Raw genomic sequence first — 115,343 nt, 5'->3', positions numbered from 1 at the left:
CTACCCAACCAACGACTCCTTTTATAAAATCATTTTTTGAAGCCAAGTCCAATAAGAAATTAGTTTCCTCTTCTGATTGACTTGCCTGAACGGCCACACAAGCCGAAAATTTATTTTCACTCAATAATGGTTGAAGATCTGCAGGTAAAAAATCCCTTTGGATTTTCTGCATAGAATCGTCAATCCAACTGTCTCTAACAGGGTCGAATATCCAAAAATGCTGGTGAGAATCGATTCGGTTGTTCATGGTTTTACTAATTTACATCACTAATTAAAGCACGATCCAAATGTACGTAACCTCCATCAACAAAAACAAATTGTCCTGTAGTGTGCGAAGAACGGTCTGAAATAATGAACAAAGCCGTATCTGCAATTTCTTCTGTTTTTGTCATTCTGCCTTCAAACGGAATACTTTTGTTGATTTTCTTTAAAACCTCATCACCATCCGGTAATGTTTTAATCCAATCTTCGTAAGCCGGAGTATAACTTTCGGCAATGATAATGGCGTTCGAACGAATTCCGTATTTAATCAAATCGACCGCCCATTCTCTGGTAAGTCCTAGAACTCCACCTTTTGCGGCAGCGTAACCTGAAGTTCCACCTTGACCTGTCAAAGCCACTTTGGAACCAATATTTAGAATATTTCCTTTTGATTCTTTCAAATAAGGAAGCGCATATTTTGCCAATAAAAAGTAGCTGACAACATTCAGTTTCAAAGAATTCATAAATTCCTCGTAACTCGACTCCAAACCGGCGCCGTCGTTTACACCAACGTTATTGATAACAGCGTCGATTCTTCCGTATTTTTCAACGATTTTATTTACGGCATTTTCCATTGCTTCCGGACTGGTAACATCCGTTTGAACAAACAATGCATCGATACCTCTTTTTTGAAGTTCTTCAACATAACCGAAACCTCTACTGTTTCGATCCACAAGTGCAGGTATTGCCCCTTCATCAGCCAATCGCTTGATGATGGTTTCCCCAATACTTCCTTCTTTCCCTGCCGAACCCGACACGGCCACAACTTTGCCTTTTAATCTTAAATCCATAATCTATATATTTTAAGCTTAATTTAATTCGATCAATGCTTTGATAACGTTGTTTTTTGGGTCGATCCAACCATCAAACTCGTTGATCATATCTGTAAAATCGGCTCTGTGAGTAATGTATTTTTTAGGGTCAATTTTTCCTGACTTAAGACATTGCATCACGTATTCAAAATCTTCAATAGTTGCGTTTCGGCTACTCATTAAAGTAGATTCCCTTTTGTGGAAATCAGGATGACTGAAACTCAATTCCCCTTTTTGAAGTCCCACCAAAACGAAACGACCGCCGTGTGAAATATAATTGAAAGCACTATTCATCACATTTCTATTTCCTGTCGCATCAATAACCACGTTTGCCATATCGCCGTTTGTGATTTCGGCAAGTCTTTGAGCTACATCTTCATTCAGCGGATTGATGGTCTCATCGGCATTAAGTTGTTCTTTGCAAAAGTTTAATCTGTACTCGTTGATATCCATAACGATTACTTTGGCTCCCGCAATTTTAGCAAATTGAATTAATCCAATTCCTATTGGCCCTGCTCCCATTACCATCACCACATCATTTGGCCCCACAGCGGCTCTTCTTACTCCATGAGCAGCAATTGCAAGCGGTTCAATCAAAGCCAATTCATCATAATCCAAACCTTGACCGTGCAATAAATACTGTTCAGGAATTGTCACATATTCAGCCATTCCTCCATCAATATGAACACCAAAAACTTTGATATTGGCACAACAATTCGTCAATCCGTTTCGGCAAGCCACACAAGTGCCACAATTAAAATAAGGAATAAAAGTTACCTTGTCTCCCGGTTGAAAACCTTTGGCATTACCTTTTATATATTCGGCTGCAAGTTCGTGTCCCAAAACTCTAGGATACTCAAAATACGGCTGCGTACCTCCGTAAGCGTGAATATCAGTCCCGCAAACACCAATTCTTTTAATTTTTAATAAAACCTCACCCTCTTTTGGCTCTGGCATGGGTTTTTCCTGTAACTTAAACTCATGCGGTTTTTCACATACAATATATTTCATCGCTGTATTTTTTAAAATTATTTTTGATAGGCTACTGCCAATTGTTTGCTGCTTCCTAAACCTTCCATTCCTAATTCAACTACATCTCCTGCTTTCATAAAAATTGGTTCCGGTTTAATTCCCAATCCAACTCCCGGAGGCGTTCCTGTACTGATTACGTCACCTGGAAGCAAAGTCATAAATTGACTTAAATAATGCACCAAAAATGGGATTTTGAAAACCAAGTTGGAAGTATTACTGTTTTGGAAAGTTTTACCGTTTACAGTCAACCACATTGACAAATTGTTTACATCGGCAATTTCATCTTGTGTTGCCAAAAAGGGTCCAAGAGGAGCAAATGTGTCACAACCTTTCCCTTTTGCCCATTGTCCGCCCATTTCGATCTGAAAAGCTCTTTCGCTGTAATCATTGTGCAAACAATATCCCGCTACATAATCCAAAGCTTCTGCTTCTTCTACATAGCTTGCTTTTTTGCCAATAACAAAAGCCAACTCAATTTCCCAGTCTGTTTTTTGACTGTTTTTTGGAATGATAACATTATCGTTTGGTCCACACAAAGCGGTAGTCGATTTGAAAAAGATAATTGGTTCAGTCGGAATCGGAGCGTTTGTTTCGTGACAGTGATCTACATAGTTTAATCCAATGCAAATGATTTTTGATGGTCTTGCAACCGGAGATCCCAAACGAACAGAAGCATCAACTTCAGGCAAAGCTGGATTAAGTTCCAATGCATTTTTTAATTTCTCCAATCCGTCATTTTCAAAAAATGCTTCATTATAATCGGTTACAATTGACGAAACATCAAATCTCTTTTCTCCAATTAAAACACCTGGTTTTTCTTTTCCGATTTCTCCAAAACGTATTAGTTTCATTTCTATATATTTTTAGTTATTATTTAGGTGCTGAGTTTCTAAGTTGCTAAGCTTCTAAGTTTTTTCTCTTAGTAACTCAGCATCTTAGAATCTTAGCGACTTTTTATCTACCCAACTCCAAAGCAGCCAAAATAAAAGGGCCTGTCGCTTTTGGATCATTATTTTTCTTTTTCTCGTTTATGTAATATTCATACGAACCATCTCTGTACGGAGTTCCTCCAAGACCTGCCACGGCACAAGCATTTGTTAATTCTATTTCTCCATTAGCATCAATTTTCATCGATTGGGTAGTCAAACCGTCAAAAGCTTTGTTCGCTGCATTTTTAAATTCTTTTGGCAAATAACCCTTGTTTACACCTTTTGCGAAAGCGTAAGCAAACATAGAAGTTCCTGAAGATTCCAAATAATTTCCTTCTCTGCCTCCCATATCGGTAACTTGGTACCACATACCTGATTTATCCTGAAATTTAATCAAAGCATTTGAAATGTTATTCAAATACCCAATCAATTCTTTACGTTTTGGGTGATTCTTAGGAAAATAGTCCAAGGCATCAACCAAAGCCATAACGTACCAACCAATTGATCTTGACCAAAAGTTTGGAGAGTTACCTGTTTCTTTATTTGCCCAAGGCATTTGTTTGCTTTCGTCCCAAGCATGATACAACAGTCCTGTTTTTTTATCGGTAGCATGAAGTTGAATCAGTTCGAATTGTTTAGCAATGTCATTTAATTTTGCTCCTTTTTCAAAAGTAGTAGTGTATTGTGCGTAAAAAGGCTCACCCATATACAAACCGTCCAACCACATTTGGTTTGGGTATATTTTTTTGTGCCAAAATCCTCCGCTTGGAGTTCTTGGTTGTTCTTCCAATTGTTTGCGGAGTGTTTGCATCGCTGTTAAATAACGTTTGTCTTTTGTCTTCGCGTACAAATCAAACAAAATTCTCCCCCCGGGAATATTGTCTATATTAAAAGATTCAACTTTAAAGGTTTTAATATTTCCGTCGGCGTCAATCAATTCATCGGCATATTGTTTAACGTAAGCTTCGTATTTTCCGTTCTTTTTTTGCTTATCCAATTCCTGAAAAGCGTACATGACCAAACCGTGAACATAGCTCCAGTGAGCGACTTTGGCATCATCAATCATATACGATTGCGGATGACGCTGCATTAGGGTTAAAGCCATTCGTTCCGACCATTTCAATTTTGCTGAAATTTCATTTTTTGCTTTGCTTTCAGTTCCTGTCTGAGCCATAGACTTAGCACTGAATACTAACAAGATAAGCATAAAACTTATGCTTAATAATAAATTTATTTTTGACTTTTTATTCATCCTTACTCCAAATAATATTATTAAATCGTTCTCTTTTAGCTGGAATTTCCGACACAAAATTCAAAATAATGTAATCGATTACACAAATGTAATTTTAAATATCAATATTCCAAACTTAATCAATACATTTGTAATTGTATTTTTTACATTTATTATTTTTTTAACAAAAAGACCAACCTTTATAATTATAAAAAAATGACAAAACTAAAGGGCATAACGTGGAATCACACTAGAGGTTTACTGCCAATGGTTGCAACTGCACAACGTTTTACCGAGCTTAATCCCGGAATCGAAATCAGTTGGGAAAAAAGAAGTTTACAGGAATTTGCAGATGCTTCCATCGAAGACTTAGCCAAAAGATTTGACTTGCTTGTTATTGATCACCCTTGGACGGGTTTTGGCGCAAACAGCAATGTAATTCTTCCTTTATCAGATTATCTTTCTTCAGAATATATAAAAGACCAGGAAATTAATACCGTTGGACGTTCTTACGGAAGTTACGTATTTCACGATAAATTATGGGCATTGCCTATTGATGCAGCAACTCCGGTAGCAGCAGCCCGATTGGATATTTTGGAAAAACAGGAATTGAAAGTTCCTCAAACCTATGACGATTTATTGGCTCTTGCCAAAAAAGGTTTGGTTGCTTTTGCAGGAATTCCGGTTGATGTATTGATGAGCTTTTATATGTATTGCTGCAGTTTGGGCGAAGCTCCGTTTCAATCAGAAGAAAAAGTGATTTCTGTAGAAACTGGAAAGAAAGCTTTGCAAATGTTCCGAGAATTGGCACAACTTATCGATCCGGCTAACTTTAACCGAAATCCAATTCAGGTGTATGAAGCTATGGTCAACACTGATGAAATTGCCTACTGCCCTTTCGCTTACGGATATTCTAATTATTCCAGAACGGGTTACAGTAAAAACCTGCTTCATTTTTATGACTTGGTAAAATTGAATGACCAACCTATGATCAGCTCTTTGGGAGGAACCGGATTAGCTGTTTCTACATTTAGCCAACACATTCCTGAAGCAATAAAATATGCCGAATTCACTGGATCGTCTCAAGTACAGCAAAATATTTTTGCCGACAATGGCGGGCAGCCAGGGCATCTTCAGGCTTGGAAAAATGAGCGCATCAACGGAATAACACACAACTATTTCATTAATACTTTGCCAGCTTTGGAAAGAGCTTTCCTTAGACCAAGATATTCAGGACATATGTATTTTCAGGATCATGCCGGTGACGTAGTTCGTGACTATTTGATGAAAGGAGGCAACGAAGAAGCTGTTTTGTCAGCGATGAATGAGCTTTACGTGAAGTCTTTAAATTTAAGAACAGCATGAGACCATTAGAAGGATTAGTCGTATTGGAGTTTTGCCAGTTTTTGGCAGGGCCTTCTGCTGGACTAAAATTAGCCGATTTAGGCGCGAGAGTTATCAAAATAGAACGCCCTGTAAAAGGCGAAGCATGCCGTCAATTGAGCATCAAAGACCTATTTGTCGATGACAGCAGTTTGCTTTTTCACACTATAAATAGGAATAAAGAGTCTTTTGCCGCTGATTTAAAAAATCCTGACGATTTGGTTTTGGTCAAAAAACTAATCGCCAAAGCAGACATTATGACCCATAATTTTCGCCCGGGCGTGATGGAAAAAATAGGATTGGCTTTTGATGATACATTAACAATCAATCCAAAAATAATTTACGGAACCATCACCGGATATGGAGACAAAGGCCCTTGGGCAAACAAACCCGGACAAGATTTGCTTTTGCAATCGCTTTCCGGATTGAGTTGGTTAAGCGGACGAAAAAGTCAGGAGCCTGTTCCGTTTGGTTTGGCTGTCGCCGATTTAATGTGTGGAAATCATTTTGTTCAGGGGATTTTGGCTGCTTTGCTAAAAAGAGCTAAAACCGGAAAAGGTGTTTTGGTTGAAGTTAGTTTACTTGAATCGGTTTTGGACGTTCAGTTCGAAGCCATCACTTCCTATTTGAATGACGGTGGACAGCAACCGGAGCGTGGTGATGTAAAAGGAAGTGCACATGCTTTTTTGAGTGCTCCTTACGGCGTTTATCAAACTCAGGAAGGTTATCTTTCTTTGGCTATGGGCGATTTGCTTTTCATTGGAAATGCCTTAGAAATAGACTTATCAAAATATGCCGACAAAGCGCTTTGGTTCTCCAAAAGAGATGAAATCAGAGAACTATTGAGCGAAAAACTGTTAACACAAACAGCAGATTATTGGTTGGATTTACTTCAGCAAAAAAGCATTTGGTGCGGAAAAGTGCTTAATTATGAAGAACTAAACAATCAAGCTTTTGTTAATGAATTAGAATTAAAACAAACGGTGCAAAATTCGGCTGGAGAAAAAATGGTTACGACCAGAAGCCCGATCCAATTGGACGGAAAAATTTTGGTAAGTACAAAAGCAGCACCAAAAGTTGGAGAAGACAATTTAGCGATACACGAACAATTTTTAAACAACGCATGAAACCATTAGAAGATTATTTAATAGTAGATTTTAGCCAGTTCCTTTCATCGGCCAGTTTGCGATTGGCAGATTTGGGTGCTCGTGTTATAAAAATTGAAAAACCGGGAACGGGCGACATCTGCCGAACCCTTTATACTTCTGATTTGATTATGAACGGAGAATCTTCCGTTTTTCATACGATTAACAGAAACAAAGAATCATTTGCAATTGATTTTAAACAACCATCTGAGCTCGAAAAATTAAAAAAATTATTGGCAAAAGCCGATGTCGTGATGCATAACTTCAGACCTGGAGTAATGGAACGCGTTGGTTTGAGTTATGATGATGTCAAAAAATTCAATCCGAATATAATTTATGGCGAAATCTCTGGCTACGGCACGAAATCCGAATTGAGAAATTTACCCGGTCAGGATTTATTGTTACAATCGCTTACTGCCTTGACTTGGCTGAGCGGTAATCAGGAAGATGGGCCGGTTCCTATGGGATTATCAATTGTAGATATGCTGGCTGGAGCACATCTGGCACAAGGAATTTTGGCAGCTTTATACCGAAAAGCGACACACAACATTGGCGCAATGGTTCAAGTGAGCATGTTGGAATCGTCATTTGATTTTCAATTTGAAACTATCACCACATTTTTTAATGATGGAGGAGAATTACCGGTGCGAACCAAAAGCAACAATGCACACGCTTATTTGGGTGCACCATACGGAATTTACAAAACCAAAAATGGTTATCTGGCCTTGGCGATGGGATCAATTCCTGTTTTGGCTTCGCTTTTAAAGTGTGATGCTCTGCTACAATTCCCCGAAAATAAATTTGGTTTAAGAGATGAAATCAAAAATATTTTAGCTGAGCATTTACAAACTCAGGATACTGAATTTTGGTTAAACATCTTGGAACCCGCCGATATTTGGTGCGCCAAAGTATTGAACTACCAACAACTTTTTGCCGAAGATGGTTTTAAAGTTCTGGAGTTTACACAACAAGTAGAAATGCTGGACGGTTACTCGTATATAACAACACGTTGCCCAATAAAAATTGATGGAGAAATTTTTACCTCAACCAAAGGTTCTCCAAAATTGGGACAGGATAATGAGCGAATTATTAAAGAATTTATTGATTGCTAATGGAAAAAATAAGAATCGCCATCAGAAAATTTGATCCTTTCGAAAGTACGCTGCAAAAGCTATGGGATTCGTTTTGTCAAAAAAACAACATCACGCTCGAAGCCGAAATGATTCCTTTGGAACTGCATGATCTTTACGAAGAAACCATCACCAAAGAGGGATTGAAAAATGGAAGTTGGGACATTGCCCACCTGAACACCGACTGGATTTTCGATGCTGCCAACGGGCAGGCGGTTCTGGATTTAAACCCGTTAATCAATGAAAATGCCCCTGAAAATTATCCCGGCGGATGGCATCCATCGCTATTGCATTTGCAAAAAATAAACAACGGCACTTACGGACTTCCTTTTCACGATGGTCCGGAATGCCTGATTTACAGAAAAGATTTATTTGAAAATCCATTAGAAAAAGAAAATTTCAAAAAACAATTTGGTTATGAATTACATCCTCCCAAAACATGGACGGAATTCACCCAAATAGCTGAGTTTTTCAACAGACCTGAACAAAATCTTTACGGTTGTGTTTTTGCCAATTATCCTGATGGGCACAATATGGTTTTTATTTTTTGCTTATTACTTTGGACAAGAGGAGGATCGCTATTGAATTCACAAAAACAAATCGATATTAATTCTCCACAAGCAGTAGCCGCTTTGGATTATTACAGAAAAATTTCAACTAACAAAAATGCCGTTCATCCCCAATCGATAAATTTTGGTTCTGTCGAGGCAGGTATGGCTTTCGCCAAAGGTGAAGTGGCAATGTCAATCAACTGGTTTGGTTTTGCCTCGATGTGTGAGGTAATTGAAGAATCGAAAGTGAAAGGCAAAGTGGATATTATGGAACTTCCATCTGATGGAAACCACAAAACCGCTTCCCTGAATGTCTATTGGTTATACACCATTGGAACGGGAAGTAAATACCAAAAACTCGCTTATGATTTTCTCCGATTTGCCACCAAGCCCGAAAGTGATAAATTATTAACAACTGAAGGTGGAATTGGATGTAGAAAATCGACTTGGTATGATCCCGAAATCAACCAAACTATTCCCTATTACCACAAACTGGAAAGCTTGCACGAAAACGCGTTGACCTTGCCACAAACTCCAGTTTGGCCAAAAGTAGCCGAGCTGATTGACAAATTGGTATTGCAAGCTTTAGAAAGCGACATTCCATCCCAAAAACTATTAGAAGAAACCCAAAAAACTATTCAGAAAATTATTTAGTTATGAATATACCTTATAAACCCTTATTGCCCGAAACCGAGCAGCCCATTATCATCATTGGTGCAAGCGGAATCGTAAAAGATGCGCATTTGCCTGCTTATGAAATGGCCGGATTCACCGTTTTTGGTATTACCAACAGAACGATTTCCAAGGCTCATGATTTGGCCAAACAATTTAAAATTCAACATGTTTTTGAAAACGTAGCCGAAGCAGTAAAACATGCCCCATCAAATGCTGTTTACGATATTACAGTTCTACCCGACCAATACATCGAAATCTTGGAACAACTGCCTGATGGTGCTGCTGTTCTTATCCAAAAACCAATGGGTAACGATTTGGCGCAGGCCAGAGAAATTGTGGCCGTTTGCGAACGAAAAAAATTAGTTGCAGCCATTAATTTCCAGTTGCGTTTTTCACCTTTTGTGAGTGCCGCCCGATATATGATTAACCAAGGACTTCTTGGTGATTTATATGATTTGGAATTCAAAGTTACCGTGAACACTCCTTGGGAATTATTTCCTCTAATTAAGGAACACCCAAGATTGGAAATTCTTTTTCATAGTGTTCACTATATCGATTGCATTCGTTCGTTTTTAGGAAATCCAAAGGGAGTCTATGCTAAAACAACCAACCATCCCCTGAAAAAATTATCGTCCTGTCGCTCTTCTATTATTCTAAATTATGGTGACTCGATGCGTGTGGTAATCAATACGAATCATGACCATCATTTTGGGCCAAAACATGAAGAAAGCTACATCAAATGGGAAGGAACCAAAGGTGCGATCAAAGCCAAAATGGGCTTGTTGATGAATTATCCCGATGGTTTGCCTGACGTGTTTGAATATGCTTTGCCAACCGAAGACGGCAGCATCTACGAATGGAAAGAAATCAAGCTGGAAGGCTCCTGGTTTCCAGAGGCTTTCATTGGTACCATGTCCAATTTGATGCGCTTTAAAGAAGGTTCTGATGACAAATTATTGGCAAGCGTGCAAGACGTTCTTGACACCATGAAAGTGGTCGAAGCCTGTTATGTTAGTAACAAAAGCGGAGGCGTTTCGCTAGATGAATTATAAATCTAGTACTTAGTGAATAGTCCTTAGTAATTAGCTTCAACAAACTAATCACTAAGTACTAAGCACTAATTACTAAAAACTAAAAAACACATGTATTTCAAATCAACATTTTTCGAAGAATACCAATTAAACGATAAACGAGTAACCTTGGGCAGAACCATAACCGAAACCGATTTTCTGGTTCACGCTGGACACACCGGAGATTTTTTTCCGCATCATATGGATGAAGAATGGTGTAAAACGCAACCTTTCGGACAACGAATTGCACATGGTACAATGGTTTTCAGCATCGGAATCGGACTTACCGCATCTGAAATAAATCCGGAAGCTTTTTCCAAAGGTTACGACCGTATGCGTTTTGTAAAACCGGTTCATATTGGCGATACTATCCATTCTGAAATTACGATTTCAGAAAAAGGCGAAGCCAAAAATCCCGCAATGGGAACCGTAACCGAACACGTAGAAATCATTAACCAAAGAGGCGAAGTGGTATTGGTGTGCGACCATATATTATTAGTAAAAAAGAAATAATTTAACTTTTAAACCAAAAAACAACTATGCAAATAACTAACCAAATTGGCGACCAACACGAAGTGCCGGAAGAAAAGGGAGCAGGGACAAACTACCTTTTGCCATTTATCCTAATTACCAGCTTATTTTTCCTTTGGGGAATGGCACACAATCTGGATTCCATTTTGATTCCACACTTAAAAAAAGCGTGTGAATTAAACAACCGCCAATCCACATTGATTGATACCTCGGTGTTTTTTGCCTATTTTGTAATGGCGATTCCGGCCGGAATGATTATTAAACGATTTGGTTATAAAAACAGTATTATTACCGGTTTGTTGGTTTTTGCAACCGGTGCTTTTCTTTTTGTGCCTGCTGCCAACACAAGAACCTACGAGTTGTTTTTGTTTGCGTTATTTGTAATTGGTTGCGGATTGACCATTTTGGAAACGAGTGCCAATCCTTATGCCGCTATTTTGGGACCTGTTGAATCTTCTTCCAAGAGATTGAATTTGGCTGCTTCTTTCAACGGTTTGGCTGCAATGGTAGCTCCAATTATTGGTTCAATGTTTATCCTTTCGGGAAAAAGCAATACACCAGAGCAAATGGCCGCTATGCCGGATGCCGCAAAAGCTGCTTATTTATTGGAAGAAGCGGCTGCCGTAAAATTGCCTTATATCATTTTGGGAAGCGTATTGGTTTTGGTGGCCATACTGTTTTATTTCATGCACTTGCCATCAATGAAACCGCAACATACCGAGGTTGAAATCAAACCCGGATTTTTTTCCGTTTTGAAATTCTCCCATTTAAGTTGGGCGGTTGTTGCACAATTCTTTTACGTGGGCGCGCAAGTTTGCATCACTAGTTTTTTTATCCGAATTGCACAACAAGGTGCCGGACTGGACGAAAAAACAGCCGGATATTACCTCGGAATTTACGGTTTCCTATTTATGGCGGGACGATTTATCGGAACCTTCTTTTTAAGGTTTGTTAAAGATTACGTTTTGCTTTCGATCTATTGTGTAATCAGTGTTTTGCTTTGTTTGGTTGCCATTAACGGATCGGGAATTTATGTGATTTATGCCTTGGGAGCCATTGGATTTTTTATGTCCATCATGTTCCCGACTATTTTCTCATTGGGTCTTGTCGGCTTAAAATCGAATACCGAAACGGGTTCTTCCTGGTTGGTTATGTCCATCGTTGGAGGTGCAATTATCCCTTATGGAATGGGAACTTTAATTGACATGAAACACGATGATATTCAGGCGGGATATATTATTCCGTTGGTTTGTTTTGTGGTAATACTTTATTTTGGAGTCTTCGGACGCAGGGTCAAAACAGTTATTAGCTAAACGTTGTTTTAAACATAAATTTTATTTTAAAACCATTAAGGAATTTAGATTTCTTAATGGTTTCTTTTTTTTGGATGATGGCAAAAATTCACAATTGTTTCCTTCTAGCCCCGATTGCAGTGAAAATCCTTTTGTAGCGAAGGGTTTCAAACCCGTCGCTACAAAAGATTGAAACGGAAAGCGGGATCCATGTTTACTGAAAAAACCTAATCTTTCCGCTCCAAATTTCACAACGGCTTACTGAAATGAAACGCCGAAATCGTGAAATTTTCCTTGAAATAAAGTTTGTGCGCCGTGGTTCGGGCGTGGCCACTGTCGAGATGAACCGATTGGCAGTTTTCCTGTTTTGCGATTTCGTAAATATGGTTCAGCAGAGCCGAAGCGTAGCCTTTACCCCTGCCGGTTTCCAAAGTCGAAAGATCGTCCACATACAGCATTTTGCCGCAGTACAACATCGTGTAAATGCGGTAGCCGGCAAGCGAAACGGCCTTGCCATTCTCCAAAATATACAAAAGAACGTAGCCTTCCTGTTGCATGGCTTTGATTTGTTCGATAAAATTTTCCTCTTTGAGCATAGGGCGCAAAAGGGACATAGCCTCCCAACAGGAAGCTATGTCATTGTCTGTAATTGCTGTCTTGATTTCTAACATCATATTTTATTCGGGTATTAATAAAGTGGCGCGGCCTATGCGGTTCCAGGCATTAATGCAGGCAATGGCCATAATGGAATGCGAGACTTTTTCTTCGCCCAAAACTTGGATTGCGTCATTAAATATTTCGTCCGAAACACCGTTTTCCGAAATTAAAGTAGCTTCGTCCGTCAAGGCCAAAACCACTTTTTCCTCCTCCGAAAAGTACGGCGAATCCTTCCAGGCATTCAACGCCAAAAGCCTTTTGTTGGTTTCCCCGCCATTCAGCGCATCGTTGCTATGCGACTGTATGCACAAGGCACAACCGTTAATCAACGAAGCCCTAACTTTGATAAGGTGGTACAATGATTTTGGCAAGCTTGTTTCGGACACATACTGATCCAACTGAATTAGTGATTGATAAGCCCCCGGCGTTACCTTTGCGATGTCAATTCTTTGCGTTTGCATGTTTTTACGATTTAAAATTTATATCGCAAAAATAGAGCGACACCAAGGGGGAGTAAATGGACAAAAACTTGAAAGTGGTGGACAACGGAGTCATTTATTGTTATTTTTTGGAGCGGAAATATTAGGCATTTTTGGCGGGCATGGATCCCGCTGTCCGCTTCAATTTTGTGAACCGAACCCCGGTTCACAAAGATTTCCACTTCCATCGGGGCTGAAAGGCGGCATCTTACTTTTTTGCCGTCATCCAATCAATCTCAACTTGTCAATAAACTTCTCAAATGATCCTTTGCCCTTGTTGCTGTTTGTTTTTTGAAAAACCTCGAAAAATAATGCGCATCGTCAAAACCCAACTGATACGCCACTTGTTTAACATTCAGGTTTTCATAATTAAAAAGCCTTTTGGCTTCCAAAATAATTAAGTCATTAATCAATTGCTGCGTAGTTTCGCCTGTGTTTTTCTTGGTTAATTCGTTTAGTTTTTGCTCCGTGATATTCAATTGAACGGCATATTCTTTTATCGTTGGACGTTTTTCAAAACCGTCTCTGACCAAATTCAGAAACTGCAGAAAAAGGGCATCGGGTTTATAAAGCGGCCGTTGCTGCTGAATAATTTTGCATCGGCTGACCTCAACGACCAGCAATTTTACTATGGAATGCAGACTTGTTTCGTATTCAAAAAATTTACTTTCCAATTCGTTTTTTATCGCATCAAAATAACTTTCGGTTCTTAGAAAACTGTCTTCATCCGAAATCGTAATCAATTCATTGAGCCCAAAGTGACAAAACAAACCGTTATGATAAATGAGTTCGGTACTCTTCTCGTCTTTGCAGAAAAAGTCGTAGGTGAATTCCAAAATATATCCTTCGCAATTGGTAATCTCCGTAAACTGATAAAATTGTTTTGGCGTGATGGTCAAAAATTGTCTTTGCTCAATCACATACGACTGATTGTCAATATCAACTTTCACTTGTCCTGTTTTGCAGTAAACCAGCACAAATTTGTACTGCCTCTCTGCATCGGCCATCACTATTTTATCGTCGATTTCTTTTAAGTTTATTGTCATGTTTTTGGAATATGTTGTAATTAAAGTTTAGCTTATATTTTACAAACAGATTAGACTTTTACAATTAACTATTACTTTTTTTAGTCATTTTATAGTGTAAATTCAAAAAAGGCACTCCATAAAATTTAAGATTATGATCTGCCCGCAAAATACTTTCATCATCAACATAAACTTTAATCCATTCATGCATTGATTTCACAAATTTCGCCCAATAATTTCCTTTATGATCTGTTAAAACGAAATAAAAACCATTGTCCCCAAATGATTTTCCATCTGAACTTAACAGAAGAGAACCATCAGAAAAAACTTTTTTTGACATCACAACAGAAGCATTTCCATTAGGAAGAGGAAAAACTACTTTTAATAATGATTTATTGTATTTTGGGACAAAAGCAGTGGTATAAACCCCAGCGTAAATGACATCATTAGAACTTTTAAGTTTTCTATACCAAATTGTCCACTTAGTTTTTCCTTCCTTTGACAACTTTACTATTTCACTTTTTATTCCTTTTGATGAATCCAACGAATTGAGAGGCAAATTTAATTGTTGAAGTCTTTTACTGAAAATTACAGATAATACCTTTCCAAAAGGTTTAAACAAACTCTTCCATTCGCTCCAAATTTCAAAATCATAATTAGAAGTGTTTTCATAAAAATCTTTAACTTGATGATCAATTAAATTTAATTCTTCTTGGTTAAAATCTAAATCAATAATATTCTCCAATAAACCAGAATTAGTAACATTTGAAGAATATTCTAATTTTTCATTTATTATTAATTGTTTTATGAATTTATCCTCTATAATGTCTTCATCTCCAATTGGTCCAATTAACCATTTCTCAGTTTCTGGATTGATTTTTTGTCCTGTATATTTAACCCAATATTGAGTTATTTTGTCTTGTATCATTTTATTCAGCCTTTTTTAGAGATATTGAAACAAACTTCAATTCGTCAGACGCTAAGTACTGTTTCCTTACAATTAACTTAAACTCAAATATATTAGATTTTAGCTACAAAAAATAATTATCAGTAATTAATCAAGCCCCAACAGTTCCAGTCACAATATCTCCTGCTCGTTTATAATTTACAAAAATCACTCCGCTTGGCGTAACGGTGCTTTCGACAACAGCAAAAGCTGCCGGAATCGTGCCTTCGTCAAACAGTTTTTTCCCTTCACCAAGCGTCAATGGGTAAATTTTGAGCCAAAGTTCGTCCACCAAATCATTCTTCAACAACAACTGAACAAGCCTGCTGCTTCCCCAAACTTTTATATCCGAACCTTCTGAGTTTTTCAGTTTTTTGATATCCTCCAAGTCTTTCAAAAAAACACAGTTTTCCCAATTAGAACTTTCAACGGTAGAGGACAAAACGTATTTGGTAACCTCATTGATTCCCGGCCAATAATCAGCATGTTGAGGCCAATAGGATTCCCAGATATCAAATGTTTTTCTGCCCAAAAGAAGATCGGCAGGTTCCAACTCTTTTTGAATGATTTTTTCAAAAACTTCATCGCCATACGATGCCGTCCAACCGCCATATTTAAAACCACCTGATGTATCCTCCTCCGGCCCGCCAGGTGCCTGTATTACTCCATCCAGTGAAATAAATGACAAAACGATTATTCTTCTCATTGCTTTTATTTTTTTAGTTCAAATCAATAAAAATTATCTGCTTAAAACTTTAGAATGATTACTGCCTTTCGGTTACATCAGTTCTTCTAAAACTTATCGCATACTTTTTACATTAACGTAAATATATTGGATTTCAGATAAATATAATTATCCCTCAAAAACGAATTAAGAAACTAATAAAGAAAAACCTCGTTTACAATTCAGTAAACGAGGCTCCATTTTATAATTATTTCCAAATTTAGTTTTCTGAAACGGCTGCAACAGCTGCTACCGTCAATGATGGGCTTTTAAACACTTTTTTTCTCAACCATTTTCGCACCGGTTCATCGTATAGTTTTAATGAACCATAAGCCAATGCTATCGCAGAAAAGAACACTACAACTCCAACTGGCAAAGCATCCTGCAATGGAACTTTATTTGTTGCTATCCAACCTGTGTAAATGTAAACTAAAGGATAGTGAGTGATATAAATTGGATAGGAAATGTCTCCGAAAAATTTACACACTTTATAGGCAAATTTATTTTCGGGTTTGCCTCCCGCTCCAAGGAAAACAATTAACGGAAATGCAAAAATCACTATCAAAGAATCGTAAAGCCCATTTGCCCAAAGTGATTCTTTTCCGCCAATTCTTGGCATCGCGAGAATAATTATCAAAAGTAAACTACACCAAAAAAAAGCATTTTTTACAGATACTATTTTGCTCACTCTAAATAACAATAACCCAGCAAAAAACGGATAACACATTCTGGCAAACCCAATATGCAACTGTTCCGGCTGCAACGCCCAGCCTCCTATAATATCTCCGTTTGAACTCGTCAAAGCCAGGTGAATCAAAGCCAATCCTGAAAGAACAACCAAAACCGTCAACAAGCCCTTTGAAAACTTGCGAACGAACAAAGCATAAAATATGTTGGCCAAATATTCAAAGAACAAAGACCAGCCCGGACCGTTTAACGGATGCATTTCTGTCCAACCTCTTATATCCATAGATACAGGCAAAGGAATAAGCGTGCATCCTACCAGCATTACCAGTATCACTTTCCACACAGGCATGTCGTGAATCATCGGCCAAATAACGGAATCCTGAAAATAATAACAGATTGCTCCTATAATCATACCTAAAATTACCATTGGTTGTAAACGAACCAATCTTCTTTTAAAAAAGTCACCAACACTCATCTTGTTCCAACGATCATCGTAGGCATAGCCAATAACGAATCCCGAAAGTAAAAAGAAAAAATCCACAGCCAAATAACCATGATTGATGATTTGATCCAAATGGCTGGTTGCGCTTGCTTCAAAAACATGAAAAGCGACAACTATCAAAGCGGCAACACCCCGAAGGCCATCCAGGATTTGATAATGTGGTTTTGAGTTTGGTAAATTCATATTCTTATTTATTAAATTGATTCATACTTCTATGCCAAACAATCTTTTCGGATTTTATTTCACTAATTCAAAACTGTCCCTCAAACGAATATCAGCTGAAGATGAGCCAATCATCAAATCAAAATCACCCGGCTCCGAAACAAATTCCAATGCATTATTGTAAAACGACAATTTTTGATTGTCAATCGTGAACTCAATTGTTTTGGTTTCTCCTCTGTTCAAAGTGATTTTTTGGAAATCTTTCAACTCAATTACCGGACGCACCACCGAGCCTACTTTGTCTCTCAAATACAATTGAACTACCTCTTCTCCTTTTACACTTCCAGTGTTTTTTACATTAACCGAAACTGTAATCGTTTCATTGTTTTTCATTGTTTTTTTGGACAACTTCAAATCAGAATACTCAAAAGCCGTATAGCTCAATCCGTATCCGAAAGGGAATTTTGGAGTAGTCGGTAAATCAATATAAGCTGATTTATAGATTTTATCTTCATTTATAGAAGGCCTTCCCGTATTGAAATGATTGTAATAAATTGGGATTTGTCCTTCGGTTCTAGGGAATGACATTGGTAATTTTCCAGATGGGTTGTAATCCCCAAAAAGTACATCGGCTATGGCATTGCCCGCTTCAGAACCTAACCACCAGGTATAAACAATCGTTGGCATATTGTCGGCAATCCAATCAAAGACAAGCGGTCTTCCGGCATTAATTAAAATAACAATAGGTTTTCCGGTTTTTTGAAGTTCTTTCACCAACTCTTCCTGAACTCCAGGCAAGTGCAAATTGCTTTTACTTTTGGCTTCCCCGCTTTTGTTGAAATTTTCCCCAATACTCAAAATAATAACCTCAGCTTGACTGGCAACATTCAGTGCATCAGCAAAACCTTCTTTACTTTTATCCTCAACACCACATCCTTTGGCGTATAAAATTTTGGTTCTTTTACCTACTTTATTTTCCAAACCTTCCCATTGGGAAACGATGTAAGTCGAATCAATTCCTTTTACGTCAACAGCCCAAAACCCGTGATTATCTCTTTTAGGTTTCACCATTGGCCCGATAAAAGCAATTGTTTTCAAACCTTTGGAAAGAGGCAAAACGTCTTGTTGATTCTTCAACAACACAATACTTTTTGCTGCTATTTCTCTTGCTGCTTTAGTATGCTCCGGATTGTTCATTTCCTTTTGTTCACGCTCCGGGCTGCAAAATTTATATGGATCGTCAAACAATCCCAATTCGAATTTCTTATGCAAAATTCTTTTTACAGCATCATCAATCAAAGCAACCGGTACTTTATTTTCTTTTACCAATTGTTCCAAATTATATCGATAAGCATTGCTCTCCATATCCATGTCGCTTCCTGCGGTTATTGAGGCTAAAGCGGCTTCTTTCTTGTCTTTTACATAACCATGATTTACCATTTCACCAATCGAACCCCAATCGGAAACCACAAATCCCTGAAAATTCCATTTTCCTTTCAAAATGTCACGAAGCAAATAATTGTTGGCACTCGCCGGTATTCCGTTAAGATCATTAAACGAATTCATAAAAGTGGCTGCACCGGCATCAACAGCAGCTTTGAAAGGAGGTAAATAGGTTTCCCAAAGCATTCTGTTACTCATATCAACCGAGTTATAATCACGTCCACCAACAGCAGCTCCGTAAGCGGCAAAATGTTTGGCGCAAGCCATAACCGAATTCACGTCGCCCAAATTCCCTTGAAATCCTTTAACTCTGGCATAAGCAATTTTTGAACCCAAATAAGTATCTTCTCCGGCTCCTTCCATCACCCTTCCCCAGCGTGGGTCACGGGCAATATCGACCATTGGCGCAAATGTCCAGTGAATCCCGGAAGCAGCAGCTTCGGTCGCAGCAACTCTTGCCGCAAGTTCTATCGCTGTCAAATCCCAACTTGCCGCTTCGGCCAACGGGATTGGGAAAGTAGTTTTATAACCATGAATTACATCCAAACCAAACAACAAAGGAATTTTCAATCGGGATTGCATTGCTAATTCTTGATACTGTCGGGTATATTTAGTCCCCATAATATTCAGCATCGAACCTATCAAGCCTTTTTTGATTTCGTTTTGCTTGTTGGCGTTAATGGTAATTGGCCCTGTGGCAGTATTATCGCCTGTGTACTGATTAAGCTGACCAATTTTCTCTTCGAGTGTCATTTGTTTCAGCAAAGCATCCACTTTTTGATCAATGCTTTGTTGTTGTGAAAAGGCAAAAACCGATGCGAACACGAATGCCAGTGTTATTGATTTCTTCATTTTTATTTTTTTATCCAATTTACTAAAAACCAATTTTTATTTCGTTTTTTTAAACTCCAAATAATTAAGGTTAAAATTTCCTCCGTCAAAATGAACGCGGATTTTATTCATTCCTTGTTTAAGTGCTACATTTTTAAGTACAATCGTTTTCCAAACTGATTGCCCTCCGGTAACAGGTAATTCCGCTGTTTCCGAAATTTTCTTTCCGTCCTGTTCCAAGTGTAATTTCCCTCCGGTTTTTTCGCTCGAATAGCGAACTTCAACATTAAAATTACCTTGGGCTTTTACATCGACCGTAAATTGCAGCCATTCGCCCTCTTCAATAAAGGAGACTTGGAAACCATTGGTTATTTTGTCCGTACAGGTCTGGATATCTACACCATCGTTTCGCATTTTGCCTCCCTTATTCCAGGGGCTAAATTTTGTTCCATCATAATTAGCCACGTCTTTATCAGAATACGCGTAACCGTTTTGCCCCAAATCAAATTCGGTTGCAAAAACTTTTCCGGGAATCACATGATTTTTATACTTTTTGGTGTCATTGGTTTGTACCTGTCTGAACATCGCATCAACTACATCACGTCTGATGGTCAGGTTCTCCATTTTATAGTTCTCAGCGGATTGCATCAATACTTTTTTTGCAAAATCCTGATTTGGTTTTACACCACCATTTTTCCAATAATCTAATAGTTTATCATAGTTTGGAGCTTTTGTGACCGATGTTACACCAGCAAGGTTTTCAATCTTTTTCATCGGCCAAAAAGCCCAACCAATATTATTCGATTCCATCAATGAGATAGCTTCCTCAAACCACACATTTGAGTTCTCACCGCTTTCTCCCAACCAAATAGGAACATTATATTGAGTTCTGTAGTTTACCATCGTTTCGATCGATGCCATGTCATTTTTATTCCAGTATTTGTGGAAACTCAAAGCCATATTCTCATCCCAAAGCGGGAATATTCCGTTGTAATTATTCCCCCAGCAGTTTCCTTCTATGATAACCATGTGATTCGGATCAATGGCACGGATCGCTTTGGTAAGCCTCAGCTGCAAAGCTCTCAATGGAGCATTTGATGTTTCGTCGCAACCATTTTGGTTTGTTCCTGTAAAATTCCAGTTGGGTTCATTGATAATATCATACCCCCCAATCCATGGATTGTCTTTGTAGCGTTGCGCCAATTTTTCCCAAAGTGCCACCATTTTATCCTGATTTGCAGCACTCTCCCAAAGCGATGGTTTTGAAGCATCGTAGTCGGATATTGCAGCATCTTTTCCTTGTCCTCCAGGAGTTGCATGCAAGTCAAGAATTAAATATATTTTATTGGCAGCACACCAGTTCAATAAATCGTCAGTCATTTTAAAACCTTCCTCCAGCCAGGTAATCTGCCCATCTTTTTCTGCTTGAATAGCCGGAGTGTATAAATTATAATGCATTGGCAACCGGATGGAGTTAAATCCCCAAGCCGCTAAAGAATCAATATCTCTCTTTGTTATTCCGTTTGCTTTATAAGCTTTATAGAATTCTTCGGTGTTTTTTTCACCGATTACATCTGTAATTTTTTGTTTGATTTTATACTGGGGTCCAGCAAAGGCACCAGTTTGAATCATGTAGCCTTCCTGAACCATCCAGCCTCCCAATCCTAATCCTCGCAAAACGATATTTTTACCGTTTCCATCTACGATTTTTTGTCCATCCCTGTGCAAAAATCCCTGCCCGTTTGAGGCCATAGCAAAGCACATGAAGGAAAATACTATTATTTTTTTCATCACAATTATTTATAAAATTTGAATATGTATAAGAATCGTTGGGGCGTGCTCTCGTTGTTAAATATAATTCAAATTAATTGACAACGAGATCGGGCTGTACGCGCTACTTTGGTAGCCTGCTTCCATCCCTCACGCGAACCTCTGCTCGGTTACAATTCTTTCAATGAATTAATACACCAATGTCTGAATCGAATTTGGCAAAATCGTAGTTTGGGCAGCCTGATTTCCCACACATAAATAATACTGAACTTCGGCATCGCTTTGGTTCATCACTACGGTTACCATTTTTCCGTCTTTATTCAAAAAAGAAGTACTCAATAGACTGCTTCTACTCACAGCGGTACTCACTCTTTTGGCCTCTGGACGAATAAATTTTGAAAAATGCCCAATATAATAATACGAAGGAGTATAAATCAGCTCTCCTGTTTTGGTATCGGCATGGATTGGAGCAAAACAAAAGTTGCCCACGTGGTTAGGTCCTCCATTTTCGTCCAAAAGAATATTCCAATCTGTCCAACCTACAGTTCCATTATTGAAATCGTTAATCATAGAAGCTCCATAACGCTCTCCGTTGTCCCAAAATTGGTATTTTTTGGTATCAAATTTTTCAATACAACCTTCAGTAAACATCAAGTTTTTGTTAGGATACGCTTCATGCACCCTTGCCACATTCTCAAACATCTGGTTCCCTTTAGCCCAAGTCTCATACCAGTGAAATCCCATTCCCCAAGCATATTTTGATGCTTCAGGATCAGAGAAAATAACATTGGCTCTTTGCAACATTAAATCACGGTTGTGATCCCAAACAATAATATTTTTAGTTCCCAAACCTTCTTTTTTCATTGTTGGTCCAAGATAGTTTTTCAGGAAATCCCTTTCTGCTTCGGCGCTAAAAATACAGGACTCCCAAGTTTGTAAAGCCATTGGCTCGTTCTGCAAACTGATTCCCCAAATTGGGATTCCTTCTTTCTCATACGCTTTTACAAACTTGGCATAATAATTTGCCCAAGGCTGAAAATATTCAGGCAATAATGTTCCTCCTTTAAGCATATCTTTATTACTTTTCATAAAAGCAGGAGGACTCCATGGACTGGCATAAAGCACAATTTTTCCACCCGCTGCTTCAGTCGCTTTTTTGATCAAAGGAATTTTAAACTGCCTGTCATGCTCAATCGTAAAGGTTTTCAATGCCGTATCTCCTTCATCGATATACGTATAACTCCCCGAACTAAAATCGGAACTGTGGATTGTGGTACGCATCAAAGTATAACCAATTCCACTTTCTTTGTTGTAGTAGGCTTTTAAGAATTCCTGTTGTTTTGCAGCAGGTAATTTTGCAAAAACCTCGGCGCTGGCATCCGTCACGGCTCCCCCAATTCCTAGAAAAGACTGAAACGTTTTGTCTGGATTTACAAAAACGCAAATTTGTCTTTCGGTTGGTTGTGCCTGTTCGGAAAAGGTAAGATTCTCCGATTTTGACAATCTTAAATTAGTACTTTCGGCCGTTGTGTACACCTCAACAGTTTTTCCTTTTGTCGAAAAGGGATTTGATTGTGATTTATTTTTTTGTTGTGCAAAAACAAAAAAGCTGGCGAGTACTAATGCTGTTGTGGTTATCTTTTTCATATGTTAATACTTATTGTTTCTTCGGTCATATGTAATTGCTTCGCCTGTTCGCTATCGCTTGAGCCGCATATCATCATTGGTGTTTACGACCAATTTGCAATCATGCTCATTTCATATAAATAAATTTTATTTGTCAGCTTTCTATTTGTAAACGCCTTTTATATTTTTTGTTTTTGCATACATAAACTTGCTGACAATAGCGATTTCATAATTCTATTGTGTTGTTTATTTTTGGTTAAGTCACTACCAAACATAAGTTCCTACTGCTCCGGCATCGAGCGAAGTAGTAATCCATTTTCCATTGTATTTAATATTGAATAATTCAGCAGCGTTGCCGTCATTTACAACTAACAAAACCTTTTTCCCTTCCGGAGTTTTGAAAGCGACATTATACAAATTGCCACTTACGTTGCTGGAAATCCTTACGGAACCTGCAGGTACAAATTTGGATGCATGGGCAGCAATATAATACCCTACGTTTCGTGTCACCGATTCGGTACCGTTTATTGTTACTGCTCCTTTACACACTGTACATCCTCCGTCTGTATGAGGTCCGAAGCCACCGTCATTCGCAAGATTCCATTGCAGAGCAGTTTTACTCCAATTTCTCATGGAGCCAATAATTACATTTTTGATCTGCCATTTTAAATCACCATCAAAAGCACCTGAAGAGGAAGTGTACTGTTCTGTAAAGTAAACATCCTTTTCCGGGTAAGCATTATGTACGGTAGAAAGTGCACTAATATCGCCTCCATATAAATGAAAGGCCGATCCTGTCACAAAAGGGTAGGCTGCCGCATCTTTTAGAACCGTAATTGGATATTGGGGATTATCGCAATTATGGTCATAAGTAATTATTTTTGTGGTAATATTGGCAGATCTAAATGCAGGTCCTAAATTATTTTTTATAAAATCAGCCTGTTGCAAGGCAGTCATAAGCATGCTCGGGTTATTGCCTCCGTGCAAAGGTTCGTTTTGAGGAGTAATAGCGTCAATCACTATTCCTTCAGCTTTCATTTTTTGAATAAATTTCACGAAGTATTGTGCATACACCCCGTAATATTGAGGCTGTAAACTTCCCCCCATAAAATTATTGTTGTCTTTCATCCAAACCGGTGCAGACCAAGGTGAACCCATTATTTTGATGTTAGGGTTAATTGCCAGGATTTCTTTCAATAAAGGAATAACATCAGCCATATCAGGAGCCAGACTGAAATTAGTCAAATTGACATCGGTTTGTCCAGTCGGCATATCATCATAAGTGAAAGGAGTAGCATTCAAATCTGAAGCTCCAATACTCATTCTTAAGTAACTCAACCCAATTGAATTTGCTCCAGAACCAAATAATTCCTGCAATAATTCTTGCTTTTTCGATGCCGTCATTTTATTGATTACCTGCGCACTGCCTCCAGTCAACGTAAATCCAAAACCATCAACTGTTTGAAAAGTATCACTTTCACTTACTTCGATGCTTGGATAAATATTAAATCCATTACCAAAAGCCAAAATCCCAGTTTGTTTTTGCAGAAGTACAGTTTGATTTCCTTTTGTTAGCCAAAAATCAACTTCATTTTTTACTACTGGCGGTGTTGGGTTTGGAGTTGGATTAGGTGAATCCCCTCCATCATTGGAAGAGGAACAACTGATATGCAGGAATGAAAAAGCCATTATGAAAAATAGCTTTGTCAATTGATGTATTTTTTTCATTATTTATTTGTAATTAATTTCGATAAAATGTGGGAATCAATCTATATGTATCCCGAATTTTGGCATTGACAAAAGGCCTGTTTACTGTCTACTACGGAGTTATCTTTGGACAAAAAAGCTATCCATTGGATGAGTTGTTTTCATGAAATTCTTCATTAGGGCTTCTATCCAACTTAAAAAAATAGAAGCCGTTAATGAAGAGACCAATGAACCTAACTTAAAAACAAAACCAATTATTAATTATAAACTCTGATATAATCCACTTCTAAAGTTGAAGATGTAAAATTTGGATCTACAGGACCTCCCCAATTACCTCCCATTGCTAAATTCACTATTAAGAAAAAGTCTTTATTAAATGGAAAAGTAGAATTATTAGAAAAAGTATAATACAACTTATCATCTACATAAAATTTTATATATTTTTCTGTCCAATCGGCAGTATAAATATGGAATTCGGTGTTGTCATTTGGCACATTTATAGTTCCTGTGTCAGGAGTATTTCCTGAACGTCCGGGAGAATGCAATGATGAATGATTGATATTTGGCTCTTTTCCAACAGATTCCAAAATGTCAATTTCTCCACATGCTGGCCATCCTGCGGTACCAATATCACTGCCCAACATCCAGACTGCAGGCCAAGTTCCAACTCCGGTAGGCAGTTTTGCTCTGATCACTACTTTACCGTATTTAAAAGAAAACTTACCGTTACTTTCTAGTCTAGCTGAAGTGAAATCACCCTTTCCGTATTTTTCTCTGATCGCTTTTATTTTCAAAACACCTCCTTGAACAATTACATTTTCTGGACGATTGGTATACGATTGAAGTTCATTGTTAACATTGCCTGGATCCCAAATTTGCATAATCCATTTGGATGCATCCGGAGCACCATCGGTATTGAACTCATCTGCCCACACCAATTTTGATCCAACCAAAACATTTATCGTTAGTGATGTACTGACAAACTGACCAGCATTATAGGCAGATACATATAACACATAAGTATTAGTTCCTGATGTGGTATAAGTATAAGTAAAGCTTCCATTTGTCACTTCCTTTGTTTCTCCGTTTCCAAGAACTATTTTATAGGATGTTGCATTTGTCGCCGATAATTTAAAATTCACCACGCCGCTTCCGTCTCCATTTGGATTCTGAGCATCTGTTCCCACAACGGTAGCTGTTACCGAAAGGTTTGAAGGTGCTGCTTTTGAAGTATCTTCAGTACTATTCCCATCGCTGCAGGATAATAACAAAAAATAAACCGGCAGAATAAGTAAAAACAAACCACTAGAGAACAGGAAATCTTTATTTTTTAAATCTGTAACCTTCATATTATTTTTCATCTTTTTTGAACAAATTCATTTAAACTAAAACAAAGCCCAGAACAATCTCAGTAAAAGTTCTGAGCTTCGTTTTTAATTAAATCATTAAGGTTTTGGTATTAATTTCATGTACCAGGCATTTCCGGTTTCGGTTCCTTGTACTCTTAGGTATAAATAACCAGAATTGATAACCAAGATCTCATACTCTTTTTGTACCGCTCCATACCCAATGAAAGTATTCACTCCTGCTAAAAGAATAGCTGTTTGAGTTGATGGTGAATTATCCGGATTCGTAGGAGCAGCTGGTGCACCACTAGAAGAAGGAACAAATGAAAATGCAGAAGTCCCTCCAGGATAATTATAACATCCTTCATCTCCTGAACTAGGAATACCAGGAAGTGTTGTTAATGAACCCGTTTTAGTAAAGGCTCCATCAGGAGTTGCAACTTTTAATTCATAGTTACCTGTAGCTGCAACTTTAGCAAAAGTAAATGTAGCAGTGTAGAAACAATTTGCACTACTTACTTTTTCATTAACTCCAGCTGACCACCACTCTGGTCTGATTGAAGTAGCACTCCAAGGTCCTACACCAAAATGACCCGGTACACTTTTATCAACAACCCATGTTTTTGAGCTATTATTGGTTAATGCAGTCACAATATCCGCTGAAGGTGTAAAATCACTTCTTACAGTTACGTCTTTTGTAACTACCGATGAAGTACCTCCGGCGCCATAAACTATTGCTGTCACAGTATAAGTATGTACACCAACATTAGTATACTTTTTGGTTACTTTTCCATTTGCTAGGAATACCATATCCACTGGTGTACTGGCATCATAATCTATTTTATACGAAAGAGCTTTATCAGCAGTAATCGTAAATTTTACATCGCCCGAACCGTCTCCATTAGGATGGGTGGCATCTTTACCGACAACTTCAGCATTGATTACAATATTCGAAGGTGCCGTCAAATCTCCAAGACTATATTCTGTCTCGTTACAACTAACCAAGGTTAGAAGAATAGCCATGAAAAGTCCTAACATGTATTTTATATTTGTCTTCATATTTTTTCTAATTAGTTAATCTGATATTATCGATATAAATAACTTCACCAGCTCCATCAGCCGAATCATTAAATCTTAAAACAAGTTGAGTAAACTTAGTCCCTGCCGGTATTCCAGCAATAGCACTATAATCGAATACTAATTCTTCCCAGGCTCCAGAAGTGGTAAATGCCGCCTTTTGTACCGCAACACCATTTGCAGGTGTTCCGCCAACAGCCCATTCCAATTCTACATTTAATTTTTTACCAATATTTGCCGGATCAGGATTATAGGCCAACACTTTAATTTTTTTACCATAATTAAAATTAATTGGAATATTCAGCGGGCTGTAAGTGCCGCTCCATGAAGGCTTTCCTACTGGTTTAGTGTATTTACCAACCATTGCGCTGGTGTTCAATCCAGTTGCACTTGGATTTGCAGTTTTAGAGAAAGTCACATCTCCAAAAGTTCCAAAAAAGTAATCTACTGAAGCATTTTCAAAGTCAATAGGAACTCCGAACAATGCTTTAGTTCCTTCAGTTTTAGCCGCACCTCCACTTAGAGCTACTACTTTCAAAACAAAAGGTCCTCCAGCTGCTGGATAAGTATGAGCAGGTAACACTTGACCTATAGCCATTGGAGTCCCAACTTCATTGGCAACATCTCCATAATACACTAAGAATGATTTAGCATACATAGCTTTAGCACTCACTTTCATCTCATCAGCTGTAGTTATCTCCAAATTTTCAGGAGCTCTATAAACCACTTTCAAAGGAGCAGTTGTTTCTGTTGTACTTCCAGAAATGGAAACAGCAGTAACTTTTACCGTATAGTTCCCTTCCGGATAAGAGTGAGTTGTACTTGCTCCCGGTGAGACCGTTACAGGACCACCAGTGCCATGACCATATTCCACTGTAAATGATGTTGCACCATCTCCAGTTGGAGTTATTTTTACATTTCCGGAATTGTCATTTGTAATGTCTAACCTTACGGCAGCATTAGCAGAACCAGCCCCTGGCAAAGAAGTATCATTACTAATACCCTCTACCGAACAACTTATGGCAACAGCCATCAAAGCGACAAGGCTGAATATAAATTTTATCTTTTTCATATAATTTTGACTTTTAATTAATTGTAACCAGGATTTTGTTTCAATTTGGTTCCTTGAAGTTCTCTAGTTGGAATCGGGAAAATTTCATCAACTCCAGCATTAAAACCTCTGTTTGCCAATTTAGTAGCTGCATCACCCCATCTAACTAAATCAAAAAATCGTAGTCCTTCACCAGCAAGCTCCATTCTTCTTTCATTTTTGATTGCATCAAGAGTAACTGGAACTGAAGGCAAGCCAACTCTTGCTCTTACTGCATCTAACAAAGCTTGTGCTCTTGCTCCCGAACCTAATGCTTCGGCTTCCATCAAATAAGTATCGGCTAGTCTAATGATATAACTATTTTGCTTGTAATTTAATTCTGCTGCTCCTCCTCCAGTACGAACATCTGTTTTACGAGGAACAAATTTGTTCAAGAAATAACCAGTGTCTTGGTATCCACCGATATAATCGCACTCACCTGCAGCTTTCATCGCTTTAAGGTCCAATACGGTTGCAGCAAATCTTGGATCTGTCTTAATTGCATCGTATAAATCTTGAGTAAGCACATTAAAACTCCAACCTGATGGTAGATCTGGAGCTGGTGACCCTGCAGGTTTTGAGTAACTTCTAGGTCCAACCATTATATTCAATGAGTTTCCTTCGTCTCTACCTGAACCCCAGAATCCCCAATCAGAATTTCCAGCGCTTGTGTGAGATACTTCGATAAGCGACTCTGTATTGAATTTATTAGAAACAACCCATAAATCACTGAATTTTGTCAACAATTTATTCCCATATTGATTAGCAGCACCAGGAGTACCATTTACTTGAGCCAATACAGCTGCAGCTTCAGCTTTTTTGCCTTCAAACAAATATACTTTTCCAAGCATTGCCTGAGCACCACCTTTTGTAAGACGCCCAGATTCAGTATCTGCAGGAACAGAAGTAGGCAAAGCTGGAATTGCTTCATTTAAATCTTTTTCGATTTGAGCGTAAACTGCTGCTGGAGCTACTTGTTCTACATCATACATATTACCTGTTGTCAGAGGTGACAATAGTAATGGGATGTTTTTAAACATACGAACTAAATTGAAATAGTAAATGGCACGCAAAGCTTTGATTTCACCAGCAAATCTAGTTTTTAAAGCATCGCTCATTTGAACATCCGGTAATTTTGAAAGTAAAGTATTGGCTCTAAAAATCCCTTGGTAATGATCGTTCCAAAAACTTCCTGGAATACTAGTCGAAGAAAGAGAGTGAGTTGAGAAATTTTGAATTCCTTCTCCATCGGTAGATCCACCACCACCAGCATAGAAATCATCGGAACCGGCATTCATCATAGCCATCATATTTTCAAAACCACCTGAGTTTTTTCTAATAGGATCGTAAACCCCAACAAGTGCAGCGGTAGCTTGTTCTTGGTTTGAATAATAATTATCGGAAAGGAATGATCCTTTTGGTTCTACATCCACAAATTCATTAGAGCAGGATCCAACAGAAAGCATTGCCATCGCAATAAAAAAGTATTTATATTTTATCGTTTTCATATATGCAAAATTTATTTATTAGAGTTCATGTTATCGTCTTTTATACGACTGTTAGCTATGCAAACTCGTTGTTAATGACGATTTCATAATTCTTAACTTTATTAAAATTGTAGATTAGCTCCAAACATGAATGTTCTTGCCTGAGGATAAATTCCTTTATCTATTCCAAACACACCTCCACCAATTTCAGGATCATATCCTGTATATTTAGTAAGTGTAAACAAGTTCTCTCCAGTTAAGTAAAAACGTACTTTACTAGCCCCTATTTGTGAAACAACATTTGTTGGCAAAGAATAACCAAATTGAACTAATTTTAAACGTAAGTAATCCCCTTTTTCCAAGTAGAAATCAGACATTTTACCAAAGTTTCCATTAGTATCATTGTTGGTAAGTCTTGGATAATCATTTGATGTTCCTTCTCCTGTCCAACGGCTCATAGCCTCAGTTTGGTAGTTTGCATTTCCAACATCCAATCTGCGCAATCCTTGGAAAATTTTATTTCCGGCTGCTCCTTGAGTAAATGCCATGAAATCAAAGTTTTTATACGATAAATTCAAAGTCAATCCAAAAGTGTATTTTGGTATGTTGCTCCCCAAGAATTGTTTATCATTATCTGTAATAGAACCATTACCATCAGTATCTACCCAGCGGAAATCCCCAGGACGAGCATTTGGTTGGATTAAACCACCCGATGCATTTTTATATGCAGCAATTTCAGCCTCATTTTGAAAAATTCCTGCAGTTTTGAAACCATAAAATGAGTTGTAAGATTGACCAACTTGTGTTCTTGTAACAGCACCCATAGATTGGAAAGAAGCGTCACCAACAATATAATTTGTATCAGAAGCTACATAGGTCACTTCATTTTCTAAGTAAGCAAAGTTTGCATTAGCAGAAAAATTAAAATCTCCGAATTGTTTTCCATATCCTAACTCAACCTCTATACCCCTGTTTTCCATATCGGCAACGTTTCCAGTTGGATTATCTGTTACCCCTACATAACCAGGGATATTAATCGGACGTAAAATTCCGTTAGTTGCTTTCTTGTAAACATCAACAGTAAGACTTAAGTCATGAAACAATCTTGATTCAAATCCAATATTAGCTTGAGAAGTTTCTTCCCATCTCAAATCAGGATTATCCAAAGTAAGGTTTGCATAACCTGTAGTAATTGCACCAGTATTTCCGAAAGAGTAATTGTAACCTCCTTGCACTAAAGAAAGGTATCTGAAATCTGGTATTGCATCATTACCAACTACACCATAACCACCTCTAATTTTCAAGGTATTAATCACATCATTTTCTCCCCAAAAATCTTCTTTAGAAACTACCCATCCTAAATTGAATGATGGGAATACCCCAAATTTGTTATTTCCTCCAAAACGAGAAGATCCATCACGACGGATAATACCTGTAAACAAGTATCTTTCTTTAAAGTCGTAATTTACACGGGCAAATAAAGAGCTTAATTTATGCTGAGTCATGTCATAAGTAGAACTACTTCTGTCTGACTGCGGTATATCAAAGTTAAAAGAAGCATCACGATAATCTGTAATAGGCAAACCATACATTGTAGCTCCAGATCCACCACCAATATTGTCAACATAAGCACCTTGTCCTAGCAATACAGTAAAGTTATGGTCTCCGATAGAATTTGTATATGTAGCTGTATTTTCAACATTCCATGCAAAAGTGCTGTTTTCGCTTTGCGAATAATTATTTTTAAGTACGTTTACTGTAGCACTCAAATAGTAAACAGGTGTAAATCCTGTATAACCCCAATAAGCAACTTTACCTCCAAGTGTTGATCTTAATTTAAAATGTTTGGAAACATTTGCTTCTATATAAGCATTACCAACTAAATCATCTGACCAGTTGTATCCACCAAGTCTTGTCTTAACATAAGCTAAAGGATTTGTCATCTCTTGGCCAACCAATTGTGAAATTCCATAAGGATTTCCATAAGCATCACGAATTACAGGATTCGTGCTGTATGGCGCAGAATTAGCTATAACAGGATCTGTCACGATAACAGGAGTAATTGGATCCAAGTTAATTGCAGAACTCAATGGCCCTCCAAACTCACTATTTGTGTTACCAATACCTGTTGATTTTTGTCTTGTGAAACCTAAAGTTTGGCCAAAAGTGAAAACTTTAGATATGTGGTGAGTCGAGTTCAAACGGAAATTCTTTTTATCATAGTTTGAAATCTCAGACAAAACAATTCCCTCTTGATTTTGAAGTCCAAAAGAAGCATAAAAATTAGAAACATCACTTCCTCCACTAATGCTCAATTCATGTGAATAACGGAAAGCGTTAGTGTTAAAAATTTCTTTTTGCCAATCGGTACCTTTCCCTAAAGCAGAAAGATTTGGAAACAATACAGCTCCACCAGCGGCAGTTGATTTTTCGTTTAATAACGTACCATATTGCGTTGCATTCAACAAATCCAAAGTTTTTTCTGGAGATGAAACTCCTGCAAATCCGTTATAGTTAACAGTGATTTTTCCGGATTTCCCTTTTTTGGTTGTAACCAAAATTACACCCGTTGCTGCACGAGTTCCATAAATTGCTGCAGAAGCTGCATCTTTAAGAACCTCCATAGATTCGATGTCTGATTGATTTAAGAAACCAATTCCTCCTGCATCTACAACAACACCGTCTACAACCCAAAGTGGGTTATTTCCACCGTCACCAAAAGTAGTTATACCTCTAATACGGATAGTCGATGCTGAACCAGGCTGTCCTGAACTTGCAGCAATTGTAACCCCAGAAACCCTTCCTTGAAGAACTTGCTCAATACGGCCATTTGGAACTTTTTCGATATCTTTTGCTTTTACACTTGAAATCGCTCCGGTTACTACACTTTTCTTTTGGGTTCCATACCCTACAACAACAACCTCATTTAAGTCTTGTGAAGTAGAAAACATTTTTACTTGTAATTGTGTTCGCCCATTTATTGACTCTTGAATCGTTTTATATCCAATAAAACTGATTGTCAAAACTCCATCTTTCGGCGCCTTTATTTGGAACTTACCATCGAAGTCTGAAGCTTCCGATGTTTTTGTCCCCTTTAGAACAATAGTTGCCCCCGGAATAGGGGCTCCGTTTTCATCAATCACTTTTCCACTAATAGATACTTCCTGACCGTATCCATAAGATGAGAATAAGACCAACGAAATACAAAAAATAAACGTTTTTAATAATTTCATTTTTCTGATTATTTTGGTTAATTAATTAGTTATTTAATGCAATACTAAGGCTAAAATTTTTACATTGATAATTTTAAAATACTACAAAAACACATCAAATGTATAATTGACATATTACAAAAACACATCAAAAAAAAATTAAATATTTGATTATCAATTATATAAAATCAAAAAATAATTACTTAAAAAAATATTAATGGATAAAAAACCACTACAATTGGGATAAATTAGATACTTTAGCTTAAAATAGCTTAAAAACCACTAAAGTACAGCTTTGTAGTGGTATCTTATCCAAATAAAACATTCTCATTTTTAACAATAATTAAAAAATTTTAGGTATTTAAAATTACACTAATTATATGCAATCAATAAAATACAATAAATACCAATCTATGAAGTTGAATAGTTTTTTTTCACTATTTATAATGATCACTTTTTCATATAATTCTTTTGGACAGGTAAAAAAAATAGGTTTGCCCCATATTAAAAACTTCAATAGAATAGAATATAAAGGAGGAACCCAAAACTGGGATATAGATCAAGATAAAAATGGAAATATTTATTTCGGAAACAATGATGGTCTATTACAGTTTGACGGTTCAACCTGGAAAAAATACAAGGCAAAGAAATCTGATGCAATTAAATGTCTAAAAGTAGATCCATCGGGAAGAATATTTGTAGGCTGTTATAATGAGTTTGGTTATTTCAAAGCCAATTCAAATGGAAAACTAGAATACTTTTCCTTATCCGATTCACTAAATAAAAAGACGCTTAACAGAATAGACTTCATCTGGAAAATCCATCTTTTTAAAGACGAAGTTATTTTTCAATCTTTTGATGGAATTTTTATTTATAAGAACAACAAAATTAAAGTCATAAATGCACCCAAAAGATTTCAATTCTCATTTATGTCTAATTCCAGATTATACATTCAGGATATTTTTTCCGGAATCATGGAATATCGTAACGGAAAACTCACTTACCTTAAAGGATCAAACGCATTTAACAATGCCGAAATTTGGGGAATTATCGATTTGCATAAAAATGAATTATTGGCAACGACTTTAGATCGTGGATTATTCACACTGTCCAATAATAAGGTGACTCCATGGAACACCGAAGCCAATACATTTATCAAAAGAAATGGTTCTCTTGGATGTGTCCTTTACAAGAATAAATATATCGTAATCAATTCAGTACTTGACGGAATTATCGTTTGCAATCTTTCCGGAAATATTATACAACACATCAATCGCAATAAAGGACTCCAAAACAATACTGTCCTTAGTTCTTTTATTGACAGCAGCAACAACCTTTGGCTTGGATTGGATAACGGTATAACATATGTAAACGAAAATTCACTACTTACCTATTTTGGTTTTAGCTATAACCTTGGAACCGTATATTCCTCAGTTATACACAAGGGAAATTTATATGTTGCCACAAATCAGGGAGTTTTTTATCATCCATGGAGTACTGATTTCAAAGAAGGTTCTTTCAAACTTGTTGAAGGGACTACCGCCCAAGCCTGGAATGTACAATTAATAAATGGAGAGCTAATATGCGCCAGTAACAAAGGAGCATTGATCATCCAAGATGGTAAAATGATTAAAAATTTAGACCCTAATGGATATTTTAAGTTCAAATCAATCCCAAACAATCCTTCCTTCGTTATAGGTGCAAATTATGATGGATTCTCTGTATTCGAAAAGACAGCTTTAGGAATGAAATTCAGAAATAAAATAAAAGGCTTTAATAAATCGTCCAATGCATTTGAAATTGACGACGAGTATTTGTGGTTAAAAAAAGATCAATATATATACCAAATAAGTCTCAGCAAAGATCTAAAAAACACAAGTTCCATAAAAGCTTTTACTCGATTTTCTGAACAAAACCCTGGCATTGAAAGCCTTCAAAAAATAAACAACAAAGTCTATTTTCAATCAAACAATATATTTTATACCTACTCTACAGCACAAAACACTTTTATAAAAGACCAAACTATTAGCAGTCTATTCAAGTCTCTTCCTGAAATAAAAGAACTAACAGAAGATGCTAATGGAAATCTTTGGTATATATTCAATGAATCAATGGGTGCCATGATGAAAATTGGCAACAAATACAAACCTGTAATAGCTCCTTTATCAAACTTAACAGGCAACCTTGTGACAAATTATATGTCGATAAACACCATCGATTCCAAAAATACTTTTATAGGATTAACAGACGGACTAGCCCATTACGACTCTACTATTGAAAACAAAACAGCCGCAAAACCAAAAGCATTCATAAGAAGTTTTTCCTTTCCGGGTGACACCATAAATCTTGGAAATGGTCAAGAAAAAAACGAAGAATATAAATTACCATATTCGTCTAATCAAGTAAAATTTACATTTTCATCGCCTTCTTACGAAAATCTTGAAAATCTTGAATTTTCTTATCAGCTGGAAGGTTTTGATGAAAATTGGAGTGCTTGGTCCAATAGCGCCATAAAAGAATATACCAACCTAAAGGAAGGTAATTACAAAATGAAAGTACGGGTAAGAAACAGTTCCGGAATTGAATCAGACGAAAACTCAATTTCTTTCAGGGTTTACCCACCTTGGTATAGACATTCTTTAGCTTATTTATTCTATTTAATGATGGCTATTGCCTGCGTTTATTACATCCGCTTCACAATCAGGATGAAAATTAGAAAAAATAAACATTTTGAAACACTGGAACAACGTAGATTATATCTTGAAAAAGAAACCAAAATCAGACAGGAGCAATATGAATTGGAAAAAGAAATCGAAAAACTAGAAAATGAAAAACTTCAAATAAAAATCCTATCAAAAGACAAAGAACTAGTAAACAATACCTTACAAGTAGTAAAGAAAAACAAAATCCTAAATGGAATCATTCAAAAATTAAAAGACATAAATACAAGTTCATTTGATGAAGCAACCAAAGCTCAATTCACCAAATTAAACAGAAGTATTACCAAAGAAGTGAATACCGACAAAAGCTGGAAGGATTTGGAAAAACACCTCAAAAACGTGCATTTTGATTTCCTCAAAAAATTAAAAGAAAAACATCCAACAATTTCCCCTAGAGAGATGGATTTATCCACTTACTTATTGATGAACATGTCAACCAAAGAAATTGCCGAATATATGAATATATCAACCGGCGGAGTAGAACTGGCCAGATATCGATTAAGAAAAAAACTGGAATTAAACCAAAAAGAAAATTTAATTGGCTATTTGATGAGTATCAAATAAAAAAACTCCTTCGGGATTACCTGAAGGAGTTCTCTATTATTTTATAAATTCTAATGTTCGTTCCAAAGCCATTCCTCTCGAACCTTTGATAAGTATCATATTATTGTCAAACTTTTTATTTTTAATAGAATCTGAAAAAGCATCAAAATTTTCAAAGAAAGAAAAATTAGGTTGATTTACTTTATTCTGATAAAAGTCCTTTCCAACAAAATAACAATCAATATCATTTTGATTTAAAAGTAGATCAACAACCCCCTTATGCTCTAACAAACTCTCCTCGCCTAACTCAAACATATCGCCCAAGAAAACAATTTTATTTTTTTTATCTAAAAGAATAAAATTCTCGATCGCGACCTTCATACTACTCGGATTGGCATTATAAGCGTCCAAAATAATTTCATTTGTCCCTTTAGACATTAATTGTGATCTATTATTTTCTGGAATATATCCTTCCAATGCATTTTTAATATCGTTTTCAGCTACTCCAAAATAAGTTCCTATCGCAATTGCCGCATTAACATTATTTGCATTATACAAACCTATTAAATGAGTTATAACTACATTTTGCAAGTAAGCGACAGAAACAAAAGGATTGGCCTCTATTCGAGTAATATTCACGTCAGCCATATCTTTATTAACACCAAAAGAATATTGCTTCATCACTTTAGTTTTATCAACTTGAATCGGATCTTCAAGATTAACAAAAGCTAGTTTATCATTATTTGAAAGATACTGATACATTTCACTTTTCCCCTTAATTACACCTTCAACACCTCCAAACCCCTCAAGGTGTGCTTTTCCAAAATTGGTGATATATCCGTAATCCGGCTGTGCGATGCCACATAAAAATTCAATTTCCTTTTGATGATTGGCGCCCATTTCCACAATACCCATTTCAGTCTGATCATTAAAGGACAATAATGTCAAAGGAACTCCAATGTGATTATTTAAATTCCCAATAGTCGCCTTGGTTTTAAATTTTTTAGAAAGCACTACGTTAATCAATTCTTTGGTAGTTGTTTTACCATTACTTCCTGTAAGAGCTATTATTGGTAATTTCAAATAATTTCTATGATATTTTGCCAATTCTTGCAAAGCAACCAAACTGTTTTCAACCAAAACAGTTCTTTCATCAATAAAATACTTTTTATTGTCTATTACCACAAAAGAAGCCCCCTTTTCAAGTGCTTCTTTGGCAAAAGTATTGGCATCAAAGTTGTCCCCCTTTATCGCTACAAAAAATGAATTTTTCTCAATTTTGCGTGTGTCAATTGAAACCGAATTGCATTTCAAAAACAAACTATGAATGTATTGAATATCCATATAAAAAATAGTTTAAAAAATAAAAGCCCTAATGAAAGGGCTTTTATTGTATAGTATTATAAAAAAATTAATTTCTTGGTGATTTTCTTGTGTTTGATTTAGAACCTACTCTAGACATAGCACATCTAAATCCGATGTAATCTGTAGCCATATCTTGAGGGAAGAATCTTCTTTGCGCAGGATCCAACCAGTAAGCTCTATCTCTCCAAGAACCTCCTTTGTATACACGAACTGCGTCGTTGATCAAAGTTGTTCTTTTACTTGACTTATCATATTTTCTATCCAAATGTCCTAAACTATCAATTTTTACATTGTGTTTTGGAGCATTATACATGATTTCTTTGTCCGAAGTTCCTTTATCAGCATCACCTGTAGCAAACTTATAATATTTACTAGATTGCTTATCACCATCTCTGTAGTTAATATTATTACTTGTACTAAAGTTTTGTCTCAAATAAGTTTCATTATCATCAACTGGAACTTGAGCAATTTCACCTGGCAAAGCAATCGGAACCAATTTACCATTGCTTAATGTATCATAAGCAACATTTTTATTAGTGATAACTTCAATTTTACCGTCTTTACCGATTTTATTTTTAGTATAAACGTTTCCTCTGAAATAGTTAAAATCATTAGTTTCTACATCAACGATAGGTCTGTAAACATCAGCAACCCATTCAGCTACGTTACCTGCCATATCGTATAATCCAAAGTCATTTGCAGGATAGCTTTTTACAGCATTTGTAATATCCGCACCATCATCTGACCAACCTGCTATTCCTCCGTAATCTCCATTACCTTGTTTGAAGTTAGCCAATTGGAAACCTTTATTTGATCTTTTTCCAGAACGAGTATAGCTTCCAGACCAAGGATATTTCTTTTGTCCTTTGTAGATATTATATTCTCTTTGTCCAACATCCGCTGCTGCAGCATATTCCCACTCTGATTCTGTAGGAAGTCTGTATTCTGGCAATAAAATTCCTGAAGATCTTTGTGCATATACATTTTTCTCTTCTGCTACATTACCATTTTTATCTGGTTTTCCAGGTCTTTTAGAATGCCCTCTTCCTTTTAAAAGGATCTCTTCGTTTCCTCCGTATGTCAATGTAGGAGCAGCCAAATAAGTTTCGCTATTGAAATTATTTTCAGCGGAAACATCAACAGTTTTGGCATTTCTCTTTAAATACCCATTTTTTTCCAAAACAGCTTCATTCACACGATCAGTTCTCCACTTACTGAATTCTACAGCCTGCACCCAGTTTACCCCTACAACAGGATAGTTGGCATAAGCAGGATGTCTTAAATAGTTATTGGTCATTGTTTCGTTATAACCTAATCTATTTCTCCAAACAAGTGTATCAGGAGAAGCTCCTTCGTAAATGTTTTTATAGTTTTCTTCTGTTGGTGGATAAACCTTTTTCAACCATTCAAGGTATTCAAGATACATTAAGTTCGTAACTTCCGTTTCATCCATATAGAAAGACATAACGTGTTGTTGATTTGGAACGTTATTCCAATCATGCATTACATCGTCCTGAACCAATCCTCTCGTAAAAGTTCCTCCTTCTATAAAAACAAGTCCTGGTCCGGTTTCTTGATTCTTATGGGCAATTCCTTTTGTAAAACCGCCTTTAGAACTGTTTACATTCCAACCAGTACCTCTCGAAGTACTTTCGGATTTAGATTTTTTGCTACAACTAGCTAATCCTAATACCAATGCGAGGGTTAGCATTATCTTTAGGGGGATAGTTTTGTTTACTTTCATAGTTTCTAGTAGGTGATTATTAAAATTTAGGTAGCGCAATGTAATAATTAAACATTAAATCGCAAAACCCATTTCAATTTTAATTTGTAATGTTTTAACAACTGATGTAATAAAAACGCAAAAATAAATTTTTTATTATACAAAACAAGAAAAACGAATTTAATATTTTTTTATTTAATTTTAACATTCTTTAACAACGTATTTTAGTGCCAATTCTGATGAAAAACCTTGTGTTTCGTTTTATTCTTTTATTCCCGATTTTAACTTTTGCCCAAATAAAAGGAGACATAACAATTGATTGGATTACAAACAATTCCACAAACCAAAACACAAAATCCCAAACTCCTCTTTTCAAAGGGGATAGTTATTTTTACGATAGCTATCACCAATCTCTTTATTACAATTTAAACCTAAAAAACACCTCGGATTTAGACGAAAAAAACATTCAAATTTCCAATGTTGTTTATGAAACCATGACAACACCTGATCTTGGAAATTTGAACATTTCAGCTATCCCTTCCAACATAAAATCGACATTATACTCTATAAGATCAAGGAATATTATTCAAAATTTCCTTCGAATATCTCCCATAATCAAAGAAGTTTCCGGTTACAAAAGAATAAAATCCTTTTCATACAGCATAAATATTGGGTCCTCAAAAAAAATTATTTCAAATAAAAACAAAGCAAGTATCACAAATTCTGTTTTAGCATCAGGGGATTGGTATCGTTTTTACATCGAAAAGTCCGGTGTTTATAAAATTTCGAAAAACTTTTTACAAGATTTAGGAATTAATTTAAATGGAATTGACCCAAAAAAAATTAAGATTTATGGTAATGGCGGCAAAATGTTACCTCTGACTAATAACACTTTTTATCCGTCAGATTTAACCGAAAATGCAATTCAAATTCAAGGTGAAAGTGACGGAGTTTTCAATGATAATGATTATATATTGTTTTATGGAGAAGGTATATATAATTGGAATGACGAAAGTCAAACCAACCTTAATTTATACGATTCAAAATCCTATTATTATATAACTATAGGTCAAGACAATGGAAAAAGAATTCAAAATATAACAGAGCCAACATCTGCAAGCACATTAAACATCTCAACATTTGACGATTATCAATTTCATGAAGTCGATCTAACAAATATTGCTCAAGTTGGACGGCAATGGGTTGGCGAATCATTCGATATTAATCAAGACCAAGAATTCGCATTCGATTTCCCAAACATTGACACTTCAGCCCCCGTTAAATTAAATACACTATTAGCATCTGCAGCTTATACCCCAACTTCATTTAAGGTTTTAGCCAACGGACTTGAAGTAGGCAATGTTTCATTTTCTGCATTAAACACCAGTTCAGACATTCAATATTTCAATGCTTCTCTTCCTGGCAACACCACTTTCACAGGATCTTCAAACATAAAAATCAAATTATCTTACAATAACAATGGAGTTCCCGGCTCCAAAGGATTTCTGGATTACATACAATTAAAAGCAAAAAGTAAATTGCAGGGATTCGGGAAACAATTTCATTTTCAATATGATCTTTCGAATTCAAGTCTAGGAATAATATCCTATAATTTTTCAAACGCTACTGGTATTTCCCAAATCTGGGACATTACCGATATTTACAATGTATCTAAAAAAGACAACAACAACCAAAGCTCATTTACTTTGAAGGCTAATCTCGGAGAGCTTAAAAAATATATAGCTATTGATTCAAACGACTATTACTTACCATTAAAAGAAACCAAATCAAAAATTGCCAACACTAATATAAAAGGAACTATTTTTAGAAACACACAAGGTCAATTTCAAGATATTGATTATATAATTATCACTCCTGAAACCTTAAGATCCCAAGCAGAAAAACTTGCTAATTTCCATAAAACAAATAGCAACTTAAATGTAAAAGTAATTACTCTCGAATCGATCTATCAGGAATTTTCTTCAGGAAAACAAGACATTGCTGCTATTAGAAACTGTATTAAATACATTTACAATAACGCTTCTTCAATAGACAAGCAAGTACAATATGTCAATCTATTCGGCGATGCCTCATTTGACTATAAAAAAAGAACAACCAACAATACCAACATTGTACCTATATATGAATCATTAATCAGCAATACTATTGGCGAAGCATCATTTGCTTCAGATGACTTTTATTGCCTAATGGATGATTCCGAAGGAAACATCACCACAAATTACGGCGGAGCAGACATTGCCGTTGGTAGAATGCTAGTCAACAACAATATGCAAGCCGAAGAAATGATCAATAAAATCATCGAATATCACGATAAAAAAGCTTACGGAAACTGGAGAACTAACTACATTTCGCTTTCTGACGACTCAGATAAATCATCGGATACTTCTTTACAATCAAGACAAAACACTCTTGCCGATGAAATCACAGCCCAAAAACCCTTTCTAAATGTTTCTAAAATATTTTTAGACTCTTATACACAAGAAGCTTCAGCCGGCGGAGAAAGATATCCTAAAGCAAAATCCGAATTTTACAACGAATTTGAAAAAGGAGCATTAGTATTCAACTATTTAGGTCACGGTGGAGAAGACGGCCTTGCAAGCGAAAGAATTTGGGATAAAGCTGATAGCCAAAGTTTGGTCAATCAGTACAAATACCCTCTATTTATTACAATTACATGTGATTTTTCCCGTTTCGATAATCCCACAAGACCTACAGCCGGAGAGTACATCTATTGGAACCCAAAAGGCGGAGCTATTTCATTGGTATCTACAATTCGTTCAATTGGACAGTTTAGCGCCGAAAACTTTAATGACACTTTTGCAAAAAATCTATTATCGTATGGTTCCAACCAATATGTATCAATGGCCGAAGCTTTAAGAATTTCCAAAAACGAAAACCCGAACAGTGCGACAAACGTAATTCTCTATCTTGGAGATCCTGCAATATTCCTTGCGATCCCTAAACCAAAAGTCGTATTAACCAAAGTAAATGACATTCCTATTACCCAATCAATTCCCGATTTTAAATCATTGGCAAAAATGAAAATTTCAGGAGAAATCATCGATGAGAACAACCAACCACTAACCAATTTCAACGGGGTTCTATCATCTGTTTTATTTGATAAAAAAATAACCAAAAGCACTTTAAATAACGATGGTTATAGCCCCGCCATGAATTTCACAACTTTAGGCGAAGCTATTTTTAGAGGAAACGCTTCTATTACAAATGGGCAATTTGAATATAATTTTATCGTACCAAAAGACATTCGAATTCCGTTAGACAATGGAAAACTGAGCTTTTACGCCAAAAAAAACGAATCTCTAGAAGATTTTACTGGTTATGATACCACAATTAAAATAGGAGGCGTTAACGAAAATGCAGTTGCGGACAATAATAGTCCAAAAGTGAAGTTATATATGAATGATGAAACTTTTGTTTCAGGAGGTATAAGCAATAGTTCCTCAATCCTAATTGCTTATATGGAAGATGAAAGCGGTATCAACACAGCTGGTGGAATCGGTCATGATATTGTAGCTGTGTTAGATGGTGAAGTCGCCAATCCATTTATTTTGAATGATTATTATCAAACTGAATTGGATAATTTCACAAAAGGAAGCCTACATTTTCCTTTCCGAAATTTAAAAGCCGGAGTGCACACCCTTACTTTTACAGTTTGGGACGTTTATAACAATGCGACAACATCTGAAATTCAATTTTTGGTAGTTGGAGACGAATCAATTTCTCTAACAAATGTTTTGAACTATCCTAATCCTTGTGTAAATTACACAGAATTTTGGTTTACACATAACAAACCAAATGAACCATTAGATGTTCAAGTTCAGGTTATGACGATAACGGGAAAAGTGGTTTGGACAAAAAATCAAACCATTACAACCCAAGGTTTTTTATCACGAGAAATAACATGGGACACTCGGGATGATTTTGGAAATAGAATTGGTAAAGGAGTCTATGTCTACAAATTAACAGTAAAAGCGACCCTTACTAATAGAAAGGCTGAAAAATACGAAAAGCTTGTGATTCTTTAATAATATAGTATCTTTATACCGATTAATTTTTTCTTAAAATAATGAAAAGAACAACTTTACTTATTGCATTTTTGCTCTCACTTAATTTTATTCAGGCACAGGAAAGCATAATCACTACTGCCGTTCCCTTTCTTTTAGTAGCGGCAGATGCCCGATCAGCTGGTATGGGGGACAATGGTGTAGCAACATCAACAGATGCTTTTTCACAACAATGGAACCCTTCAAAATACACATTTGCTACTGACCAACAAGGATTTGCTGTAAGTTACACTCCTTATTTAACTGATTTAGTAAATGATATTTCATTAGCCCAAATAACATACTATAATAGATATAGCGACAAAAGCTCTTTTGCTGGTAGTTTTCGTTATTTTGGTTTAGGAGATATAGAATTACGACAAGATTTTGACAGCCCAGCACTAATAGTATCTCCAAATGAATTTGCTTTTGATCTTTCTTACTCTCTAAAGCTAAGTGAAAAATTTTCTATGGCCGTAGCAGGTAGATTCATAAATTCAAATCTAAAAGTAGCTACTGAAAATAATGACTCATCTTCATCAAGCAGCTTTGCAGTGGATGTAGCCGGATTTTTCCAATCAGAAGAAATTGCATACAGAGATTTCAACGGAAGATGGAGAGCTGGATTTAATTTACAGAATATGGGGCCAAAAATGAGTTATGACAATGATGATCTAAATAACAACTTTTTACCAGCTAACATGAGATTGGGAGGAGGTTTTGATTTTATTTTGGACGAATACAATAAAATTGCAGTCAATTTAGAATTAAGTAAATTAATGGTTCCAACCCCACAAAGTTCAGATTTAAATGGAGATGGAACAATCACTTCAGAAGAAGAACGACAAAATAGCGACAATTACCGATCTATAGGTTGGTTCTCAGGAATGCTTCACTCATTTACAGATGCACCTGGCGGTTTTAGTGAAGAATTAAAAGAAGTAACCTATTCCCTGGGATCGGAATACGTTTATCAAGATTCCTTTTCGTTTCGTGCAGGATATTTCTATGAAAGCCCGGACAAAGGAGCAAGAGAGTTTTTCTCCCTTGGAGCAGGCTTTAAATACACTTCTCTAAAAATTGATGTTTCCTACTTATTTTCAGCTTCGAAAGTCCAAAATCCTTTGGAGAACACATTACGCTTCTCTTTGACGTTTAATTTTGGAAATAAATACGAAAACTATTAAACTTCATATTCCGTACAAAAGCAAAAATCCAAACTTCATTTACTTTGAAATTGGATTTTTTGCTTTTATTTAAGTACATTTCCCCTATATTAAAAGATTCAACTAATGAAAGAAATTACAATCGCTTCGAAAATTACCGTTTTTGAAACCATTCAAGAACTCCCTTTAGTTGAACAAAACTTAATGTCAAAAGCAATCGAGGCCAGAGAAAAAGCATACGCCCCCTATTCCAAATTTAGAGTAGGAGCTGCAATTCTTTTGGACAATGGCGAAATTGTTATTGGCTCCAATCAAGAAAATGCTGCTTACCCCTCTGGTCTTTGTGCGGAACGGGTTGCTATTTTTCAGGCAGGAAGCCTCTATCCGGAAGCAATTATACAAAAAGTAGCTATAACCGCCGCTTCTGACAACAATAAAACAACCACTCCTGTTCCTCCATGCGGAGCATGCAGACAATCCATCGCAGAATATGAAGTTCGACAAGAAACCCCCATTGAAATATATTATATGGGAGAAACAGGTCCGATTCATTACTCGACATCCCTAAAAAATCTGCTCCCTTTTATGTTTGAAAAAAATTTACTTTAAAAAAAGACTAAAATTTAGCTTTTAAATTTTAGTTCTTAGTAGGAATGTCTTAATTTTGCATCCCGACGCCTTCGGGGCGCAAATTTGTGGTGAGGAAACTATTTTGCGTTACTAGGTCATTAATTGATAATACAATAACACTTAAGCAAAAGAATTATTTCAATGAAAGAAGTTACAAAAGAAGTTTATTTGAAGTGGTATGAAGACATGCTATTTTGGAGAAAGTTTGAAGACAAACTTGCGGCATTATACATCCAACAAAAAGTTAGAGGCTTTCTACACCTATATAACGGTCAAGAAGCAGTCTTAGCTGGTGCTTTGCATGCTATGGATTTGACAAAAGACAAAATGATTACTGCCTATAGAAATCACGTTCAACCTATCGGTATGGGCGTTGACCCTAGACGTGTTATGGCTGAGCTTTTAGGAAAAGCAACAGGAACATCAAAAGGTATGGGTGGATCAATGCACATCTTCTCCAAAGAACACCGTTTTTATGGTGGACACGGAATTGTAGGTGGGCAAATTCCATTGGGTGCTGGTTTAGCATTTGGTGACAAATATAACGGAACCGGTGGAGTTACATTAACTTATTTCGGTGACGGAGCTGCTCGTCAAGGTTCTTTACACGAAGCTTTCAATATGGCTATGTTATGGAAACTTCCTGTTGTTTTTATCGTTGAAAACAATGGATATGCGATGGGAACTTCAGTTGAAAGAACTGCTAACCATACTGATATTTGGAAATTAGGACTTGGTTACGAAATGCCTTGCGGACCAGTTGATGGAATGAACCCTGTAAAAGTTGCTGAAGCGATGACTGAAGCAATTGAAAGAGCAAGACGTGGTGACGGACCTACTTTCCTTGAAATGAAAACATACCGTTACAGAGGACACTCAATGTCTGATGCACAATTATATCGTTCAAAAGAAGAGGTTGAAGAATACAAAAAAATCGATCCAATCACTCAAGTTTTAGACGTGATTTTAGATCAAAAATATGCTACACAAGAAGAAGTAGAAGTAATCGACCAAAGAGTAAAAGATTACGTTGAAGAATGTGCTCAATTTGCTGAAGAATCTCCTTATCCGGAAATTCAACAACTATACGATGTAGTGTACGAACAAGAAAACTATCCATTCACACCTCATAAATTATAAATCAAATTATGGCAACAATTGTAACAATGCCTCGCTTGAGCGATACTATGACTGAAGGAACGGTAGCAGCTTGGCTTAAAAAAGTAGGTGATAAAGTAAGCGAAGGTGATATCTTGGCCGAAATCGAAACCGACAAAGCAACAATGGAATTTGAATCCTTCAACGAAGGAACACTTTTATATATTGGAATCCCAGAAGGAGAAACTGCTCCAGTAGATTCTCTTTTAGCAATTATCGGAAAAGAAGGCGAAGATGTATCTGCTTTAATCGCAGGGGGTACAGCCCCAGCTGCTCCGGCATCGACTCCGGCAGCAGAAGCAAAAGCTCCTGAAGCAGCACCAGTTGCAGCTCCAGCAACCGAACTTCCAAAAGGAGTTGTAGTGGTAACAATGCCTCGTTTGAGTGACACTATGACTGAGGGTACTGTTGCTTCTTGGTTGAAAAAAGTAGGAGATAAAGTTGCTGAAGGTGATATCCTTGCTGAAATCGAAACTGATAAAGCTACAATGGAATTCGAATCTTTCAACGAAGGAACTTTATTATTCATCGGAATTCAAGAAGGAAATACAGCACCAGTAGATAGTCTTTTGGCTATCATTGGACCTGCAGGAACAGATATTAGCGGAATCGCAGAAAACTATAAAGCAGGTGGAGCTGCTCCAGCTGCAGCAAAAGAAGAAACTAAAGCTGCTCCAGCTGAAAAAGCTGCAGAACCAGTTGAAACTGTTGTTGATGGAAAAAGAATCTTAGCTTCACCATTAGCTAAAAAAATCGCTAGTGACAAAGGAATTCAATTAACACAAGTAAAAGGAAGCGGTGAAAACGGACGTATCGTAAAAAGCGATATCGAAAACTTCACTCCTGCATCTGCACCAGCTGCAAAAGCTCCGGAAGCTGTAAAAACAGAAGCTCCAAAAGTATTTGTGCCTGCTGGAGAAGTTTACACAGAAGAAATCAAAAATTCGCAAATGCGTAAAATCATTGCGAAGCGTTTGGCTGAATCATTGTTTACTGCACCTCATTACAACCTTGTAATTGAAGTTACAATGGACGAGGCAATGCAATCAAGAACAGCTATCAATAGCCTTCCTGATACCAAAGTATCTTTCAATGATATGGTAATCAAAGCCTGTGCATTGGCATTGAAAAAACACCCAAAAATCAATTCACAATGGAAAGAAGATGCTATCATCATCAACCATCACGTGAACATCGGAGTTGCTGTAGCTGTTGAAGACGGATTAGTAGTTCCTGTTTTAAAATTCACTGACGCAATGAGCCTATCTCAAATTGGAGCAAGCGTTAGAGACTTGGCTGGAAGAGCTAAAAACAAAAAACTGGGACCTGCTGAAATGGAGGGAAGTACCTTTACAGTTTCTAACCTTGGAATGTTTGGAATCACTGAATTCAACTCTATCATCAACCAACCAAACTCTGCTATCCTTTCAGTAGGTGCTATTGTAGAGAAACCGGTAGTAAAAAATGGTCAGATAGTAGTTGGAAACACAATGATGCTTTCATTAGCTTGTGACCACCGTACAATTGACGGAGCAACTGGCGCGCAGTTTTTGCAAACATTAAAACAATACATCGAAAATCCAGTAACTATGCTTGCATAAACACTCGATTTTAATATTTAAAAATCCCGTTTAGTTTCTAAGCGGGATTTTTTTTCTACAATATTCATTACGACATCAATTAAATCAAAATAAGCCAAAAAAAGTAAACATCCGAAAGAGAAGTTATTATTTTAATTTCTTCGCCCTAAAAAGCATAAAACAACCAAATTCTTTTAATAATAAAATACTAAAAGCTACGCTATTATTTAGACTTGCAATTACTATTTTAACTATTTCTTTTAGGAGCAGAAAAATTAGGTATTTTCGGCTGGCATTGGTCCCGCTATTCACTACACACGAGCGATAGCGAACTGACGAAGTAATCTCTTGTACTTCTCGTCTTTTGGGACGAGACAGTACAAGAGGATTTTCGCTTTCATCCTACCGTCTGGACACATCTTTTTATAGGCCACAGATGACGCGGATTGAACGGATTTACACAGATAAATTTGTTGTTTTTAAAAAAATGTATTGAAAAAAACATAAGTTTTACAAATAATATTTTTAGTATGCAACCAAAAAATCAGCGATAATCTGTCTAATCCGCGTTATCTGCGTGCCATTTTTAATATAAAATATTTGTGTCCAGACGGTAGGCTTCCATCGGGGCTAAAAAGAGGCATTTTACCCTTTTGCCATCATTCAAAAAATAATTAGTTCTGGATTATAAACAAAAAAACAGCTCTTTTAGAGCTGTTTTTTTGTTTCGAAGTAATGCCGTTAAAACTATCCAATTAATTAACCGTAACCACATTTTCGTTTTCCATTTTCAAGTCCCCTTTGTAAACCTCGGCTATAGACTTTCTCGATAGTGTAGAAGCTTCTTTGGCAACCACAATTTCGTGGGTTACTTTCTTTTGGCTCGTTTCTACTTCCAGGAAGTAAGTCCCTTCAGGAAATTCCTCAAGGCTGTAGGTTTTCATAATTCCATCTGTACCGGTAACTTTTTCAGAATAGATCAAAGTATGTTCTTTATCATAAATAGCCACATTGGCCTTTTGGATCCCATTTACCGAAAAACAAATTTCCTTACCGGTTGCTTTTTTCACATTTAGCAAAAAATCACCTCCTATTGCGTGAGCGCCCATCGTGGTCATCGCCACCAATACTATCAGACTAATTTTTAAAATCGTTTTCATGATACTCTTGTTTTAGATTAGTAATTATTTCTATTGCTAAAGTAAAACGATTATACATCCCGCAGCACAACTCCATTTTCTAATACAGATGCTATTTTAACCCTGCGAAAACGTTGTAACCACTATAAAGATAATATAGAATAGAATTGAGGTAATTGAGAATAGTTTCAAAAATCTGGTTTTCTAAAATTTTGAAAATTCTCAAAGCAATTTAAAACAAAAAACCCCTCATCATTTGATGAAGGGTTTTTAAAGAATCTGAAACAAGTTCAGATTAAAGAAAGGCAGCGGATCGATCTCGTCCCAAGACGAGGGACACGCTGCATCTATAAAAAAAATAACCCCGACTTTTCAGTCGGGGTTAACTAAAGAAAGGCAGCGACATACTCTCCCACAAAATTGCAGTACCATCTGCGCAGGCGGGCTTAACTTCTCTGTTCGGGATGGGAAGAGGTGAGCCCCGCCGCAATAACCACCTTAAGGTTGTTAGTGATTAGTGAATGGTAATTAGTGATTAGCTAATCATTAGTTACTTTTTACTAGTCACTGCTCACGTCGAGCTAATATTTTAACATACTGAGATAAAGAACATAAAAAGTTTTAGAAAGTTTCTTCTCCTCCCGTTTTGAACGGGAGGAGAGGAGTCGTACATAAGCTTACGGGTTATTAGTACTACTCGGCTATGACATTACTGCCTTTACACCTATAGCCTATCAACGTGGTCATCTTCCACGACCCTTAAAAGAAATCTCATCTTGTGGTGGGTTTCGCGCTTATATGCTTTCAGCGCTTATCCCTTCCAAACGTAGCTACTCTGCGGTGCCCCTGGCGGGACAACAGATACACTAGAGGTTTGTCCAATTCGGTCCTCTCGTACTAGAATCAGATCCACTCAAATTTCTAACGCCCACAGTAGATAGAGACCGAACTGTCTCACGACGTTCTGAACCCAGCTCGCGTGCCACTTTAATGGGCGAACAGCCCAACCCTTGGGACCTTCTCCAGCCCCAGGATGTGACGAGCCGACATCGAGGTGCCAAACCCCCCCGTCGATATGAGCTCTTGGGGGAGATCAGCCTGTTATCCCCGGCGTACCTTTTATCCTTTGAGCGATGGCCCTTCCATGCGGAACCACCGGATCACTATGCTCTACTTTCGTACCTGATCGACCTGTATGTCTCTCAGTCAAGCTCCCTTATGCCATTGCACTCTTCGCACGGTTACCAAGCGTACTGAGGGAACCTTTAGAAGCCTCCGTTACTCTTTTGGAGGCGACCACCCCAGTCAAACTACCCACCAAGCAATGTCCCCCGGTTTACGGGGTTAGGCCTCAGATAAACAAAGGGTTGTATTTCAACAATGACTCCACAACGCCTGGCGACGCCACTTCACAGTCTCCAACCTATCCTACACATCATTTATCCAAGGTCAATACTAAGCTATAGTAAAGGTGCACAGGGTCTTTTCGTCCCACTGCGGGTAAACGGCATCTTCACCGTTACTACAATTTCACCGAGCTCATGGCTGAGACAGTGTCCAGATCGTTACACCATTCGTGCAGGTCGGAACTTACCCGACAAGGAATTTCGCTACCTTAGGACCGTTATAGTTACGGCCGCCGTTTACTGGGGCTTCAATTCAATGCTTCTCCGAAGATAACATCTCCTCTTAACCTTCCAGCACCGGGCAGGTGTCAGGCCCTATACTTCATCTTACGATTTTGCAGAGCCCTGTGTTTTTGATAAACAGTCGCCTGGACCTCTTCACTGCGGCCCCGATTGCTCGGGGCGACCCTTCTCCCGAAGTTACGGGTCTATTTTGCCTAATTCCTTAGCCATGAATCTCTCGAGCACCTTAGGATTCTCTCCTCAACTACCTGTGTCGGTTTACGGTACTGGTACTAATTACCTGAAGTTTAGAGGTTTTTCTTGGAAGCCCTTAGGTACACTATCTCTTTGTCCGAAGACGCCGAGTACTATCGCATTTCACCAAGTTTTACGGATTTGCCTATAAAACCTATAGCTAGGTGCTTTAACGAACTATTCCGTCAGTTCGCGGTACTTTCATCACTCCGTCACCCCATCACAGTAATTAGTAGTACGGGAATATTAACCCGTTGGCCATCGACTGCCCCTTTCGGGTTTGCCTTAGGTCCAGACTAACCCACAGCTGATTAGCATAGCTGTGGAAACCTTAGTTTTTCGGTGTGCGGGTTTCTCGCCCGCATTATCGTTACTTATGCCTACATTTTCTTTTCCAGCCAGTCCAGCATACCTTACGATACACCTTCAACCCTGCTGGAATGCTCCCCTACCACTTACAGTAAACTGTAAATCCATAGCTTCGGTAATATGTTTATGCCCGATTATTATCCATGCTCGTCCGCTCGACTAGTGAGCTGTTACGCACTCTTTAAATGAATGGCTGCTTCCAAGCCAACATCCTAGCTGTCTGGGCAGACAAACCGCGTTCTTTCAACTTAACATATATTTGGGGACCTTAGCTGATGGTCTGGGTTCTTTCCCTCTCGGACTTGGACCTTAGCACCCAAGCCCTCACTGCAAGGAAACATTATATAGCATTCGGAGTTTGTCAGGAATTGGTAGGCGGTGAAGCCCCCGCATCCAATCAGTAGCTCTACCTCTATATAACTTATGCCTTGCGCTGCACCTAAATGCATTTCGGGGAGTACGAGCTATTTCCGAGTTTGATTGGCCTTTCACCCCTACCCACAGGTCATCCGAAGACTTTTCAACGTCAACCGGTTCGGACCTCCACACTGTGTTACCAGCGCTTCATCCTGCCCATGGGTAGATCACACGGTTTCGCGTCTAACACTACTGACTAAAGCGCCCTATTCAGACTCGCTTTCGCTACGGATCCACTACTTAATAGCTTATCCTCGCCAGCAACGTTAACTCGTAGGCTCATTATGCAAAAGGCACGCCGTCACCCCACTTAAGGGCTCCGACCGCTTGTAAGCGTATGGTTTCAGGATCTATTTCACTCCGTTATTCACGGTTCTTTTCACCTTTCCCTCACGGTACTGGTTCACTATCGGTCTCTCAGGAGTATTTAGCCTTAGCGGATGGTCCCGCCAAATTCAGACAGGGTTTCACGTGCCCCGCCCTACTCAGGATACCACTATCTATTACACTTGTTACCCATACGGGGCTATCACCCTCTATGGCATCACTTTCCAGTAACTTCCGGTTCCTTGTGCATAAAATCTCGTGGTCCTACAACCCCAACATTGCCGTAACAACATTGGTTTGGGCTAATCCGCGTTCGCTCGCCACTACTTACGGAATCACTTTTGTTTTCTTCTCCTCCGCCTACTTAGATGTTTCAGTTCAGCGGGTTTGCCCACCTATCGGTGTACTATGTCTTCAACATAGTGGGTTGCCCCATTCGGATATCTACGGATCAATCGGTGTGTGCCCGTCCCCGTAGCTTTTCGCAGCTTATCACGTCCTTCTTCGCCTCTGAGAGCCTAGGCATCCCCCATACGCCCTTATTTTGCTTATTGTACTTACGTTTTTATCCGTTTCCAGATAAAAAGCGTGTTCTTTCTACTTTTTAAATATTTTTTTATCTCAATATGTCAATGAACTTTTTCTTTTTAGAATAAAGAACACAGAGAATAGATATTAGACATTGTCTATATTCTTTTTTCTATATTCTATCTTCTTAAAGATAGTGGAGAATAACGGAGTCGAACCGTTGACCTCCTGCGTGCAAGGCAGGCGCTCTAGCCAGCTGAGCTAATCCCCCAATCTAATTATGAATTGTGAATTATGAATTATGAATGACTATTCATAAGAACTCAACTCTAGAATTTCCTTGTAAATTAAGCTTTTCAGTTTCTTTTCTAATCTTAAATCTAAAATCTAATTTCTTAAATCTAAAACCTTTAAAAAAGTAGTCCCGGGCAGACTCGAACTGCCGACCCCTACATTATCAGTGTAGTACTCTAACCAGCTGAGCTACGAGACTCTGTTTTTACTTAATTCTTTATTCTTTTAAATTAACAGCAAGAGTAATAAAATTTTAATCTCTGAAACCAAAAGTCTCTTCGTCTTCTTTCTTTGGCGTGCACTTGGCTAACACCAAAGCTCTAGAAAGGAGGTGTTCCAGCCGCACCTTCCGGTACGGCTACCTTGTTACGACTTAGCCCTAGTTACCAGTTTTACCCTAGGCAGCTCCTTGCGGTCACCGACTTCAGGCACCCCCAGCTTCCATGGCTTGACGGGCGGTGTGTACAAGGCCCGGGAACGTATTCACCGGATCATGGCTGATATCCGATTACTAGCGATTCCAGCTTCACGGAGTCGAGTTGCAGACTCCGATCCGAACTGTGACCGGTTTTATAGATTCGCTCCTGGTCGCCCAGTGGCTGCTCTCTGTACCGGCCATTGTAGCACGTGTGTAGCCCAAGGCGTAAGGGCCGTGATGATTTGACGTCATCCCCACCTTCCTCACAGTTTGCACTGGCAGTCTCGTTAGAGTTCCCGACATGACTCGCTGGCAACTAACAACAGGGGTTGCGCTCGTTATAGGACTTAACCTGACACCTCACGGCACGAGCTGACGACAACCATGCAGCACCTTGTAAATTGTCTTGCGAAAGATCTGTTTCCAAACCGGTCAATCTACATTTAAGCCTTGGTAAGGTTCCTCGCGTATCATCGAATTAAACCACATGCTCCACCGCTTGTGCGGGCCCCCGTCAATTCCTTTGAGTTTCAGGCTTGCGCCCGTACTCCCCAGGTGGGATACTTATCACTTTCGCTTAGCCACTGAAATTGCTCCCAACAGCTAGTATCCATCGTTTACGGCGTGGACTACCAGGGTATCTAATCCTGTTCGCTACCCACGCTTTCGTCCATCAGCGTCAATCCATTAGTAGTAACCTGCCTTCGCAATTGGTATTCCATGTAATCTCTAAGCATTTCACCGCTACACTACATATTCTAGTTACTTCCTAATAATTCAAGTCTAGCAGTATCAATGGCCGTTCCACCGTTGAGCGATGGGCTTTCACCACTGACTTACTAAACCGCCTACGGACCCTTTAAACCCAATGATTCCGGATAACGCTTGGATCCTCCGTATTACCGCGGCTGCTGGCACGGAGTTAGCCGATCCTTATTCTTACGATACCGTCAAGACATTACACGTAATGTTGTTTCTTCTCGTACAAAAGCAGTTTACAATCCATAGGACCGTCATCCTGCACGCGGCATGGCTGGTTCAGGCTTGCGCCCATTGACCAATATTCCTCACTGCTGCCTCCCGTAGGAGTCTGGTCCGTGTCTCAGTACCAGTGTGGGGGATCTCCCTCTCAGGACCCCTACCCATCGTTGCCATGGTAAGCCGTTACCTTACCATCTAGCTAATGGGACGCATGCTCATCTTTTACCGTTGGAACTTTAATAGCTGATTCATGCGAAACTGCTATACTATGAGGTATTAATCCAAATTTCTCTGGGCTATCCCTCTGTAAAAGGTAGATTGCATACGCGTTACGCACCCGTGCGCCGGTCTCTAGTTCCGAAAAACTATACCCCTCGACTTGCATGTGTTAAGCCTGCCGCTAGCGTTCATCCTGAGCCAGGATCAAACTCTTCATCGTATATTGTTTAAGTCTTACGACTTGTTTTATATTTCGACTCCGATTCTAGTGGTTTTAATTCAAATCTCTCGATTCTATTACTCTTATTTTATTTGTCTCGTCTTTTGGACGAGACGGCTGTCAATTCAATATGTCTACGAACGTATATTCCTTTTTTCGCTTTTCGTTTGTCTCTCAAAGCGGGTGCAAAAGTAGTATTTTCTTTTTAACTGGCAAGAACTTATTGAAGTTTTTTTGAAAATTTTTATTTTCGTTTTTCTTCTCGTTTTCTTATCAGCCTGTCAAAGATCATTGCATGTTTTGCGGGGTGCAAAAATAAACTACTCTTTTAAATCTCACAAGCTTTTTTTAAATCTTTTTTGAAAATAAATTTCCAATTTGATTTGTTATACTTGTCAGTCTTTCCAAGAGCGCCATCGCTGTTGCGGGTGCAAAAGTAGCTAGTTTATTCGTTTAAACAACACCTTTTCTAAACTTTTTTATATTTATTTTTTAAAACTCTGATAACCTTAATTTTACAAAACCCTTTTTTTTAAAATCTTTCCGCTTTTTGGCGTGACAGACCCGTTTTACTGCAAACAACACTACGCTTATCTATATATTGTTCCTTTTTAACACACTGACTTATGCAGATTTTTTCTTGATTCCCTTATACTTCTTCGATCTTTTACTCCTTTGCAAGCCTAAATCGCTCACGAAGATGCCAAGACGCAAAGGAAAACCTGCATTGGGTTCTTTTAAAAAAGCATCCTTCGGATACCTTTATACTTTATACTATATATGTATTGATTTCTTTCTGATGAAATACTACTGCCCTGAGCCCCGATAGTAGCGGAAATCCTTGTGGACCGGGGTTCGGTTCACAAGATTGCAACGGATAGCGGGAAAGAGCTCCTGAAAATTTAGATCACTTTAATCGAAACGGATTGCTTTGACCGGGGAGATTTTGGTTATTATATAGGAAGGAATTAATAATACTAAAGCACAAATTGTAACAGTCATTAAATTTAGAGCCAAAATATACCCCACATTTAAACAAACCGGTGCTTGATTTACATAATAATTCTCGGGATTAAGCTGAATAATTCCGAAATGCTGCTGGATTAATAACAGTGAGATTCCAATTAAGTTACCCCAACACAACCCTCTTACAATAAGATAAAATGCATTGTAAAGAAATATTTTTCTAACAGACCAATTGTCGGCCCCTAATGCTTTTAAAATACCAATCATTTGTGTTCGTTCGAGAATAAGAACCAAGAGAGCAACAACCATATTTATCGTCGCTACAAGTATCATTACAACCAATATAACAATAATGTTAAAATCAAAAAGCTGTAACCACTCAAATATATAACTGTATTTTTCGATAATTGTTTTGCTATCCAGTGTGGAGGACGTTTTTTTATAAACCTGATCACCGGTTTCTTTTATGGCATTAAAATCTTTCACAAAGACCTCAAAAGCACCAATTTGATTTGGAGTCCACTTATTAATTCGCTGTATGTGTCGAATATCACCTATTATATATGTAGCATCGAATTGTTGAAATCCAGAATTGAAAATCCCTGCAATTTTAAATCTTCGGACATTTGGCAATTGGTTTTGATTTTCTTTTACAAAAAAAGTATTGAAAGAATCACCCACTTTCAAATTCAACCTATTTGCAAGAAATTGAGAAATCAGCACTTCTTGAGTTATATTCTTAGAAAAAACCGGTATTTTTCCAGAAACGATATACTCCTTCAGATTCTCCCATTGATAATCACTACCAACCCCTTTGAAAATTACCCCTTCAAAAGCCGACTCAGTTCTGATTATACCAGTTTTACTAGCTATTGCCTGAATATGTTCTACTCCCGAAACGGAATTGAATTTTGGATAAAAATCCTGATTTTTTGAAATAGGCTGTAATGTTATTTCAGATTGATTATTATCGTAGTTTGAAATTATGATATGGCCATTGAAAGCAGAAATCTTTTCTCTTATTTTATTTTGCAGACCAATCCCTGTTGCTACGGAAACAATCATCATAATCATTCCGATAGCGATTGCAGATATTGCAATATTTATTATAGGTGCCGATATACTGCTTTTATAATCCTTTGCAGTAATAAGTCTTTTAGCAATAAAATATTCTAAATTCAAATTGATTTATTTTGAGAAACCGAACAAATATACATAAAGTTTTACTTAGGATTTTGTTAATCGATTTGGTTAGCTCCAATTTAACAATCTCACTTAATTAAAGCGGCAACTTCTTTTTCATTTCTTCCACTATATTAAAAGCAGCCGGACAAATTGCAATATTTTTAAGCGTTAAATCAGTAATTTGTTGAAATTTCTTTCTGTCAGTATGTGGGAACTCCCGACAGGCTTTTGGACGCACATTATAAATAAAACACATATTATCACTGTCCAAAAAACTGCATGGCAAACTTTGCAGCACATAATCTTTATCTTCATCAATACGCAAATATTGCTCGATAAACTGCTGTGGTTTTTGCTTTAAAAATTTAGATATACGCTCAATATCTGCCAAAGTAAATAACGGACCTGTAGTTTTGCAGCAATTAGCACATTTTAAACAATCTGTTTTTTTGAATTCGGCATCGTGAATGTCCTGCATTACATAATCCAAATTTTTAGGCGTCTTCTTTTTTAACTTATCAAAATACTTTTTGTTTTCGATATGCTTATCTTTGGCAAGTTTTCCTAATTCGTTTAAAGCTGGTTTCAAATCCTAAATTTGTTTATGATTTCGCAAAAGTACTAAACTTTAAACTCGGAAATTTAAACTTGAAACTAATTTTTATGAAAGACCTTTTCGGAAAAGCTATACTCGATTATCAAACCAACAACCAACCAGAAGACTTAATCACGGAAACATCAATTTCGGAAGAAGACCAAATGAGCGTAGCTTACCTTTTTAGGAATTATGACGAGATGCCAAAAATTGAGCAAAAAGCGTTGCAACTGGCAAAAGGAAAAATACTTGATGTAGGGTGTGGTGCGGGAAGTCATAGTCTTACATTGCAAAATGACAGAAAACTTGATGTTACCTCAATTGATATTTCAGAAAATGCAATTCAAGCCTGCAAATTACGCGGTCTAAATAATGCTTTTGTGCAAGATATTTTAACTTTAAAAAACGAAAAATTCGACACTATCTTACTTTTAATGAATGGAACAGGAATTTTTGGCACTTTAAAAAAAACTCCCGAATTTCTTCAAAAACTAAAATCCTTATTAAATCCTAAAGGACAAATTTTGATTGACAGTTCCGATATTATTTATATGTTTGATCAAGATGAAGACGGAGCTTTCGAAATTCCAGCCAATGGTTATTATGGAGAATTGGAATTTACAATTAGTTATAAAAAAGAAAAAGAAGATCCATTTCCTTGGCTTTATCTCGACTACAATACGCTTCAAAACGCAGCTCATACAAATGGACTTCAATGCGAATTAATTCTTGAAGGAGAACATTACGATTATTTAGCCAAACTTTTTATTTAAAAAAAGACAAATTAACGAAGACACCGCCCTAACTATTAAAACAGAAAAAGCCAAATATTTAAAAATATTTGGCTTTTAAATTTATAATTAAACTTTAATTAAGATTACAAATTAACCCTGACCAGCTACTTTGATGGGTAACTCGTAAAGAACCCTTACTTTCTTCCCTCCAAGTTCACCTGGAGACCATTTTGGAGACATCAACATTACTCTTTTTGCTTCAACTCCCGTTCCTTCTCCAAGATCTTTCACAACTTTAATATTAGTGATCGAACCATCAGTTTCAATAATAAAAGCAACTTTAAGAGTACCACCATATCCTTCATAATCGGTTAGCTTAAAATTTTTAGCAATAAAAGCTAATAAATTATTATATCCACCTGGAAATTCTGGCCTAACTTCAACATCATCGTAGTTAAAAGGGGCATCATCAACGATTGTGGCAGTTACCTGACCAGAGGCAAAATTCACAACAAATAAAACAATCAATAAAAGTAAATTTTTCTTCATAAGTTATTTTTTATAATTAAGTTATTTATAAAATAAAATAAGGTAGGTTATTTTAGTAAATATATAAAAAAAACAATGTATAAAAACTAAATACACAAAAATAAGTTAATTAAATTACCACATCTTTATAAAGAAAAATAACCAATTGTTTTTTAGATAGTTACAAACCACCTTTAAAGTTCATAAATAATAAATAACAAGAAAAAACTTCTTAAAATATTGAATTAAAAAACACAAAGTAAGTTTTATTGTATATTTCATAAAATAAAAAATAAAAACCTACAATTCATAACACTTTAATTATAAACCAAAGAGAGAAAAGCTAAAAAGAAAACATACCGACATTGCACAAAAAGCATTTACTAATTGCACTAAAATCAATCAAATAAGAGGAGAAAATTTAAGGTATATTAAGATACTTATGTGTTTGAAGTGACACACGCCATTTTGGGTTATTCATGACATAATCAACTATTAAAGAAGTCATTTCCTCTTTTTTACTCCATTCTGGTTGAAGAAAAAGAATTGCTTTTGAATTTACTTTTTCAGCTTGTTCTTCAGCAAAAATGAAATCGTGTTTATTGTATATAATAACCTTGAGTTCGTCAGCATTATCATAAGCAGTTTGAGTCGGTAGCTTATTTTTCTTTGGAGAAAGACAAATCCAGTCCCAATCTCCACTTAAAGGGTAAGCACCGGAAGTTTCAATATGAACTTTCAAATTATTCAGTTTTAATTTTTGAGTCAAAGGCTCCATGTCCCACATCAAAGGCTCTCCACCAGTTACAACTATTGTATTTGCATATTTGGCAGCATTGTCAACTATTAAATCAATTTTCGTAGGAGGATGCAACTCAGCATTCCAGCTTTCCTTAACATCACACCAATGACAACCAACATCACAGCCACCAACTCTAATAAAATACGCAGCAGTTCCCGTATGAAAACCTTCCCCTTGAATTGTGTAAAACTCTTCCATAAGAGGAAGCATATTCCCTTTATTAACTTCTAATTGAACTTCTTTAGATAACATTATATTAATTTAGGTCACAAAGGTAATCAAATAAAAGAAAAGTCAAGAAATATAGCCATAGGTTAACTTTTAAAAAGTCAAAAAGAAAAAAAGGCAACCATTTCTGATTGCCTTTCCAAATTTATCTTTGATAATCTTTATTTCAATGCTTTAATTGAATTAAGTGCGTATTCATTTGTTGGATCAATAGCTAATGTTTTATTGAAATACTCTTTTGCTTTTGCTTTATCAGTATTAGCATAACTGGCGGCAGAAGTATTATAACTTTCTATGATCTTTTTAACAGTTGCTGGTTTAGCAAGTTCCTCTGGACCTTTTTCTGTAACAACTCTCACAAAATCATCATAATACTTAATAGTCATAGCATCATTCTCCATCAAACTATTAGTTCTAGCTCTATACAAATAAGCGTCTTGCGTTTTTGGAGAAGCCTCAATTACAGCGCCATAAGCTGAATCAGCAATCTGCAATGCAGCTAAATCAGGCTTCACAACATCTTTTCTAGTATTATCAAAATAGATACTGTTTCCTAAATAGAAATTATCCAAAACAAAGTTTTTAGATTCTTTATTAGTAACGGCGATTTGATATATAGCAGCTGCTTGTTTGAAAGCTTTTTGCTCATATAATTTCTTTCCTATCTCACTAATATTCATCGCCAATCCATTAGCATCCATTTCAGCAGATTTCTTAACATCAAGAATAGCATTATCAAACAATGCAGTATCAATAGTCTTACCATCTTCACTTACAGCTTTTTTGATCTTAGCAAATCCCAAAGTTTGATAATCCAAGCCAATCACTTTATTGGTAGGCACAGCAACGAAGCTTTCTAAAGATTTAATTGCCACATCATAGTTTCCGTTTTGATAAGCTGAATAACCTAAATAACGCATGATTCTAGGATTCACCTTATCCAATTCAATCATTTTATTCGCTTCAGTTTCTAAAGCTTTGTACTCTCCTGCAAGAACCAAAAAGTCAGCATGACGCATTCTAGAACTAATTGAATAATCCGTCAATGACAAATATTTTTCATAATTAGTAAGTGCCTTTTCAACATAAATTCTATATTTTGAAGGCTCATTTCTACCCCACAGATAATAGGTTTCTGCTAATTCACGATAAACAGGGCCGTAATTTGCATCAATAGCAATAACTTCATCAAACGCTTTTATTGCTTCGGTATAAGCTTTTGCACCTTTAAGCAAAACTCCTAATTGCATTTTTGCTCTAAGCAAAGTATTGTCAGCATTGTAAGCTTTACGGTAAGACGAATACGCTTCATTTTGATTTTTATCCCCGAAATAAGCGTTACCAAAAGCCAGGTTCAATTGTGCATCTTCTGGATTTACCAATTTAGCTCTATTCAAATATTCAAGCGCTTTTTTATAATCAGGTTTTGTCGAAATGGTATAAGCACGCCCAATATAGATCAACTCTTCAATATCCTTCTTTTTTAAATCTTTTGTTGCCAAAGCAAACTTTTCTTCAGCTCCAGATACATTTCCATTGTCTAATTCAATCAAACCTAAACCAATATTATTCAGTCTTGCACCTTCACTACCAGCAAGTCCTTTTTGGTAATAAATTTTCGCAGAATCAGCATTATTCTGCAATAAATAAACATTTCCTAAATAAAAATCAGCTGAACCATTAGCTGGTTTAGCATTTATTATAGATTTTAAAATTTTCTTTGCACTTTCAAATTGCTCAGCATCAATAGCCTTTTTTGCTTGGTTAAGATCTTGCGCTCGGCTAGTTGTTACAACTGCCAATAATGCAATACTTAAAACTTTAACTTTATTCATTTTTTTTAAATTAATTTATTTATTTCTTTTCATTTTCCGTCTCACCGTGGACTACGTGCAATCTTCTTGGAGGCACTTTATACGGAAGCAAACCAGATTTTAAAACTATTCTTTGTCCGATATCTCCAGCAGCAAACGAAGCAATACCCATTCCCAAACCAGATGTTCCTTGACAGTTCACAATATACAAGTCTCTCAATAAAGGATAAGTACCTTCTGCAAAATCATTTTGTGATGGTGAATAATATTTAGTTCCTTTTAAACCTTTAACACTTAACACATTTATTTTGCTTATAACCGACTCCATTGAAGACTCAGGCTGTAACAACCAGTTTACACCAACAACTCCTATCATTCCATCGTTTTCCGAAACAAACTTCAAAACTTCATTATTGGTTTTCAAACTGTACACATCTTTACCGGACAAAGCATTTACTCCAGCTAAATTATTAATGTAACTAACAGTGCTTGAATTAGGATTGTCAAATACAATTCCTTTAATCCTTGAATTTCTCTCTCCTTTTATAAAACCAATTACATCTTTCAACGCAATTAAAGTATCATTATTTGATTTATTTGAAACAAAAGCAACTCCATCTATAGCAAATTTAGTTATTTTAGGAATTATTTTTTTTTGTTCGAATAACTTTAACTCTTTTTTTGTCAGATCCCTAGCAAGAACTGCAATTTTAGCTTTGTTATTGAACAAAGAATTTAATACTTCAGATTCTGATTTGGAAATCAACGAAAACTTAGCATCATATTTACTTTCAAAAACCATTACTTCGTCTTCCACTATAGGCATTACAGTTTCATCTACATAAATGGTAGCTTTACCTTTTAAAATAGTTTCCACATCTGTACCTTCGTTTTCATTTTTTTTACAACTAAAAAAAATGAAAACAACCGATACTAAAATCAAATAGTTTTTAAATCCTGACATACCTAATCTTCTTTATTAGCATTATAAACTCGAAAGAAACGAATAATCGAATATGTAATTAAAACAATTCCAAGCGCGATCCTATATTGCATTTCCATTTTAAATGGAAATTTTTTCCAAAAAATCACCATCACGCCTAAAAAAAAGTAACCGCAAAAAACCAAAACCGTTATAACAAGAAGAAATCGCTCAATAAGCGATTTCTTCTTCAAATTATTAAATAAGTTATTTAACATTATTCAGCAGATTGAATAGTAATAGGAAGAGAATATAATACTCTTACTTTTTTACCATTTTGCTCACCTGGGATCCATTTTGGACATTTATTCAAAACTCTAATTGCCTCTTTTCCAGTTCCATAACCTATATCTCTTACAACTTTGATATCAGTTAATGACCCGTCTTTTTCAACAACGAAAGTTACATAAACTTTTCCTTTAAGACCTTCCTCTTCTGGAGCTTGATAATTTTTACCAACGAAAGCATAAAATTTCTCAATACCCCCTGGGAATTCAGGTTTTTGTTCAATTCCAGCCAATGAGTGAACACTAGTATCTTCCTCAATAACTTCTTGAACTACTGGCCCATTTCCAACAGGCTCATCTACAGTAAGCTTTGCGTTTGGATCACCTTTAACATTTTCCTTACCAATATTTTTATCTTTGATATCTTCGATTTTTGGCGGATCCTCAGTAACCTCGTCTGCTTTAGCAACAACCGGTTTCACAAATTTAACCTGCTCAACCCTAGGAGGAGGAGGTGGTGGTGGTGGAAGATTTTTAATCTCCTCCACTTTCTTCTTCGGAGGCAACTTCACTGCAACAATCTTCTTGTCCAAACTAGCATCATCATCTCCGCCTTTTGGCAAGTGACTCGCTATAAGTGGAGCCGCAATCGCAAGACTAAAAACAATGCTACCAATGATAAGAGCCTTCGTAGAAGTTTTACGATTCGTTTTTCTAAGCTCATAAGCTCCGTAGAGTTTATTACGCCCTTCAAAAACGATTTCTATCCATTGATTTTTTATTAAATCTAATTTCATTTTTTATAATTATTAGGTTATTAGCAAAAAAGATTTCTCTATTACTTTGCTTCTAACAATTTTTGTTCTTCAGGAGAAAAATCATTTACAATTGCATAAGTATCTACCCCAACAATTGCCATTTCATCCAAAACGTCAACCAAATTGCGATAAGTTGATTTTTTGCTTGGTTTGATAATAACAATAATACCTTGTTTTGGTTTATTTATAGAAATACAATACTGTTTTATCGATTCTTTTCTGGAAATTAGCTCCTTACGGATACCCTCTTTTCCATATGTAAAGTCTTTAGGTGCCCCCCCATCAACAGGAGTGGCCAGCATACCCACATATCTCACTAATTTTCCTTTGTCTCCAAGCAAAATAGTCATAGTACGATGCTCATCAACCTTTACATTTGTATCAGTCGCATTATCCTCATCTTTACTTGGTAAAGTAAGATCCATCGATTGAGGTTTAGACAAGGTAGTAGTAAGCATAAAGAACGTGATCAATAAGAAAGCTAAATCCACCATGGCAGTCAAATCTACTCTACCACTTGCTTTTTTACTTCTTACCTTGCCACCACCTTTTTTGCCACCGCCACCGTCGCCGGTATTTAATTCAGCCATTTTTTAGTGTGTCTTTTTTAATTAAAAATTCTTCCCTCTTAAACCTGTCACCAAGCTAAAATTATTGACTTTCTGATCCTGTAACATATCCATAATTTGTCTAATCGCTGGATATTGTTCTTTAGCATCACCTTTAATCGCAAATTGCAATTCTTTGTCTTTAACCTCAATATTAGCTTTACGAGCATATAAAACCCAATCTTTCAATTGATTATCCAACGAATCTTTAGGTATTCCAGGCTGTCCTGCTTTGTTTCTGTCAGCACTTTTCATATCCAAAATTTGCTTTAAACTTTGAATTGGCACTCCAAAACTTTCCATCAAAGCAAATTTTTCTTTATCCTCTTCTGAAAAAGGCACATTGTATTTTTCACTCATCAATTCAAGCGTTCTTTTACGAACTTCTCTATCTTTTAAGTCAAAGAATACAGCATTTTTTCCATTCACTTTACCAATTGTTAAAGTTGACAAATCTGTTGCTGGCAATTTTGTTTGCACAGTAGATTGCGGCGTATCAACAGGTAATACTTCAGGAACTTTAGCAGTGGCAGTCAAAATAAAGAACGTTAGCAAAAGGAACGCTACGTCACACATTGCCGTCATATCGGTATGTGTTGACTTCTTTTTCATTTTTATTTTAGCCATTATTTATGTCTATTATTTTGATAAATTTTTATTATCAAAAATTAATTATTGTTTTAAACTTCCTCTGAAATGTCTGTAAGTATTAACGATTGTAGTTCCAGCCTCATCAATAGAGTAAGTTAAATCGTCAATTTTTGCAGTAAAGAAATTGTATGCAATAATTGCTGAAAACGAAGTAGATATACCTGTAGCCGTGTTAATCAAAGCCTCAGAGATACCAACTGCAAGAGCAGCTTGGTCAGGAGTACCAGCAGTTGCCAAAGCACCAAACGCTTTAATCATCCCCGATACAGTTCCTAACAGTCCTCCAAGTGTACCTAAAGATACCAAAGTAGAAATAATCGTCATATTTTTCTCCAACATTGGCATTTCAAGAGAAGTAACTTCTTCAATTTCTTTGTGAATTACTTCAGAAGCTTCTTCACTATTGAATCCTTCTTTTTTAACATCTTGGTATTTTACCAATGCAGATTTAATAGCATTTGCAACAGAACCTTGTTGCTTATCACAAGTAGCAATAGCACCATCAATATCACCAGATTTGATACTTCCTTGAACTGCTTTCATGAATTTATCTAAATTACCTTTACCGGCAGCTTTTGAAATAACAAAAAATCTCTCAAGAGAGAACACAATAACCATTAATAACATACCTAATAACACTGGTACAATAACTCCTCCTTTGTAAACCTGCCCTAATGTATTTAATGGATGCCCTTTTTCAGTATCTCCTCCTTCAAAGTTTGAAGGATCCCCCATCACTTGAGACCAAATCAACCAACCTACAAAAATACATAATGCAATAATAATTCCTGAAACCATTCCTCCACCATTCGAAGAGCTTTCTTTTTTAACTTTAACGTTTGCCATTTTTTTTAAATTTTAAATATTTATTTTAGTTTTAATAAACTTGTATAGGAGCAAATTTAATTTTTTAGTTGAAATAAAAAAACTTTTTTTTTGCTAATCGCGTAATTTATTTTGTTATCAAAACATATCTCCACTATTTTTTAAGAATAATTGAAGATTTTCTGCAATGAATCATTCTAAAACGTTAAAAAAAAATGCAATTTTGACCATTCTTAATATTTTATTTCAAAAAATACTTATGTTCAAAAAGACAATAATATGTACAATTCAATAATATTTGTGATATTTTTTTAAAGAAAACACTTGCTTATTCATTCAAAAAAAATCAATATCTTAGCAATAGACATTAATATTTAACAAGAAATGGGCAAAAAAGAAAATTTTATTCAGTTAATAAACGAAGGCTATCTGTCACACGGAGAAAGCATAACACTAGGTGGAGCCATTCTTGATGGCGAAACATTGCCTGACACATACGTTAAAATTCCGCTTAAGACATTAAATAGACACGGGCTAATTGCTGGCGCTACAGGAACTGGAAAAACAAAAACAATCCAAGTTCTTTCAGAACAGCTCTCTTCATTTGGCATTCCTGTATTAATGATGGACATAAAAGGTGATTTCAGTGGGGTTGCAAAAGAAGGCGAAGAAAAAGACTTTATAAAGGAACGTCACTCCAAATTGAACATTCCTTACTCCGTTTCTAGTTTTCCCGTGGAATTAATGACTCTTTCTAAACAGGAAGGCGTTCGTCTGCGCTCAACAGTTTCTGAATTTGGCCCTGTTCTTTTCTCTAGGATTTTAGATTTGAATGATACACAAGTCGGAGTTGTTTCGATTATATTCAAATATTGTGATGACAATAAAATGCCTTTATTGGATTTAAAAGACATCAAAAAAGTCATCAATTTTATTACTAACGAAGGAAAAGACGAAATCGAAGAAAGTTATGGCAAAATATCAACTTCGACTACAGGAACTATTCTAAGAAAAATAATCGAACTCGAACAACAAGGCGGTGATTTGTTTTTTGGTGAACTTTCTTTTGAAATTGACGACTTGTTTCGCCTTGACGAAAATGGAAAAGGTTATATTAATATAATACGGCTCACTGATATTCAGGACAAACCTAAATTATTCTCTACTTTCATGTTGAGTTTACTTGCCGAAATATACCAGCAAATGCCCGAGAAAGGAGACGCTGACCAACCTGAATTAGTTATTTTCATAGACGAAGCCCATTTGATTTTTAATGAAGCCAGCAAGGCATTATTAGAACAAATAGAGACCATCGTAAAATTAATTCGTTCCAAAGGAATTGGCGTTTATTTTATTACCCAAAATCCCATGGATATTCCAAGTGGCGTTTTGGCACAACTAGGATTAAAAATTCAACACGCTCTAAGAGCATTTACGGCGAATGACAGACAAGCAATTAAACAATCGGCAGACAATTATCCAACAACCGAATATTACAAGACAGACGAAGTATTAACGAGTCTTGGAATTGGTGAAGCTTTTGTGACAGCATTAAGCGAAAAAGGAATTCCAACACCACTTGTAGCAACAATGATGCGAGCACCCATGAGTCGAATGGACATTTTAACTGATAACGAAATTGAAGAAATCAATGCCAATTCCAAATTAGTTAAAAAATACAACGAAGTCCTTGATCGCGAAAGTGCTTATGAAATGCTTACCAAAAAAATTGAAACCGCTCAAGAAACAACGACTGCTACCGAAGAAAAAAAGAAAGAAAGCAATGAACCCAGCACAGCAAGTATTGTAACAAAATCAGTTTTGAAGGTTGTTACAAGTGCCACATTTATTAGAGGAGCTTTTGGAATACTTTCAAAAATGTTTAAAAAATAATTTTCAATGAAAAACATCTTCAAACTTTTTGTTTTTGTCGTGCTCCTTAACAGTTGTACTCAAAAAACTAAACCAATTAACTTAACGTATGTCAAGTTGGAAATTGTTAAAGCTGAAAAAGATTTTGAAAAATTAGTTAGTCAAAAAGGAATAGCAGAAGGATTTTATCAATTTGCAGATTCAAACGCGGTTATCAAAAGAGAACGTGATACGTTAATCATTGGCAAAAACAATATCAAAAACTATTATCTAAAACCAAAATACCAAAACGCAACAATAACTTGGACTCCTGAATCGGTTACCGTTTCCAATGGTGGTGATATGGCTTCAAGCTATGGCAAATATATATGGACTTCAAAAGATGCCTCAGGAAAAGAACAAGTTTCAAAAGGTGTTTTTCATACTGTTTGGAAAAAACAAAAAGACGGCTCCTGGAAATATATTTGGGATTGATTTTCCTTTTCCCGACCAATCCCTACAAGGTTAAATCTCAATCCTTTTATTAGTCTAAACTTAAAAAATCATGAAGCATATTTCAAAAGAAACCATTTTGCAAATGGATAAAATTGAGAAATTAAATTTAATTAATTCATGTACTGGATTTAAGTCAGCCAATTTAATAGCCACAAAATCAATAGAAGGTAATACCAATGTCGCCATATTTAGCAGTGTCACACACTTAGGGAATAGCCCGTCGCTAATAGGTTTTATTCTTCGTCCAACTACGATTCCAAGAGATACATATAAAAACATAATGGAAACCGGTTATTTCACGGTAAACCATATTACAATCGACATGATTGCCGATGCACACCACACATCAGCTAATTATGATTATGGAACCTCAGAATTTAACAAAACCAATCTGGAAGAAGAATACAAAGAAGGTTTTACTATCCCATTTGTAAAAGGAAGCCCGGTACAACTCTATTGCAAATTTGTCAACGAATACCTCATTAAGGAAAATGATACTATTCATATAATAGCTTCTATCGAGCATATTTTTTTCGATGAAACATTAGAACATAAAGACGGTTGGTTACAATTAGACAAAGGAAATATAGTTGCCGTAAATGGTGTTGACGGTTATTTTTTACCTAAACTAATTGATCGTTTTCAACCTGCCCAACAAGATGTACCAACTAAATCATTTAAAAAAGACAGGGAATAAAAAAAAGGGAATAGCAATTATAACTCCCGTCTTTTTATTTTTCTAAAATTCCTGCCTTTAAAATTTGCCCAAAATGATACATATCTTCGTAAGAGGTATATAAAGGAACTGGTGCTAATCGGATAACATTGGGTTCTCGCCAATCTGTAATTACGCCATTTTTCATTAAATAATCAAACAGACTTCTCCCTTCGCCATGAAGGAAAACAGATAATTGACAGGCTCTTTCCACAGGATTAGTTGGTGTAATAATTTCAAAAGAACCGCTTACTTCTTTACTTATTTCGTTCAGAATGAATTCTAAATAGGAAGTAATTTTATCTCTTTTAAGGATTAATTGGTCCATTCCGATCTCGTCAAACATTTCGACAGAAGCTAAATATGGAGCCAATGAAAGTATTGGCAAATTGCTTACTTGCCATCCTGCCGCTCCTTGTACCGGATCAAAAACAGGTTCCATTTTGAATCGGCGTTCTTTATTATGTCCCCACCAACCGGCAAATCTTGGCAATTCTTTGTTATTATGATGCTTTTCGTGGACAAAACAACCTGAAGCATTTCCGGGACCTGAATTCATATATTTATAACTGCACCATGCAGCAAAATCAACATCCCACTCGTGCAACTCCAATTTTATATTTCCGGCGGCATGAGCCAAATCCCATCCAACATAAGCCCCTTGTTTGTGGCCTGCTCCGGTAATCGTTTTCATGTCAAAAACCTGACCTGTATAATAGTTGACACCACCAATTAAAACCAAAGCTAACTCCTCTCCAACTTCTTCAATTTTTGCCAAAATATCTTCTAGTCGGATGTTGTGTTCACCTTCACGACGCTTGATTTCAACAATAACATCTTCGGGTTTATAGCCATGAAAATTCACCTGACTTTGAAACATATACTGATCAGAAGGAAATGCTTTTTCTTCGCAAATGATTTTATAACGTTTTGCTGTTGGTCTGTAAAAGGATACCATCAACAAATGAAGATTAATCGTTAATGTGTTCATCACAGTAATTTCAGAGGGCAAAGCCCCGACTAATTTACTTAACGGATTAGCAAATCGTTCCTGATAATCCCACCAAGGTTTCTCTGCATAAAAATGACCTTCGACAGCGAGATTTGCCCAATCGTTCATTACTTCATCAACGTACTTTTTGGTTCTTTTTGGTTGTAATCCCAAAGAATTTCCTGTAAAATAAATAACCTTTTTATCATTGACTTTTGGAAAAATAAACTCTTCTTGATACTTATTCAAATGATCTTCCGAATCGAGTTGCTGTGCAAATTCTAAGGTGTTTTTGAAATCCATTCTTACTTTTTTTATGTCGTAAAAATAGAAAAAGATACTAAAGAAAAAACAGCATAATGAATTAAAAATTACAATTATGCAAAAATAAAATTGTTTTCTCAGCTAATTTTACATTTAATTCATTTTTAAAAACTGTTTCCAACTGCTAAAACCGTTGGCTATGATTACGAATTCATGCTAGTGAAAAAACAACCGCAAATTCGCAAATTTTATTTGTAGTTTTGGATTTGCAATGTGACGTAACAGGTCTTAAAACTTACTAGATCTGTATGTAATACTTAACAACAATTGATTCAAAAAAAGCAAAAATGTTGATTATTAGCCCCGATAGAGCGGTTATCCTTTTATGCTGGGGTTCAGCATAAAAGATATGAGCGAAAGCGGGACCAATGCTTCCTAATATGCCAAATGTTTCTGCTCCAAAAAATCAGCAAAAAAAAATCTCGCCATTACTGACGAGACTTTATATTTAGTTTTTAATGCAAATTATATAATCAACATTGCATCACCGTAAGAATAAAATCTATATTGCTCCTTGATCGCTTCGTCATAAGCTTTTCTCATTAAATCATGTCCGCAGAAAGCAGAAACCATCATTAACAAAGTTGATTTTGGAGTATGGAAATTCGTAATCATACAAGTTGGAATAGCGAAATCGTGAGGAGGGAAAACGAATTTGTTTGTCCAACCATCGTAAGGATTCAGTGTATTTTGTGAAGAAACCGAACTTTCTACAGCACGCATAGAAGTTGTACCAACTGTACAGATTCTTTTCTTAGCGGCTTTGGCAGTGTTTACAATATCACAAGCTTCCTGAGTGATTTTTAACTCTTCGGAATCCATTTTGTGTTTTGACAAATCTTCAACCTCAACCGGATTAAAAGTTCCTAATCCAACGTGAAGTGTTACCTCAGCAAATTTAACTCCTTTGATTTCCAATCTTTTCAACAAGTGTTTTGAGAAGTGCAAACCCGCAGTTGGCGCAGCTACAGCTCCTTCTTCTTTGGCATAAATCGTTTGGTAACGCTCAGCATCTTCCGGAGTTACGTCACGGTTGATGTATTTAGGGATTGGAGTTTCTCCAAGTTCAGTCAATTTATTTCTGAATTCTTCGTAAGAACCATCGTAAAGGAAACGCAAAGTTCTACCACGAGATGTAGTGTTGTCAATTACCTCTGCAACTAATGAATCATCATCACCGAAATATAATTTATTCCCGATTCTGATTTTACGTGCAGGATCTACCAAAACATCCCAAAGTCTTTGTTCCGCATTTAACTCCCTAAGCAAAAACACTTCAATTCTAGCTCCTGTTTTCTCTTTGTTTCCATACAAACGAGCAGGAAAAACCTTTGTATTATTCAAAATCAAAACATCACCGTCATCAAAATAATCGATAAGGTCTTTAAACATTTTATGTTCAATTGTTTGTTTCTTACGATCTACAACCATCAAACGAGATTCATCTCTGTTTTCAGCTGGGTATTCTGCAAGAAGTTCTTTTGGTAAATTGAAGTTAAAGTGGGATAATTTCATCTTTTATATTTTTGATTTAAAATCTAGATTTTAGAATTTTTAATCCTAAAAAATAAACCGAGTGCAAATATACGATTGTGAGACAGGCGTTGTCAAGTGTTTAGCCGTTTATTTTTCCCTCTCCCCAACCCTCTTCAAAGGAAAGAGAGCTAAAACCCACAAAAGACTAGGTAAACGACCATTTGGTAATCGTTAAAAAACCAAGTTTTTTTAAATCGCTCCAAAAATCGGGATATGATTTTGAAACCACATCGGCATTATTGATAACAATTGGCACTTTTAATCCTAGTGGAGCAAATGCCATTGCCATTCTGTGGTCATTGTAAGTGTCTATTCGTATTTCCTCTTTAATATCATTTGTTGCCACCAAAGTCAGGCTATCATTGGTTACAGAAATATTGGCTCCCAATTTTGTCAATTCGATGCGAAGCGCCTCTAATCTATCTGTTTCTTTGATTTTAAGAGTATGTAAACCTGTAAGATGACAACCAATTCCAAGTCCCAAACAAGTAACTACGATTGTTTGAGCAATATCCGGTGTGTTATTCAAATCAAATTTTACATCTTTATATTCGAAATTACTTTGTTTGGTCAACGTAATTTTATTTCCTTCAAATTGAGAAGTAACTCCCATTTGCTTGTATATTTCAACTAAAGCCGAATCCCCCTGCAAACTTGTTTCTTTGTAACTGGTCAAAGAAATTGAAGCTGTATTTGCCAAAGCTACCAAACTAAAAAAATAAGAAGCCGAACTCCAATCAGACTCTACAGTCATCACTTTGGATTCTACTTCTTTCTTTGGATATACTTTAATAACGTTTCCTTCAAAACTGGTTTGGATATCCAAATCATTCAATAATGCCAAAGTCATTTTGATGTATGGAATTGAGGTAATCTCACCAACTAAATTCAATTCGATTCCGTTTTCCAATTTTGGTGCCACCAATAACAAAGCAGAAATATATTGACTGCTTACATTAGCAGGAATACTAACTTTTGAAGCAGTAATTTTTTGTCCTTTGATTCGGATTGGCGGATAACCTTCTTCTTTCTCATAAGTAATTTGTGCACCCAATTGTTGCAAAGCTTCGACCAAAACTTTGATTGGGCGTTCTGTCATTCTTTGAGAACCTGTCAAAACCACTTCGCGGCCTTCATTTACCGCAAAATACGCAGTAAGAAAACGCATTGCTGTTCCGGCGTGATGAATATCTACTATTTCGTCATTCCCCACCAAAGCTTTTTGCATTACTTCGCTGTCATCAGAGTTTGATGTATTGGCCAAAGTTATGTTTGGAAACAAAGCCTGAAGCAACAATAATCGATTGGTCTCACTTTTGGAACCAGTAATTGCAATTTGTTCGTTTAAATCGGTTTGGGAAGTCTGTACCAGTAAATTCATTATATTTTGGATGATAGGTGTATTTTGGCAAATTTATTTTAAAAAAAGAATGTACCAAAACTTTGTCCTCACTTATAACATTATTTTAGTTTATCGTTGTTTTTGTGGCGGTCTTTGTCACGAACGGATTTTAAATCCATTTTCTTGTCAAAAGCTGCCTGTAAATCGATTCCTGTTTGATTAGCCAAACACAATACTACGAAAACCACATCGGCCAATTCCTCACCAAGATCTTTGTTTTTATCACTTTCTTTTTCGGATTGTTCTCCATAACGACGAGCAATGATTCGGGCAACTTCGCCTACTTCTTCAGTAAGTTGCGCCATATTCGTCAATTCATTAAAATAGCGAACTCCGTGCTCTTTTATCCAGGTATCAACATCTAGTTGTGCGTTTTTCAAATCCATAGTTATATTTTTTTAAGAACAATTTTTTCGTTTTGGCTGGCGATCATTTTCTGGAAAAGTTCCTTTAATCCATTATAATCTTCAGCTGCAAAAATACTACTGTTAATCTCTTTTAAACTAATAATTTGAATTTTGTTTTCCTGATTTGATATATTTAAAGTAAATGATACTTCTTTGTTTTCAGATGAAATACGAATTGGTTTTGGTATTGATTCTACAACATATCCAGCAGGAATCTCAATATTCAAACTAAATTTTTCGAGCGTAGGATATCCAAAGTAAACTCCCATTTGTCTCTTTTCCTGATTGAAAGGATTTTTGGATCGGGTAAAAAACAACAACGGATTAACAAATATTTTTCCACCAATAATTTCCGATTGATTATCAGAAACAAATCCGAAAGTCTCTATAACAGGTTCTGTCAAATTAGTTGCTTTATTTTCAACCGTATAGTCCGAAATCTTTAAATCACCCAACTGCTCTTCGAATTTTTCAAGATAACTTTCTTTACTTTTACTAGCATTGTGAATACGAAAACTATATGCATCGTAATCCGTTTTTTGAATCCTTACTTTTCCCTCAAATTTTCCGGAATCATCTATTTTAACCATTACATTCGAAAATTCTTTAGACACAACTGAAGGATTTAAATCAATCTCCTGAGATGTCCCGTCACTTTTAATCAACCTTCCTTTCCAGTTTAAAACGTTTAATGGCAAAATATTTGGTGATGTAAATTTGTGTGAAGCGTCAAGTAATATTGGTTTGTCATCAATTCTGGCTGCAGCGATTACATAATTAAATCCTGTTCTTGTCGGATAAACAGGCACTCCATTTTCAACAGTACTTACCAAAACGGGATTTGTCTCGATACCTGCCAGCTTCAGCATATTTATCAAAATAAAATTAATCTCGGCTACGTTCCCAGTTTGATCAGTATATGCTTTTATGACACCTTTATCAGTATAATAATCGTTCTTTTCATTCCAATTCATTCTACCTTGAACATACTTAAAAATGATATTCAATCTTTCATCTAAGGATTGGGCATCGGTTACTAATTTCCTGACGTCTTCTAAAAGAAAATTTTTCTCCTCAAGTTCTTTTCCAAAATTTTTTTCTTTAAAAATAGTAGACGCAACACCTTCCCAAGTAATAGAATAATCTTTTACCGGTTGATCAGGATAACGAATTTGTTCTATCTCATGATGGATACAGCCTCGATAATTGTCTACATTATTCACATAAGGTTCATTAGTCAAAGCTGCTACATCTTTCCCTTTATAAAAAGTACTAATTTGTCTGTACGATAGTGTATTTGTACGCTGGTATTCGTCATCAAAACTCTGACTCTTATTTACTAATTTGGCATCTGTCTCTATTGGCATTGTCCCAATCAAAATAGGTTTGTAAATATAAAACTCAGGAATCTCGGTTTTGTATTCAAAATAATTTACTGGAATATCATACTGAATTTGAAAATCAGGAAGTTCTGTAATATTCTCTGACTTTAAAGTGTATTTGTATTCAATAATGGAGCCTACTTTTACATTGGGAAGCGTAATCATTTTTTCATTCCAATACTTATTCACTTTTTTCTTAAAAGCTCCCTGATTATCAAGATTTGTTTTTACAATTGTTCCATTTTCCAGATTATAGGTAACCCCGTTTGAAAATTCCAATCGGTCCTCATGGAGGTTTTCATATCCAATGTAATAATGCACTTTTTGATTGGCCCATTCGAGTCCTTCTTTTTTATAAATTTTAATTTTAAATTCATAAACATGATTTGCCGAAAAACCATTCTTCCTATCATAAGTAAAAAAAGTTTTTGCTTTTTTAAATAAGATGGCAGCAGGAGCAGCGGTATCTTTCGGGTGTATTTTTTCCTTTAATTCGTCAATTGTTACTTTACCTAACTCATAATTTTGGGCATTTATTTTTGACAAACAACAAAGCAAAAAAACAATTGCCAGCTTTACAAACTTCATATTATATTTTCTTTAAAACGATTTTTTCGGTTTCTTTGGCAATCATTGCTTTATAATATTCTTTTAGCATATCATATTGATCTGTCAATACAATTGCTTTATTAATCTGATGCAGAACACTCATTTGTATTGTATTTTCGTCAACCACAATATTGAATTTAAAATTTCCTAAATTATCTTCCATGTTCAGCGTTACAGGAGCTGGCAATGATTCAACTGCAAATCCATCAGGAATTTTAAGCGTTATGTTGTATTTATCTAGGAAAGGAAATCCAAAATCCACTGGATACTCTCTTTTTTCTTGATTAAATGGATTTTTATTACTTGCAAAAAACAACATCGGATTTAAATAAATTTTACCTTCGATTCTTTCGCATAAATTAGCTCCAGTAAAAGAGTAAGTTTCTGATGCCGGCAATTGCATCTCCTTTTCATTATCTCTGCTATATTCGCTGATTTCAATTTTATTATTTTTGTTTTCAAGCTTTTCAAGATAAATATCTTCTTTTTGCTCGCTTATATTTTTCCTGAAAACCATAGCGCTATAATCCGAACATAGTCTTTTTGCTTTTCCAGTAATTTTACCATCCGCTTCAATATTACAATTCATTAAAACAATATTACTTGATGGTTTTTTCGGCATCAACTCCACTTCTTCTGAAGTTCCGTCATTTCGAATTAATCTTCCATACCAATTCAATGCTCGGATAGGTAGAACATTAGGTACTGAAAATTTGTCTGTAGCATCAAGCAAAATATTTCCATTTGGAGTTTCGACTGCTGAAATAACATAATTAAAAGCAGTTCTATTAGGAAATAGTGCAATACCGTTTGAACGGGTACTCACTAATACCGGATTAGCAGTTAAACCGGAATAACGTAACATCGCTGTAAGCATTAAATTAATATCGGCTGTATTTCCAATCTTTTCTTTATACGCTTTTCTAACACCATTCTCACAACTATAACCAGTATAGTTATTCCATTTCATATTAGTTTTTACATAATTAAAAATAGTCTGTATTTTTTCTTCGGGAGTATTAGTTCCCATAATTATTTTTTTTAAATCCTCTTCGAAATATCCAGTTTTATTCAATTCAGAACCAAAATCATCATCCTCATAAATAGTTTTCACAACAGTGCTCCAACTTGTGGAATATTCTTTTAAAGACGAATTTGGAAACTGCATCGTTGACAATTCATGCTGAACACTTGAAATATAATTATTTATATTATTTACAAATTCCTCCTCTTTAATTGCAGGAAAATTTTCCCCCAAATAAGTTGTTTTAGTCTCAGTATAATTTATTACTTGATCAGTTTTATAAAAATAATTTGAGGTGTGATTCCTCGTCATTTCTCTGTTTTCTTCAACTGATACGGTTGTACTATTTGAATTCTTTTCAACCATGATTCGAGGAAATATAAAACCTTTTTGGCGTGTAGTAAAAGTCAAATATTCCGGGACAAAAGTGATAAATTGAGAATAATTTACGGGTATTTTTTCCTGAAAATCCCATTCTCTAATTATCGTAGGATTAGGAGTTTTGATGATATATTTAAATTCGATAACCGAGCCTTCCTTAACATTAGGCATGGCAATTTTTTTTTGGGAACGATATTTATTTACAACTTCATCAAAAATTCCTTCACTTTTTAATTTTGTTTTTTCAATTTTCCCATTAACTAAATTATAAGTAAAAGCATCACTAAACACTACTTTCTCCGAAAGATTACTGCCGTTATAATACCAAACATTTTGATTTGCCCAGTCTAAACCTTCTTTTTTATAAATTTTAATCCTTGTTTCAACTTCGGTAAGAGTAACAAAGCCATCATTTTTGTCGTATTCAATTCTAACCTTTCCTCTTTTATATAAAATAGCTGCCGTTGCTGACGAATCCTTTGGATGTGCTTTCTGCTCCAATTCAGCGATTGATACTTTTCCTAAACTAAGCTCTTGCGCATTAGCTTTAACAAAGCTTAAAGTTAATACCACAATAATAATCATTCTATGTAATCTCATCTTATTATATTCTTTTTAAAACGATTTTTTCGGTTTCTTTGGCAATCATTCCCTGATAATAATCTTTCAACATCGAATAATAGTCTGCAGAAACAATTGGAGTATTAATTTGATGACTAATAGATAACTGAATAATATTATCTGTGGTTTGTGAAATAAATTTAAAGGCTCCAATATTTCCTTCCATATTAAGAGCTGTAGATTTTGGAAGTGTTTCTATCATATATCCTGAAGGAATACTAATGTTGATTGTATAACTGTCTTTAAACGGAAAACCATAGTCAATAGGAAATTCCCTCACCTCTTGCTTGAATGGATTTTGTTCTTTGGTAAAGAACAACAATGGGTTGATATACATCTTTTCACCTATAATTTCACATAAATTAGCCCCAGTAAAAGAACAGGTTTCTACTATAGGCATTTTTACATCCTTTTCGTTTGCTCTTTTATAATCAGCAATTTCAATTTTTTCATTTTCATTTTCCAACTTTTCCAAATAATCTTCTTCCTTAACATTTTCAATCTCAGATCTAAACCTCATAGCGTTGTGATCTGTCCGTAAATATCTTAATTTACCAGTAATTTTACCTGAAGCGTCAACTGAATACACCATTGTTACACTATTATTTGAAGCTTTTTTAGGCATTAAGTCAACTTCTTCTGATGTCCCATCTTTTCTGATCAACCTTCCCATCCAATTCAAATCTCTAAACGGTAATACATTTGGAGTCGAAAATTTACTTGTTGCATCCAATAAAATCAATCCTTCATTGGACTCTACTGCAGCAATTACATAATTGAAAGCACTATGATTTGGAAAAATAGATATACCATTAGCACGAGTACTAATCAATACCGGATTTGCTTTTAAACCTGCAGAACGCAACATTGCTGTAAGCATTAAATTAATCTCAGCTACATTACCAGATTTATCTTTATAAGCTTTTTTAACTCCATCATTACAGGAATAGCCGTAGTATTCGTTCCATTTTACTGTAGATTTAACATAATTGAGAACAGCCGAAACAATCTCATCCTGAGTAGTCAATCCAGCAACAACAGCTTTCAGATCATTCTCAAAATAGCCAGTTTTATTAAGCTCAGCACCAAAATCATCATTATCATAGATAGTTTTTACAACAGCATCCCAATCTGTAGAATACGGCTTAAGAGGTTCATTTGGATATTTGGTCATCGATAATTCCTGCACTAAACTTGTAGTATAATTATCAATATTATTTACGAATGCTTCCTCCTTCATCGAGGGCATATCTTTCGTGATATAAGTAGTTTTAGTTTCTATGTACTCAATTTTATCCGTTGAGAAATTAGTGGTAGTTGTATTAAAACCTGACCCTGTCCTTTCCTTACTGGTAATAACAAATGACTTCGGAGATTTCTCAATATTAATTTGTGGCGTAATAAAGCCTTTCATTTTACTGTTATAAATAAAATACTCCGGAACATACGTTTTATATTCTACATAATCTACTGGAATATCATTTTGAAAGTAAAACTCTCTAAGAGTACCTATTCTATTTGATGTTATCCTATAACTAAATTCCACTACCGACCCTTCTTTCACATTAGGCATCGTTATTTTCTTTCTACTCCAGTATCGATCCATTTTCTCTTCAAACTCCCCTTCACTTTTTAACTTTGTTTTTTCAATTTTACCATCAACCAAATTATAAGTTACTGCATCACTATACAAAACATTTTCCTTTATTGAACCAGTTCCTGGAAGAAATCTTATCGCGTAATTTGCCCAATCATAACCTTCTTTTTTATAGATTTTAATACGCATAGCTACCTCAGTTATCACTTTAAAACCTTCTCCTTGAATATATTGAAACTTCACCTCTCCTTTTTTAAACAAAATTGCCGCTACTGCAGCAGTGTCTTTAGGGTGTTTCTTTTGCTCCAATTCAGCAATAGATACTTTTCCCAGTTTAAATTCTTGCGCATTCGCATTCAAACAAAATAGGATTAACAGTAAATAGGTCAATTTTTTCATTTTTTGGTTTAGCTTTTGGTTAATATTATTTTGGCGTTATCATTTCTTGAGATTTGTTCCATAAAAAGACGGAAATCATCGTATTCTTTATTAGTATACAAACCTTTTTTCAAAAGGAATTTTCTCTTATAAACGATATTGTTATTATCCTTTTTTATTATCTCAGTTTTATACTCTCCAAATTTTCCTTTAATTTCAACATCTTGTGGAAGGAATTCGATTAAAAAATTGACCGGCAAAGCAATCTCTATTTCATCTATATCAATAGATCCTCTTTGAATTTCCAATGGATTTTTTCGGTTTCTGATTCGTTTTACGCTTTCTTTTAATGGATTATAAGCATTTAGGGCAAACATCATTTTATTTGCAGCAACATTCCCATAGTTTACAGCACTTATTTCGGCATTTTCAGTAAAACTTATTTTATCTGAGTCGTTCTTGAAAGTGATTTTTTTGATCTTCAAATTATTAATTGTACTCCAATAATCTTTATAGAATTTCTCCATCTCGGTTGGAGAAAGCTTCTCATTATTAAATTTTTGATTATACTGAGTTCCTTCTGAAACAATTCCAATTTTTCCTGAAAAATCACCATTTTCATCTATCGAATAGGCTCCTTTACTGACTTGGGTATTAGATACATCTTCATAAATCTTTGTCCGCACAATTTCCCCTCCTTCAGGTTTAATCACTAAAACATCTCTGTCATCCGTAAATGTTCCCTGATAACCAAAAGGATCTACCTGGCTTGTACATTCCAAAAAAACATATTTATTATCAACGGGTATAGCTAAAATCATATGATTTCCTTGCATCGAAACAAACTCGGATTCAATATTCCTTTTTCTAGAGCCTCCATACAAGACCACATCATAAGCTGGCACATCTACCACATTAAGCAGGGCTTTTGTATAATTACTCAAAGCCTTACAATCGCCATATCCCAAGCGGTCAACATCACCCGCCAACATTGGTTTCCAACCTCCAATACCAACTTGAATACTGACATACCTGGATTTTCCCTGTACATATTTGTAAATGATTTGTGCTTTCTTTATTGGGTCGGTTTCTGTTCCTACCAATGCTTTGATTTTCAATTTGGTTTCTTCAGGTAAATCTGTTGTACCCTGCAGAATTTTCTCATTATACCATTTTCCAAATTCTGTCCAAGTTTTAGCATTACCATCTACACCTTCCAAATGAAACAATTCCAATCCCATCATCACCCTTGGAAAAAGATTACTAATTGATGGGCTCGCTACTTCTTCTTTTTGAGCCAAGATTTTTGTCGCTGTGTAAGAAAGCTGCGTTGGAGAATCAATAGTTTTTTTAATAGAATTCGAAAAATTAAATTCTTTGTATTTGAATCCAAGATTAGAAGGAAAACTCACATTGAGAATACTTTTTTCTATGCTTACTGCATAATCACGCAATGGCATCCATTGTGGAATAAAAGCGGTATTAGACGTTTCTGTTTCACTTTCAAAAACAACAGTAAATGGGTATTGGATTGGTGTATAATCCAAGTAAATATAGCGGTTATTAGAAAAAAGAGTACTTCCGCTAACGGCACTTACATCTTTGAAATCGGCTCTTTTTATCTTTTTTATTTCCTTCCCAAAAGCATCATAAACGGTCGCTAATATACTTTTAACCGGACTTGATTTATCATAATTTTCATTGGCGTCAACAGCATCTAAGCCATTTTCATTAAATACGGTTACAACCCGCTTGGTCTTGATATTCATACTGCGCTGAGATGCAATTACAATATCAATTTGATTCAAGCGAACGACAGCGTCGGCATTTTCTTTGAGACTGTCCGAGACAATTAATGCACTGTAATCACTTTTCTGTGCAAAAATAAATGTGGTGGTAAATAAAAAAAATAAGGAAACAATACGAGTAATTTTGTAATTCATAAGAAAAATTTAGCGACGAAATATAAGAAAATTTCGTTTAAATAAAAGCTAAATTTATTCTTTATTTTTACTGTCAATTATGATTGTAACAGGACCGTCATTGAGCAATAAAACCTTCATATCGGCACCAAAAATTCCGGTCTGTACTTTTTTCCCAAAGTCTTTTTCAAGAGATTTTACGAAAGCCTCATACATAGGAATTGCGAAGTCTGGCTTTGAAGCTTTTATATACGATGGACGATTCCCTTTTTTTGTAGAAGCGTGAAGCGTAAACTGACTAACAACAATTATTTCGCCGTCAACATCCTGAACCGAGCAGTTCATAACATCGTTCTCATCACCAAAAATTCTCAATTTAACAATCTTCCCAACAAGCCAATCAATGTCTTCTTGGCTATCGGCATCTTCTATTCCAACTAAGATCAACAAACCTTTTTGGATATCGGCCGTTTTTTGACCGTCAACAGTTACCGATGCTTCCGAAACTCTTTGAATTACTAATCTCATTTTTACTTGTGGTAAAAATTTAATTCTTTTAATACTTCAATTAAAGAATTTTTAAATTTTAAGTATGAAGACAACTTCTCCAATTCAGATAATTCAACTTTTTGACCTATTATCTGGTATAAATCAGAAATATCCAAACCCTTATTTCTTTTTCTTTTAGTCTTACCCTCTTTAGACAATCGTATAATTCCTTCTATTAAACCTTTCGGATCTTTTAACGTTTCAGGATCTAAATGAATGCCAAGTTCAGCATCACTTTCTTCAATACCTATCTCACTTTTCAAAAGATCTCTATCCACAATCATCCAAGATTCAGTCATTTGAATAGGGACAATTCCTACCATATTTTTACAGCAAGTAGCGTCTTTTTGACTTAACAACAATTCTTGTGCTGGAAATATTTTACTTTTAAAAGTATATTCATCATTTTTGTCATCTGCATCAGTATGGACAAACAAAAGTAGTATACTATACTTTTCAAATGCTAATTTTGATGCTTCTAAAACTTGCTCATTAAAACCAAGTTTAGTTTTACTAATACTAATTATTTCTAGTTCTACATCCACATCTCCCGTACAATCAAAAGCAACGTCTTCCAAAGTTCTTTTTACAACACTCTCTAAAAATCGATTATCTGTAGTTCCTTCAGTAAATAATCCAGTTAAAATAAAATTACTCATGTACTAAACAATATTATCTTCAAATTCCGCAGTTTGTAAATAATCTTTTACAATAGCAAGAGTAAGTTTTCGATCTTGTTCCGAAAAGATTAAATTAAGTTGGTGCAAACTGTCATCCTTAATTACTCTACTAATTTTAGTGGTACTAATTTTTAATCTAATATTATTAATCGCCGTAATTGTATTTCTCATTTGAGCATACCATATACTTACATCATTATCATTTCTCCATCTCATTAAATTCCCCACTAAAACTGGAGAATGAGTATTAACAATTACTTGTCTTAGTGGCATTTCTATTTCATTAAAATTAACGGATAAGTCTTTTAACAAATCAGTCATTGCTTTTATTCTAAATGGATGAATACCATTCTCTGGCTCTTCAAAACACAATAAACCAGTATGCTTGTCATCAAACTCCAAAATACACAGAGCCAAAATCCTCAAAGTCCCTTCAGACAAAACCCTTGATGAAAACTCTTTCTTTTCAACATCTTTAAGTTTAATCAAATACTGCTTATTTTCTTTGTCATCAACGACTTCAACTTCAGTAAAATTAGGCAAAAATTTATTCAACTTCCTTGAGATTTCCTTCAAAGTATAATTATCATCTTGCTTAATTCTATACAAAGCCGCAGCTAAATTTTTTCCACTTGTAGATATCGTATCTTCCCCATTATTTTTACTAGTAGCTTGACGCAGATCCTCAGGATTAAGTTGTAAAAATTTCCAACTTTTCATCTCCTCTTTTGCTGCTAAAACATGGGGAAAATCAATTGTATCAAAACTACTTAAAACAGTTCTTGTAGCATTATTCAAAGGAAATCTTCTCTTTACGCCTCCCGCTCCATCCTGAGGCACAATTACAGTTAAAAAACCGTTTTCAGTTTTAGTTTCAATATAAGGGATACCTCTTTTCCCTGTAATTACTTTAGGTCTCCAATACTCCAAAGTCTTTTTGGGAATCAAATTAATCCACTTATCTTCCTGATGATTTAATTTTATCAAATTTTCTTTTGAAACAAGTAAATCTTCAATTCCGGAAGAATTAGTAATTCTTTTAATTGACAATTCATACCTTAATCTAGTATATTTTAATATGCTTTCATTTCCCCAAGCGTCCTTTACATTTTTATTTACTAACATTTCGACTATAAACTCAATTTCATTAGCCAAATTATCATCTCCATATTGAGTAAATAATTCAATAAACTCACCCCTTTGTTCATTAAAAGCTTTCTTTAAGTTATCAGAATCAGCAAGCCTAGATAATAATGTCAATGAATCAAAAAGATTACTTTTCCCAGAAGCATTTGCTCCTGCAATTACTGTAAATGGAGTAAACTCCATTTCAAAATTATGAAATGATTTAAACCCATTTATTTTTATATACGTTATCATTTTATTGACATTAAATATTTGTTAAATCAATGCAATATAAGAAAATTATAAAACTTTAAATCTATTCCCTCGTTTTATCGCTTGCCGCTCTATCATCTCCATAAATATCTGTACGATAATGCTCGTCATCTCCTTCAAGGATTTTTAGATAGCTATTATAACGAGACCAAGCGATTTCATCCCTTTCTAACGCGGCTTTTATTGCGCAATGAGGCTCTTCTTTGTGCAAGCAGTTATTGAATTTACATTGGTCTTTTAATTTGAAAAATTCAGGAAAATAATGACTAATCTCGGAAGGCTCCATGTCGACCATTCCAAAACCTTTGATTCCAGGAGTATCTATAATTTTGGCATCAAAAGACAAATCATACATCTCAGCAAAAGTAGTGGTATGTTGCCCTTGTTTACTTTGTTCAGAAATTGTCTTGGTTTTCAACTGTAACGAAGGCTCCATAGCATTCACCAAAGTTGATTTCCCAACCCCTGAGTGCCCAGAGAACATACTTACTTTACCCTTCATCAATCCTTTCAACTCTTCAACACCTTTCATTTCGGTAGCCGAAACCCGCAAACATTTATATCCTATTTGCTGATACACGTACTGCATATACAATTGATCGTCCAACGTAACCTCATCCAGAGTATCTATTTTATTAAAAACCAAAATAGCCTCAATACCATAAGCTTCGGCGGTTACCAAAAAACGATCTATAAAACTGAATGTTGTTGGCGGATTATTTACAGTTACCAACAAAAATACACGATCTATATTGGACGCAATAATATGCATTTGATGAGACAAATTCACTGCCTTACGAACGATGTAATTTTTTCGCTCATGAATATTGTGAATCATTCCGGTTACAGCATCTGAGCTTTCCTCTAGTTCATAATCGACAATATCGCCCACAGCAATAGGATTGGTGCTTTTAATTCCTTTTATTCGGAATTTCCCTTTCATACGGCATTCTATAAAATCTCCTTGTTCGGATTTTACGGTGTACCAACTTCCTGTCGATTTATAAACGAGTCCTGTCATTTTTAGATTTTAGATAGCAGATTTTAGATTTTAGATTAAACTAAATCTTTGCAAAGATAAAATTTTGTTTTAGGTTTGAAGATTAAACATTTTTTTTCTTTCATCAGCCAATAAACAACAAGCTCCCCGGAAAAACAGAAGTATTTTTGTTAGATTTGTGTATATTATCAGTTGTAGTGAATCCCGCTTATTTTAAAATTCACGTCACTGAGGCATTGTAAAAAATTCTGAACAAAAACTGATATGCAAATTTTAAAAATAAAAAAAGGCAGAATTCTTGGGATAGGAATTTCCACAATATTTTCTATTTCGCTTATAATGAGTTGCAAAAAAAAGACCCCTGAAGAATACCGTACTTTTTATCGTGCTGTTAACGGAAAAGATACCGCTGTTCTGGCAATTGGGACAAATAAAGACCGCTTTTTCGGAAATTACCAAATCTATCATGAAAGCAGAGCTATTAAAGACTCCGGTGTTGTTGACGGGGAAATTTCCGGAGACACGTTACGCGGAAAATACAAATACCGAACCTATGGAGGCGGGGTATCTATAATTCCTGTCATTTTCTTAAAACGCAATGATAAGCTTATAACCGGAACAGGAGTTACCGGTACCTTGTTGGGAATGGTTCATTTTCTTCCTGAATACCCTATCGATTTTAAAAATCCAAAATTTGTTTTCAGCAAAATAACTAAAAATGATTTGGATAAGAGCGAATACCAAGCCAATACTCATCGCAACAGCACTGATTGAATTGAAGCGACAACAATTATCGAAGAAAAGAACATTGCTTATACGATTACATTTTTTCTTACACAGGTAATTTGATCTTGATCCAAAAAAAAATCCCCACATTAAAAAATGCAGGGATTTAATCTTTTAATATTAGAAACTACGAATTCAAGATTCTTTCTTGGTGTTCAATACTTTCTTGGTGGATTCCTTTGAATAATTTAATGATAAATTCTTCTGTCAATCCTTTTTTAGCTCCTTCTGCAATCATTTTCGCTTGGATTTCGTTCCAACGGTTATTTTGCAAAATAGCTACGTTATTATCTTTTTTCACTTGACCAATTTCGTCAGCTACTTTCATACGTTTTCCTAACAACTCTAATAAGTTAGCATCCAAAACGTCGATGTTCGTTCTTAATTTTGTCATTTTTTGTTCAAAATCAGCAGTATCTCCGCTCACTTTTCTCACTTTCAAATCTTTGAAAATTTGTTTCAAAGCAGCAGGAGTCACTTGTTGAGCAGCATCACTCCACGCATTGTCAGGATCATTATGAGTTTCGATAATCATACCGTCATAATTCAAATCCAAAGCTTCTTGAGTAACTTCAAGAATCATGTTACGGTTTCCTGTAATATGTGATGGATCGATGATCAAAGGTAAATCAGGGAATTTATTTTGCAATTCAATAGCAATCTGCCACTCAGGAATATTTCTGTATTTTGTTTTTTCGTAAGTAGAAAAACCTCTGTGGATAACTCCTAATTTTTTGATTCCGGCATTATACAAACGCTCAACTCCTCCCAACCATAAAGCCATATCAGGATTTACAGGGTTTTTAATCAAAACAATTTTATCAGTTCCTGCCAATGTATCAGCAATCTCTTGAACAGCAAAAGGGTTTGCAGTTGTACGAGCTCCAACCCATAAAACATCGATATCGTGTTCCAAAGCCAATTTACAGTGAGCTGCAGTCGCAACTTCAGTTCCCATCAATAAACCAGTTTCAGCTTTAGCTTTTTGTAACCATTTCAATCCAATTTCACCAACACCTTCAAATCCTCCCGGACGCGTTCTTGGTTTCCAAATACCAGCTCTAAAAACACTTACATCAGAATCTTTCAATTCGTGTGCAATTTTCAAAACTTGCTCTTCAGTTTCTGCACTACAAGGTCCTGCGATTACAAATGGGTGAGACAATTTGAATTCGTTCAACCAATCTCTCATTTCTTTCTTGTTTTCCATCTTTTCTAACTTTTTTTCTTTTCCCCTCTCCTCCCGATAGCTATCGGAACTCCCCAAACAACTGGAGGGAGCAAGAGAGATCTTTATTATTAATTGCTTACTACTATTATACTTTGTTGTTCTTTTTTATTTTACTTAAAACGGATTATTACTGCTTTTTAGCATTCATTCCGTTCAATATTTCTTTTATTCTATTGGTACTTTGCATTTCGTTGTAAATCGCTTCGTAATCATCATTTACCAAAAGCTCCTTAAACTTGGATAAATTCGAAATGTATTCTTCCAATGTTCTGACCACCTGTTTTTTGTTTTGTTTAAAAATCGGTGTCCACATTGCCGGCGAACTTTTTGCCAAACGCACGGTACTTTCAAAACCAGAACCTGCCATGTCAAAAATATCCTGTTCGTCTTTTTCCTTGTTGATTACCGTTTTTCCAAGCATAAACGAGCTGATATGTGATAAATGCGACACATAAGCAATATGTTTGTCATGCGATTTTGGATCCATATAACGAATTCTCATTCCGATTGCCGTAAAAAGCAACAATGCTTTTTCCTGTAATTTGAAAGCCGTTTTTTCAACTTCGCAAATGATATTCGTCTTTCCTTTAAACAAGCCTTTTATCGCTGCCGATGGTCCCGAAAACTCTGTTCCCGCAATAGGATGCGTAGCCATAAAATTTCTTCTTTTTGGATGATCTGCAACCGCTTCACAAATAGGAGATTTGGTTGAGCCAACATCAAAAACGGTGGTCGAATCTGAAATTAAATCCAATACAGTTGGTAAAACCACAATCGCCGTATCTACCGGAACCGAAACAATCACAAAATCTGCCTTGGATAAGTCCTCAAAAGTTGCAGCTTCATCAATAACTCCAAGCGCTTTTGCTTCCTGCAGATGCTTTTCATTACTGTCAATTCCAAAAATTTTGACATCAGGATTCAACTCTTTAGCATCCAATGCTATCGATCCCCCAATTAATCCAACACCTATTACATATATATTCATGTTCTATTTTTTTGAAGCTAATCCTGCTATCCACTATATCTTTTATGGTGAACCCCACCATAAAAGGATGCCGTTTCTATCAGGGCTAGGGCATTCCGTTTTTAAAGAAATTTAGTTTAATATCTACAAGATTTTTAAATTCTCATAAGAAATCATAAATCTAAAATCGTTAATCAGCAATCTAAAATCTATCAATCGCTTCTTGTACTTTCTCCTCTTTCACACAAAGCGCAAATCGGATGTAACCTTCTCCATTGCTTCCAAAAATGGTTCCCGGAGTGATAAAAATATATTTCTCATATAATATTTTATCTATAAAATCCTCTGCAGATGTTATTCCTTCAGGCAATTTGGCCCAAACAAACAGTCCAACACCTTCTTTATACACTTCACATCCTAATTTTTCAGCTAATTGCTCTGTAAGTACACGACGTTTTTTATAAACTTCATTCATCGAATCGAACCAGGACTTGTCGCTTTTCAACGCTTCTACAGCACCTTTTTGGATTCCGTAAAACATTCCGCTGTCCATATTGCTTTTTACTTTGAGAACAGAGTCAATCAATTTTGCGCTTCCCAAAACCATCCCAACTCTCCAACCTGCCATATTGAATGTTTTACTCAAAGAATTCAATTCAAGAGCAACATCTTTGGCTCCTTCCACTTGCAACAAACTCATCGGTTTATCATTCAAAACAAAACTATACGGATTGTCATTGATCAATAATATGTGATGTTTTTTTGCGAAAGCGACTAATTTTTCAAACAATTCCAAACTTCCTCTCGCTCCTGTTGGCATATGCGGATAACCAATCCACATGATTTTAACTTTTGCCAAATCCAGTTTTTCCAAAGCTTCAAAATCTGGCTCCCAATTGTTGGCTTCTTTCAAATCATAATATACAGGAACCGCTCCTACTAAATTGGTAACCGAAGTATAAGTTGGGTAACCCGGATTTGGAATCAAAACTTGGTCACCTTCGTTTAGGAAAGCCATTGAAATATGCATAATCCCTTCTTTGGAACCTATCAAAGGTAAAATCTCAACATTTGGATCTAAGCTTACACCATAGTTGTTTTTATAAAAATCAGCCATTCCGCTTCTAAGTTCCGGCAATCCCTGATAACTTTGATATTGGTGCGCATTCTCATCATGCATCGCCAAAATTACCGCATCCATAACGGCTTTGGATGGTTTCAAATCCGGACTCCCAATTCCCATATTGATAATTGGTTTTCCCGCCGAGGCCAATTGTCTCACTTCTCTCAACTTCGAGGAGAAATAGTATTCTTCAATAATATCGAGACGTTTTGCTGTTGTAATCATAACTATTGTTTTTCCTCCCCCCACCCCCTCCGAAGGAGGGGGAGCCTATACAGGACAAGGAGATTTCATATTTATTTATTAACTCTATTCCTTTTTGGAATTTGTAATTTCCCTTTTAGGGTTTCGTATTTTTATATTCTCCCAATACTTTAAAATATTCGGCCATTATAGTTAGCAATGCTTTGGCTTTGGCGAAATCTTCGTATTTATCAAAAGTGACATCAACGAAAAATGAATATTTCCAAGGAGTTTCAATTTTTGGCAACGACTGGATTTTGGTCAAATTCAATTTACAGTCACTCATCACATTTAAAACCGCGGCCAAACTCCCTCGTTTATGATCCAATTCAAATTTTATCGAAGCTCTGCTGATTTCATTTTCCTCTGCATATTCTTTTTCTTTTTTGAGAATCACAAAACGAGTCATGTTATTATTTATCGTTTGAATTTCAGGAGCAAGAATTTCCAAATCATAGATCTCAGAAGCCGTTTTGCTGGCAATTGCCGCAATCCCTGTTAGTTGTTTTTCGTGAATTCTTCTCGCAGTTTCGGCAGTATCCTTGTCTTCAACCAATTTTATATTTGGATATTGTTTCAAAAACTCCATACACTGCAACAAAGCCATAGGATGTGAATGTACTTCTTGGATATCCTCAATTTTCTGTCCTTTTAGAGCCATCAAATTTTGATGGACATCCAAATAATGCTCGCCAATAATATGCAGGTTGTTTTTGTCAATCAAAGCATAATTTGGAATTATAGGTCCGGCAATAGAATTTTCTATGGCCATCACAGCCTGATCGGATTTCCCCGACAGCAAACTATCTACCAATTCCTCAAAAGACAAACATTCGTCTACTTCGATGTTTTGATAAAAATAGTCTTGAGCCACTTGATGGTGGAAAGATCCTTTAATTCCTTGTATTGCAATTTTCGTTCTCATTTGGTCAAAAAAAAATCCTGATTTTCATCAGGATTGTATATTACTTTTATTTGTTTTATCTCGTTTTTCAAATAACCATAGCAACAATCCCTCTACTTTCTAAAGTAGAAATAAAAAGAGTTGCTAAAATAAAAACGGTTATTAGACATTGTGTTGTTTGTTTTTCAAATATTTAATGCAAATGTAAAACATATTTCGAGTCGGACAAAATAAAAATATTTTTTTATGTAACAAAAAAAGATTCGTTTGTTAAAGAGATTTAAAATTATTCATTTCATAAAAAAGACATCTAAAAAACACCGAAAATTATCAATTTCAAAAGACTGAAATCAAACTTCAATTTCATTTTAAGCTATTAAACAAAAAAATGTGCGGTAAAAGAGCCTTTCAATATAATCTAACATACAGTTTTTAGAATTTTTTTGAAATTCCCATAGTAAATGATTGACCAAAATTGAAATAAAAACTTTTTGTCTTTTGAGAACTGCTTAAACTATTTTCAAAAGTATTCTTATCAGTACCCGAATTATATCCTAAACCTCCAATACTAAAATTTAATCCAAAACCATTTTTGATTTTAAGTAATAATGCTGGTGTAATAGTTACTCCAAATCCATGTGATTTACTTTTACTTACTGTTGCTAAATCACTATTTGAATAATTTCCACTACCAAAACCATACCCTGAATCTAAATCTGCATATACTTCAAAAATTTCACTTAATGGTTTTGAGTAGCGGACAAATGCTCCCAAATTATAAGAATTGGACTTACCAACACTGGAATCTGTTACACTTTTAGTAAACGAAGCACCAGTTAGAATACCTGCAGTCCAATTTTCAGTAAATTGATAACCAATTTTTGGAGAAATATAAAAAACATTTTGAGTTTGATCATTCCCTGAAAAATTTAATTTCTGAGAATTAAATCCGATATTCCCCAATACCAAATAAGTACCCTTTTGGGCATTTGCAAAGCTCGCCAAAGCTAGGGCAAGAACGATTAAATTTTTTTTCATAGTTAGTAATTTTTGTTAAATAATTAATAATATATTAACAAGAATCATGCCGCAAAAAATAATTATAAAAAAAATCTTTCAGACGAATCCAATCACCTTATCAAATAAAATATAAAATTCATGGATTCAATGGGAACTGGTTATTTACTTCGGCGATAAATAAAATCATATATCCAATAGAAACATAAAAATTATTAATCTGGGAACATATAGATCAAACATCAATTTCATTTTAAGCCAATAAACAAAAAAATCGTAGGCAAAATAGCCTTTTAATATAATCTCACATCTAGTTTTAGAAATTTTTTGAAATACCAGCTGTAAAAAATTGTCCAAATGTGAAGTCAAAACTCTTTGTTTTTTGAAAATTATTAGAATTAGTATCAAAAGTGATTTTATCATAACGATAACCTAACCCTCCAAAACCAAAGTTCAATCCAAAACCATTTTTTATTTTGAGCAATAATGCCGGTGCAATACTTACACCAAATCCGTTGTATTTATTTTTATTTTCCGTCGGATTATCGTTATAGGTGTAGCTTGTATTTCCAAAATTATAACCTGAACCGAGATCAGCATATACATCAAAAATCTCACTTAATGGTTTTGAGTAACGAACAAATGCTCCAATACTATAATAGTTAGATTTACCATGACCTGATTCTATTTCACCCCTACTATATGATGCACTTGTTTGAACTCCAGCAGTCCAATTTTCGGCAAACTGATAACCTATTTTTGGTACTATAGTAAAATTATTTTGAGATCCATGATTCCCAGAAGAATTCACTTTCTCAGAGTTAAATCCGACGCTTCCAGATAACAAATATGTACCCTTCTGTGCATTTGCAAAGCTTACCAAAACTAAGGCAAGAACGATTAAAATTTTTTTCATAGTTAGTGATTTTTGTTAATAATTAATATTACATTAACAAGAATCATGCCGCAAACAATAATTATAAAAAAAATCTTTCAGACAAATCCAATCACCTTATCAATTAAAATATAAAATTCATGGATTCAATAAAGAACTATTTATTTTCTGTTTACTTTTGCAACAAACAATAAGGTATGTCAATAGAAGTAAAAAATATTTCGAAAAGTTATGGAGCCCAAAAAGCTTTAGATAACATTTCATTTGCTGTCACAAAAGGAGAGATTGTTGGTTTTTTAGGTCCGAACGGAGCAGGTAAATCAACACTGATGAAGATTTTGACGACTTACCTACATGCCGATTCAGGTGTTGCGCTTGTCAATGGTTTTGATGTAAACACTCAGGAAAAATCGGTGCAACTTTCTATCGGTTATTTACCTGAACATAATCCGTTGTATTTGGATTTATACGTGAGGGAATATCTTGCTTTCAATGCCGATGTATATAAGGTAGTAAAAAACAGAATCGAAGAGGTGATTGAGCTAACCGGTTTACAAGCAGAAAGTCATAAAAAAATTGGGCAACTGTCCAAAGGATATCGTCAACGTGTAGGCCTTGCTAATGCATTGTTACACAATCCTGATGTTTTGATTCTTGATGAACCTACTACAGGCTTGGACCCAAATCAATTGGTAGAAATCAGAAACGTTATTAGAAATGCAGGAAAAGACAAAACGATTTTTCTTTCGACACACATAATGCAGGAAGTGGAGGCAATTTGCGACCGCGTGATTATTATTGACAAAGGACAAATCGTTGCAGACAAAAAACTGGAAAATTTAATCTCGGTTGATAAAGAGCAAGTAATTGAAGTCGAATTTGATTTAAAAGTAGAAGAAAATTTGATTGCTCAAATTCCGCATATAAAATCGTATAAAAACATTCAAGGAAGTTCTTGGGAATTGACTTTTATATCTGACAAAGATATGCGCCCAACTGTATTTGATTTTGCTTACGACAACGGCCTAAAAACTTTGCAACTGAATCAGAAAAACAAAAATTTGGAAGCTGTTTTCAGAGAAATCACAAAATAAACTAGTAGTCTCATCATAAAAAAATTGCCATAGGAATTCCTATGGCAATTTGAACAGAAACCAACTAATTCTAAACACTTAATTATTCTAACAAAATCAATAATTGCATTTTAGAAAATCTTCTCATCTTTTCATGGCAAAATGCCCTTTAAAGACTTTACCATTCTGACGGGTTACAACAAACCAATAATCTGTTGAAGGCAATTCGTGCCCATTATAAGTTCCATCCCAAGTAGATTCTGAGTTTAATTCCTTTATAAATTTTCCAAATCGATCGAATATTTTGACCATCAGTTTTGGTTCGGATTCTGAAAATCGAACTGCCCATGTATCGTTATATCCATCTCCGTTTGGGGTGAAAAACTTTGGGTAATTCAACACAAAAACTTCCTGACTGGCAATCCCGCAACCATTTTTGTCCCGAACATAAACAGTATAATCACCACTTGTCAATCCCGAAAACGTATTGCTGTCCTGAAAGGTTATTCCATCCAATGAATATTCATAATTCCCAACACTCGAAGCCGAAACAGAAACTACAATTACATTTTCATTATCTGTCCAATCCTGAGTTTCGGTCGAAATTACAGCTACATTAGACAATATCACTGTAAAATCCTTTGTTGCAGAACAAACCGTATTTCCGTGATTTTGGGTTACCGTTACCGAATAAGTACCTGCGTTCTGCACTGCTATTGATGGTGAGGTTTCCAAAGTGGACCATGAATAACTGTCAAAACCCGAACCTGCGTTTATTCTAACCGTATAATTTTCGCAAACGGGAACACTGTCTGGAATTGAAATTATTGGCTCACTTACCAATGTTAGACTCAATTTCCCAACCTGATAACACTTATCATTGGAATCGATTCTCACGTAAATCGTTGTCGTTCCAATAACCAAATTATAATTTTCAGGTACAGTAATTTGTTCCGATGCCATTTGGTTTTCCGCACCGGCCAATGAGGTGTAATATGTAAAAGTACAGGTACCGCAAACCGCAATTTTTGAATTATAATTTGTTAAATCTACATATTCGGAACCATCGTTTTTACTGTCGCAAACAAACTCCTCCACATTGTTTACAGGCAAGCTAGGAACGACTATATTCGCTAAAACCGCTAATCGGTTAACACTTTCACAACCATTTACCGTTTGGGTTGCATAATAAGTTGTGCCATTTACCAAAGCCGTTGTGCTTGGTAGCACCGCACCATTAGTCATACTGTCGTACCATATAACATTTGTTCCCGTCACTGTCAGGCTACCGATGGTTGCCTTTTGTGTAGAACAAAAATTCTGTACCGCATCACCCGTTGGCGCAGGGGTGTTTTGAATATTGACCACCACCGGAATCCGTAAACTTTCGCAGGCGGTGACCGTTTGCGAAGCATAATAGGTTTTGTTCTGCAGTATCGTTGTACCCGTCAGCAGATTCCCATTTGCGGAAGCGTCATACCATTTTATATTTGTACCTATTATATTGATATCACTGATTTTGGCATTTTGTTGGACACAAAAAGTTTGAGGTGTTGTTGCAACAGGAAGCGGCTCGGTGTTGACGAATGCCTTGACTTCAGCAGCATTTGGAACAAGCGAAACACAGCCCAAAGCATTTTTAATCACCACCTGATAAGTGGCAGGAATCAAATTACTTTTTGAATTTGCACCCATCCAATTAACTCCATTATCAAAACTGTAGGATGTCGCACTGTCCGAAACGGTTATTGTCCCAGTTGCCGTACTACAGTCAGGCTGCGTAATTGATACTGTCGGTGTTGGCGGATAACCCGGCGGAACCAAAATATCAACAGAGATTGCCGTAGTCTCACAAGCGGAACTGTTTCTTGTTTTTACCAAATAGGTTCCAACGGCCAAACCGGATTTAGAATTACTGCTTGTCCAATTCGCACCATCATCAAAACTGTACTCATAATCTGGGCTAGTTACGGTAATCGTTCCATAAGGATTCACACAAATTACAGGCTGAACGACACTTACCGTCGGAGTTGCAGTAGAAACAGCCACCAAATTTATATGAGCCATAACCGGACTCGAAACACAATTAGAACTTTTGGAAGTAACCTTATAATCACCGCCCGCTAAGCCTGGAAAAATCATCGATGACTGATAATTAACACCATCAACACTATATAAAAGCCCTGTTGGACTTGTGACTGTAATTGTTCCCGAAGGCACATCACAATTAGGCTGAGTAGTTGTGACGGTAGGTTGAATTGGCCCGGATTTTACATTAATGGTTATTACATTAGAAAAAACTCGGCAATTAGTAGAACCAATATTGGAACTATCCGCAGTTGCCAATCGGTATTTATAAGTTCCTACTGTACCCGAGACGAAAGTGTAAGCTGCATTATTTGCCCCCAGAATATCAGTCCAAGTCGTTCCTCCATCAGTACTATTTTGCCATTGGTATCCCACCGTCGTATAGGCCGAAGACGTAACGGAGCCATTAAGCGTAATTGATTTCGATTCTCCCTCGCATACATCTAAATTAGTAACCGACTCGTTCACAATTTCTGAAGTTACCGTAGGCCCGCAAGCCCTAAAAGTAATGTCGTCCAACGCAATATCATTACCCGGAGCGGCACCTGCTTTATTATTCCGCATTCGAATGACAACCGTGTCAACACCGGAAGGGGTAGTAAAAAAGAATCCGTATTGTTTCCATACTGCACTACTCGACAATCCTATATCTCCTGTATTATAAGTCCCAAGAATATTTCCGCTGGTATCCTCAATTGTAAAAGTAATATTTGGAGGACTATTATCCTGTGACCGTAAAAGATTCATTATCCAAGCGGCAAACTCATAAGTGGTGCCGGCGCACAAACCGGAAACCGTGTTTTTGTAAAAATAATCAGTAGTTGAAAAACTGGCATTTACGACCATCATATAACCTCCTCCGGTATGGTCTGTGGTTGTCCACCAGGTACCAGGAGTATTTGTGGTGCTTTCGACGGTGTAGGAACCATCACTAGGAAAATTTGCCGTGGTATAAGTATAACTCGTAATCCCTGTCCCTAAAGCAGAACCATGGGTTGATGTTCCTGAACCAAAATCCAATTTAACAACAGGATCTCCCAAACTTCCCGTGCACAATTGGGCATTCCCTTCTGAAAAGAAAAGAACACTCATTAATAGAGAAATAAAGTATTTGAAATTCAAAATTGGGCATTTTAATAAAGTAAAACTACTTTATAATAAAATGTCCCTCAAAAATCTTATACCAGTCAGCTATATCAGTCGATGAAAATAAAATACTTATCTATTAAAATAAGAAAGGCGTTGCATTGCAACGCCTCTTTACTTTTCACTATCAGGAATTTAAAAAACCTGACTCGCTATCTGTCTGATATTTTCTGATTTTCCCATCGAATAATAATGCAAAACAGGAACTCCCGCCGCTTTCAATTCTTTTGATTGCTGAATCGCCCATTCAATACCCACTTGACGAATCTCAGCATTGTTTTTACATTTCTCTACTGCATTTATCAAATCTTCCGGTAAATCAATTCGGAAAATTTGAGGCAGAATCTGTAAATGTTTTTGAACTGCAATTGGTTTAATCCCCGGAATAATAGGAACTGTAATTCCCATTTCCCTAGCTTTTTTTACAAATTCAAAATATTTAGCATTGTCAAAAAACATTTGCGTTACAATATAATCAGCACCTGCATCAACTTTTTCTTTCAGTCTTCTCATATCCGTCGCCAAAGATGGTGCTTCCAAATGTTTCTCAGGATAACCGGCTACACCAACACAAAAATTGGCTTTGTTATCAACGTCCATAACATCGTGCAAATACTTTCCACAATTCAACTGATTAATTTGGGTTACCAAATCCACTGCATAATTATTTCCTCCCACTTTTGGAACAAAAGACTGCTCATCTTTCATTGCATCACCGCGAAGTGCCATGACGTTGTTTATTCCAAGATAATGACAGTCAACCAACATATATTCGGTTTCCTCTTTCGTAAATCCTCCGCAAAGTAAATGCGGTACGGTATCCACTTGATATTTATGTTTTATAGAAGCACAAATCCCCAAAGTTCCCGGGCGCATTCTAGTCAATTTTTTATCCAATAATCCGTTTCCTTTATCCACATAAATATACTCCTCACGGGAAGTAGTTACATCAATAAATGGCGGTTTGAACTCCATCAACGGATCGATATTATCATACAATTCCTGAATGCTTTTTCCTTTTTGGGGCGGTATAATTTCGAAAGAGAATAAAGTTTCTCCCTTGGCTTGTTCTATATGTTCTGTTACTTTCATAATCCTCCCCCGACCCCTCCAAAGGAGGGGAGACTCGGGTAATTTTAAATTAAAAATATTAGTCATTCCTTTCCGACTCCTCCCCTTCGGGGAGGTTGGGTGGGGATTTTAGTCTGCAATATTTGGGTTAAGCCATTTCATGGCTATATCAGTTGAAACATTTCTTCTTTTGGCGTAATCAATCACTTGGTCTTCTTTTATTTTTCCAAGACCGAAGTACTTACTTTCAGGATTTCCAAAATAATATCCTGAAACCGATGAAGCAGGCCACATTGCCATACTTTCGGTCAAAGTTACTCCAATTGCTGCCTCAACATCCAATAATTTCCAAATAGTTGGTTTCTCCAAGTGATCTGGACAGGCTGGATAACCCGGTGCAGGACGAATTCCTTTATAATCTTCTTCAATAAGTGCTTGCTTGCTCAAAACCTCATCCGATGCATAACCCCAAAATTCTTTACGTACTTTTTCGTGTAAATATTCGGCAAATGCCTCTGCAAAACGATCCGCCAAAGCTTTGACCATAATCGAATTATAATCATCCAAATCCTTTTCAAATTCGGCCGCCCATTCGTCAACACCAAAACCGGTAGTTACACAAAACGCCCCCATATAATCCACTTTTCCATTTTCCTTTGGCTCAATAAAATCGGCTAATGCGATATTTGGAGCTCCTTTTGTTTTTTGTGACTGCTGACGCAAAGTCAAGAATTTCTCCAAAACTTTTCCGTTTTCATCTGTCAATTCAATATCGTCATCATTAACTTGGTTCGCCGGAAAAATTCCGTAAACTCCTTTGGCCTGTAATTTTTTCTCTTTCAAAATTACCTCCAACATCGTTTGGGCATCGTTAAAAACTGAAGTCGCTTGTTCCCCCACCACTTCATCTTTTAAAATCGCAGGGTATTTCCCGAACAACTCCCAAGTTCTGAAAAACGGAGTCCAATCGATATACGGAACCAATACATCCAAATCAATCTCGACTGTTTGCGCCCCAATAACCTTTGGTTTTACAGGCTCAAAATGTCTCCAATCCAATTGCAACTTGTTTTTACGGGCATCTTCAATAGACAAGAAGTTTTTATCTCTTGAACGATTCAAGAATGTTTCTCTAAACGCATCGTATTCGGCGCGAATATCGGTTGCGTATTTCTCTTTATTATCGTCCAATAAATTTCCTGCCACCGTAACCGCTCTCGAAGCATCGTTTACGTGAATCACAGTCGATTTATATTGTGGTGCAATTTTTACGGCGGTGTGCGCGCGTGAAGTGGTCGCTCCACCAATCATCACAGGAATTTTTATATCTTTTTTATCCAATTCTTTTGCGAGATACACCATTTCGTCCAACGAAGGCGTAATCAATCCGCTCAATCCGATAATATCTACATTGTGTTCAAGGGCTGCAGCAACAATCTTTTCAGGAGCCACCATAACTCCCAAATCAATAATTTCGTAATTATTACAAGCAAGCACAACCCCAACAATATTTTTACCAATATCGTGTACGTCTCCTTTTACGGTTGCCAAAAGGATTTTTCCGTTTCCTTCTTTGTCTCCGGCTTGTTTAGCTGCTTCAATAAACGGCAATAAATAAGCCACCGCTTTTTTCATTACACGAGCCGATTTTACCACCTGTGGCAAAAACATTTTTCCCGAACCGAACAAATCTCCAACCACATTCATTCCCGCCATCAAATTGATTTCAATCACTTCAATAGGTTTTGTGGCGGCCAATCTTGCTTCCTCAACATCTTCCTCTATAAATTGATCAATTCCTTTTACCAAAGCGTGTGTAATACGTTCCTGAAAAGTTCCCGAACGCCATTCCTGTACTGCTACTTCATTATTTTTGGTATCGCCTTTTACACTTTCGGCAAAATCCAACAAACGTTCCGTGGCATCGTCACGTCTGTCCAAAATCACGTCTTCAACATATTCCAATAAATCTTTCGGAATATCGTCGTAAATCGTCAACATTTCAGGGTTTACAATCCCCATCGTCATTCCGTTTTTGATGGCGTGATACAAAAAAACCGAGTGCATCGCTTCCCTCACCACATCATTCCCTCTAAACGAAAACGAAACGTTACTCACCCCACCGCTGATGTGTGCATGTGGCAAATGCTCGCGAACCCATTTGGTTCCCCTAAAGAAATCCAAAGCATTCAAACGGTGCTCCTCCATACCGGTCGCTACGGGGAAAATATTCAAATCGAAGATGATATCCTGCGGTGGAAACCCTACTTTGTGAACCAAAATATCATACGAGCGTTGGCAAATTTCAATTCTTCGGTCGTAATTATCAGCTTGTCCTACCTCATCAAAAGCCATTACAATAACAGCAGCACCATAACGTTTGATTAATTTAGCGTGATGGATAAATGCTTCCTCACCCTCTTTCAACGAAATCGAATTTACCACACATTTCCCTTGCACCACTTTCAAACCTGCCTCAATGATATCCCACTTCGAACTGTCAATCATAATCGGCACACGCGAAATATCTGGCTCGGCAGCAATCAAGTTCAGGAATTTGGTCATCGCATACTCTCCGTCAAGCATCCCCTCATCCATATTGATATCAATGATTTGCGCACCTCCTTCTACCTGCTGTCTCGCAATGTCAAGTGCTTCCTCATATTTTTCCTCCTTAATCAATCGAAGGAACTTTCGGGAACCCGTTACATTGGTACGCTCCCCAACATTCACAAATACGCTTTCCGGCGTAATCACCAAAGGCTCCAATCCCGATAATACAAGGTTTCTTCTTTTTTCTTTCATTTCTTTTCTGAGTTACTAAGTCCTAAGATGCTTAGGTACTAAGTTTTTATTCTATGTTTTTTTCAAGGTTTCCAAAGCCCTGAAAGTATTTCTGTTTCTATTTTGGGCGTGTTCGCCGCGGCGAATCGGGCTATCCGCTGTATCTTTTATTCCGCTATCGCTTCATAAAAGGATGCCGCTTCTATCCCTCACGCGGGCATTGTGCCATTCAACACATTTTTATTACAACGAAACGAATCCATTTTCATAATTTTCAACGAAATAAATTCCGTTGCTACAAAATAGGTCGTTCCTATGGAACTTATCAATCTCATCTTCGCTTGCGCGAGCGTCACGCTCGTGACCATTCCAACTTCACCACCCAGTTTGTCATCCGACGGAGGAGGAATCTCCGTTATGTGAGCAACTTGCTTAGATTCCTCCTTCGTCGGAATGACAAGCTAGACTTTATTCTGTTTGTCGACACAGATTGCAAATCCGCGCTATCTAATTAATTCAAATCACGTTGATAATTCCAAATTAAATTATCTAACTTTTTAGGCGTAATATTAAAACCATTCTTCTTTAATTGATTGGCGACTTCAACCAAAATAAGTTGACAATCATTTAAACTCACTTTTTCACCTGAAATACTTTCTAAAAAACGAACAATCATTCTGTCAGGTTTTATTAAATCGTCTGAACCTGCAAGCATAAAAAAATAAGTCAAAGAAATTCCACTATTTTGACCTGGTATTTTTTTTATTTCATTTTCAAATTGCTCACTACTAAAGATTTTATCAACATCCTTTAATTTTTCAATTTTAAATTTCTGTAAAACCTCTAAAAACAATATAACTGCTTCTGACTTTAAAATTCCATTTCTTGTAGAAGTCCTTTGTCGATTTTGATAAATACTTTCAGTCAATTCCTTAATCGACTTTTCTTTCATTAATTTCAAAAAATCCGATGTTGTAACTTCTTGAGAACTTGAAAACTTATCTATCCTGTAATAATTACAAAACCGACTTATCGTATTTTGAACAATTTCATATTTTACTCCAATTGAAAAAACAGAATCAATAACACATAATGGCAAATGACTATAATAATACTCAGGTGCAAGCTCATAATTCTTTTTATCTGCAAAAATTTCATTACAAAATTCTGTCGCTTTTTCTATTATTTCTTGATTCATATCAATTAGAAAACATTTACATCACCGCCTCCGACACTCTCGGCTTATACTCACTCGCGACTTCCGCAATTAAGCGGATATGATCTGGAGTTGTTCCACAACAACCGCCAATGATGTTTACTAAATTATCTTCGAGATAAGATCGAATTTGGGCTTGCATTTGTTCTGGAGTTTCGTCATATTCTCCAAAAGCATTTGGCAATCCTGCGTTTGGATGTGCTGATATATTGAATGAAGTATTATGTGACAAAGTCTGCAAATACGGTTTCAACAAATCGGCTCCCAAGGCGCAATTAAACCCTACGCTCAACAACGGAATATGCGAAACCGAAATCAGGAAAGCTTCCACCGTTTGCCCGGAAAGTGTTCTTCCTGAAGCATCGGTAATCGTACCTGAAACCATGATTGGAATATCAAGATTACGTTCTTCCTTAACTTCTTCGATTGCGAAAAGTGCGGCTTTGGCATTCAATGTATCGAAAATGGTTTCCACCAAAAGCAAGTCGCAACCTCCGTCTAATAATGCTTCAACTTGTTGTTTGTAGGCAATGCGCAAATCATCAAACGTAACCGCTCTGTAACCTGGATCGTTTACATCCGGAGACATACTTGCCGTACGATTTGTTGGCCCAATCGAACCGGCCACAAAACGTGGCTGATTTGGATTTTTGGCAGTGTATTCATCGGCTACTTCACGGGCGATTTTTGCCGATTCGTAATTGAGTTCATAAACAATATCTTCCAAATGATAATCGGCCATCCCGATGGTGGTTCCTGAGAAAGTGTTGGTTTCCACAATATCGGCTCCGGCTTCAAAATAGGCGGCGTGAACTGCCTTGATTGCCTGTGGTTGCGTGAGGGACAATAAATCATTGTTCCCCTTTAGTGGATGCGGGAAATCTTTGAATCGTTCGCCACGAAAATCTTCTTCAGAGAAATTATATCGTTGCAGCATGGTTCCCATTGCTCCGTCGAGTACGAGAATTCTCTTTTTTATTTCTTCTTGAATTTTTGACATTTTATGTTTTATTTCTCGCAAAGACGCAAAGGCGTAAAGCTTTTTATTATTGTTTTATACTTCTCAATTTGTTTTCCTGCAAGGTCTTTTTTGACCTTGTAGGTATATAAATTCTCAGAATCCCTCCAAGGTTCTAAAAACCTTGCAGGATGACCCAATAAAATTAGGTTCCCAAAAAATCACAATTGTTTATTCTTTAGCCCCGATGGAAGCGATATCCTTTTATTCTGGGGTTCAGAATAAAAGATATAGCGTACAGCGGGAACATTGACGGCAAAAAAGCGCCGATCTTTCGCTCTAGATACTGAAATGAATTCAGTACGCTAAAATTATCGAAATGTATCAGGAAAAAAGGTTGAAAAATACAGAATGTATCTTGTGTTATCTATCCCCGCGATGCGTGGTAGAATGTAGCACCTTTCCCTAAAATAAGGGAGGTTGCTAAGGTTTCATTGGGTCTTTTCCCTCCGCCTTTCGTGATAACGTTCAATAAAATTAGGAACACCGCAAAGTTATGAAATAGCCTTGCGACTTACAAGTTTTTTTAAAAGTTTAAAAAAAAGGTCTAAATTGTTTTATCTTGTTTAAAAAAGTTTAAGACTCAATACTTAACCTTTTTAAACTTTTAAACAATTTAAACCTTTAAACTTTTTAAACCCTAAACTATACAATCGCTTTTACAACTGCTTTAGGCGCTTCTTTACGTGTACCGTCGAATCCATCAACTCCGGAAACGGTGGTGTATTTCATCACATATTTTTTACCAGGATTGATGATTTGGTAAGCCGCTTGACACATTAATGTGGCTTCGTGGAATCCGCAAAGAATCAATTTTAATTTTCCAGGGTATGTGTTTACGTCACCAATAGCAAAGATTCCAGGAATGTTTGTTTGGTAATCCAATGCATTGTTTACTTTGATAGCATTTTTTTCGATTTCCAATCCCCAGTGTGCGATTGGTCCTAATTTTGGTGTCAATCCAAAAAGCGGAATGAAGAAATCGGTTTTGATGTTTTGATGAGCTCCATCGATATCCACATCAACAGACTCCAAATGTTCTGCTCCGTTCAACCCAATAACTTCACCAGGAGTAATCATTTTAATTTTTCCGGCTGATTTTAATTCCTGCACTTTTTCTACAGAATCCAACGCTCCTCTAAATTCATTTCTACGGTGAATTAAAGTTACCTCTGATGCAACATTTGCCAAGAAAATACTCCAGTCCAAAGCAGAATCTCCTCCTCCTGAAATCACAACTCTTTTGTCTCTGAATTTCTCAGGATTTTTGATAAAGTATTTCACTCCTTTGTCTTCGTAAAACTCGATATCTTCAATTAGCGGTTTTCTTGGTTCGAAACTTCCTAACCCACCTGCAATGGCAATAACAGGTGCGTGGAATTTTTTCCCTTTATTAGAGGTAACGATAAAACTTCCGTCTTCTTGTTTTTCAATGGTTTCAGCACGCTCACCAAGGGTAAATCCAGGCTCGAACTGCTTAATTTGTTCCATTAATCCGTCTACCAAATCACCTGCCAATACTTCTGGAAATCCTGGAATATCGTAGATTGGCTTCTTTGGATATAACTCTGACAACTGCCCTCCTGGTTGTGGTAAGGCATCAAGTATATGACATTTTAATTTCAATAATCCTGCTTCGAAAACGGCGAATAGACCTGTTGGCCCGGCTCCTATTATAAGTATGTCTGTTTTAACCATTATATTAAATTTTACTCTTTATTATTTTTTTGTTTTTTTTTATGTGCAAATGAAGGAATCATTTAAATTTCGAAATGTGACTATTATCACTAAATCCCATTCATTATTTCTTTAATCTATTTAATTTCCGAAATCGCTTATTTTTTTTTAACGATTCGGTAATTTCGTTCATCCTTGGAATCATCGGGTTAAAACCCGACGCTATTCACCCTTATTGTTTTTTAGCGCTTCAGTGATTTCATTCATTCTATTCACTTTTTCTTCGAAATTTCCTTTGAGTGTTTTTCGGTATTCGTTTAGGTTTTCTACCATTTTATTCACATCCTCAGGGATTACTTCTTCGAAAAATTCACGTAATCTTTTGGCGGTCGTCGGTGATTTTCCATTGGTCGAAATAGCGATTTTTACGTTTCCTTTGGTTACAATTCCGCCCAAATAATAATCACATAAATCGGGTGTATCGGCAATATTGCAAATCAAATAACGCTTTCGGGCTAGTTCAAAAACTCTCTTGTTAACTTCCAAACTATCAGTACAAGCAATAACCATGTTCCTTTTCTTGAGCATTTTTTTCTTGAACTTCTTTTTGGTTAATGTAACCGAAGGATGTTTTTCAACTAAAGCTTCCAACTCGGGCAAGAACTTTGTCGCCACAACCTCAACATTGGCGTTTGGGCTGGATTTCAACATAAAAGACAATTTTTCCAAACCTACATTTCCGCCACCAACAATTAATACATTGATGTTGTGCAGTTTTAAAAAAATTGGGTATAATTCGTTCTTTTCCATTGTTACCTATATACTTTGTCGATTATGTCGGGTCTCGACCCGACCCTACGAAACGATTTCCTTTGACAGAAATTCTCCGTAAAAACCTTTCTTTTCATCGGGTTAAAACCCGACGCTATAAAACAAATCGTTCCTACGGAACTCCTTTACTAGACAATTTCTTTTGATAGAAACTCTTCGTAAAAACCTTTTAATTTATTGCTTTCTTTCACCACTTCGCCAATTACGATAATTGCCGGTGAACTTAATTTCTTTTCGGCAACCACTTCCTGAATCGTATCGATTGTTCCCACGCCAATTTTTTCATTTGGCGTTGTTCCGTTTTGAATAATCGCAACGGGAGTTTCTCCTTTGGATTCTTTTTGAAACAAATCGACAATTTGCGACAGCTTACTCATTCCCATCAAAATCACTACTGTCGCAGATGATTTTGCTGCAAGGGCAATATCATTAGACAAATTGCGACTGGATGTTGTCCCTGTAATTACCCAAAAACTTTCGGAAGTTCCTCTTTTGGTCAACGAAATCCCCTGATAAGCGGGAACCGCAATCGACGATGAAATTCCGGGAACTACAAATGTAGGGATTCCAAAACTTTCTACGTAATCTATTTCTTCGCTTCCTCTTCCAAAAATAAAAGGGTCGCCTCCTTTTAACCGAACCACATGACCATAAGTAAGCGCATTATCAACAATCAACTGATTGATTTGCTCTTGCGAATATTCATGCGAACCAATTCTTTTCCCCACAAATATTTTTATGACATCTTGGGGAGCATATTTCAGTATTTCCTCATTGGCCAAGGCATCATACAAAACCACGTTGGCTTCAGCGAGCGCGTTTACGCCTTTGAGCGTAAGCAAGTCCGGGTCGCCGGGTCCTGCGCCCACTAAAGTTACTTTGGGTTGTATCGTTTTATGCATTCGCTAAATCTTTGGCTCTGTATTCTTCAATTTTTGAGAAGAAAGACAGTGCCTCTTCAATATATTTTTTGGCGAAAGCCGCAGATGGCTCGTTCGCTCTGATTTGGTACACCAATTCGTTGAAAGAGGAACCTAAATCCAATTTTCCACTTTGGATAAAAACAGTATCAAATGATTCGATGATTCCTGCGTGTGTGTTTGTTTTTTCATTTGCAGACAACAACAATGCTTTGGCTCCATTTACAAATCCGGCATATGCCAAATAAATAGCATCAGCCCATTTTTCTTCTTGCAAAGCGTCGTATGCAAAAGTTATTTTTTCTTTTGCTTCAAACAATAATGTAGCAACCAAATCAATTACAACACCGGCACATTCTCCAACTCCAACCGCTTTCACATAGTTATCAGCATTACCCCAATCTACGAAATCAGCTTCGGTCAAATTGGTTACATCTGCCAACGGTTTCAAGAACTCATAGAAGTATTTTTCTCCTTTTGCATCATAATAGTTAAGGAAAGATTGTCCGTTTGCATTCGCTTCAAAATCATTTAAGATTAAACGCAAAGCTTCTGGTCCTCTACGGCTAGGAATTTTGATTACTTTATCAGAAAAACGTCCAACTCCATTTCCTAAATTTCCTCCACCTAATAATACCTGAAGAGCCGGAGCCACCAATTTTCCTGCATTGATAGACATTCCTTGAAAACCGATTTCGGCCATGTTGTGTTGTCCACAAGCATTCATACAACCACTAATTTTGATAGCGATGTCTTTGTTGTTGCTGTATTGTGGATATTCTGTTGCGAAAACTCTTTCCAATTCCTCAGCAATACCTGTACTGCTTGCAATTCCTAAGTTACAAGTATCAGTTCCGGGACAAGCCGTAACATCAGTAATAGTATTGTAACCCAAAGTCACAAAATCTAATTTAGCCAATTCCTGATAGAAAAATGGAAGGTTTTCTTCTTTAATATTACGGATAAGAATATTTTGTCTCAATGAAAAACGCAACTCATTGGCACCATAATTTTTAATCAAATCAGCCAATTGTCTTGCTTTGTCGATATAAAAATCTCCCAAAGAAATTTTAATACCAATGGCAACATATCCTGCTTGTTTTTGAGCAATTACGTTTGATTTTTTCCAAGCTTCATAAGCAGCAACATCATCAATTGTAACTGTTGGCACTTCTAACAAAGGCTCTGTAATAGCTCCTTCAAATTCAGTTGTGTCAATTTCGTAAGTATGGAAAGCCAATGCTTTTTTCTCTTCTTCAACCAATTTCATGAATTCATCACGTCCTAAATCTTTGATCAAAAATTTCAAACGTGCTTTCAAACGTTTAGCTCTTTCCCCATGACGGTCAAAAACTCTGATTACACCCTCAGCAGTTGGGATAATTTGGTTAACCGGAATAAATTCCGAAAGCAATTCAGCGTGGCTTGGCTGTGAACCTAAACCGCCACCTAGCATTACTTTGAAACCTTTTTCTCCGTTTACAATTTTTGGAATAAATCCTAAATCGTGCAAATAACTCAAAGCGGTATCTTCGTCAGAAGACGAGAATGAAATTTTAAATTTACGTCCCATTTCCTGACAGATAGGGTTACGCAACAAATATTGGAACAACGCATGCGCATAAGGCGTCACGTCGAATGGCTCATTTACATCAATTCCTGCAGTTTCACTCGCAGTAATATTTCTTACTGTGTTTCCGCAAGCTTCTCTCAAAGTGATATTGTCTTTTGCCAAATCAGCCCAAAGTTCAGGTGTTCTGTCCAAACTCACGTAGTGAATTTGAATATCCTGACGCGTTGTGATGTGCAAACGTCCTGTAGAATATTTTTCTGATACTTCGGTGATTCTTCTCAATTGCTCACTAGATACTTTTCCGTAAGGCAATTTAATACGAATCATTTGTACACCTTCCTGACGTTGACCGTAAATACCACGAGCCAAACGAAGACTACGGAAACGCTCGTCATCAATTTGTCCGTTACGGAAGGAATAAATCTTTTTCTCTAAATCTATAATCTCTTTTTGGACAATTGGGTCCTCTATTTCGGTTCTAAAACTTTGCATAATTCTGTATATTTTCCTCCCCCCAGCCCCCTCCGAAGGAGGGGGAGCCGAAACCGGGAGTGTTACGTTTTCTTTTTTGTCTAATCTTTTTTACGTCCTACCTACCTCCCTTTCGGGGAGGGTTGGGGTGGGGATTTTAGTGTATAAACCCAACTCCTGCTGTAGTGTTGGTTGCAGCATCAATTAAGATGAAAGCTCCGTTTGATTTGTTTTCTGTGTAAGCATCAAAATAAATGGCTTTGCTCAACTTAATTTTCACTTCACCAATTTCGTTTATAGCTAATTGAGAAGCTGGAGTTGTCCCTGAATAATCGGTAGCAATTACGTTTTTCACGCTGTCAATTTTTGCCAAAACTCTGTTAGTGTTGTGTTGTACAAAATATTTTGCACCCGCTACTAATTTTTTACTGTCCATCCAACAAACTGTAGTCTCGATATCTTTTTCAACTTTAGGAAGCTCGTCGGATTTTACAATCATATCCCCTCTTGTTACATTGATATCATTTTCCAATTCGATTGTGATTGAAGAACCTGCCTTCGCCTCATCAAATTGCTGGTCAAAAAAGTGAATGTTTGTCACTTTTGATTCTGTTAATGAAGGTAGTACTGTAACAGCATCCCCAACTTTAATAGAATTTCCGTATAATTTACCAGCGTATCCTCTAAAATCGTGGTATTCTTCCGTTTTTGGACGAATTACAGTTTGCACAGGAAAACGGGTTTTTCCATTATCATATATATCTTTTGATTCCAGTGCTTCCAAATGCTGAAGGATAGTTTGTCCGGTATACCAAGGCATTTTTCCTAAAGTCTCCACCACATTATCTCCTGTTAAAGCACTCAAAGGAATGTAACTTACGTTTTGTTCTTTGTAGGCGCTTTTTGCATTTAATGCCTGAAAATCGGTTTTGATTTTATTGAAAACTTCTTCTGAATAATCAACTAAATCCATTTTATTTACTGCAACAATCACATCTTTTACTCTCAATAAATTATTGATAAAAAAGTGACGGTACGTTTGCTCAATAACTCCTTTACGGGCATCAATCAAAATGATAGACACTTGTGAAGTCGAAGCTCCTGTAACCATGTTTCGTGTATATTCTACGTGACCTGGAGTATCGGCAATGATGTAGCTTTTTTTCGCAGTCGAAAAATAAATATGTGCTACGTCTATTGTAATTCCTTGTTCTCTTTCGGCAACCAAACCATCAGTTGCTAACGAAAAATCAAGGTAATCGTATCCTTTTTGTTTACTGCTTTTTTCTATTGCTTCAATTTTATCTGTAGTCAATGATTGAGTATCATACAATAATCTCCCGATTAAAGTACTTTTTCCGTCATCTACACTTCCTGCTGTTGCTATTTTTAAAACTTCCATCTTAATATATTGTTTCAGGTTTAAAGTTTGAGGTTTCATATTCTCTCTAAACTTATAAATCTGTATGTTTTTTTGATTCTTCTAACTTCTAACTCTTAACTTCTAACTTATTAAAAGTATCCTTGTTGTTTTCTTTTTTCCATAGCAGCCTCAGAACGTTTGTCATCAATTCTGGCTCCTCTTTCAGAAATGGTCGAAGAACGAATCTCCCCAACTACTTCTTGAATGGTCGCTGCATAGGATTCAACAGCGGCAGTACAACTCATATCCCCAACGGTTCTGAAGCGAACAATTCGTTCTTCGACTTGTTCGTCTTCTTCTTGGTACACAAAAGGAGAGTGTGACCAAATCAAACCGTCTCTCAAAAAAACTTTACGTTTGTGTGAAAAATAGATCGATGGTATTTCGATTTGCTCTTGTTCGATATAACTCCAAACATCCAATTCTGTCCAATTTGAAATTGGGAAAACACGAACGTTTTGACCATTTTCAATTTTTCCGTTTAATAAATCAAACAATTCAGGACGTTGGTTTTTTTCATCCCATTGACCAAAATCATCACGAACAGAGAAAATACGCTCTTTCGCTCTTGCTTTTTCCTCATCTCTACGGGCACCACCGATACAAGCATCAAATTTGAATTCTTCGATAGCATCTAATAAAGTAGTCGTTTGCAAAGTATTTCTACTGGAATATTTCCCTGTTTCTTCAACTACTTTTCCTTCGTCGATAGCATCCTGCACATTTCTCACGATCAAGTCTAATCCTAATTCGGCCACTAATTTATCTCTGAATTCGATAGTTTCAGGGAAATTATGTCCTGTATCCACGTGTAATAACGGGAAAGGAATTTTGGCAGGAAAAAAAGCTTTTTGTGCCAAACGTACCAAAGTAATCGAATCTTTTCCACCTGAGAAAAGCAAAACCGGTTTGTCAAATTGAGAAATTACTTCTCTGAATATGTAAATTGCTTCGCTTTCTAAAGCATTTGTTTTTAATACTGAACTCATTTTTAAAGTTTAAAAGTTTAAAAGTTTAAAAGTTTAGGTTCTGACCTTGACTAAAATCTCTTAAGCATTATTATTTTTCTATCTCTCTATAATCTATTCTCAAAAATCTGACTTCTGACCTCTTATTTTTGATGCAATCCACATTCTTTATGACTGGATTCCCACCACCATCTTCCTGCTCTGATGTCCTCCCCTTCAACGATTGCTCTTGTACAAGGCGCACAACCAATGCTCACAAATCCTTTTTTGTGTAAAGCATTTTGTGGTACGTTATTCGCATCAATATATTTTTGAACATCTTCCAATGTCCATTTTAACAATGGGTTGAATTTTATGATATTAAAATGGGCATCGTACTCAAACGCTTTCAAATCATTTCTGTTTTCGGATTGTTCCGCACGCAAGCCAGTGATCCAAATTTCATTTCCTTTCAGAGCTCTTGTTAACAGTGCTACTTTTCGAATAAAACAACATTCTTTTCTGTTCTCCACCGATTCGTAAAAGCTGTTTGGTCCTTTTTTGTTCAATAAATTCTCTACGTCCTTTGCATCCGGAAAATACGTTTGAATAGCAACTTTGTACTTTTTAACTGTTTTATGAAAAACATCATAGGTTTCCTGAAACAATCTACCGGTATCCAACGTAAAAATGTTGATCGGTAATTCATTTTTGGCAATCAAAGCAGTTATTACCTGATCTTCCTGCCCAAATGAAGTCGAAAAAACTACCTTGTCTTTATATTCATTAGCCAAAAAAGCCAAAGTCTCCTCAATCGAGAAACCTTTCGTTTTTTCTAATAAAGCATTTGCTATTTCTGTACTCATTTTTTATCCTTTCTTTTTCCTCACCCCGCCCTCTCCAAAAAAGAGGGAGGAAAGTGGATTTATTTTAATGTTTCTAAATCTATTACCCTATCGGGTTACTAGATTACTTTGCAAAAGTAACACTTTTTTTTAAATTGCAAATAATTTTAAATAAAATTTAATAGATTAAAAAGCGATGTCTGCCAACGAGTTACTCTCAAGAACCTTAAGTGTATTGTCCCTAACCTCAGTCATTAAGCGGCGTGCGGCACAGGTGGTTTCATCATCGCAATCATCACATTTTTCATAAAAATTGTGACTCGCACACGGCAACAAAGCAATTGGCCCTTCGAGAATTCGATATACTTTGGCCATATTGATGTCTTTTGGATCCTTTATTAGGTAGTATCCGCCGCCTTTTCCTTTTTTGGCACCAAGGAAACCGGAATTTCTCAACAACAACAAAATACTTTCCAAAAATTTTATAGAAATATGTTCATTCTTGGCAATTTCGGCAATTTGCACAGGAGTATTATTTTCCTGGCGTGCCAAAAAAGTCAGTGCTTTTATTCCGTATTTTGTTTTCTTTGAAAGCATGTTGATCTAAGATTGCTGATTTTAGAATTTAGATTTCAGATTTTTTTTTGAATCGAAACAAATCGTTTCCGAAATATTTTACGAAACTACAAACTTTATCGTTTTGTCAATCAATTGTATGAAATTATTTTAAAATTTTGTTGCAGATGGTAATTGCACAATCTTTTTCAGTATAAAAATTGTGCTGCTTATTTTTTATGATTTCAAAATCTAACGAATGTCATTCTAACCAACCATTACTAGGCTTATTGCTATCATTTTCCCCATAATACAGTTTTATGATTCCGTTCGGAATAGTATTCTCGAATCGCAATCGAGTTGATGAAACAATAAATAATTGACAAACATTTAAACCTTTTAAGGAGGCTTTCCAAGCAATGGTTCCGCCGATACTGAAAGCGAGAATAGTAATTTGACTTTTTTCTGTATTCAAAAGATTTTTGACAGCCCTTTCGATTCCACCATCAACAAACTGACTGTGGAGATTTTCTTCTGTATAATCACTTTTGTCAATTTCTCCCAATTCACAGCAATCATAATAGTGGATTTCAAACTTGTCTTTCAATAATTCAACATAATTGGAAACCCAATCTGATTTTTCCTTTCCCCATAAATCCGATAAAATGATTAGTCTTGGTTTCATATAAAAAACAAACCCACGGCTAAAACCGTGGGTTATTATTATAATTTCATTTACCTATGAAAATTCTCCTATTTGATCCATTTCATTAAATACTCTTATACTTTTTTCTAGTTCTTTTTTATCAACTACATATGTATCTGAGATAGAATCATGCCAACCTCTTCCTGAATTACCTAAAAAAGATAAAGCGTCGAATGGAATTAAGCGACATAGTGTTCTTTGAAACAGAATGCCAAATGTTGGCTTTTCTCCGTTTTCATCGACTACTACAGTCCCTGTTATGAATTTGGCAAGCGATCTGCCAAATATTCCTTCTGTAAGTATATAATAGATTAACATTACAATAACAGCTATTACATTTGCTTGCATATCAGGAATATTTTGCAACCAAAAAACTAAATCTGTCAAACCTAACAACGCAGCAACGAGCGTCGTAATAAAGGCCACACAAAAAATAAATATCACATAAAAAAATAAATCCAAAATATAATTCAAGAACCTTCTCCCGCCGGATACTAATAATTTTTCATCAAGAATATATGTAGTGTTTTCCATGTTTAAAATCAAAAATTATCAATTATTACGTATTTCTATTACGCACAAATGTAATCTTTTTAAATCAAAAAAAGCAAGTACCAAATAAAAATGGATTCATTTAAGATAAAGCCTGATCTAAATCGGCGATTACATCTTCGACGGTTTCCAACCCTACAGAAACACGCACCAATCCGTCTGTAATACTTACTGCCAAACGTTCTTCAACTGTCAGTTTACTGTGTGTTGTAGAAGCCGGATGCGTTACAATTGTTCTTGTATCCCCTAAATTCGGAGACAACGAACATAATTTTATTTTGTCCAAAAAGGCTCTTCCCGCTTCGATTCCGCCTTTTACTTCAAAAGCAACGATATTACCACCCAATTTCATTTGCTTTTTGGCAATATCATATTGTGGATGCGATTTTAGGAATGGATATTTCACACTGTTTACGTTTGGATGTTTTTCCAAAAACTCGGCCACTTTCAATGCATTTTCGCAATGTCTTTCCACACGAATTGCCAAAGTTTCCAAACTTTTTGATAAAACCCAAGCATTAAACGGTGATAAGGCAGGACCTGTAAGCCTTGAAAACAAGTAAATATCTTTAATCAAATTGGCGTTACCAACGGTGATTCCTCCCAAAACTCTTCCTTGTCCATCAATCAATTTGGTGGCAGAGTGTATCACCAAATGTGCTCCCCATTTTATTGGCTGCTGAATGTATGGTGTCGCAAAACAGTTGTCGATAATCAAAATCAAATTGTGCTTTTTGGCGATATTTCCCAAAAGTTCCAAATCGATAATATCTACAGCCGGATTCGTTGGTGATTCAGCAAAAAGAATCTTCGTATTTGGCTTTATCAAAGCTTCAATAGTTTCCGGTTTGGTAAGATCAAAATAAGAAGTTTCAATACCCCACTTTGGATAATAATTCATAAACAAAGAATGGGTAGTCCCAAAAATACTGCTTGACGAAACGATATGATCTCCCGCTTGCAACAAAGCTGCAAAAGTAGAGTACACCGCTGCCATCCCCGATGCAAATGCAAAACCGGCCTCAGCACCTTCCATTTTGCAAATCTTATCTACAAATTCGTTAGTATTTGGATTGCTGTATCGGCTATAAATATTACGATCCTTCTCGTCTGCAAAAGAAGCACGCATGTCTTCGGCATCTTCGAAAACGAAACTCGATGTTAAGTACAAGGGCACTGAATGCTCCAAATATTGCGTTCTCTCAATTTGGTTACGAATGGCTTCGGTTTCAAAACCGTATTCTTGTTCGCTCATGTCTTTTGTTTAAAATTGTTTAAAGTTGTTTAATTAGTTTTCTCTAATTCAACCCCGTTTAAAATTACTTTATAATGTATTGTTGCTGTTGGTTCCACTGTTTTGGCAACTGAGCAATATTTTTCGAATGATAATTGAGCAGCTTTCAAAGCTTTATCTTCTTTAATCGTTCCTTCAAGGTAAAAAACCACATAAATATCTTTAAATGGTTTTGCCTCCCCCACTTGAACTCGCTCTCCTTCTACATCAGCTTTGAAAGAAGTGATTTCCTGACGTTGTTTTTTCAAAATCGAAATCATATCGATTCCGCTGCAGCCTGCCACTCCCATCAATACCAATTCCATTGGGCTTGGTCCCATGTCATTTCCTCCAAAATCAGGACGCGCATCCACATTCACAATATGACCGCGTTCGTTTTTTAATTCAAAATGGAAATTTTCGTTTACTCTGTTAAGTGTTATTTTCATTGTTATTGTTGTTATTTCCTCACCCCCAGCCCCTTTCCAAAAGAGAGGGGAGCCAAAGCAGGAGTTTTGTTATTTTTATTTATCCTCAGTCTCTAAATTATTATTACCCTTTAAATAATCTTCAATTATTGTTCTTGATGCTTCCATATCAGATTCATCAACTTGAAGTTTTACAGGATTTAATCCTCCCGCAGTAACAACCCAAGGCTCAATATTTGACATGAATTCATTTTGAGTAAAAACTGAAATTTCATTTCCCTCCAATAAATTTCTAACATTCATTGCCTCAAAATACGACCCGCTAAAAACTTCTACCATAGCTTTTTTTTTAAAATCTGAAATCTAATTTCTAAAATATGCAATCTAAAATCTCTACCCTTTATCCGACAATCTCAAAATGTCTCCAAAAACCCCTCTTGCCGTTACCGCAGATCCTGCTCCTGCTCCCTGAATCACGATTGGTCGGTCTCCGTAGGATTCAGTGTAAATTTCAAAGAATGAATCAGAACCTTTCAATCCGCCCAAAGCAGTATCTTTTGGTACAGAAACTAGTTTCACTTCAAGATTTCCTTTATCGTTTTGCAAATCACCTGACAATTCACCGATGTATCTTAACACGTGATTTGGTTGTTGATCGGCTTTAATTTTGTCATAAATCGGATCAAACTCTTTCAATTTGTTCAAGAAATCAGCGACATCTCCTTCACGTAAATGCTCTGGAATCAAGTTTTGGAT

General features: G+C 36.1%; 89 protein-coding genes, 2 tRNA genes, 3 rRNA genes and 1 riboswitch (2 of these 95 cut by a window edge). Of the genes, 19 read left to right on the top strand and 75 right to left on the bottom strand.

All coding sequences use genetic code 11. The features are described 5' to 3' along the window. From OZP12_RS04530 to OZP12_RS04510, 5 genes are all read right to left on the bottom strand, one after another. On the bottom strand, positions 1–247 hold the 5' end (the start) of the coding sequence (locus tag OZP12_RS04530) for an amidohydrolase family protein (protein ID WP_281227864.1). 590 nt of this gene lie to the left of the window's left edge; the window shows 247 of its 837 coding nt (coding positions 1–247); it begins with the start codon at positions 245–247; its stop codon lies beyond the left edge, outside the window. A 7-nt stretch (positions 248–254) separates the two neighbouring features. Further along, positions 255–1,052, bottom strand: coding sequence for an SDR family oxidoreductase (locus OZP12_RS04525; RefSeq protein ID WP_281227863.1), 798 nt, complete (start codon positions 1,050–1,052; stop codon positions 255–257). A gap of 18 nt (positions 1,053–1,070) precedes the next feature. After that, positions 1,071–2,084: a zinc-binding alcohol dehydrogenase family protein gene (locus tag OZP12_RS04520; RefSeq protein WP_281227862.1), complete on the bottom strand. Its 1,014-nt coding sequence runs from the start codon at positions 2,082–2,084 to the stop codon at positions 1,071–1,073. A gap of 17 nt (positions 2,085–2,101) precedes the next feature. Beyond that, complete coding sequence (locus OZP12_RS04515; RefSeq protein WP_281227861.1) at positions 2,102–2,956, bottom strand: fumarylacetoacetate hydrolase family protein; 855 nt, start codon at positions 2,954–2,956, stop codon at positions 2,102–2,104. A gap of 103 nt (positions 2,957–3,059) precedes the next feature. Then, entirely contained in the window at positions 3,060–4,241 is a 1,182-nt protein-coding gene (locus OZP12_RS04510) for a glycoside hydrolase family 88/105 protein (RefSeq protein ID WP_281227860.1), read from the bottom strand. A 240-nt stretch (positions 4,242–4,481) separates the two neighbouring features. On the opposite strand from OZP12_RS04510, the gene OZP12_RS04505 reads away from it, so the two are divergent. From OZP12_RS04505 to fucP, 7 genes are all read left to right on the top strand, one after another. Continuing rightward, positions 4,482–5,630: an ABC transporter substrate-binding protein gene (locus OZP12_RS04505; RefSeq protein ID WP_281227859.1), complete on the top strand. Its 1,149-nt coding sequence runs from the start codon at positions 4,482–4,484 to the stop codon at positions 5,628–5,630. Then, entirely contained in the window at positions 5,627–6,775 is a 1,149-nt protein-coding gene (locus OZP12_RS04500) for a CaiB/BaiF CoA transferase family protein (protein ID WP_281227858.1), read from the top strand. The genes OZP12_RS04505 and OZP12_RS04500 overlap by 4 nt, the downstream gene beginning before the upstream one ends. Continuing rightward, a complete protein-coding gene (locus tag OZP12_RS04495; protein ID WP_281227857.1) occupies positions 6,772–7,905 on the top strand; it encodes a CaiB/BaiF CoA transferase family protein in 1,134 nt (377 codons plus the stop codon). The genes OZP12_RS04500 and OZP12_RS04495 overlap by 4 nt, the downstream gene beginning before the upstream one ends. Continuing rightward, the gene (locus tag OZP12_RS04490; RefSeq protein ID WP_281227856.1) at positions 7,905–9,128 is read left to right on the top strand and encodes an ABC transporter substrate-binding protein; all 1,224 of its coding nucleotides are present in this window, start codon (positions 7,905–7,907) and stop codon (positions 9,126–9,128) included. Before OZP12_RS04495 ends, OZP12_RS04490 begins: the two co-directional genes overlap by 1 nt. Before the next feature lie 2 nt (positions 9,129–9,130). Further along, positions 9,131–10,201: a Gfo/Idh/MocA family oxidoreductase gene (locus OZP12_RS04485; RefSeq protein WP_281227855.1), complete on the top strand. Its 1,071-nt coding sequence runs from the start codon at positions 9,131–9,133 to the stop codon at positions 10,199–10,201. Positions 10,202–10,291: 90 nt separating this feature from the next. Next, positions 10,292–10,732, top strand: a complete 441-nt coding sequence (locus tag OZP12_RS04480) for a MaoC/PaaZ C-terminal domain-containing protein (protein ID WP_281227854.1) — start codon at positions 10,292–10,294, stop codon at positions 10,730–10,732. A 26-nt stretch (positions 10,733–10,758) separates the two neighbouring features. Beyond that, positions 10,759–12,063 (top strand): L-fucose:H+ symporter permease, encoded by a 1,305-nt coding sequence (gene fucP / locus OZP12_RS04475; RefSeq protein WP_281227853.1) that lies wholly within the window; start codon positions 10,759–10,761, stop codon positions 12,061–12,063. Positions 12,064–12,290: 227 nt separating this feature from the next. On the opposite strand, the gene OZP12_RS04470 is transcribed toward fucP, so the two are convergent. The 15 genes from OZP12_RS04470 to OZP12_RS04400 all read right to left on the bottom strand — a co-directional run bounded on the left by OZP12_RS04470 (position 12,291) and on the right by OZP12_RS04400 (position 32,834). Next, positions 12,291–12,716: a GNAT family N-acetyltransferase gene (locus tag OZP12_RS04470; protein WP_281227852.1), complete on the bottom strand. Its 426-nt coding sequence runs from the start codon at positions 12,714–12,716 to the stop codon at positions 12,291–12,293. A 3-nt stretch (positions 12,717–12,719) separates the two neighbouring features. Then, on the bottom strand, positions 12,720–13,160 hold the full coding sequence (locus OZP12_RS04465) for a carboxymuconolactone decarboxylase family protein (RefSeq protein ID WP_281227851.1): 441 nt from the start codon (positions 13,158–13,160) through the stop codon (positions 12,720–12,722). 254 nt (positions 13,161–13,414) lie between these two features. Next, on the bottom strand, positions 13,415–14,224 hold the full coding sequence (locus OZP12_RS04460) for a helix-turn-helix domain-containing protein (RefSeq protein ID WP_281227850.1): 810 nt from the start codon (positions 14,222–14,224) through the stop codon (positions 13,415–13,417). Positions 14,225–14,288: 64 nt separating this feature from the next. Then, entirely contained in the window at positions 14,289–15,131 is an 843-nt protein-coding gene (locus tag OZP12_RS04455) for a hypothetical protein (protein WP_281227849.1), read from the bottom strand. Positions 15,132–15,261: 130 nt separating this feature from the next. Continuing rightward, the gene (locus OZP12_RS04450) at positions 15,262–15,855 is read right to left on the bottom strand and encodes a dihydrofolate reductase family protein (RefSeq protein WP_281227848.1); all 594 of its coding nucleotides are present in this window, start codon (positions 15,853–15,855) and stop codon (positions 15,262–15,264) included. A gap of 238 nt (positions 15,856–16,093) precedes the next feature. Further along, positions 16,094–17,245, bottom strand: coding sequence for an acyltransferase family protein (locus OZP12_RS04445; RefSeq protein ID WP_281227847.1), 1,152 nt, complete (start codon positions 17,243–17,245; stop codon positions 16,094–16,096). 54 nt (positions 17,246–17,299) lie between these two features. Then, a complete protein-coding gene (locus OZP12_RS04440) occupies positions 17,300–19,519 on the bottom strand; it encodes a glycoside hydrolase family 3 N-terminal domain-containing protein (RefSeq protein ID WP_281227846.1) in 2,220 nt (739 codons plus the stop codon). Between the two features lie 36 nt (positions 19,520–19,555). Further along, positions 19,556–21,289, bottom strand: coding sequence for a cellulase family glycosylhydrolase (locus OZP12_RS04435; RefSeq protein ID WP_281227845.1), 1,734 nt, complete (start codon positions 21,287–21,289; stop codon positions 19,556–19,558). A 168-nt stretch (positions 21,290–21,457) separates the two neighbouring features. Continuing rightward, positions 21,458–22,915, bottom strand: coding sequence for a glycoside hydrolase family 30 protein (locus OZP12_RS04430; RefSeq protein ID WP_281227844.1), 1,458 nt, complete (start codon positions 22,913–22,915; stop codon positions 21,458–21,460). A 243-nt stretch (positions 22,916–23,158) separates the two neighbouring features. Continuing rightward, on the bottom strand, positions 23,159–24,622 hold the full coding sequence (locus tag OZP12_RS04425) for a glycoside hydrolase family 30 protein (protein ID WP_281227843.1): 1,464 nt from the start codon (positions 24,620–24,622) through the stop codon (positions 23,159–23,161). 236 nt (positions 24,623–24,858) lie between these two features. Then, positions 24,859–25,962 carry a glycoside hydrolase family 16 protein gene (locus tag OZP12_RS04420; protein WP_281227842.1) on the bottom strand — a complete coding sequence of 368 codons (1,104 nt, stop codon included), beginning with the start codon at positions 25,960–25,962 and terminating at the stop codon, positions 24,859–24,861. A gap of 84 nt (positions 25,963–26,046) precedes the next feature. Then, positions 26,047–27,006 carry a hypothetical protein gene (locus OZP12_RS04415; protein WP_281227841.1) on the bottom strand — a complete coding sequence of 320 codons (960 nt, stop codon included), beginning with the start codon at positions 27,004–27,006 and terminating at the stop codon, positions 26,047–26,049. A gap of 7 nt (positions 27,007–27,013) precedes the next feature. After that, a complete protein-coding gene (locus OZP12_RS04410) occupies positions 27,014–28,096 on the bottom strand; it encodes a PKD domain-containing protein (RefSeq protein WP_281227840.1) in 1,083 nt (360 codons plus the stop codon). A gap of 17 nt (positions 28,097–28,113) precedes the next feature. Beyond that, positions 28,114–29,622, bottom strand: coding sequence for a RagB/SusD family nutrient uptake outer membrane protein (locus tag OZP12_RS04405; RefSeq protein WP_281227839.1), 1,509 nt, complete (start codon positions 29,620–29,622; stop codon positions 28,114–28,116). A gap of 101 nt (positions 29,623–29,723) precedes the next feature. Further along, positions 29,724–32,834 (bottom strand): SusC/RagA family TonB-linked outer membrane protein, encoded by a 3,111-nt coding sequence (locus OZP12_RS04400; protein ID WP_281227838.1) that lies wholly within the window; start codon positions 32,832–32,834, stop codon positions 29,724–29,726. Positions 32,835–33,193: 359 nt separating this feature from the next. On the opposite strand from OZP12_RS04400, the gene OZP12_RS04395 reads away from it, so the two are divergent. After that, complete coding sequence (locus OZP12_RS04395) at positions 33,194–36,097, top strand: triple tyrosine motif-containing protein (protein WP_281227837.1); 2,904 nt, start codon at positions 33,194–33,196, stop codon at positions 36,095–36,097. A gap of 36 nt (positions 36,098–36,133) precedes the next feature. Here the strand turns inward: OZP12_RS04395 and OZP12_RS04390 are convergent, their stop codons facing one another. After that, a complete protein-coding gene (locus tag OZP12_RS04390) occupies positions 36,134–37,420 on the bottom strand; it encodes a UDP-N-acetylmuramoyl-tripeptide--D-alanyl-D-alanine ligase (RefSeq protein ID WP_281227836.1) in 1,287 nt (428 codons plus the stop codon). Positions 37,421–37,487: 67 nt separating this feature from the next. Further along, on the bottom strand, positions 37,488–39,185 hold the full coding sequence (gene gldJ, locus OZP12_RS04385; RefSeq protein WP_281227835.1) for a gliding motility lipoprotein GldJ: 1,698 nt from the start codon (positions 39,183–39,185) through the stop codon (positions 37,488–37,490). Between the two features lie 218 nt (positions 39,186–39,403). Here gldJ and porU point away from each other — a divergent pair, with 218 nt between their 5' ends. The 5 genes from porU (at position 39,404) to OZP12_RS04360 (ending at position 47,804) form a co-directional block, all read left to right on the top strand. After that, positions 39,404–43,231, top strand: coding sequence for a type IX secretion system sortase PorU (porU, locus tag OZP12_RS04380; RefSeq protein WP_281227834.1), 3,828 nt, complete (start codon positions 39,404–39,406; stop codon positions 43,229–43,231). A 41-nt stretch (positions 43,232–43,272) separates the two neighbouring features. Continuing rightward, the gene (porV, locus tag OZP12_RS04375; RefSeq protein WP_281227833.1) at positions 43,273–44,436 is read left to right on the top strand and encodes a type IX secretion system outer membrane channel protein PorV; all 1,164 of its coding nucleotides are present in this window, start codon (positions 43,273–43,275) and stop codon (positions 44,434–44,436) included. A gap of 105 nt (positions 44,437–44,541) precedes the next feature. Further along, positions 44,542–45,024: a cytidine deaminase gene (gene cdd, locus OZP12_RS04370; RefSeq protein ID WP_281227832.1), complete on the top strand. Its 483-nt coding sequence runs from the start codon at positions 44,542–44,544 to the stop codon at positions 45,022–45,024. A 162-nt stretch (positions 45,025–45,186) separates the two neighbouring features. Further along, on the top strand, positions 45,187–46,185 hold the full coding sequence (pdhA, locus tag OZP12_RS04365) for a pyruvate dehydrogenase (acetyl-transferring) E1 component subunit alpha (RefSeq protein ID WP_281227831.1): 999 nt from the start codon (positions 45,187–45,189) through the stop codon (positions 46,183–46,185). An 8-nt stretch (positions 46,186–46,193) separates the two neighbouring features. After that, positions 46,194–47,804, top strand: a complete 1,611-nt coding sequence (locus tag OZP12_RS04360; RefSeq protein WP_281227830.1) for a dihydrolipoyl dehydrogenase family protein — start codon at positions 46,194–46,196, stop codon at positions 47,802–47,804. A gap of 734 nt (positions 47,805–48,538) precedes the next feature. Here OZP12_RS04360 and OZP12_RS04355 read toward each other — a convergent pair. The 8 genes from OZP12_RS04355 to OZP12_RS04320 all read right to left on the bottom strand — a co-directional run bounded on the left by OZP12_RS04355 (position 48,539) and on the right by OZP12_RS04320 (position 57,318). Continuing rightward, entirely contained in the window at positions 48,539–48,943 is a 405-nt protein-coding gene (locus OZP12_RS04355; protein ID WP_281227690.1) for a T9SS type A sorting domain-containing protein, read from the bottom strand. Between the two features lie 370 nt (positions 48,944–49,313). Further along, positions 49,314–49,423: ribosomal RNA gene (gene rrf / locus OZP12_RS04350) — 5S ribosomal RNA — on the bottom strand. A gap of 166 nt (positions 49,424–49,589) precedes the next feature. Further along, positions 49,590–52,472 (bottom strand): 23S ribosomal RNA (locus OZP12_RS04345). Between the two features lie 171 nt (positions 52,473–52,643). Continuing rightward, positions 52,644–52,717: transfer RNA gene (locus OZP12_RS04340), tRNA-Ala, on the bottom strand. Between the two features lie 148 nt (positions 52,718–52,865). Continuing rightward, positions 52,866–52,939: transfer RNA gene (locus OZP12_RS04335), tRNA-Ile, on the bottom strand. A gap of 125 nt (positions 52,940–53,064) precedes the next feature. After that, positions 53,065–54,578 (bottom strand): 16S ribosomal RNA (locus OZP12_RS04330). Together the 16S, 23S and 5S rRNA genes with 2 tRNA genes alongside form the textbook arrangement of a ribosomal RNA operon. Positions 54,579–55,490: 912 nt before the next feature. Further along, positions 55,491–56,726: an ABC transporter permease gene (locus tag OZP12_RS04325; RefSeq protein ID WP_281227829.1), complete on the bottom strand. Its 1,236-nt coding sequence runs from the start codon at positions 56,724–56,726 to the stop codon at positions 55,491–55,493. A gap of 97 nt (positions 56,727–56,823) precedes the next feature. Then, entirely contained in the window at positions 56,824–57,318 is a 495-nt protein-coding gene (locus OZP12_RS04320) for a YkgJ family cysteine cluster protein (RefSeq protein ID WP_281227828.1), read from the bottom strand. Positions 57,319–57,392: 74 nt separating this feature from the next. On the opposite strand from OZP12_RS04320, the gene OZP12_RS04315 reads away from it, so the two are divergent. After that, positions 57,393–58,097, top strand: a complete 705-nt coding sequence (locus OZP12_RS04315) for a class I SAM-dependent methyltransferase (protein WP_281227827.1) — start codon at positions 57,393–57,395, stop codon at positions 58,095–58,097. Between the two features lie 111 nt (positions 58,098–58,208). On the opposite strand, the gene OZP12_RS04310 is transcribed toward OZP12_RS04315, so the two are convergent. The 8 genes from OZP12_RS04310 to OZP12_RS04275 form a co-directional block, all read right to left on the bottom strand. Then, on the bottom strand, positions 58,209–58,607 hold the full coding sequence (locus OZP12_RS04310) for an energy transducer TonB (protein ID WP_281227826.1): 399 nt from the start codon (positions 58,605–58,607) through the stop codon (positions 58,209–58,211). Between the two features lie 400 nt (positions 58,608–59,007). Then, complete coding sequence (locus OZP12_RS04305; protein ID WP_281227825.1) at positions 59,008–59,640, bottom strand: 7-carboxy-7-deazaguanine synthase QueE; 633 nt, start codon at positions 59,638–59,640, stop codon at positions 59,008–59,010. A gap of 137 nt (positions 59,641–59,777) precedes the next feature. Beyond that, on the bottom strand, positions 59,778–61,451 hold the full coding sequence (locus OZP12_RS04300) for a tetratricopeptide repeat protein (RefSeq protein ID WP_281227824.1): 1,674 nt from the start codon (positions 61,449–61,451) through the stop codon (positions 59,778–59,780). Positions 61,452–61,470: 19 nt separating this feature from the next. Then, positions 61,471–62,394, bottom strand: a complete 924-nt coding sequence (locus tag OZP12_RS04295) for a PstS family phosphate ABC transporter substrate-binding protein (protein ID WP_281227823.1) — start codon at positions 62,392–62,394, stop codon at positions 61,471–61,473. Positions 62,395–62,629: 235 nt separating this feature from the next. Further along, the gene (locus OZP12_RS04290) at positions 62,630–63,436 is read right to left on the bottom strand and encodes an energy transducer TonB (RefSeq protein ID WP_281227822.1); all 807 of its coding nucleotides are present in this window, start codon (positions 63,434–63,436) and stop codon (positions 62,630–62,632) included. A 41-nt stretch (positions 63,437–63,477) separates the two neighbouring features. Then, positions 63,478–64,047, bottom strand: a complete 570-nt coding sequence (locus OZP12_RS04285; protein ID WP_281227821.1) for an ExbD/TolR family protein — start codon at positions 64,045–64,047, stop codon at positions 63,478–63,480. A gap of 21 nt (positions 64,048–64,068) precedes the next feature. Next, positions 64,069–64,692, bottom strand: coding sequence for an ExbD/TolR family protein (locus tag OZP12_RS04280; RefSeq protein WP_281227820.1), 624 nt, complete (start codon positions 64,690–64,692; stop codon positions 64,069–64,071). 45 nt (positions 64,693–64,737) lie between these two features. After that, the gene (locus tag OZP12_RS04275; protein WP_281227819.1) at positions 64,738–65,562 is read right to left on the bottom strand and encodes a MotA/TolQ/ExbB proton channel family protein; all 825 of its coding nucleotides are present in this window, start codon (positions 65,560–65,562) and stop codon (positions 64,738–64,740) included. A 363-nt stretch (positions 65,563–65,925) separates the two neighbouring features. Here OZP12_RS04275 and OZP12_RS04270 point away from each other — a divergent pair, with 363 nt between their 5' ends. The 3 genes from OZP12_RS04270 to OZP12_RS04260 all read left to right on the top strand — a co-directional run bounded on the left by OZP12_RS04270 (position 65,926) and on the right by OZP12_RS04260 (position 68,605). Beyond that, positions 65,926–67,434 carry a helicase HerA-like domain-containing protein gene (locus OZP12_RS04270; protein ID WP_281227818.1) on the top strand — a complete coding sequence of 503 codons (1,509 nt, stop codon included), beginning with the start codon at positions 65,926–65,928 and terminating at the stop codon, positions 67,432–67,434. A gap of 6 nt (positions 67,435–67,440) precedes the next feature. Further along, positions 67,441–67,887, top strand: coding sequence for a YybH family protein (locus OZP12_RS04265; RefSeq protein ID WP_281227817.1), 447 nt, complete (start codon positions 67,441–67,443; stop codon positions 67,885–67,887). 70 nt (positions 67,888–67,957) lie between these two features. Further along, a complete protein-coding gene (locus tag OZP12_RS04260; protein ID WP_281227816.1) occupies positions 67,958–68,605 on the top strand; it encodes a flavin reductase family protein in 648 nt (215 codons plus the stop codon). Between the two features lie 34 nt (positions 68,606–68,639). Here OZP12_RS04260 and kynU read toward each other — a convergent pair whose 3' ends face one another. The 12 genes from kynU to rsgA all read right to left on the bottom strand — a co-directional run bounded on the left by kynU (position 68,640) and on the right by rsgA (position 84,845). After that, entirely contained in the window at positions 68,640–69,917 is a 1,278-nt protein-coding gene (kynU, locus tag OZP12_RS04255) for a kynureninase (RefSeq protein ID WP_281227815.1), read from the bottom strand. A gap of 486 nt (positions 69,918–70,403) precedes the next feature. Beyond that, a complete protein-coding gene (queA, locus tag OZP12_RS04250) occupies positions 70,404–71,453 on the bottom strand; it encodes a tRNA preQ1(34) S-adenosylmethionine ribosyltransferase-isomerase QueA (protein ID WP_281227814.1) in 1,050 nt (349 codons plus the stop codon). A gap of 166 nt (positions 71,454–71,619) precedes the next feature. After that, positions 71,620–72,855 carry a 3-phosphoshikimate 1-carboxyvinyltransferase gene (gene aroA / locus OZP12_RS04245; protein ID WP_281227813.1) on the bottom strand — a complete coding sequence of 412 codons (1,236 nt, stop codon included), beginning with the start codon at positions 72,853–72,855 and terminating at the stop codon, positions 71,620–71,622. A gap of 80 nt (positions 72,856–72,935) precedes the next feature. Beyond that, the gene (locus OZP12_RS04240; RefSeq protein ID WP_012022600.1) at positions 72,936–73,262 is read right to left on the bottom strand and encodes a nucleotide pyrophosphohydrolase; all 327 of its coding nucleotides are present in this window, start codon (positions 73,260–73,262) and stop codon (positions 72,936–72,938) included. Positions 73,263–73,264: 2 nt separating this feature from the next. After that, positions 73,265–75,253 carry a DUF3858 domain-containing protein gene (locus OZP12_RS04235; RefSeq protein WP_281227812.1) on the bottom strand — a complete coding sequence of 663 codons (1,989 nt, stop codon included), beginning with the start codon at positions 75,251–75,253 and terminating at the stop codon, positions 73,265–73,267. A gap of 1 nt (position 75,254) precedes the next feature. After that, positions 75,255–77,279 carry a transglutaminase family protein gene (locus OZP12_RS04230; RefSeq protein ID WP_281227811.1) on the bottom strand — a complete coding sequence of 675 codons (2,025 nt, stop codon included), beginning with the start codon at positions 77,277–77,279 and terminating at the stop codon, positions 75,255–75,257. A 4-nt stretch (positions 77,280–77,283) separates the two neighbouring features. Beyond that, the gene (locus OZP12_RS04225) at positions 77,284–79,296 is read right to left on the bottom strand and encodes a DUF3858 domain-containing protein (protein ID WP_281227810.1); all 2,013 of its coding nucleotides are present in this window, start codon (positions 79,294–79,296) and stop codon (positions 77,284–77,286) included. Between the two features lie 8 nt (positions 79,297–79,304). Continuing rightward, entirely contained in the window at positions 79,305–81,218 is a 1,914-nt protein-coding gene (locus tag OZP12_RS04220; protein WP_281227809.1) for a DUF3858 domain-containing protein, read from the bottom strand. A gap of 54 nt (positions 81,219–81,272) precedes the next feature. Continuing rightward, entirely contained in the window at positions 81,273–81,725 is a 453-nt protein-coding gene (gene dtd, locus OZP12_RS04215) for a D-aminoacyl-tRNA deacylase (protein ID WP_281227807.1), read from the bottom strand. A gap of 2 nt (positions 81,726–81,727) precedes the next feature. After that, a complete protein-coding gene (locus tag OZP12_RS04210; protein WP_281227806.1) occupies positions 81,728–82,405 on the bottom strand; it encodes a DUF4276 family protein in 678 nt (225 codons plus the stop codon). Between the two features lie 3 nt (positions 82,406–82,408). Next, complete coding sequence (locus OZP12_RS04205) at positions 82,409–83,806, bottom strand: AAA family ATPase (protein WP_281227804.1); 1,398 nt, start codon at positions 83,804–83,806, stop codon at positions 82,409–82,411. Positions 83,807–83,867: 61 nt separating this feature from the next. Next, on the bottom strand, positions 83,868–84,845 hold the full coding sequence (rsgA, locus tag OZP12_RS04200) for a ribosome small subunit-dependent GTPase A (protein WP_281227803.1): 978 nt from the start codon (positions 84,843–84,845) through the stop codon (positions 83,868–83,870). Between the two features lie 318 nt (positions 84,846–85,163). Here rsgA and OZP12_RS04195 point away from each other — a divergent pair, with 318 nt between their 5' ends. Further along, on the top strand, positions 85,164–85,598 hold the full coding sequence (locus OZP12_RS04195) for a hypothetical protein (RefSeq protein WP_281227802.1): 435 nt from the start codon (positions 85,164–85,166) through the stop codon (positions 85,596–85,598). Positions 85,599–85,737: 139 nt separating this feature from the next. Here OZP12_RS04195 and OZP12_RS04190 read toward each other — a convergent pair whose 3' ends face one another. From OZP12_RS04190 to OZP12_RS04165, 6 genes are all read right to left on the bottom strand, one after another. After that, positions 85,738–86,820, bottom strand: coding sequence for a bifunctional 3-deoxy-7-phosphoheptulonate synthase/chorismate mutase type II (locus OZP12_RS04190; RefSeq protein WP_281227800.1), 1,083 nt, complete (start codon positions 86,818–86,820; stop codon positions 85,738–85,740). A 148-nt stretch (positions 86,821–86,968) separates the two neighbouring features. Further along, positions 86,969–87,829: a prephenate dehydrogenase gene (locus OZP12_RS04185; protein ID WP_281227799.1), complete on the bottom strand. Its 861-nt coding sequence runs from the start codon at positions 87,827–87,829 to the stop codon at positions 86,969–86,971. Between the two features lie 181 nt (positions 87,830–88,010). After that, the gene (locus OZP12_RS04180) at positions 88,011–89,156 is read right to left on the bottom strand and encodes a pyridoxal phosphate-dependent aminotransferase (protein ID WP_281227798.1); all 1,146 of its coding nucleotides are present in this window, start codon (positions 89,154–89,156) and stop codon (positions 88,011–88,013) included. A gap of 115 nt (positions 89,157–89,271) precedes the next feature. After that, positions 89,272–90,099, bottom strand: coding sequence for a prephenate dehydratase (locus OZP12_RS04175; protein WP_281227797.1), 828 nt, complete (start codon positions 90,097–90,099; stop codon positions 89,272–89,274). A 411-nt stretch (positions 90,100–90,510) separates the two neighbouring features. After that, positions 90,511–91,116, bottom strand: coding sequence for a porin family protein (locus OZP12_RS04170; protein WP_281227796.1), 606 nt, complete (start codon positions 91,114–91,116; stop codon positions 90,511–90,513). A 295-nt stretch (positions 91,117–91,411) separates the two neighbouring features. After that, positions 91,412–92,011: a porin family protein gene (locus tag OZP12_RS04165; RefSeq protein WP_281227794.1), complete on the bottom strand. Its 600-nt coding sequence runs from the start codon at positions 92,009–92,011 to the stop codon at positions 91,412–91,414. Positions 92,012–92,187: 176 nt separating this feature from the next. On the opposite strand from OZP12_RS04165, the gene gldA reads away from it, so the two are divergent. Then, positions 92,188–93,084, top strand: a complete 897-nt coding sequence (gldA, locus tag OZP12_RS04160; protein ID WP_281227793.1) for a gliding motility-associated ABC transporter ATP-binding subunit GldA — start codon at positions 92,188–92,190, stop codon at positions 93,082–93,084. A 123-nt stretch (positions 93,085–93,207) separates the two neighbouring features. Here gldA and OZP12_RS04155 read toward each other — a convergent pair whose 3' ends face one another. The 19 genes from OZP12_RS04155 to thrA form a co-directional block, all read right to left on the bottom strand. Then, positions 93,208–96,273, bottom strand: a complete 3,066-nt coding sequence (locus OZP12_RS04155; RefSeq protein WP_281227792.1) for a T9SS type B sorting domain-containing protein — start codon at positions 96,271–96,273, stop codon at positions 93,208–93,210. Between the two features lie 159 nt (positions 96,274–96,432). Next, entirely contained in the window at positions 96,433–97,389 is a 957-nt protein-coding gene (gene metF / locus OZP12_RS04150) for a methylenetetrahydrofolate reductase [NAD(P)H] (protein ID WP_281227791.1), read from the bottom strand. A 108-nt stretch (positions 97,390–97,497) separates the two neighbouring features. Further along, on the bottom strand, positions 97,498–100,173 hold the full coding sequence (gene metH / locus OZP12_RS04145; RefSeq protein WP_281227790.1) for a methionine synthase: 2,676 nt from the start codon (positions 100,171–100,173) through the stop codon (positions 97,498–97,500). 490 nt (positions 100,174–100,663) lie between these two features. Then, positions 100,664–101,350: a DUF8548 family protein gene (locus OZP12_RS04140; protein ID WP_281227789.1), complete on the bottom strand. Its 687-nt coding sequence runs from the start codon at positions 101,348–101,350 to the stop codon at positions 100,664–100,666. A gap of 16 nt (positions 101,351–101,366) precedes the next feature. Then, the gene (locus tag OZP12_RS04135; RefSeq protein ID WP_281227788.1) at positions 101,367–102,368 is read right to left on the bottom strand and encodes a homocysteine S-methyltransferase family protein; all 1,002 of its coding nucleotides are present in this window, start codon (positions 102,366–102,368) and stop codon (positions 101,367–101,369) included. Between the two features lie 378 nt (positions 102,369–102,746). Next, positions 102,747–102,854: riboswitch (SAM riboswitch) on the bottom strand. Between the two features lie 177 nt (positions 102,855–103,031). After that, on the bottom strand, positions 103,032–104,084 hold the full coding sequence (locus tag OZP12_RS04130; RefSeq protein ID WP_281227787.1) for an NAD(P)/FAD-dependent oxidoreductase: 1,053 nt from the start codon (positions 104,082–104,084) through the stop codon (positions 103,032–103,034). A gap of 201 nt (positions 104,085–104,285) precedes the next feature. Further along, the gene (locus OZP12_RS04125; RefSeq protein WP_281227786.1) at positions 104,286–104,873 is read right to left on the bottom strand and encodes a precorrin-2 dehydrogenase/sirohydrochlorin ferrochelatase family protein; all 588 of its coding nucleotides are present in this window, start codon (positions 104,871–104,873) and stop codon (positions 104,286–104,288) included. A gap of 149 nt (positions 104,874–105,022) precedes the next feature. Beyond that, a complete protein-coding gene (gene cobA, locus OZP12_RS04120; protein WP_281227785.1) occupies positions 105,023–105,796 on the bottom strand; it encodes a uroporphyrinogen-III C-methyltransferase in 774 nt (257 codons plus the stop codon). Then, on the bottom strand, positions 105,789–107,879 hold the full coding sequence (locus OZP12_RS04115; RefSeq protein WP_281227784.1) for a nitrite reductase: 2,091 nt from the start codon (positions 107,877–107,879) through the stop codon (positions 105,789–105,791). Before OZP12_RS04115 ends, cobA begins: the two co-directional genes overlap by 8 nt. 136 nt (positions 107,880–108,015) lie before the next feature. Beyond that, positions 108,016–109,260 (bottom strand): sulfate adenylyltransferase subunit 1, encoded by a 1,245-nt coding sequence (locus tag OZP12_RS04110; protein WP_281227783.1) that lies wholly within the window; start codon positions 109,258–109,260, stop codon positions 108,016–108,018. 110 nt (positions 109,261–109,370) lie between these two features. After that, positions 109,371–110,270, bottom strand: a complete 900-nt coding sequence (gene cysD, locus OZP12_RS04105) for a sulfate adenylyltransferase subunit CysD (protein WP_281227782.1) — start codon at positions 110,268–110,270, stop codon at positions 109,371–109,373. A gap of 122 nt (positions 110,271–110,392) precedes the next feature. After that, entirely contained in the window at positions 110,393–111,094 is a 702-nt protein-coding gene (locus OZP12_RS04100) for a phosphoadenylyl-sulfate reductase (RefSeq protein ID WP_281227781.1), read from the bottom strand. A 165-nt stretch (positions 111,095–111,259) separates the two neighbouring features. Then, complete coding sequence (locus tag OZP12_RS04095; RefSeq protein ID WP_281227780.1) at positions 111,260–111,670, bottom strand: RrF2 family transcriptional regulator; 411 nt, start codon at positions 111,668–111,670, stop codon at positions 111,260–111,262. 220 nt (positions 111,671–111,890) lie between these two features. Then, the gene (locus OZP12_RS04090) at positions 111,891–112,313 is read right to left on the bottom strand and encodes an alpha/beta hydrolase (protein ID WP_281227779.1); all 423 of its coding nucleotides are present in this window, start codon (positions 112,311–112,313) and stop codon (positions 111,891–111,893) included. A 54-nt stretch (positions 112,314–112,367) separates the two neighbouring features. Further along, complete coding sequence (locus OZP12_RS04085; RefSeq protein WP_281227778.1) at positions 112,368–112,868, bottom strand: RDD family protein; 501 nt, start codon at positions 112,866–112,868, stop codon at positions 112,368–112,370. A gap of 100 nt (positions 112,869–112,968) precedes the next feature. After that, positions 112,969–114,141, bottom strand: coding sequence for a trans-sulfuration enzyme family protein (locus tag OZP12_RS04080; protein ID WP_281227777.1), 1,173 nt, complete (start codon positions 114,139–114,141; stop codon positions 112,969–112,971). 29 nt (positions 114,142–114,170) lie between these two features. Next, positions 114,171–114,608, bottom strand: coding sequence for an OsmC family protein (locus OZP12_RS04075; RefSeq protein WP_281227776.1), 438 nt, complete (start codon positions 114,606–114,608; stop codon positions 114,171–114,173). 75 nt (positions 114,609–114,683) lie between these two features. Beyond that, entirely contained in the window at positions 114,684–114,926 is a 243-nt protein-coding gene (locus tag OZP12_RS04070) for a putative signal transducing protein (RefSeq protein ID WP_194641163.1), read from the bottom strand. A 54-nt stretch (positions 114,927–114,980) separates the two neighbouring features. Further along, on the bottom strand, positions 114,981–115,343 hold the 3' portion of the coding sequence (gene thrA / locus OZP12_RS04065; protein ID WP_281227774.1) for a bifunctional aspartate kinase/homoserine dehydrogenase I. 2,052 nt of this gene lie beyond the right edge of the window; only the last 363 of its 2,415 coding nucleotides appear in the window; its start codon lies beyond the right edge, outside the window; it ends in the stop codon at positions 114,981–114,983.

The sequence above is a fragment of the Flavobacterium aquiphilum genome (assembly GCF_027111335.1).
GTDB lineage: Bacteria > Bacteroidota > Bacteroidia > Flavobacteriales > Flavobacteriaceae > Flavobacterium > Flavobacterium aquiphilum.
This window is presented reverse-complemented; position numbering and strand designations above follow the sequence as displayed.

Coding starts and splice junctions, on each gene's coding strand:
- OZP12_RS04135 (WP_281227788.1), bottom strand. CDS start 102,368: ATGTCAAAAATTCAAGAAGAAATAAAAAAGAGAATTCTCGTACTCGAC.
- OZP12_RS04520 (WP_281227862.1), bottom strand. CDS start 2,084: ATGAAATATATTGTATGTGAAAAACCGCATGAGTTTAAGTTACAGGAA.
- OZP12_RS04415 (WP_281227841.1), bottom strand. CDS start 27,006: ATGAAGACAAATATAAAATACATGTTAGGACTTTTCATGGCTATTCTT.
- gldJ (WP_281227835.1), bottom strand. CDS start 39,185: ATGAAAGTAAACAAAACTATCCCCCTAAAGATAATGCTAACCCTCGCA.
- OZP12_RS04445 (WP_281227847.1), bottom strand. CDS start 17,245: ATGAATTTACCAAACTCAAAACCACATTATCAAATCCTGGATGGCCTT.
- OZP12_RS04185 (WP_281227799.1), bottom strand. CDS start 87,829: ATGAATATATATGTAATAGGTGTTGGATTAATTGGGGGATCGATAGCA.
- pdhA (WP_281227831.1), top strand. CDS start 45,187: ATGAAAGAAGTTACAAAAGAAGTTTATTTGAAGTGGTATGAAGACATG.
- OZP12_RS04175 (WP_281227797.1), bottom strand. CDS start 90,099: ATGAGAACGAAAATTGCAATACAAGGAATTAAAGGATCTTTCCACCAT.
- OZP12_RS04310 (WP_281227826.1), bottom strand. CDS start 58,607: ATGAAGAAAAATTTACTTTTATTGATTGTTTTATTTGTTGTGAATTTT.
- OZP12_RS04220 (WP_281227809.1), bottom strand. CDS start 81,218: ATGAATTACAAAATTACTCGTATTGTTTCCTTATTTTTTTTATTTACC.
- porU (WP_281227834.1), top strand. CDS start 39,404: ATGAAAAACCTTGTGTTTCGTTTTATTCTTTTATTCCCGATTTTAACT.
- fucP (WP_281227853.1), top strand. CDS start 10,759: ATGCAAATAACTAACCAAATTGGCGACCAACACGAAGTGCCGGAAGAA.
- OZP12_RS04300 (WP_281227824.1), bottom strand. CDS start 61,451: ATGAATAAAGTTAAAGTTTTAAGTATTGCATTATTGGCAGTTGTAACA.
- OZP12_RS04260 (WP_281227816.1), top strand. CDS start 67,958: ATGAAGCATATTTCAAAAGAAACCATTTTGCAAATGGATAAAATTGAG.
- OZP12_RS04265 (WP_281227817.1), top strand. CDS start 67,441: ATGAAAAACATCTTCAAACTTTTTGTTTTTGTCGTGCTCCTTAACAGT.
- OZP12_RS04410 (WP_281227840.1), bottom strand. CDS start 28,096: ATGAAAAAGATAAAATTTATATTCAGCCTTGTCGCTTTGATGGCTGTT.
- OZP12_RS04110 (WP_281227783.1), bottom strand. CDS start 109,260: ATGGAAGTTTTAAAAATAGCAACAGCAGGAAGTGTAGATGACGGAAAA.
- OZP12_RS04180 (WP_281227798.1), bottom strand. CDS start 89,156: ATGATTACAACAGCAAAACGTCTCGATATTATTGAAGAATACTATTTC.
- OZP12_RS04495 (WP_281227857.1), top strand. CDS start 6,772: ATGAAACCATTAGAAGATTATTTAATAGTAGATTTTAGCCAGTTCCTT.
- OZP12_RS04170 (WP_281227796.1), bottom strand. CDS start 91,116: ATGAAAAAAAATTTAATCGTTCTTGCCCTAGCTTTGGCGAGCTTTGCA.
- OZP12_RS04210 (WP_281227806.1), bottom strand. CDS start 82,405: ATGAGTAATTTTATTTTAACTGGATTATTTACTGAAGGAACTACAGAT.
- OZP12_RS04480 (WP_281227854.1), top strand. CDS start 10,292: ATGTATTTCAAATCAACATTTTTCGAAGAATACCAATTAAACGATAAA.
- OZP12_RS04515 (WP_281227861.1), bottom strand. CDS start 2,956: ATGAAACTAATACGTTTTGGAGAAATCGGAAAAGAAAAACCAGGTGTT.
- dtd (WP_281227807.1), bottom strand. CDS start 81,725: ATGAGATTAGTAATTCAAAGAGTTTCGGAAGCATCGGTAACTGTTGAC.
- OZP12_RS04470 (WP_281227852.1), bottom strand. CDS start 12,716: ATGATGTTAGAAATCAAGACAGCAATTACAGACAATGACATAGCTTCC.
- OZP12_RS04355 (WP_281227690.1), bottom strand. CDS start 48,943: ATGAAAACGATTTTAAAAATTAGTCTGATAGTATTGGTGGCGATGACC.
- kynU (WP_281227815.1), bottom strand. CDS start 69,917: ATGGATTTCAAAAACACCTTAGAATTTGCACAGCAACTCGATTCGGAA.
- aroA (WP_281227813.1), bottom strand. CDS start 72,855: ATGAATTTACTGGTACAGACTTCCCAAACCGATTTAAACGAACAAATT.
- OZP12_RS04270 (WP_281227818.1), top strand. CDS start 65,926: ATGGGCAAAAAAGAAAATTTTATTCAGTTAATAAACGAAGGCTATCTG.
- OZP12_RS04230 (WP_281227811.1), bottom strand. CDS start 77,279: ATGAGATTACATAGAATGATTATTATTGTGGTATTAACTTTAAGCTTT.
- OZP12_RS04195 (WP_281227802.1), top strand. CDS start 85,164: ATGAGTTGCAAAAAAAAGACCCCTGAAGAATACCGTACTTTTTATCGT.
- OZP12_RS04425 (WP_281227843.1), bottom strand. CDS start 24,622: ATGAAAAAAATACATCAATTGACAAAGCTATTTTTCATAATGGCTTTT.
- OZP12_RS04450 (WP_281227848.1), bottom strand. CDS start 15,855: ATGAGAAGAATAATCGTTTTGTCATTTATTTCACTGGATGGAGTAATA.
- OZP12_RS04440 (WP_281227846.1), bottom strand. CDS start 19,519: ATGAAGAAATCAATAACACTGGCATTCGTGTTCGCATCGGTTTTTGCC.
- OZP12_RS04235 (WP_281227812.1), bottom strand. CDS start 75,253: ATGAAGTTTGTAAAGCTGGCAATTGTTTTTTTGCTTTGTTGTTTGTCA.
- OZP12_RS04240 (WP_012022600.1), bottom strand. CDS start 73,262: ATGGATTTGAAAAACGCACAACTAGATGTTGATACCTGGATAAAAGAG.
- OZP12_RS04420 (WP_281227842.1), bottom strand. CDS start 25,962: ATGAAAAATAATATGAAGGTTACAGATTTAAAAAATAAAGATTTCCTG.
- OZP12_RS04130 (WP_281227787.1), bottom strand. CDS start 104,084: ATGGTTAAAACAGACATACTTATAATAGGAGCCGGGCCAACAGGTCTA.
- OZP12_RS04400 (WP_281227838.1), bottom strand. CDS start 32,834: ATGAAATTATTAAAAACGTTTATTTTTTGTATTTCGTTGGTCTTATTC.
- porV (WP_281227833.1), top strand. CDS start 43,273: ATGAAAAGAACAACTTTACTTATTGCATTTTTGCTCTCACTTAATTTT.
- OZP12_RS04390 (WP_281227836.1), bottom strand. CDS start 37,420: ATGGATATTCAATACATTCATAGTTTGTTTTTGAAATGCAATTCGGTT.
- OZP12_RS04225 (WP_281227810.1), bottom strand. CDS start 79,296: ATGAAAAAATTGACCTATTTACTGTTAATCCTATTTTGTTTGAATGCG.
- OZP12_RS04405 (WP_281227839.1), bottom strand. CDS start 29,622: ATGAAAACGATAAAATATAAATACTTTTTTATTGCGATGGCAATGCTT.
- OZP12_RS04295 (WP_281227823.1), bottom strand. CDS start 62,394: ATGTCAGGATTTAAAAACTATTTGATTTTAGTATCGGTTGTTTTCATT.
- rsgA (WP_281227803.1), bottom strand. CDS start 84,845: ATGACAGGACTCGTTTATAAATCGACAGGAAGTTGGTACACCGTAAAA.
- OZP12_RS04490 (WP_281227856.1), top strand. CDS start 7,905: ATGGAAAAAATAAGAATCGCCATCAGAAAATTTGATCCTTTCGAAAGT.
- OZP12_RS04285 (WP_281227821.1), bottom strand. CDS start 64,047: ATGGCTGAATTAAATACCGGCGACGGTGGCGGTGGCAAAAAAGGTGGT.
- OZP12_RS04070 (WP_194641163.1), bottom strand. CDS start 114,926: ATGGTAGAAGTTTTTAGCGGGTCGTATTTTGAGGCAATGAATGTTAGA.
- OZP12_RS04290 (WP_281227822.1), bottom strand. CDS start 63,436: ATGAAATTAGATTTAATAAAAAATCAATGGATAGAAATCGTTTTTGAA.
- cobA (WP_281227785.1), bottom strand. CDS start 105,796: ATGCATAAAACGATACAACCCAAAGTAACTTTAGTGGGCGCAGGACCC.
- OZP12_RS04395 (WP_281227837.1), top strand. CDS start 33,194: ATGCAATCAATAAAATACAATAAATACCAATCTATGAAGTTGAATAGT.
- OZP12_RS04465 (WP_281227851.1), bottom strand. CDS start 13,160: ATGCAAACGCAAAGAATTGACATCGCAAAGGTAACGCCGGGGGCTTAT.
- OZP12_RS04115 (WP_281227784.1), bottom strand. CDS start 107,879: ATGCAAAGTTTTAGAACCGAAATAGAGGACCCAATTGTCCAAAAAGAG.
- gldA (WP_281227793.1), top strand. CDS start 92,188: ATGTCAATAGAAGTAAAAAATATTTCGAAAAGTTATGGAGCCCAAAAA.
- OZP12_RS04525 (WP_281227863.1), bottom strand. CDS start 1,052: ATGGATTTAAGATTAAAAGGCAAAGTTGTGGCCGTGTCGGGTTCGGCA.
- OZP12_RS04510 (WP_281227860.1), bottom strand. CDS start 4,241: ATGCTTATCTTGTTAGTATTCAGTGCTAAGTCTATGGCTCAGACAGGA.
- OZP12_RS04505 (WP_281227859.1), top strand. CDS start 4,482: ATGACAAAACTAAAGGGCATAACGTGGAATCACACTAGAGGTTTACTG.
- OZP12_RS04485 (WP_281227855.1), top strand. CDS start 9,131: ATGAATATACCTTATAAACCCTTATTGCCCGAAACCGAGCAGCCCATT.
- OZP12_RS04075 (WP_281227776.1), bottom strand. CDS start 114,608: ATGAAAATAACACTTAACAGAGTAAACGAAAATTTCCATTTTGAATTA.
- OZP12_RS04190 (WP_281227800.1), bottom strand. CDS start 86,820: ATGGAAAACAAGAAAGAAATGAGAGATTGGTTGAACGAATTCAAATTG.
- metH (WP_281227790.1), bottom strand. CDS start 100,173: ATGAAAGAAAAAAGAAGAAACCTTGTATTATCGGGATTGGAGCCTTTG.
- OZP12_RS04085 (WP_281227778.1), bottom strand. CDS start 112,868: ATGGAAAACACTACATATATTCTTGATGAAAAATTATTAGTATCCGGC.
- OZP12_RS04100 (WP_281227781.1), bottom strand. CDS start 111,094: ATGAGTACAGAAATAGCAAATGCTTTATTAGAAAAAACGAAAGGTTTC.
- OZP12_RS04140 (WP_281227789.1), bottom strand. CDS start 101,350: ATGAATCAAGAAATAATAGAAAAAGCGACAGAATTTTGTAATGAAATT.
- OZP12_RS04305 (WP_281227825.1), bottom strand. CDS start 59,640: ATGTTATCTAAAGAAGTTCAATTAGAAGTTAATAAAGGGAATATGCTT.
- cysD (WP_281227782.1), bottom strand. CDS start 110,270: ATGAGTTCAGTATTAAAAACAAATGCTTTAGAAAGCGAAGCAATTTAC.
- OZP12_RS04165 (WP_281227794.1), bottom strand. CDS start 92,011: ATGAAAAAAATTTTAATCGTTCTTGCCTTAGTTTTGGTAAGCTTTGCA.
- OZP12_RS04080 (WP_281227777.1), bottom strand. CDS start 114,141: ATGAGCGAACAAGAATACGGTTTTGAAACCGAAGCCATTCGTAACCAA.
- OZP12_RS04435 (WP_281227845.1), bottom strand. CDS start 21,289: ATGAAAAAAATAATAGTATTTTCCTTCATGTGCTTTGCTATGGCCTCA.
- cdd (WP_281227832.1), top strand. CDS start 44,542: ATGAAAGAAATTACAATCGCTTCGAAAATTACCGTTTTTGAAACCATT.
- OZP12_RS04315 (WP_281227827.1), top strand. CDS start 57,393: ATGAAAGACCTTTTCGGAAAAGCTATACTCGATTATCAAACCAACAAC.
- queA (WP_281227814.1), bottom strand. CDS start 71,453: ATGAAATTATCCCACTTTAACTTCAATTTACCAAAAGAACTTCTTGCA.
- OZP12_RS04125 (WP_281227786.1), bottom strand. CDS start 104,873: ATGGAAAAGAACGAATTATACCCAATTTTTTTAAAACTGCACAACATC.
- OZP12_RS04280 (WP_281227820.1), bottom strand. CDS start 64,692: ATGGCTAAAATAAAAATGAAAAAGAAGTCAACACATACCGATATGACG.
- OZP12_RS04430 (WP_281227844.1), bottom strand. CDS start 22,915: ATGAAAAAGATAACCACAACAGCATTAGTACTCGCCAGCTTTTTTGTT.
- metF (WP_281227791.1), bottom strand. CDS start 97,389: ATGAAAGTAACAGAACATATAGAACAAGCCAAGGGAGAAACTTTATTC.
- OZP12_RS04205 (WP_281227804.1), bottom strand. CDS start 83,806: ATGATAACGTATATAAAAATAAATGGGTTTAAATCATTTCATAATTTT.
- OZP12_RS04360 (WP_281227830.1), top strand. CDS start 46,194: ATGGCAACAATTGTAACAATGCCTCGCTTGAGCGATACTATGACTGAA.
- OZP12_RS04095 (WP_281227780.1), bottom strand. CDS start 111,670: ATGCTTTCAAAGAAAACAAAATACGGAATAAAAGCACTGACTTTTTTG.
- OZP12_RS04460 (WP_281227850.1), bottom strand. CDS start 14,224: ATGACAATAAACTTAAAAGAAATCGACGATAAAATAGTGATGGCCGAT.
- OZP12_RS04275 (WP_281227819.1), bottom strand. CDS start 65,562: ATGGCAAACGTTAAAGTTAAAAAAGAAAGCTCTTCGAATGGTGGAGGA.
- OZP12_RS04090 (WP_281227779.1), bottom strand. CDS start 112,313: ATGAAACCAAGACTAATCATTTTATCGGATTTATGGGGAAAGGAAAAA.
- OZP12_RS04455 (WP_281227849.1), bottom strand. CDS start 15,131: ATGATACAAGACAAAATAACTCAATATTGGGTTAAATATACAGGACAA.
- OZP12_RS04500 (WP_281227858.1), top strand. CDS start 5,627: ATGAGACCATTAGAAGGATTAGTCGTATTGGAGTTTTGCCAGTTTTTG.